The organism is Castellaniella sp. (assembly GCF_049651205.1).
Lineage (GTDB): Bacteria > Pseudomonadota > Gammaproteobacteria > Burkholderiales > Burkholderiaceae_B > Castellaniella.
Genome location: NZ_JBASBR010000012.1, coordinates 1 through 115343 on the forward strand (window position 1 = coordinate 1; position 115343 = coordinate 115343).

Genomic DNA, 115343 nt, shown 5'->3' on the forward strand with positions numbered 1-115343 from the left:
ACAACTTAGGAGTCTCTCATGGCTGTTATCAACACCAACTACCTTGCTCTGGTCTCCCAGAACAACCTGAACAAATCCCAGGGTGCACTGGGCTCCGCCATCGAGCGCCTGTCCTCGGGCCTGCGCATCAATAGCGCCAAAGACGACGCTGCCGGCCAAGCCATCGCAAACCGCTTTACCTCTAACATCAATGGCTTGACCCAAGCTGCCCGCAATGCCAACGACGGCATCTCCATCGCTCAAACCACCGAAGGTGCGCTGAACGAAATCAACAATAACCTGCAACGTATCCGTCAGCTGGTAGTTCAAGCCAACAACGGCACCAACTCCGGCAAAGATCTCGTGTCCATCAACGAGGAAGTCATCGCACGCGTGCAGGAAATCAACCGTGTCGGCGAACAAACCCAATTCAACGGCATCAAAGTCATGGGATCCGCTGTCTCCGACATCAAGATCCAGGTTGGCGCATTCGATAGTGAAACCATCACTATTGACCTCAGCCAAGTAACGGCTTCAACACTGTTTTCGGGTACAGGAGCCAGCAACTTAGCCGCAGTGAGCAGCGCCACCGATGCTACTACAGCAGGAGGAGCAGGCATCCTAACAAGTTACACGGCTGCCAGCGACAAGGCTACCGTCACCGGCGGGCTATTGGCTGTCATCGACAACGCAATCTCAATCGTGGACAGTAAACGCAGCGGCCTGGGTGCTATCCAGAATCGCTTCGAGTCCACCATCGCCAACCTCAATAATACTGTCACCAACCTGTCTGCTGCTCGGTCGCGTATCGAAGATGCCGACTACTCAGTCGAGGTCTCCAACATGACGCGCGCCCAGATCCTGCAACAGGCTGGCACCGCCGTATTGGCACAGGCCAACCAAGTACCGCAGACCATGCTTAGCTTGCTGCGTTAAGCCACAGCGCTGCTTTTACCGCCCGAAGATAGCACTAACAGGCTGTATAAACTGGCAGCTCGACAAATCGTCGACTCATAAAATGTGGGTCGACGATTTGCTATCATACTCAGTGGTTTTCACCTTATCGGACACACTGTCATGCCGACTCCTTCCCCATCCAATTATTCTGATATTCCTGTAGAAGCAATCCGAGAAGCCATCGAACTGCTGAAGCAGGGTGAAAACCTACGGGCAGAAACAAAGCTGGCAACGCTCCAGCAACAATATCCACACAATATACACGTCCAAGCGCTGTACGCAGACACCAAGCGCAAGCTAGGCCATCACAAAGAAGCAATCGCATCATATCGCCTGGTTTTGGAGGGCGGGCTACGCGATCCCGAAGTAGTGCTGGATTTTGTTCAAAGCCTACTACAAGAAAGAGAGTTCGACGAGGCCGACACCTTAGTTGACGAGATCCTTGCAAAAGAATCAGAAAACACCAAGGCCCTCAAGCTAAAAGGCGATATTCTGAATAAAAAGGGAGGCCCATTAGCTGCCCTGTCGTATTATCGGAAGGCTCTGGATCTACAGCCGGGCAATGTGTCACTGTACCGGGTGATCTCTGTGCTGGATACCTTCAGCGCGGATAGCCCTGTATTTAAAGTTTTGCCAAAGGCATTAGCTTTGGATATCAAGGATGATCGCGAACGCGCAGGTCTTCTTGCAACCCTTGCCAAAGCATACCTGGATATCGGCGAGGACTCTCTTGCGTTTCAATATTACCGCCAAGCCAATAAGGCAGTTAACCACAGTTTGCCGCCTATTCGTCAAGAGCTTGAACAACGGCTGGCCTACACACGATTCCACTACACTAAAGCCCTTTATAACCAACTAGCTGCACACGGCGAACAAACGCGTCCGCAAATCATCGTCGCGGGGATGTCTCGCTCTGGAAAAAGCCTGGTCGAATCTCTTTTCAGAGGAGTTGAAGGCGTTACGTTAACAGGCGAAACAAAGCTGCTTAGCGACTATCACAAACAAGTGCTGGCGAACTACAACGGCAGCGAAAATCAATGGCTGGCATTCCAGACGCCAGAACTTGTACGCGACAATGCAGCCGGTTATCTAAAGCAACTACAAGCGTTAAACGATCAAGACACGATTCGCATAACCACTATGCCCGGCGACATTTGGAATCTGGGCCTAATCGGGCTATGGGCGCCCAATGTGCCAATCATATTTTGCGTGCGTGACGTACTGGATCTGGCCATCACTGGTTATTTCCAACAATACCAAAATCCAGAAGGCTATCGCTATAGCTACGACCTTAACCATATGGGTCGACAAATTGCCATCTTTGAAAAATTGATGGAGCATTGGGCACAGGTACTTCCTAATCCGATATATCTCGTTGACTACGAAGCAGTTGTTCGCGACCCTCAAACAGTAATGAACAACCTGCTGGCGCAATTGGATCTGAAACGTACGCAGTCGTACGAAGGCATCATCAATGCAAATGCTGGCCTGGAGTCCTGCATCAGCCCCATTGCATCACAAGATGCGGCAATGCCTATTACCAGCCGGTTTATTGGTATTTCACAGCGATTCAAGGCGTACCTGAACCCTACAATCGAAGGATATCAAGAAATCATCGAGCAATTTCCTCGTCAGGAGCCTCCGGCAACGTTCTCCGTGGCGTTACCCGACGTACTACAAGAAACTTCCCGCACAGATCAACACACAGCGGCCCATACAGATTTTATTTGGCAGTTTAAAGGCCAGATAAAAGTAATCGATAATGGTGGTGTAGTTCTACAAAACGGCCTGATTCACAAGCTACTGGAGCTTAATGCATTCAGCACTGTCATGTTTGACCCAGGCACTGAGCTTGAGTTGGGCGATAACCTGAGAAAAAATGACGCACTGCAGTTGATCACTGGTACTACGCTCGGTGATGGGCAAAAAAAGATCTGGCACACTTTTGGCACAGCTTCATGTAACGGTACATTAGCTCTGCTACCAGCCACCAGCCTTCCCCGGATGTTACGCAAGGCAGGAGATACGCAGTGGCAAGAGCCGATTTATTCTGTTGCCCTGGACGATCTCGCCAACTCTGAAGCACTTGAATGGCTCATCCTAAGGGCGGGCTATGACACTTTGTCAATCTTGCAGCATGGTGCACATACTCTGGCAGATACCCTGCTTGTTCATATCAACATCGCCATCCAGCCTACTTGGTTAAATCAACCCAGCCTCGATCAAATTACAAATTGGGCGCAGGAGCATGGCTACCGCCTGCACAAATTGCTTGATCAAACCATGATGCGAGCAATAGAAGACCAGGCAGATCTTCCACACCCGCCAGAGCCATCTGAATTATGGGCGATTGGCATCCTATTGGTGCCAAGCGACCAACGCTTGGCTACGATGACAGATAACCAACTATGGAAACTGGCATTTATCCTGCATTCTGTCTATCAGACCAAAGATCTCGCTTACAGCATTATCAAACAACTGGATAAAGATACCGCCGAGGAATATCTTAAGGCTGGAAATATTCACCACCGCGAGAGCAAGGTTCCGGGCAATGCCGCGCTTAAAAAATTAGGTATCGACCTCAAAGCAGGCAAGGTTCACCAACATCTAACCCTAATCAGAAGCCTCGAGAAAGGTTATCCGGAAAATCCTCAAGTACTGATGCTGGTGGCTCAAAAATATTCATGGCTGGGTGTCAATCAATCCGCGCTGAAAACTATCCAGCACGCAATGGAGCTGTCTCCCGAAGACATATATATTCGCCAAGCCGCGATCGAAATACTCCTAAACTGTGGCTTGTGGTGGGAAGCTAATCAAACTGCACGCGCCCTGTTGGTAAAGCAGCCGGACAATCTTGATACCATGCAACTGGTTGCACAAGCATTGGCGGCAGATCCAATCCCCAATATCCCACTGATCCACGCCACGATCGACATCCTGAAGCAGATTCTCAATGGGAATGAAGGGTCTTCCACTGAGGACACCACAGACTCGGAAAATACTGGAAACCCGTCTGAGGACCTATTATCCAAAGCAGCATACGTCAGCACAAAGGCCCGCCTGCATGCACGTGTCGGCCAGTTTGATCAAGCACTTGATTTGCACACCCAGGCTCTGGAGATTATGGGCCCTGATATCCAGGGGCCAAGGCGTGCGGGAGCACTGATCAACCAAGCCGATAGCCTATTTGAAACCGGAAAGATAGATGATAGCTGCCAGGCACTTTGGCAGGCTTGCTGCTGCTACCCATACTCTCCAATAACGGTCAGAGCATCCATCAGCCTTAATCAACGGCTTGCAAAGTGCCAAGATCCAGTACTAAACAAACTGGCAGCGCTGCACAACGAAATACAAGAAATTTGGTCAGAATACAAAAAGGAAAATCTCAAATCAAGCTTTGGTGATTTTGGTTTGCCCTACCAAGCTTTCGAGCCCTTAATGTTACCTGGGACGAGGCCTGCCATGCATCGCCTCGGAATATACGGGCTCGACCAGGATTTGCCACATGGTGCACGAGCATTGGATATTGGCTGCAACCATGGATACCTGTTGATGGGTCTGGCACCCAAGTTAAGCTACGGGCTGGGTTTTGATATTAGCCAAAGCTGCATTGACGTGGGTAATGCCGTAGGAAAATACCTTGGACATCAGCACATCGAGCTAAGCAGCAAACCGTTTGATGACTTTGTTTGCGAAGAGGCTTTCGACTTGGTCATCGCGTGTGCTGTCCACCACTGGATTGGTGTCCCTCTCACTGAATTTGGTGCAAAGCTACACAGCTACTGCAAACCAAACGGCATTGTGTTGCTTGAAAGCCAAGGCACCCGCAAAACGAACCGTGTAGAACCCAACTTTGAAGAGAAAGCAAGCACGATTGCCAGTGCAGGCTTTGAAGTGATCCGGAAAGGAAGCCTGTGTGATGACTCGATTAATTACCGGGAGTTCTGGATTCTTCGCAAAATAGCTGAGTAACTGAAAAAATACGGAAAGCTTACGCAGAGCGCTCTGCCACCCCTAACAAATCCGTGTATAGGCCGATGGCTTCCAGCCATCGGCCCCTCCCTACTTGAAAAGTAGCACTACCGATAGCTTGCAGCACCCCCTTCGTGCTGGCGCAGGCCAACCAGGCTCCACAAGCCATGTTGTTCCTACCGCGTTAATTCACTAGCATAGGTACCGATGAAAACGATGCAACTCGCAAGTGGGTTGGCCTATTTGTCATTTTTGGCTAGTTATGTGGTTAGGAGAAAGAGAGTATGAGTAAGTATCTTGATGGGTTCAACAAGGCCCCCAAAGCGAGCTAAGAGACACTGACGCGAATAGCAGCGACAACCTCGCCCTCGCTGATACCGAGCTTGGCCATGGAGTACCAGGAAAACTGTGTATATTGCGATGGGAAGCTTTTGTTGGGCCTGTCCATATCGTAGAAGAAGGTCATAGCAAACCGTCGCTGCAATATTCCTCAAAGACCACCATAGGTGGCTTAGGCCCCCTTCGACCATCACCGTGACTACACCTATTTTTTCCAATCTGCCGATTTCCCCCGCCCAGCTCGCTAATCTGGCTCACATGGGGTATCAGGCCATGACGCCGATCCAGGCGCAGAGCCTGCCCATCATCCTGGAAGGCCGTGACCTGATCGCGCAAGCCAAGACCGGCAGCGGTAAGACTGCGGCCTTTGGCCTGGGCATCCTGCACCGCCTGAATTCCACGCAATGGACGCCGCAGGCGCTGATCGTCTGCCCCACCCGTGAACTGTCCGAACAGGTTGCCACCGAACTGCGCCGCCTGGCGCGCGCCGACGGTAACATCAAGGTGCTGACGCTAACGGGCGGCGCCTCTGCGCGCCCCCAAAACGAATCGCTGGCGCATGGCGCCCACGTCATCGTCGGCACGCCAGGACGCCTGCTAGACCACCTGGCACGCCAAACGCTGGATCTCTCCACTGTGCGCACGCTGGTGCTGGACGAGGCAGACCGCATGGTGGACATGGGCTTCTTCCCCGATGTGATGGAGATCGCCCGCGCCTGTCCGGATCAGCGTCAAACACTGCTGTTTTCCGCCACCTACCCGGAAAGCATCCGCCAAGATGTCGAGCACCTGCTCACGAACCCCGAGTTCGTCAAAGTGGACGCAGTGCATAGCGAAGCGCAGATCGAACAGCATTTCTACGAGATCGACACAGTGAATCGCTTCGAGGCAACCGCCTTGCTGCTACGCCATTTTCAGCCGGAATCAGCGCTTGCTTTCTGCAATACCAAGGCGGCCTGCGCCGAACTGTCCACCCATCTGAAGCAGGCGGGATTCAGCGCACTAGCGCTGCACGGCGACATGGATCAGCGCGACCGGGACGACGTGCTGGTGCAGTTCTCAAACCACAGCAGCAACATCCTGGTGGCGACGGATGTGGCGGCGCGCGGGCTGGACATTCCGTCGCTACCCATGGTGATCAATGTCGAGCTAGCCCGCGACCTCCAGGTGCACACGCACCGGGTGGGCCGCACGGGCCGGATGCAAGAATCGGGGATGGCGCTAAGCCTGTGCGCCCCGGATGAACAATACGTGGCGTCACGCATCGCGCAGCAACTTGGGCGCCCCCTGGACCTGAAGCCGCTGCCTCGTCAGAAGACCTCGGGGCGGCCTGCCCAGGCGCCCATGGTGACGCTGCTGGTGCTGGGCGGCAAAAAGGCCAAGCTGCGTCCGGCGGATCTGCTGGGCGCACTGACGGGCGACGGCGGGCTGACGCGGGAACAAGTCGGCAAGATCAACATCACGGACCAGGTATCCTACATTGCGCTCAGCCGCTCCGTCGCGCACCGCTCATTTCCGCACCTGGAAAGCATCCTGATCAAGGGCAAGAAGCAGCGGATGAAATTACTGCCGTAAATGGGCAGTTGCCCGTGCCCGCTGGTTCCGCGATGAGAGGCACGGCAAGCTGGTGTTGCCAGACACGTCAGCATTCATTCCCGTGGTCATCACCGACTCACTTCCTGTGTGCTTACACGACGCTGGAAGATGTGTTCCGCGACTGATCTCGGAGTCAACGCACCTCAGGTGCAAGGTTTCCTTGCTGATAGACTTCTGCCGAAACATGCTCGGCAAGTTTTTGCATGCCATCGGTCATGGCGGCAATGACCGTCGGTGCATTCCAAAGGCGATTGCGGCAGCGGCCTGAGACGGCTTGCAAGATGCCCAATGCAAGGAGGTCGCCGATCCAGTTTTGGACGGTCCGGTATCTGCCGGGCATTTTTGACCGATCACTGCTAGACATCAGCCCGCGGTGGGTTTCCAGTATCAAGGGCTGATCAAGAGCGGCTTGACCGCGTCGGCGGACCTCCCCCAGCCTCCACGTAAACGCCCGGACATAGTTCATCGTCAGGACAGCATCGGCATCCTGAACGTCTTCCTGCTGCTCACCCTCAATCACGGCGAGCCAGGGCGATGAGCACATAGCACTGAGGCCCATCCACGAAGGGGCGAGCAGGCAAGGGAGTGACGGAAAATTCATCACTGCCGCAAAGCAGCAAACGCAGCGCCTTGGCTAATGCCTTGCCATATGGTGTTGATTTGCCCGGATGGTACTTTTTGCTCCACGGCAAAATCCGGCCAAGCCGCTACAGCCTGAAATACCTGCTGGACGATACTGTCGGCGTCATCTACGCCCAAGCGCTGGCCCAGGCGCTGCAAAGATGCAAGCGAGGGCTGTCCTTCTCCTTCTACCGACGTCATGTGCTCGGTACCGCCCATCCCGCTGCTGAAAGTGAGGTCGTAGGCGGGGGAAAACTGCCAGGTGCCGTTGCCCTCACCTGATTCAATCAGCGTGAAGTTCTTTACGTGGTCGTCCTGGTTGTGGGCCAGCACATTAAAAACCGCAAGCCGGTAGGCCTTGGAAACCTCGCGCACATCCCTGGAGGCCATCCCCACAAGTTTCAGTACATCTTCGTAGTCCATGCTGGGCTCGCGATGAGAAAGCTCCAGCATCCCGCCCACGGATACGATGTGGCGTTTCACATCGCCAACCCGATCAAACCGTCGCACTGCAAAGAAGTCTTGTGGTTGGCCATCTACCCGCGCAGAAACCAGGCGCGTCTCTGGCATGATGACGCCGGCAGATTGAGCCATACACGCATACGCAAGCTCAATGCGCCCCATGGCCATCGGATCGTCATGTCCACGAAACTTCACCATCCAATGATCGTAGCCGGACGGCAAGGGACCAAAACCCGAAATACAACGGTTGCCATCTTGCGCCAGTGCTACCGTTACCTTTGGCCGCGCACCACCTGGCGAACCACCATGGATGTAAAGCTCGTTGAGAACCGTTTCTGTTCGGCCTTCGATCAGCAAGGTCGCTTCTTGTGCCAGGCGATCCAGAGAGGGAGGCTCAGAAGGCATCGCATCCAGCATGGCTGGGCGAAACCCTAAAGCGCCCATCGCCCGATCACCCATGTAGGCCAGGCGATCGAGTGGGCTTATTTCCCGACGCGACCACCCCTTGCGTGCCAACAGGGCGCGATCCATCAGCAACAGGCCCCAACCGTCTGGCAAGGCATCGTTGAAAACACCGTGAAGACCTTGAAATACCCTTGTATCGGTGGCTTTGAATGCGCCTGTACGCAAAGCGAAGGCGGGCATCGGGCTTAAGGCAAATCCAGACCTGATCCAGCGATCATCGTACTCGAACCAGATCTCTCCCTTGGAACTGCGCGCCAGCTGACCAACGGGCTGCCCGGACAGAAGCACCTCAAGCTCGGTCACATGCTGCATGGCCATCTCCTAGCCACGCCCGCGTTTTCGGGCAGGCTGGACAATATCTTTTAGACGCACCGGCTCTCCCATCGAGGCGAAAAGCCCCTTGAAATCATCCAAATTGCCTAACGCCTGTGCGAGCTTCAAAAGTGCCATCACGCCGATCTCCCCCGTGGTCTCGAAGCGTTTGATCGTGCCCTCTGGCACCCCGGAGCGAGCGGCAAGACTTTTGCGTGAAAGGTTTTCAGCAAGACGGCGCTGACGCGCCGCCTGAGCAATTTTCTGCGCGATATCTTGATGGTTAACAATAGATAATATCTGATCCATTAAATGATAAATATTTATTTAACAGATAACATATTATCACTTATATGGAATGAATACATCACTGTACTGGCGTCAGCAAAGCTCAGAATCACAATTGATGCAAGGCCTTGATCACCACGATGCTCAGCCGTATCGGCAAACCCGTCCGATTGGCAACTGGCTAGTATGGGCCCAAGGCATCAGAAGACGACACGACACAAAAAGCTCTCAAAAAGGCCCATGACAGCGTTGTTTACAAGCCGATGGCTTGCAGCCATCGGCCCTCCGCTACTTAAACAGCAGCGCTAACAATAATTTCCACCAGCAACCCCGGGCGGGCCAGGTGCGCCTCGCACGTAGCGCGGGTAGGCACGCCCTGAGGATCCACCCACTCGGCCCAGACGGCATTCATCCCGGCAAAATCGCGGTCGATGTCGCGCAGCCAGATTTGTGCGGTCAGCAGGTGGGATTTGTTGGTGCCGGCCTGGGCCAGGTAGCCATCGATCTTGGCCAGGGCGTCGCGGGTTTGTTCCTTGATGTCTGCTTCGGGGTTGGAGCCGGTTACCCCGGCGATGTAGGCCACGCCGTTGTGGATGACGATGCGGCTGAGGCGTTCGGTACTGTCAATGCGCTGGATGTCGGTAGACATGTGGAGTGCTCCTGATAAGCAAAAAGAAAATGGACGTTAGAAAAAACGGCCAACAGAAAATGGGGCGATGGGCAGGCGGCTGGTGCCGTCGCACAGTAACTCACTGACAATGCGCCCCGCGATTGGCCCCAGCTCAAAGCCGTGGGCCGAGAAACCAAAGGCGTGGATCACATGGGCGTCATTGCGGCTAGGGCCCAACACGGGGATGCCATCGGGCAAAAAGGCTTCTACCCCGCCCCAGGCATGGGCCACGGGCAATTGTGCCAGATGTGGAAACAGGCTGCGCACCGTATGGGCGCTGGGCGCAAGGCTTAGCAGGTCGACATCGGCAACACGGTCGGTCAGGTTGGGCTGGCAGCGCAGGCCGCCGCCAATCACCACGGTGCCATTGGCAAATTGCTTCAACGACAATGGCCGGCTGGATCCACCCAATACGGGGCTTAAAAATGAAGCGGTACGCTGGGTCACCATCAGCATCAGGCCATCGGCCGTTACAGGTACGGGATCTCCCAGCTGTTGGGCCAGCTGGCCTGCCCAGGCCCCGGCGGCGTTTACCAGGGCGGGTGCGGTAAAGGTTTGGCCTCGCGCGGATACTACCCAGTTTGAGCCCCGCTGCCGCACCTGGGTGACACAATGGTTTTCGTGGATGTGCACGCCGGCCGCCTGGGCGGCTTGGTAAAACGCCATCACTGCGCCATAGGGCCAGGCGTGGCCATCACCCTCCACCCAGATGCCGCCTCGCACGTGCGGCGCCATGGCCGGCACCAGCGCACGCACTTCCTCCTGGCTGATCATCACTTCATGATGGTAGCCCAAAGATGCCAACTGCTGCACGCGCTGCTGCGCGTTTTGCACGTCCTGGTCGGTTTCCAGCACCTGCAGCTGGCCACAGGACACAAAGCCAAGATCTTGCCCGACGACCTCCTGCCCTACCCGCCAGATGTCGTCGCGGGAGGCCAGGGCCAGAGGGATCTCGGCCTCGTGGCGGCCCATGGTGCGCACGCCCCCGGCGTTGACGCCGGAGGAATGGCGGCCACAGTAGTCTCTTTCAAGCAAACACACCGAGAGCCCGCGCTTGGCCAAATGCCACGCCGAGGACAAACCCACCAGGCCGCCGCCCACCACAATGACGTCGCAGCCCTGCGGCAGGCTGCCGGCTGCAGGTGCCTTGTCAGCCATGATGCGGGGCTTCCTCTGCCAGTTGTGCCAGGGTGATGGGTTTGATGGGCGGGCGAATCCGGTAGTAGCCCACCTCGGCAGGCGGCATGTTGCGGGCGCCGGCAATCAGCTCGGTTACCGTCAGGCCGCACTGGCGGCCCTGGCACGGGCCCATGCCACACCGGCTAAACGACTTGGTCTGGTTGGGGCCGGTACATCCCAGTTCTACATACTCGCGCAAGCGCCCGGCGCTGACTTCCTCGCAACGGCACACCGTCACATCGTCTGCGGGGATGCGGTGCTCATCGCGCGGGCGGTAAAGCGCATCGATAAACGGCCGGATCTGGCGGGCCTTTTTTAGTGCTGCAATCAGCGGTGCAGCCAGCGTGTCGCGCTGTGCCGCATCCAGCTTGCCTGCGGCACTGGCCACACCCAGGCCGGTGATCCGGCCCTGCAATGCGGCCGCCTGTGCACCACTGATGGCTGCACCGTCGCCCGCCACATAAATACCGGGCACGTCCAGCTGGCCCCAGGCATCGGTTTGCGGGTGCCAGCATAGCTGCTGCTCACTCCACTGGTGGGCTGCCCGCAGCGACCATGTAATCTGGGTATTGGGCACCACCCCCTGATGCAGCAGGATCAGGCTGGCCGGCAAGCTGTGGTGCTGCCCATCCGCGGTAAAGGTGATCTGCTCGGCATGGGTCTCGCCTTGTATGGCCAAGCCGGACACACCTCGGTAATGGGGCACTTTATGCCGCCGGATGGCGGCCAACAGCCCCAGGCCTTTGGCCAGGTCTCGCCAGCCGGCCAGCATCTGGCCCACATGGCCGCGGGCATGCCCCGGGCGGGGTGCCTCTGCGGTATCCAGAATAGCCTTGATGGGCACGCCGGCCCGCAAATATTGCCAGGCCAGCAAATACAACAAAGGCCCGCAGCCCGCCAGCACCGGCGCTTGCTGCGGCACCACCCCAGCGCTTTTCATAAGGATTTGCGCCGCGCCGGCTGTCATCACTCCCGGCAGTGTCCAGCCCGGTATAGGAAAGGGCCGCTCCATGGCACCGGTGGCCACCACCACGGCGGCAGTTGCCTGCAGGCTTAGTACATGCCCGTCGCGCAAGGCATGTACCCGGCGCTCTCGGGTAAGCTGCCAGACGGCGGTATTGGGCCAGTATTGGGCACCAGAGGACAAAAACGCCTGCGCAATCTGGCTGCCTTTTTGATAATCAGGGCCCAGGATAGCCTGCCGATTGGCATCGGCCTGGGTAATCTGGCGGTAGATCTGGCCGCCAACGGCGTGTTGCTCGTCCAGCAGCACCACCGACAGCCCCTGATGGCTGGCTTCGGTGGCCGCCGCCATACCGGCCGGCCCTGCCCCGATCACCACCACATCCACCTGGACATCGGGTTCACGCAGGGGCACGTACTCTTGTTCTGCCAAACTAGCCATGAAGCACCTCCTGCTGTGCCAGGCCGGCAAATCCCGGCATGCGCATGGATTTCACCACCATGCCTTCCTGCACCGTCACCAGGCAAGACTGCTGATTCGGCTGGCCATCGATCTCTACCAGGCACTCGAAGCACACACCCATCATGCAATAAGGGGCACGCGGGCGCTGGCTGACGGCCGAAGGATGGAAGGCCTCCAGGCCAGCGAGCAACAAGGCGGCTGCCACCGAGATACCGGCGGGCACCGCCATGGGCTGGCCATCCAGCTCAAGCGTAATCTGTGCCACCGTGGCCCCAGGCGCGGCCGGCAAGGTGCGAAACAATTGTTCAGTGCGCATCCAAAGGCCCCTCCGTTGGCCTGGTCGAGCAAAATCGGTTAACTCCAAAACCATCGATACCGGCCGGCCGGTCACCTCCAGCCAGCCAGGGCGCCAGGGTTAGCGCATGCTGCGCGGCCAGCGTGACGCCGCTGTGGCAAGTGATGACAAACGCGCCCGGCAAGCTGTCAGACTCCTGATACACCGGAAAGCCATCGGGCGTCATCACCCGCAGCGCGGCCCAACTGCGCACCAGGCGCAGCTCGCCCAGCGCCGGCATGCAACGCACGGCACGGGCAGCGATATTGCCCAATACCGGCGTGCTGACGTTATCGTCGTAGCCAGCCTCTTCCATCGAATCACCCACCTGAATGGTGCCCTCATCGGTTTGGCGGATCAGATTGTTGGGATAGGACAGCACCGGCGGCAGGCGCTCGGTGATGAGAACCTCGCCACGGTTGGGTGCCACGGGCACCTGCAGGCCGATGTGCGGCGCCAGCGTGCGATTGGCCAGGCCGGCTGCCAGCACAACACGGCCCGCCTGCCAGCGTTGCATACCTGCCTGCACTTCAAAGCCACTGCCTTGTTTGGCGACGGTGGTAACGTGCTGACGCGTATGGATGGCCACCCCGCGCTGCCGACAGGCCTGATGCAGGCTGCCCAATAGCTTCAAAGGATTGACGTGCCCGTCCATAGGCGAATAACTGGCACCAAATACAGTTGGGCCCAGGGCCGGCAGGAGCGTGCGCGCCGCTTTAAGATCAAGCATCTCAAAGGGATAATCGGCCCCCACGGCATCCTGCAACTCTTGCAGGCGTGCCTGGCGCTCCAGGAACTCACTTTCTGTGAGGCACAGATGCAGGCCGCCGCGTTGTTGCAGGCAGACATCCACACCGGTGTCCTCCAGCAACGCAGCTGCCAGCTGCGGCCACAGGCGCGCCGAGCCACGGCTCCAGCGGGCGTAATCAGGCTTGCCCACGCCTTTACCTTGCACCCACACCAGGCCGAAGTTACCGCGCGAAGCCCTGAAGACCTGGTCACCCTCATCCAGCAAGGTAACGCTTACCCCCTGGCGCGCCAGCCCATAGGCAACGGCACTACCCAGCAGGCCTGCGCCCACCACCACAACATCACTTGTTTGCATGCTTGGCCTTTACTTGTTTATCGATTACCCACCAGCACGCGCTCAAGCCCGACGATGCGGTCAAGCACCACCATCAGAACCAGCGTGCCGACAATCAGCACGGTAGAGACGGAGGTAACCAGCGGATCGATGGTTTGCGCGATGTGGTTGTACATCACCACAGGCAAGGTGGTCATGCCCGGGGTGGCCACGAAAATGGTCATGGTCAGTTCGTCAAAGCTTTGGGCAAATGACAAAATCCAGCCGCCTGCAATGCCTGGCAAGATCATAGGCATCAGGATGCGACGCGCCACAGTCCACCGGGGTGCGCCCAAAGATTGCGCGGCGCGCTCGGCATCCATTTCCATGCCTGTGGCAGCGGCCAGCACCAGCCGCAAGGCGTATGGGGTGACAATAATGACGTGCGTGGCGACCAGCCAGAAAAAAGATCCACTCATCCCTGCCAGGCTGAAAAAGCGTAAAAACGCCACCCCCAAAACTACTTGGGGAATCATCAGCGGCGAGAGAAAAAACGCCACCAGCGCATTGCGCCCCACAAAGCGATAGCGCGCAATGGCCAGCGCCGCCGGCACGGCCATTGCCACGGCAACGCTCGCCGAGGCCAGGCCCAACAAGAGCGAGATCCAGAATGCGTGAACCATCTCGGGTGCCTGCGCGATGGCGCGAAACCAGCGTAGCGACAAACCACCCTCGGGCATGGAGATATAGCCCTTGTCGGTAAACGAGACCACCATCACCACCACCAGCGGTGCCAGGATGAAGGCAATGAACAAGGTGTGATAACACAGGGCAAGCCAACCATTTTTTTTCATGAGAGTCTCCGGGTGTCAGAACACTTGTTTGAAGCGGCGTTCAACCAGCCGGTTGCAGCCCAGAATAATCACCAGATTGGCCACCAGGAGGATCAGCACAATGGCGGCCCCCAGCGGCCAGTTAAGCGTACTGAGGAATTCGTCATACGCTGCCGTGGCAGCCACCTTGAGGCGCCGGCCGCCCAAAATGGCCGGGGTGGCAAAGGCTGAAGCCGACAGTGCAAAGACGATGATGCTGCCCGACAAAATGCCCGGCAGAATCTGCGGCAGGATCACCCGGCGCATCACAGTGAAGTGCGAGGCCCCCAAAGACAAGCCCGCCTGGGCCATTTGGGGATCCAGCTTTTGCAAGGAGGCCCACACCGAGATCACCATAAAAGGGATCAGCACGTGCGTCAGGGCAATTACCACGCCGGTGATGGTAAACACCAGCCGTGTGGGCGCATCAATAATGCCAAACAGCATCAGCAGGTAATTGATCAGACCGTCGTTATCCATCAAGATGGCCCAGCCCAGGGTACGCACCACCACCGAGATCAGCAGCGGCGCCAGGATGATCACCAGAAAGAAACCTCGCCACGGGCTGCGCATGCGCGTCAGGATCAGGGTCTCGGGCACGCCAAAGATCACGCACAGCACAGTGGTGCCGGCAGCCAGCCCCAGGGTGCGCAAAAAGATCTCGTGGTAATACGGGTCGGCAATGATTTCCAGGTAGTTGTGCAGCGAGTAATCGTCGCTGAAGGTGCCAATACCATCAAAAGTATGAAACGACAGCACAGTAGTGAGCGCCAGCGGTGCCAGCAGCATCACCAGAAACACAATCAAGGCAGGGGCGGACAGCGCCCAAGGCGCCCAGCGCCGGGCAACACTAGTGTCCATGGGGCTGCTCCTTGTTTAGCACCCGGATGTCGGTGTCTGCCCAGGTAAGGCCGACATCTTCACCCTCTTGCACGGTCAGCTTGCCAATATTGGGTACCGATACCCGCATCGGGCCGTGGGCAGTGTCAACCTCCAGCACCCAGTGATCGCCCAAAAACAGGCGGGTAATGACGCGCCCTGTCAGCCGGCCTTCGGCGTGCGGTGCCAGGCGGATTTTTTCGGGGCGGATATACACATCGACGTGTGATTGCAGGGTGGCGCCCTGACAAGGCACCTGGACTACCAACGACTGCAGTTGCACCGTACAGGTGCTGCCATCCTGGGCGCCGACCTGGCCCGACAAAATATTGGTTTTGCCTAAAAAGTTGGAAGCAAACGCCGAGACCGGGTGTTCGTAAGCGGCATAGGGCTCGTCGTACTGAACGATCTTGCCGCCATGCATCACCGCAATACGGTCGCTCATGGTCATGGCTTCGGTTTGGTCGTGTGTGACCAAAATGGTGGTAATGCCCAACTGGCGCTGGATGGCACGCAACTCGATATGCATCTCACTGCGCAGCTTGGCATCCAGGTTGGACATGGGTTCGTCGAGCAGCAGAACCGCTGGGCGAATGGCCAGTGCACGGGCAATAGCCACACGCTGACGCTGGCCCCCTGAGAGTTCTCGTGGGTAGCGCGCATCAAGCCCCTGCAAGCGCACCATCTCCAATGTTTCGGCCACACGCAACTGGCAGTCGGATTGCTTGGTGCCTCTCATCTCCAGGCCAAAGCGCACGTTTTCAGCGACCGTCATGTGGGGAAACAAGGCATAGCTTTGAAACACAATGCCCATGCCACGCTTCTCGGGCTTTTGCGCCAGGATGCTGTGCCCATTTACCCGGATATCGCCCTTTGACGGCACCAAGAAACCCGCAATCATCTGCAAGGTAGTGGTTTTGCCGCACCCTGAAGGGCCCAGCAGAGAGACGAATTCGCCCTTTTCCACCTGCAAATCCAGGTGTTCGACCGCCAGGAAGTCGCCAAACGCTTTTCTGAGGCCGCTGATTTCAAGAAAACTCACGTCGCCATTCCTATCAAGATGGCCCCCCGTCTGAGGGGCCTGTTAACCCGGCTTAGCGCTCTACCGTACGGTTCCAGCGATTAGTCCATTTGGCACGCTCGGCGTTGACCACGGAGTAATCCACTGACTCAAGTTTCTCGATTTGCTCCGGGCCATAAGGCACGGCTGCAGCCACTTCGGGGCTTAACTTGGTTTTGGAATTGACGGGCCCCCAAGCCTGGGTTTCGGCCAAAATGGCCTGTACTTCGGGGCTTAGCAGAAACTGCACAAACGCTTGAGCTTCGGGCTTAGCATCGGGCCGCGCCACCGGGCAGACGGTGGTAAAGAGCGCAACGGCGCCTTCCTTGGGATAGACAAACTTGACCGGGAAGCCCGTGGCCTCGAGGGCATACACCCGGCCACTGCCCCAGACACCGATCACGCCAGAGCCGTTCTGAAAGAGCTCGGACATCTTGCCGGGTGAGGGCTCCCACGCCAACACGTTAGGGGCGACTTTCTCGGTGATCGCCTTGAAGCCGGGATCAATATCCTTGACCCCACCGCCATTGAGTTCGGCGAATTTGATCAGCGTATGCAAGCCATACCCATTGGAGACGGGCGGGATAACAACCTTTTGCTTGAACTTGGGGTCTTCCAAATCGTGCCAGGAAGTGGGCGCGTCCCAACCTGCCTTGGCAAAGGCTTCTGTGCTGTAGAACAGGCCCGTGGCCACCACACCCAGCGCGGAGGCCGACTTGCCTATGTTGGCCAGGGGGTAGAGGTCTTTATAAACCGGTGCATCGGCCAGAGGGGCACATAGCTGAAACTGCTGGGCCTGCTGCATGGGGCCATCATCGATCAGCACCACATCAAACTGCGGATTGGATTTTTGGGCCACCAGCTTGGCCAGGGTGTCTGTGGAGTTGCCTGGCACATACACCACATCGTTTTGGGTTTTTTGCTTGTACAACGGGATGATCTGGTCGCGGAATGCCTGCTCGGTGGAGCCCCCATAGGAGCCCACATTGAGGGTTACGGCCTGGGCCAGCACCGGCAGGGTTGATATCGCAAGAACAGAGGCAACGGTCAGTAAACGCTTCATATGGAGTCTCCTTGGCTTACTTAAGAGGGATCTTAGTAAAAACCCTATGTTATTTAATGATAGTTACAAGGTCGAAGAAGATCCTTGTATTTACTATACTAATCAGCCAAGCGAATAAAATGAAATGCTATTTTTTATTGATACTATGTCTTTTTGACATCAAATTGTCATTGCTTCCTTGTGATTGCGTGCTGTCGCCCCCTTGCCCCTCTCTTTAACAACTGCCGCTTCTTTAGCCCCCTCACCTACTTGCGCCATGAACAACCGGATTACCCTTCGCCACCTGGAAGCCTTTCGTGCCGTGATGCTGAATAAAACGGTTACCAGCGCAGCCACGGCCATGCATGTCTCCCAGCCTGTGGTCACGCGCCTGGTGGCCGATTTTGAACAGCGCACCGGCATCCCCCTGTTCGAGCGCCAGCGCGGCCGGCTGCATCCCACGCCCGAAGCCCGGCTGCTCTACGAAGAAGTCAAACGCTCACTGGCTGGGGTGGCGCGCATCACCGATGCCGCGGCTGAGATCCGCACCCTGCAGCGCGGCAGCCTGCGTATTGCTGCTGCGCCCTCTCTGGCCCTGGATTTTTTACCTGCGGTCATTGGCCGCTTTCTAAAGCATCACCCACATGCGCGGATCCAGCTTTTATTGCTCAGCTCACCCAATGTGATGGAGCGCGTGCGCGACGGCCAATCCGATATCGGCCTGGTGATCTTGTCCCTGCAACTGCAGTCCAGCCACTGCCAGATGCTGATGTCGACACGCATGGTGTGCGTCATCCCCAAGGGCCACCGCCTGCAGGGCCAATCATCCATCGCACCTCAAGATCTGCACGGCGAGCGCTTTGTGTCTTACTCCCATATGCTCGATACCCGCAGCATGGTGGACACCATTTTTGCCACCCATGGGATACACCGCATCCTGGATGTGGAAACTCAAAATTCGTACGCCATGCTGCGTCTGGTTGAAGCCGGCGCCGGCGTGGCCATCCTGGATGCGCTCACTGCCTCCAGCCACCAACACGAAGACAAAGTGTGCTTTATCCCTTTCGAAGCCAGTGTGCCCATGAACTTCTCCCTGATGACAGCACCAGATCAAACCCCGGGCGCCTTGCAACGGCCATTCATCGAGTTCATGCGCCAGGAAATGGATCGCTATATTCCGCCAGAGCTGGTGATCACCCGGGGCAACTAGCAGGCACAACCTGTGTTGCCTGCCTGTACGAGCTCTGGGTAGCCCGCTTACACACGCACTGCCTACCTGTAAGAGTATCCAGGCACAACAAGACGTTTTAAATTTCCCCGGCAACCACATCGGGGTATTATTCAAACGTCAATGATCCCGCCAGGTGCATCCCGTGCCGGCATGTTCTGGAGTCTTAACCATGAGTGGCGAATACATCCTGAAAACCAGCGGCGAGAAGTTCATGTTCAATCTGCGTGCCGGCAATCATCAGGTTATCCTGACCAGCCAACGCTATGTCTCCAAGGCAGCCGCCCTGGGCGGCATCGAGTCTGTACGCAAAAATGCAGCGTCCGACGCGCGGTTTGCACGCTTAACCGCCAAAGACGGCTCGCACTACTTTCATTTGTCGGCCACCAACGGTGAAACCATTGGCAGCAGCGAGATGTACACCACGGCCGCAGCACGCGATAAAGGGATTGCATCGGTGCAAGCCAACGGGCCCACGGGCGTGGTGCGCGACGACACCTAGCCACACGGGCAAGCCGCAGCCCCATGCTGCGGCGCCCACTCACCATATCGGGTGACACCGCACAGCAACGTCACTTGGTCACGGCAATATCCTCTGCTGCCAGCTGCTAGCGCGGCTGGCGAATCTGCCTTGAAAAAACTTCTGCCGGGCCCGCCTGGGCCGCACGCGCAGTGATGTCTGCTTGCCGGCGCAACACATCCAATGGCCGGGTGTTATCCAGGCCGTGATGCCGGTACAGATACTGGGGCAAATAGCCGGACAAAATCAAACGGATATCCATGGGCAGGCCAGGCACAATGGGCCGCACCATGTCGTACACCAAGGTGGTGCAATTGGCTGTCAGCGTATTGTAAAAACGAGGGGTTTGCGCCAGACGATTGGCGCTTTTCACATACGCCAGAAACAGCTGGCGCACGGCGGTAGGCGGCATCTGCACGGGATATAAAAACACCTGCTCGCCACGCGGGCCGGCACGCACGTACAGGATGTCGCGCTCTTCGGCCGCCACGATGCTGCGCTCGAACTGCTTGAAAAACCCACCTGCGGCAGAGTAGGCCTCGTCACGCTCTTTGCGGATTTCTACTGAAAAAACCAGATGACGGCCATCGGCAAAACCAAAGGACACCAGCGTGTGGGCGATGGCAGGCCCCATCCAGTACGACAACGCCATATCCACTGACAAAAGCGTCTCCAGGTCGTAGCGGGCATCCTGCCAGCGCACGGTGTAATCGGTGTCGCTGCGCCAGTCGAAGTTGCGTATATTGCGTAGCGTCACCACCTGGCCATCAATCTGGCCTTGCAAAGACCGCGCCACATCATCAGCCCAAAGGCGCTGATTGGACGGGCGCAGGCTAAACCACCATAGCAGCATCAGAATACCCGCCGCTATCCAGGCCCAGCGGGCCAGGTGCAACCAAGCCCATGGCAACCAGATGGACGCAATCGCCATGCCGCCCAGCACAAGCCACAAGACCATCCACAGCAGCCGACCAACAAACCCGCCCGGCGCCTGAAACCGCAACGCGCCCATACCCCAGGCCAGGACCAGCAGCAAGATGGCAGACAACATGAGGTGGGTGATGAGGGTCATGGGAGAGATAAGGCTAGCACCAGTGCCATTCTACAAAGCAAACCCCACCCACTGAGGCCCGCCATACGGAATGGCTGGCCACCGCCATCCAGCCCCAACGACGCAGACGGCAATCTGCCACATTTTTACATTCACGCCGATTTGACAAAACGCACCAAATACACTCTATTGCATCCTTTAAGCTTATAACATCTGTTAATTTTACCCATTTCGCAGGCATTGTCTTTCATCCAGAAAAGCTCATTTCATGTTAAAAGCTACGGGTTTTTACTAGGGGCTTGTCATGGGTGGAATCCAGCTTAGTTACAGTACATTTGGCCTGACCAACCTTGATTTTCTGGATGCCCTGGATGCGGTGGATCGCGCTGGTTACGATGGCGTCGAGATCTCTTTTCATCGCCGGCAGTTCAACCCGTTCAATATCGACGACGCTTATCTGGCGCTAGTGCGTCAGCGCCTGGATAGCCTGCGCGTGGTGCCTGCCTGCGTGGCCACGGCCTCGCACTTTTTTTCGCCTTCGCGCCCGCACGAGCCCTCGCTGATGGCACTCGAGCCCGCCGGGCGCAAGCGCCGCATTGATCTGGTGCGGCGCGGCATCCACGTGGCGCGTCAGCTGGGGGTGCCGCTGGTTACCTTTGGCAGCGGCTTTATCCGCGACGAGCACGTCGCCAATCGGGGGATCAACCCCGGCGAATTGCTGGTGGACTCCATCCGCGAATGCCTGCGCGAAATCCACGACGATGAAGACATCACCCTGCTGATCGAGCCCGAGCCCGGCATGTACATCGAAACCTTGGCACAGGGGCAAGCGCTGCTGGACGCTGTGGGCTCGCCCAAGTTTCGGTTGCACGTGGATCTTTGCCACGCGTATTGCTCCGAGCCCGACTACATCAGCGCACTGGCGCAGGCAGCGCCCCATGCGCGTTACCTGCACATCTCGGATGCCCGCGAAGGCTACAACCTGAAGATCATGCAGGATGCAGGCGATCTTGCGATTGATCTGGATTTTGCCAATGTACTGGTGCATTTTCCGGATACTGCCGATTATCTGCTGCTGGATCGCGCGCGCCCGACATACTTTTGCGATGCCCCTGTGACGCCTGCCCGCCAAGCGCGCATCGATGCACTGCTGGCCCGCGCCCAGGTGTGCACACCTTTGACGGTGCTTGATTACGCCGGCCTGTATGCGGGGGCTTCGCCGCTGGATGATGAGATCTTCACTTACCTGATCTCCGTGCCCGGCCTTAGCTACGATGTGCTGGAGCGTGCCAAACCGGTGATTGCCTATTTGCGTGGCGCACAGCACCCTCCCCTGGTGGATCAAATGGTGGCCAATACGCTCACCGGCATCGTGCATTTTCACGAGATTCCGGGCGAAGGCACCCTGGATTTTGCGGCAAGCTTCAAGGCGCTGACGGACCATGGGTTCTCGGGCTACGGCTCGGTCGAGCTCTATCACCATGTTGAATCCTGGGAGAAAGCACTCACTGACAGCCACCAGCACCTATCCCGCTTTACGACAGCATCCCAAGCAGCCTAGTAGAGCACGCGCCCATGACTAATTTAAAATCCCTGGGCTGGCCCCCGGATCTGATTGGAGAACTGGATCATCGCCGCCTGAAGGCACCCAGCGTCAAACTGCGCTCCGCGCAGCGCGGCCCCAGCGGGGCAACCGTGTTCTGCGTGGACCTGCGTGTGCGACACCCCAACGCCGATGCCTATCTGACATCCACCGAGCTGCACTCGCTGGAGCATTTTCTTCTGGAAGGTCTGCAGCGCCTGATGCCCAAGCACTTTGTCTCGATCGGCATCATGGGCTGCCGCACCGGCTTTTATCTCGTGTTTCTAAACGAGGGGCGCGCGCAAACACTGTGCACCACGCTACAACGCATATTTGAAGACATGCAGCACGCCCAGGCAGTGCCTTATGCCAGCATCGAACAGTGCGGTCATTATCAAGACCACAGCCTCAGCGCAGCGCAGGCCGTGGCACGCGAGATCCTGGCGCGCCGCACCGATTGGCTGGACGCCGCATGAGCCCGGCAACCAAGCGCTGGCAGGTGCGCACGCAGCGTCCAGTCTCCTACGACGTCATCAAGGCACCAGGATTATTTCAGCCGGACAACCGCTGTCTGCTGACACTGGGGCGCCACGAAGGCGGGCGCCGCTTTGTGGTGGTGGACGCCAATGTGGCCCGTTTGCATGGTGACACTATCCGCGCCTGGTTCACGCGCCATGAAATTGACGCGCACATCGAGGTCATCCACGGCGGCGAAGCGCACAAAACCCTGGACGTCTATCAGCACCTGCTGTGTGCACTGGACCGCTTCCCCATCCATCGGCGTGACGAGCCGCTGATTGCGATTGGCGGCGGGGTGCTGACCGATGTGGTGGGCTTTGTGGCAGCCAGCTATCGCCGGGGCGTGCCGCACATCAAGGTGCCCACGACCCTGATGGGCCAAATCGATGCAGCGCTGGGCATCAAGGCGGGGATCAACTTTAACGGCAACAAGAACCGCCTGGGCAGCTTCGAGCCGCCTCTGGCGGTGTTTCTCGATTCATCATTCTTGGCCAGCCTGCCGCGACGTCATCTGCTGAACGGCGTATGCGAGATTATCAAGCTGGCGATTATTGGCGATGCCGCACTGTTCGACCGGCTGGAAGCCGACGGCGCCGACGGCATCGACACGCATTTCACCAATGCGCCAGGCGCCGCAATTCTGGATCACGCCGTTGGCAGCATGCTGGCCGAGCTCACCCCTAATCTCTATGAGGACGAGCTTGCGCGCAAGGTGGATTTTGGCCATACCTTCAGTTACGGCCTGGAAACCCGCCACCCGCATCGCCTGTTGCATGGCGAAGCCGTGCTGCTGGACATCCTTGTGTCGGTGCTGATTGCCCAAAAGCGCGGCCTTTTGTCTGCACACGAAACCACCCGCATTTTTGCCCTGATCCATCTGCTGGGCATCGAACCAGACCTGGAGGTGCTTGACGGCACGGTGATGTGGAAATCCCTGCTGGATCGCATTGAACACCGCAATGGCCAGCAACGGGTGCCCATGCCGGCAGGCCTGGGCCAGTGCACTTTTATCAATGATATTACCCGCCAAGAACTTGACGCGGTGCTGCCTGCGCTGCACAACCGGATGAAAGAAAACCATGAATCAGCCCTCGAACGTTGACCGCCAGGAAATCGACAAATTTGATCGTGTGGCCCAGCTGTGGTGGGATCCGGACGGCAAGATGGGCATGTTGCACGTGATCAACCCGTTGCGCAGCACCTTTGTATCCGACCAGGCCGCCATGCAGCAGGCACGTGCCGTGGATGTGGGCTGCGGGGGTGGGATCCTGACCGAGGCCCTGGCCAAGGCGGGCGCCACTGTGGTGGGGATTGACCAATCACAGCTGACGCTTGATATCGCACGCCAGCACGCCGGCCAAAACGGCCTGGCAATCGATTACCGCCTGCAAACCGTCGAGCAGCTGGCCGAGCAGGAAGCCGGCACATACGATGTGGTGACCTGCATGGAAATGCTGGAGCACGTGCCCGACCCCGCCGCCGTGGTGGATGCCTGCGCGCGCCTGTTGAAACCCGGCGGCCACGCCTTTTTTTCCACCATCAACCGCAATTTCAAGGCCTTTCTGTTCGCCATCGTGGGCGGTGAATACGTCTTGCGGATCTTGCCACGCGGCACACACGACTACAAAAAATTGATTCGCCCCGATGAGTTGCGCCACTGGACAGCCGACAGCGGGCTCGAATTCATCCGCATCGCCAGCCTGATGTACAACCCCCTTACCCGAAACTTTCGCGTTGCCCCAGGCCGCGAAGACGTCAATTACATGGCCAGCTTCGTCAAAAAGGGGTGAGATCCATGGAAAAATTTTTGGCGCTTTCGCGATCCACCCATGGCGTGCTGGATATCGCCATCACAGGCTTTGCCGCGCTGCTGTGGCTAGGTGCCTTCCCGACATGGCCTGTGCTGATTGTGGCGCTGATCACCGCGCTGGCCGGCTACACCGCCCTGTACGCACTCAATGACCTGATCGGGGTGAAAGTAGACCGGGAGAAATTTGCCGGCACCGGCCTCAAACCTGGCTACTCGGTAGAGGCCTCCGATCTGCGTTATCCCATTGCCCAGGGCAAGCTCAGCCTGCGCAGCGGCATCCTCTGGTTTGCCGGCTGGTATCTGGTGGCCCTGCTGGGGGCCTGGTGGCTGAACCCCTGGCTGGTGGCCGTGGTGCTGGCCGCACCGGTTCTGGAGACTGCCTATTGCCTGCTGCTTAAGGTGACCTATTGGCGCGCCCTGGTGAGCGGCCTGGTCAAATCACTGGGGCCCATCGCCGCAGTGCTGGTGGTGGTGCCCCTGCCCTCTCCTGCCTGGCTGGCCTTGATGGTGGCCTGGCTGGTGATGTGGGAAATCGGCGGGCAAAACATCCCCGCCGACTGGAACGACGTTGAAGAAGACCGCCGCGTAGGTGCACGCACCATTCCGGTGGTTTTCGGCCCACGCGTGGCCGGCAGCCTGGTGATGCTTACCCTGCTGGCCACTGTGGCTCTAAGCGTGTACCTGCCGATCATGTCGCCCCTGGCGCTGGGCCTGCCCTACCAGGTGGCCACGTGCGCTGCCGGCTTCTTTTTGCTGTTGCTGCCCGGCTGGCGCCTGTTTCGATCGCAAGACGGGCGGCTTGCCGCACGATTGTTTGATCGCGCCAGCCTGTACCCGCTGGCAATGCTGGTGATTATTTTGGTGTTTGTGTTGTACACAGCACTTCAACCGTAACGTGCGACAACTCATGCATGGGTGCAGGATGATCACCAACCACACCTTGCGCTCATTACGCTGGTGATCGATGCCAAGGAAGATGGGATTGTGGCCCAAGGCCGGGAGGCTGTTCGCTGTCAACAGATACCCAAAACGGCGAGCTTGACCCTTGTGTGCTGAAAATCTCCCGGGACATGCCTGGGTACCCGCAAGGTACGGTATAAGGGAGTCACTCACCATTCTACTGAACCCTGCTGCCGCACAGGCGGGAATACGCCATGACTGAAGGACAACAACTGATCATCTTTGAAGCCGAAGCCGGGCAGGTGGAAGTACGGCTGGAAGGCGAGAATATCTGGCTGACACAGAAGCAGATGTCGGAGGTTTTCGATACTACCCCCGAAAATGTGCTGATGCACTTGAAAAATGTATACGCAGCTAAAGAGTTGGATGAATCCGCAACTGCTAAGGATTTCTTAGCAGTTCGCCAGGAGGGTCGCCGCCAGGTGCGACGAACGCTGAAGCACTACAACCTGGACGCCATCATTTCCGTCGGCTACCGCGTCAACTCCACCCGTGCCACGCGCTTTCGCCAATGGGCCACACAGGTTCTGCGCCAGCACCTGACCCAGGGCTATACCCTGAGCCAGCAGCGATTTGCACAAAACGCCGCTGAACTGGAAGCCGCCCTGACCTTGGTGAAAAAGGCCGCCGCAGGCGTAGCCCTGACGACCGACCAAGGGCGTGGCCTGGTCGATGTGATTGCCCGCTACACGCATACGTTTCTGTGGCTGCAACGCTATGACGAAGGCCTCTTGGCCAAACCTACCGGCAGCCCTGGCGGGGTGCTGCCCTCTCCCGACGAGGCTCACGCAGGCATCTCACGGCTGAAAGCCGACCTGATGGCTCGCCAGGAGGCCACCCCTCTGTTCGGCAATGAACGCGACGACCAATTCATCGCGATCCTGGGCAACCTGAACCAAACCGTATTTGGGGAACCCGCGTACCCGGCCATTGAAGCCAAGGCAGCCCATCTGCTGTACTTCGTCATCAAGAACCATCCGTTTTCGGACGGCAACAAGCGCATCGGCTCCTATCTGTTCGTCGATTTCCTGGCCCGCAATGGCCGCCTGTTGCGCCACAACGAACCTGTGATCAACGATGTCGGCCTGGCCGCGCTGGCCTTGCTGGTGGCGGAATCAGACCCAAAGGCCAAAGAGGTGATGATCCGCCTGATCGAAAATATGCTGGCACCTACCCAGACCCGTCAGCAGGTTTCTCCCAAAAACCCGCCTGGAGGACAGACTCGATGAACGATCATACAAAGCCGCTGAGCCACGCCGATGGCGAAACGCCATCACCATCGCTGTCCAACAAGTGGGCGATGCTCAAACAGGACATCGCCAAAGGACTCGCCGACGCTGCTGCCGGCCACGTCCATCCGTTCAACGCGCAGCGAATCGCTGCACAAGGGCGCAAGCGACTGGCGGCGCGAAACGCCTGACTGACACAATGGCTCCCGCCTTGGCTTCTGTCAATGCTTCACGCAACCCAGGCAGGGACTGGCCCACATCAGCCTCAATGTGCGTCGACGAGACTCGAATTCTTAGTATTCATGCGGGTCTTGGAAGACCCAGGCCGACGAAAGACCCAAACAGGTACCCAAAACGACGGGGCTTGGTCTTCTTATGGCAGAACGGCATCAATTCAGCCAGATGTACCCAGATTATTCTGGGCTATTGACCGCATCTCCGGCCTCCTCGTAAGCCAACTGTCGCTGATGCTTGATCGCCAGCAGCAGTACCCGGTCGGCCGAATGTGCGTACAGCACGATATGCTGATCCACCACACACTCGCGCAATTCTGGCATCCCCGCCTGCTGCGCCAAATCCAGGACAGGCCACAGCCGCAGGCGCGACTGTGCGGACTTGCTGGCGTAAAATCTGGCTGGCCGCCCACTGGGGGGCGCCCACGCCAGAATATCCATCATCTCGCCCAGGCTGACGCGCAACTTGGCAACCCTGCGCCCCGCCGACTCCTCGTCTTGCTCGATGAAAAACGCTCTGGCTGTCTCAAGACCTCGGTGAAAATTGGGGACCGCCTCGATGATGGCATGGACCGGCAATGCCATCAGTCCAGGACCTTCAGGATGTCTGCACGCGGAATACGCTGACCAGCCATGTATTCACGCAAACCCAGTTCAGCCTCGTTCAGCAAAACCAAGGCGGCATGCTCTTGTTCAAGCGCATGGTAGTAGTCGAGCTTACGGACATCGACAATCGCCACATGAGCCGCGCCGTTCTTGGTCAGGATCTTTTCCGCACCGGCCACGACCTCTTCGGACAACTCCGTCAAACGCGCGCGTGCCTCGCTAATGGGCACGATATCTTGCGCAGCAAAACTCATGACAATTTCCTTTAATGAATTTATTAAAAGATAACGTAACACACAGACTGGGTTGACACAATATCAACTGCTCGGATGTGCCTTGATGGCAACGACCAAGGATCATTCAGACATGAAAAAACCCGCAAGAACCTAATGTTCATGCGGGTTTTTGGTACTTTCAGGGCCGTTGTGAAACGTCCTGATTTTGATCTGTGGTGCCGTCGACGAGACTCGAACTCGTACAGCTTTCGCCACTACCCCCTCAAGATAGCGTGTCTACCAATTCCACCACGACGGCTTTGTGCTTCAGAAGAAAGACGAGGATTCTACCATGATCGGCAGTTATTTGCTGCCGGTGTTGTCAGTAGCGGGTGCAGGCACGGATGGCACGGAGGCCGCCGAGTTGGCAGCACCTGTGGCTGCGTCTGCAGCGGCAGCACCAGAGGACGATACCGCATCAGATGCTCCACTGGACGAAGGCACGGCAGGTACCGAAGGCACCGCTCCACTTACATCAGGCACCGCAGAACCAGACGGCGCAGGCGCAGCCTGCTTGGGCGCGCTGAACCCCTGCATGATGCCGGTTTCGATGGGAGAACCCGAAGGATGGTGCGCAATCCAGGCCAGGCCGATGGTGGTGGCAAAAAACATCACAGCAGCCCATTTGGTGGCACGCGACAGAAAGTTGGCGGCGCCGGCCGAGCCAAAGACGCTGCCCGCCGAGCCGCTACCAAACGCAGCCCCCATGTCGGCACCTTTACCCTGCTGCAGCAAGACCAGGACGATGATCAGTAACGACGAGATGACCTGCAAAGTAAGCAGGATCGTGGAAAACCATTGCATGATGGGGAGGATCTCCGGGGGCTTAGGCGGCAGACGCCGCGATATTCAGGAAGTCTTCGGCAACAAGCGACGCACCGCCCACAAGGGCTCCGTCGATGCCAGCCTGAGCAAACAGCGCAGAGGCATTGGCAGGCTTGACGCTACCACCGTAGAGAATCGGTGTGGCACCCGAACCGTGTTGCACCAAGGCGGCACGAATCAGGCTGTGAATGGCTTGGGCCTGCTCTGGGCTGGCCGTACGGCCGGTGCCGATCGCCCAGACGGGCTCGTAGGCGATGACCATTTTAGCCAGCGCATCCGCACCCAGTGCAAGCACGGGTTCAAGCTGATCTGCGATCACGCACTCGGCATTATCGGCATCGCGATCGGACAGGGTTTCGCCCACACAAACCACTGGGGTCAGGCCAACGCTTAGTGCCGCAGCCGCCTTGGCCGCAACCACACTGCTGGTTTCGGCATGCAGGGCACGGCGCTCGGAGTGGCCGCACAATACCCAGCTGACCCCGAAATCGGCCAGCATGGCAGCAGAGACTTCGCCGGTATAGGCACCGTGGGCATGCACGCTGACATCCTGTGCGCCCCAGCTGATTGCCGAGCCGGACAGCGCCTGCTGTGCCTGAACCAGATACGGAAAAGGCACACAGACCGCCAACTGCGCGTGCCCGGCGCGCTGCGCGCCCGCAACCAGGCCTGCCAGCAAGACGGCGTTGTCTGCCAGGTTGCCATGCATTTTCCAGTTGCCCATAACAAGGCACGAACGGGATGGGTTCATGTGGATAAAGCTTAAATGAGTGAACTCTTGATTGTAGCGTGTTTGGAACATCCATGAAAAGCGGCCCATGTTGCACGCTGTGCAGACATGGGCCGAAACGCTAAATCAGGGGTACTGCCGGGAAATTAGTGCAAAGAGGCCAGTTTTACCTGTTTGTCACCCAAGGCCTGGGCAACGTCGTACATGGCCTGATTAAGAATCTTGTGCGTCACTTTGTCGGTGTCGTGGCCAAACTTGGTATCAATATCCATCATGACCTTATTGTGCAAATCGTGGGACAAGGCTTTGTCAAACAGATAGCCCGACCAGAACGTGCCATCTACCGTGCCAGCCTGTACCAGGCCCTTGGCCAAGGCCGGGCCTTTAAGATCTGCCGGCGCTGCAGGCAGTTTTACGCCGGCTTCGGTGGCACGTTTCAGCCCATCATTGACTGCGTATGTCATGCCATCGATAAAGGTTTTCACTTCTTTCTCGCCATACTGTTTGGTCAGTTTGGCAACCTCGGCGTTGACAGTTTTTTCGCCCAGCATCGATACCAACGCCTTATCAAAGGTAAAGTGGCTGGCACCACCACCGGCAGCCACCAATGCTGCCGTTGCCTGCAAGGCAGGATCACCGGTGTAGACGGGGCCGCCAAACCAGTTCATGGCGTGGCTGCTGGCCGCCTGGGTGGAGGCACTGGCTGCCATTACCGGGCCGCCGGCCAGGGCAAAGCCCAATGCCGTCGCCAAGGCGAGAGAAGTACGGGTAAGAGAATGAGTGATGTTCATGATGTGCTCCTTCAAAACAAAGAAGGTCGCGACACGGCGTCATAGTGGCGTTGCGACGAGGCCCTTTAAAAAGGCGGGAAACCCCCCGTCCGGGAAAAGAGAATCCAGCTGGCGCAACGCCGGTTGAGACTGTAATTGGTTTAACTGTGGCTCTAGTGCCTGCCCTAAAGCAGCCAACGTGATGTACTGACGAATAAAGGCCTCGGCCAATTGGACAACCACCTCCTGGGTGGTACTTAGCCCCTGCGCAGCCTGGGCGTCTGTCTGGCCCACCAGCGCGCTGGCATGGTCGGCCACCACCAGCAACCAGCGGGTGGCATCGGCAGGCACCAAAGACAGGCAATGAATATCACCCTGGCAGCCACCACAGGGCTGCGGGCAGGCCTGCAGGCACAGGGTTGTAACTTGTACCCCTCTTTGCGTGGCAGAGGCCAAAGGCCTGGCCAAGGCAGCGGCCTCGGCTGGCTGCAAGGCCACCATCAGGGTGTGCTGGCAGCCATCTATCAGGTGCTGCGCCCGGGTCAAAAGCTCTTTACCACGCAGATCGAAGACAGGGGCCGGACTGTGGGCGGCCTGTTGACGCTCCAGCGCCGCATGCGCCGCCTGCAGCGAGCGCTGGTGCCGGGCATCCAGGCTGTCGAGCAGCTGTTGTGCTGGAATGGCACTGTAGCGCTGTGCACCTTCGCGCTCGGTGCGCAAAACGGCGCCACGCTCCAGGAGCTTGTTGGCGACGGCATAGATATTGGCACGGGGAATCCCGGTCTTTTTGGCCAGCTCGTAACCATTGAGCTCACCCGCCTGCACCAGTGCAACGTAGGCGCGAGCCTCGTACTCGGTAAAGCCAAGCTGTTGCAGGGCTACGGTGGTGTCCATAAAGATTAGCTTATCAATAGTTGCTATATGTATAACTACTATAAACCTGAAACCATCCCTGTCAAGAGGAACCACGTCGATATTTATGAACATGGCAAACCGGGCACCCCACATCCCTTCAGCCAAAAAATTCAGTAGGAGATGCGGTTACAATGAGCGCCTTGCAGACGGCTCCCATGGCGGAATAGGTAGACGCAAGGGACTTAAAATCCCTCGCTTTCGGGCGTGCCGGTTCGATTCCGGCTGGGAGCACCATCCTGTCTGCACCGCCCCTGGCGTCCAATCGGCACGCGACTCCACACACAAACACTTGTCCTCATCCGGCGGGCGCATACGCGCACACCGACGCAATCGCTGCGCAAAACCAAGCGGGATTTTAAAAATAGGGATTCAAGCCAGGCGTATGCCACAATGCCTGTGGATACTTGAGGGATTTGGCGGAAGCGGTGAGATTCGAACTCACGGATGGGTCGCCCCATCGCCGGTTTTCAAGACCGGTCCATTCAACCACTCTGGCACGCTTCCTGATTGAAGACCGCAAGTGTAACGCATAATCGTCACCCTATTTGTCGAGAAATACGGATGAAAGCAATCGAAATTACCCAACCCGGTGGCCCGGAGGTTCTACAACTCACTGACAGGCCGGTGCCAACACCTGGGCCGGGTGAAGTCCTGATCAAAGTGGCCGCAGCCGGCATCAACCGTCCAGACGTATTACAGCGACAAGGTGGTTACGCTCCACCTCCCGGCGCATCCGATCTCCCCGGCCTGGAAATCGCCGGCAATATCGTGGACGGCGATCCAGCCTCGGCAGGTCTGGCCATGAACGACGCCGTATGCGCCCTGGTAACAGGTGGTGGCTACGCCCAGTACTGTGTGGCGCCCGCGGCCCAATGCCTGCCAGTGCCCAAGGGGCTGTCGCTTATCCAGGCCGCCGCCCTGCCCGAAACCTATTTCACCGTCTGGAGCAATGTCTTTGACCGAGGCCGCCTATCGCCCGGCGAAACCTTGCTGGTGCACGGTGGTGCCAGCGGCATCGGCACCACCGCCATCACGCTGGCGCGTGCGTTTGGCCACACGGTATTTGCCACTGCCGGCAGCGACGAGCGCGTACAGGCTATTGAGGCCCTGGGATGCACCCGCGGGATCAACTATCACACACAGGATTTCGTAGAGGAAATCCAGGCTCTGACAGATGGCCGGGGCGTGGATGTCATTCTGGACATGGTGGCGGGCGACTATCTGCCACGCAACATCAAGTGCCTGGCCGAGGACGGCCGGCTGGTGATGATTGCCCAGCTGGGTGGCATGCACGGGCAGGTAAATTGCTGGCGCGTGATGGTGCGCCGCCTGACCATCACCGGCTCCACTTTAAGATCCCGCCCGGTGGCGTTCAAGGCAGCTATTGCCCAGGCGCTAAAAGAGCGTGTCTGGCCATTGCTTGAGGCAGGCACCATCGAACCTCTGATCCACGCCACATTTACGCTGGACGAGGCTGCCAAGGCACACGCCATGATGGATGCCGGCGAACAGATCGGCAAGATCGTCCTGACGATGGATTAAAGACAGCGCAAAAAACCGGCAGGTGGTTTGAACCACCTGCCGGTTTTTTCATACCCCTGATTGTAAGGGCTGGATACCTACCCAGCCCTTGCGGGCCGGGTGATTACTCGGCAGCCGACGGAGCCGCCGGACCACCTTGGGCTTCGATGCCGCCGATGGCTTTCACCGACAGACGCAGACGACCGCGGTCATCGGCTTCGAGGATCTTGACGCGCACCGACTGACCAACCTTCAGCACATCGTTGATATCGGCAATACGGTAATTGGCGATCTCGGAGATGTGCAGCAGGCCATCACGGCCGGGCAGCACCTGAACAATCGCACCGAAATCCAGCAAACGCTGTACTGTGCCCTGGTATTCCTGGCCAATTTCAACGTCAGCCGTGAGCTCTTTGATGCGGCGCTCGGCTTCGTGGGCACGATCCAGATCAGCACTGGCGATGGTGATGGTGCCATCGTCGCCGATATCGATCTGGCAACCGGTTTCTTCGGTCAGCGCACGGATGGTGGCGCCGCCCTTGCCGATCACGTCACGGATCTTCTCGGGGTTGATTTTCAGGCGCAACATGCGCGGCGCAAAATCGGAGAGCTCGGTACGTGAACCATCAATGGCTTCGCGCATCTTGCCAAGAATATGCAAACGGCCTTCGCGGGCCTGGGCCAGCGCTACCTGCATGATTTCTTTGGTAATGCCCTGGATTTTGATGTCCATCTGCAAGGCGGTGACGCCGGTAACCGTACCGGTTACCTTGAAGTCCATGTCGCCCAGGTGATCCTCGTCGCCCAGGATATCCGTGAGCACGGCAAACTTGCCGCCTTCCTTGATCAGGCCCATGGCCACACCGGCCACGTGATCCTTGATGGGCACACCGGCGTCCATCATGGACAGGCTGCCACCGCACACCGACGCCATCGAAGAAGAACCGTTGGATTCCATGATTTCGGAAACCACACGCAGCGTGTACTGGAATTCTTCGGGGCTGGGCAACAGGGCCAACAAGGCGCGCTTGGCCAGACGGCCGTGGCCGATCTCGCGGCGCTTGGGCACACCAAAACGGCCGGTTTCGCCTGTGGCAAACGGAGGCATGTTGTAGTGCAGCATGAAACGGTCACGGTACTCGCCCATGATCGAATCGATGATTTGCTCGTCTTGCTTGGTACCCAGCGTGGTGGTCACCAGCGCCTGGGTTTCACCCCGGGTAAACAAGGCCGAACCGTGGGCGCGCGGCAACACACCCAGACGGATGCTGATAGGGCGCACGGTACGGGTATCACGCCCGTCGATGCGGGGCTCGCCGTTCAGCACCTGGCCGCGGACGATCTCGGACTCGAGTGCAAAGAGCATATTCTCGACTTCGACATTATCGGGCGCAGCATCGCCACGGGCAGCGGCGTGCTCGGCCAGCTTGCCCTTGACGTCGGCATATACCTTACGCAGCTGCGTGGTGCGCTCTTGCTTGTTGCGCACCTGATAGACACCTTGCAAGGCTTCGAAAGCGGCACTGCGAACGGCGGTGGCCAGCACTTCGTTGCGCGGGGCAGGCTGCCAGTCCCACTCGGGCTTGCCGGCTTCGGCAACGAGCTCGTGGATGGCGTTGATGCAGACTTGCATTTGCTCGTGGCCAAACACCACTGCACCCAGCATCACGTCTTCGGACAGTTGCTTGGCTTCGGATTCAACCATCAGCACGGCGGTTTCGGTACCGGCCACGACCAGATCAAGCTGGGATTTCTCGTGCAGCAGGCTGGTACCCGGATTAAGCACATACTGGCCATCGACATAGCCTACCCGTACGGCACCCACCGGCCCGTTAAAGGGAATACCGGAGATTGCCAGCGCGGCGGAGGCACCAATCATGGCGGGGATATCGGGATCAATATCGGGATTGACCGACATCGTGTGAATGATCACCTGCACATCGTTGTAGAAGCCCTCGGGAAACAAGGGACGCAGCGGGCGGTCGATCAGGCGTGAGGTAAGTGTTTCTTTTTCGGAGGGTTTGCCCTCGCGCTTGAAAAAGCCTCCGGGGATCTTGCCGGCGGCGTAGGTTTTTTCGACGTAGTCAACCGTCAGGGGGAAGAAATCCTGACCGGGCTTGGCAGTACGGGCAGCCACGACGGTAGCCAGAACGACCGTATCGTCCACGGATACCAGCACCGCACCCGAGGCCTGACGGGCGATCTCGCCAGTTTCCAGAACCACGGTGTGCTCGCCGTACTGAAACGATTTGCTCACTTTGTTGAACATTTTTTTATCCTATTAAAAGAGCCGCCGGCAGGCACATGCCTGCAACCCACCCGCCGCGTGCGGGAACAAATTTTGGCGACCCATGACAAAAAGCCGCGCACACTGCAAATTGGATGGCAGCGTGCACGGCTAGTGCTGGGGGAACCTGGCCCCCGGGCATTACTTGCGCAGACCGAGTTTTTCGATCAGGGCGCGGTAGGAATCCGGGTGACGGCCTTTCAGGTAGTCGAGCAGCTTGCGGCGGCGGCTAACCATGCGCAGCAGACCACGACGTGAGTGGTGATCTTTGGTATGCGACTTGAAGTGGCCGGTGAGTTCGTTGATGCGGGCGGTAAGCAGGGCAACCTGGACTTCGGGAGACCCGGTATCCCCAGCGGCGCGCTGAAATTGCGCAACGATGTCGGATTTGATGATATCTGCAACAGACATGCTATGTATAACCTCGAGAACAGGCGGCAGCACCGAGGCGCGCTGCCGTGGGATCAAAAAAAGCGCCACGCAAATCGCGGCGCAGGGAAAATTATAGCGGATTTGTGTGCAAGACGTTGTGTCTATTATGGAGACTACGGGTTGCGGTCGGTATCCAGGCCACGCATGCGCTGGCCCAAACGACGGGCACGGCGCACACGCCACAGCCAGATCAGCCAGCCCGACAAGCTATACAGCACAAACAGCGCAAACAGCACTACTGGGGGATCGCTGGAGACAAACACAAACACCGCCACCAGCAGAAGCATCACCCAAAACGGCACGCTGCGCCCCAGGGCAAAGGATTTGCCACTGAAAAACGGCGCATTGGACACCATTGCCACACCGGCATAGATTGTCAGCCCAAACGCCACCCAGGGGATAAGGCCATCGGAAAACGACAGCTTGTTATCCACCGACAACCAGACAAAGCCGGCCACCAGCGCCGCTGCAGCCGGGCTGGGCAGGCCTTGAAAATATTGCTTGTCGACCTTGCCAATGTTGGCGTTAAACCGCGCCAGGCGCAGCGCCGCCCCCACGACATAAACAAAGGCGGCCAGCCAGCCCCAGCGGCCTAGGCCTTGCAATGACCACTCGTACATCACCAACGCCGGGGCCATGCCAAATGAAATCATATCGGCCAGGGAGTCGTATTGCTCGCCAAATGCCGACTGGGTGTGGGTAAGGCGCGCCACACGGCCATCCATGCTGTCAAAGACCATGGCCAGGAAGATTGCGATGGCCGCAACTTCGAAGTGCTGGTTCATGGACTGTACGACGGCATAAAAGCCGGAAAACAAATTGGCCGTGGTAAAGGCGTTGGGCAGCAGGTAAATGCTGCGCCGCCGTTGACGTTCATCGGGCATGGAGTGATCAGACTGCGGGTTCATCATGATGAGGATCTGCGGGTAATTGCGCCAGCACGGTGCTGGTTGCCTGGACTTTGTCGCCAATGACGACCTGAGGCCGCGACCCCAAAGGCAAGTATACGTCTACGCGCGAACCAAACCGGATAAAGCCGTAGCGCTGCCCGGCATACAGCGGCTGACCCACCCGGGCATAGCAGAGGATGCGCTTGGCCACCAGCCCCGCCACCTGAACCGCCGTCACCGTGTGACCATCAGGCGTTTTAAGCACCATGGCATTGCGCTCGTTTTCCAGAGAGGCTTTGTCGAGCGATGCATTGAAAAATTTGCCCGGGAAGTAATCGATGGACCGAATCGTGCCATCCACCGGCGAGCGGTTGGAGTGCACGTTGAAGACGTTCATGAATACGCTGATCTTGATGCTTTGACGCCCTTGAAAATAAGGGTCGGCGGCCTCTTCGACGCAGACAATTCGGCCATCTGCCGGGCACAGCACCAGATGCTCGCCCTCGGGCGCGGGGCGCGCCGGATCGCGAAAGAACTGCAACGCAAACAGCGCGAAGATCCAAAACGGGACGGCGGCCCACCAGGACCACAGGCTGACGGCTATGGCCAGCACCAGGCTGATGGCCAGGATACCCCAGCCCTCACGGGCAATCAGGGGATGAGGATACGCGGGGATTTTCATGATAGGCGCAAGAATAACCCAATTAGCAAAACAGGATTGGCGGTGGCGCCGTGCGCCAAAGCAGACTGGCCGCCGGCCACGCCATATCCGGATGAAAAATCATTTGGATACGACGCGGCCAGCGGCCAGAAAGGGTGCAAGGATTACCGGGAGATCAGTTCTTGGATTGATCCACCAGCTTGTTGGCGGCAATCCAGGGCATCATGGCGCGCAGCTTGCCACCCACCTGTTCGATTTGGGATTCGGCATTGAGGCGACGACGCGAGGTCAGCTCGGGCGCACCGGCTGCGTTTTCCAGGATGAAGTTCTTGGCATACACACCCGACTGAATATCCGCCAGGCACTGACGCATTGCTGCGCGGGTTTCGTCGTTGACCACACGCGGGCCAGTGACGTACTCGCCGTACTCCGCGTTGTTGGAAATCGAGTAGTTCATGTTGGCGATGCCGCCTTCGTAGATCAGGTCGACAATCAGCTTGAGCTCGTGCAGGCACTCGAAATAGGCCATTTCAGGGGCGTAGCCGGCATCCACCAGGGTCTGGAAGCCCGCCTTGATGAGTTCGACGGTACCGCCGCACAGCACGGCCTGTTCGCCAAAGAGGTCGGTTTCGGTTTCTTCGCGGAAATTGGTTTCGATGATACCTGCGCGGCCACCACCGTTACCCATGGCGTACGACAAGGCCAGATCGCGTGCCTTGCCCGACACGTCCTGGTGTACGGCGATCAGGTGCGGCACACCGCCACCCTGGGTGTAGGTGCTGCGCACGGTGTGGCCGGGTGCCTTTGGGGCAATCATGATGACGTCGATATCATCGCGCGGCACAACCTGGCCGTAGTGCACGTTAAAGCCGTGGGCAAAGGCCAGTGCTGCACCGGTCTTGAGGTTGGCGGCGATTTGCGTGCGATAGACCTCGCCGATGTGCTCATCAGGCAAAAGCATCATGACAACATCGGCGCCCTTTACCGCGTCAGCCACTTCTTTGACGGTAAGACCAGCGTTTTCGGCCTTTTTCCAGGAGGCCCCGCCCTTGCGCAGACCCACCGTCACATTGACGCCGGAGTCGTGCAGGTTTTGAGCATGGGCATGGCCTTGCGAGCCGTAGCCGATGATGGCCACGTGTTTGCCTTTGATCAGGGACAGGTCACAATCTTTGTCGTAAAAAACTTTCATGTTGAAGCTCCAATGTTTTTGATTCTGAAATGAGAGGTTGGGATGAGGCGGGGCATGGAATAGTCCCTGCGGACTATTTCATGCCTGACGAATCCGAGCAGCATGCAAGCTGCGAGGTGGGTCGCCGCATGAGGTTTACAGTTTAAGGACGCGCTCGCCCCGGCCAATGCCCGACACGCCGGTGCGGACAGTTTCCAGGATGGCGCTACGATCCAGCGCGCCAATAAAGGCGGCAATTTTGTCTTGCACGCCCGTCAGCTCGATGGTGTAGGTTTTATCGGTGACATCGATGATGCGGCCACGGAAAATCTCGGCCATGCGCTTCATCTCGTCGCGTTCTTTACCCACGGCCCGCACCTTGATCAGCATAAGCTCGCGCTCGACATGAGGGCCCTCGGAGAGATCCACCACCTTCACCACATCCACCAGGCGGTTCAGGTGCTTGGTGATCTGCTCGATGATCTCGTCCGAGCCCACTGTGACGATGGTCATCCGGGACAAGGTGGCATCCTCGGTGGGCGCCACCGTCAGCGTTTCGATGTTGTAGCCACGCGCCGAAAACAGCCCCACCACACGGGACAGAGCACCCGGCTCGTTTTCAAGCAATACAGAAATCACGTGTTTCATGGTTATCCCCTCACAGATCCTCAGCACCCAACAGCATCTCGGTCAGCCCGCGGCCAGCCTTGACCATCGGCCAGACGTTCTCGGTTTGATCTGTGATGAAATCCATGAAAACCAGACGATCTTTGTATCGTGTAAAGGCTTCACGCAAGGCCGGCTCGACATCGGCCGGTTTTTCGATACGCATGCCCACATGGCCGTAGCTTTCGGCCAGTTTGACGAAATCAGGCAGCGCATCGACGTAAGACTCTGAATAGCGCGAACCGTATTCGATTTCCTGCCACTGGCGCACCATCCCCAGGTAGCGGTTGTTCAGGCACAGCACCTTGGGGGTCAGGCGATATTGGCTGCAGGTGGAGAGTTCCTGGATATTCATCTGGATCGAACCCTCGCCCGTGATCACCGCCACATCGCGATCAGGGTTGGCCATTTGCACACCCATGGCAAAAGGCAAGCCCACGCCCATGGTGCCCAGGCCACCCGAGTTGATCCAGCGCCGGGGCTCCGGGAAGGGATAGTACTGCGCAGCCCACATCTGGTGCTGGCCCACGTCAGAGGCCACAAAGGCCTGCCCGCGGGTGATTTCCCAAAGCTTTTGCACCACAAACTGCGGCTTGATGACGGTATCCGAGTGCTCGTACTCCAGGCACTTGCGGCCACGCCAGGTGTCAATCTGCTTCCACCAGGCATCCAGCCGGTGCTCGTCTCCCGTGTGTTCGGCCAGGGTTTGCGCATACAGGCCAATGAGATCCTGCAGGACTTCACGCACATCGCCCACGATCGGCACGTCCACCCGTACCCGCTTGGAGATCGAAGACGGATCGATATCGATGTGAATGATTTTGTGGGCCACCGAAGCAAAGTGCTTGGGATTGCCGATCACGCGGTCATCAAACCGGGCACCAATTGCCAGCAACACATCGCAGTTTTGCATCGACATATTGGCTTCGTAGGTACCATGCATGCCAGGCATGCCCACAAATTTTTCGTCTGTGCCCGGCAACGTACCCAGCCCCATCAGGGTGGTGGTGCATGGCGCACCTGTCATACGAACCAGCTTGCGCAGTTCGTCGGACGCATTGGACAGCACCACGCCGCCGCCCGCATAGATCATGGGGCGCTCGGCTGCCATGAGCATCTGCACTGCTTTTTTGATTTGCCCTTGATGGCCCTTGGTAACCGGCGCGTACGAACGCAGCTGGGTAGGGCCTTTTTTGGGCGCAAACTTGCACGTGGCAACCGACACATCCTTGGGGATGTCGACCAACACGGGCCCGGGCCGCCCCGAGCGTGCAATGTAAAAGGCGCGGCGCATGGTCTCGGCCAGGTCTTTGACGTCTCGCACCAGAAAATTGTGTTTCACGCAGGGGCGCGTGATACCCACGGTATCGCATTCCTGGAAGGCATCCTGGCCGATGGCATGGGTAGGCACCTGACCGCTGATGATCACCAGCGGAATGGAGTCCATGTAAGCCGTGGCAATGCCCGTAACTGCATTGGTGACACCCGGGCCACTGGTGACCAGGCACACACCGGTTTTGTCGGAAGATCGGGAATACGCATCTGCGGCGTGAACCGCCGCTTGCTCGTGTCGCACCAGAACGTGCTGAAATTTGTCTTGCTTGTAGATCGCGTCGTAGATGTAGAGGACAGCACCGCCGGGGTAGCCAAATACATGGTCTACGCCTTCCTCGATCAGGCAACGCACGACGATGTCGGCGCCATTGAGTTCCATAGTGGATTCCTTTCGTAACCCGTGCCTTGCACCAAGTGGCTAACCGCAGGCCTGGGCCAGTGCTGATGATCCGCGACATGATCCGACGCTGGGCGATTCACGGAATCGCTTTGCCCGGACACATTACGGGACCAGTCTGTACCCCTTGACACAAAACACACGCGCCTTCGGGCGCAATGTGGTGGAAATGGACGCCCCGGACCACGCTTGTGGCATATCCTGAGGCATAAAACGGAAGGCGAAAAAAACCGGGTGTGTGACCCGGGTATGCTCGCCACATCAACCGGCCGCGATGGGGTCGGTCAAGCGGTTAATTTACCGCGTTGCAACATAGCCCGCAAGCGACAACCGCTTGCACACGCATTTTGGCCAGGATTTCCTATACTGCTCACGATGCCAACGATGGCGATTCACCGGACGATCTGCCCATGATGTCTCCACCCCTGCAGCTGCAGCGCTTTTTTTACAGCCACTATTTTTTTGGTGGACTGCGCCAGGCCAGTGGAGTTCTGCTGCCAGCTTTGGTATTGACGATGCTGTGGGGCTCAGTCACCACCGGCTTTGTAGCGGCAGTGGGTGCCGCCTGCGTGGCGATTCTGGATCAACCCGGTGGCCCGCGACGCTACGGTATCAACGGCATGTTCGCGGCTCTGTGCCTGGGCTCTCTTACCACGGCCGTCACGGGCCTGGCAGCCAGCCATACATTGTTGATCTGGCTGGTGATTCCCGCGCTGTGCTTTGCGTTTTCGATGCTGACGGTATACGGCAAACACGGCGGCCTGCTTGGCTTTGCGTGCTTGCTGATCATGACGCTCACCTTACGCACACCCCTGACCCCCAGCGATGTACTGCAACACACCCTGACATCCTTTTTAGGTGGCGCCTTCTACCTGGTGTACAGCGCCATCGTGCACCGTTTGATGTGGCATCGCGAAGAGCAGCAGGCCTTGTCGGTAGCCCTGTTTGCCACAGCGGATTACATCGCCACTCGCGCCAATTTTTACGATATTCATGAAGACCTGGACAAGAACTATCGCCAGCTGATCCGCACCCAGGCATCCATGACCGACGCCCATCAGGCGGCCCGCGACATGGTGCTGCGCGAGCTGCCCCGTGGCACCACCAAGCGCAGCGACCGGCAACGCCAGGGCTTGCTCAACCTCTTTGTCGACATGATCGGCCTGCTGGACAGCATGGTGGCTACGCACACGGATTACGCCACCTTGCGCCAGGCGCTGCCCGACAGCGACTGCTTGCTGTTTGTGCGCGATGCCATGCGCAAGCTGGCCGCCAATGTGTCAGGGCTGGCACTTAATGTGGCCCGCAACCGCCGCACGCGGGTACGCAACAGCGTCAAGGCCGAACTGCGCGCTCTGGAGTTCGAACTGCAGCAGCTGCGCGAAGCAGACATGGCCCAGAACAACCCCGAGCTGTATGCCCTGCTGGTGCAGGTGCTGCGTCGCCTGCGCAACATGACCCGCCAGGTTGATCGCATGGCTGATCACTCGGTCAACCCCCTGCCCCGCGATACGGATACGGCACGGGCCAATCGCTCGCTCAATCGCTTCTTGTCACGCCAAAAATGGCGCCTGGGTTTACTAACCGATAATCTGCATCCCCAATCCGCACACTTCCGCTACGCGGTCAGGGTGGCCGCAGCGGCCCTGCTGGCAATGGTCGTGGGCAGCGCCTTGGCCCGGGCACCATTGGTGCGTACGCTGGATCCGGGCATGGCCGGCCATAGTTACTGGATCATCCTGACGGTACTGATCATCATGAAGCCGGGCTTTGCCCTTACCCGGCAACGCAACGGCTGGCGTCTAATCGGCACACTGGCAGGCTGCGGCCTGGCTCTGGTTTTGTTCTATCTGAACCTCAACCCCACCCTGTATCTGCTGATCCTGGTGGCCTGCAGTATTCTGGGTTACAGCCTGGTTCAACTTAACTACACCCTGTCGGCCATGTCCAACACCGTGTTTGTTTTGCTGGTGTTTCATTTCCTGGTGCCCGGCTCTACCACGGTGGTGGGCGAGCGCTTGGTGGACACCCTGATTGGCTGTGTACTGGCACTTAGCGGCAGCTACATCCTGCCCTCGTGGGAGCGCAATACCCTGGACGCACTGGCCCAGGCGCTACGCGAGACCAACCTAGCCTTTTTGCGCCACGGACAGGCATTTGTCCAGGCATCCCGGCTGGCTCGCCAGCACGGGCAAAATCCGCTGGAGGCCATCGAGGCGGAAACCCGCTGGAAACTCAGCCGCAAAAATGTGCATACGGCATTCAGCAATTTTGCCTCGGCCTTTTACCGCATGATGGATGAGCCCACCCGCCGGCAGCGCCACGTGCCCGAATTTAACCGGCTGATGATCCAGCATCACGCCCTGGCATCACAAACGGCAGCCGTCATCCCGCAACTAGCCCAGTTGGACACCGAACCCGAAGGCATCCGCCAGGCGCTGAAAGCCACCGAAAATACGCTGGCCGGCCAAACCGCACAAGTGCCCAATGTCATTGATACGGACGGCAACTACGCCGCGCTGGCTTACCCGCTGCGGCAGATGATCAAGGCCGCGCAACAGATCCAGGACAACATGCTGGCGCTGCAGCCTGCCCCGCAAACAGACGCCAAGCCGCAGACAGACGCCGCCCCCGGCTAGTGCTGGGCGGGCCGGCGAAACACCAGGGTGTCGTCGTCTGATTCTTCGGCGCAATAGGCGTAGTTCTCGGCCGAGAACTTGCGCAGTTGCGCGGGCTTGGTGATGGCGTGCTGGATCACAAAGCGGGCCATGAGGCCGCGCGCGCGTTTGGCATGAAAGCTGATGACTTTCCAGACGCCATTTTTTTCGTCCTGAAACACGCATTGAATGACGCGTGCCTGCAGTACTTTGCGATTGACGGATTTGAAATATTCCTGCGATGCCAGATTCAGCAAAACAGGCGCACCACCCAGCTGCTCCAGCCGCTGCTGAAGCGCCAGGGCGATTTTGTCGCCCCAGAACTGATACAGGCTATGGCCACGATCCGTGGGCAGCCGGGTGCCCATCTCGAGGCGGTGCGGCTGGATGAGATCCAGAGGTCGCAACACCCCGTACAGGCCGCTGAGAATAGCAAGATGCTCTTGTGCCCAATCCAGTTGTGTGTCAGAGAAATCAGCCGCCTGAAGGCCCTCGTAGACATCGCCATTAAAAGCCAGGATAGCTTGCCTCGCGTGCTGCCGGGTGGGTTTCTTTACCCAAGCGGCATAGCGATCGGCATTAAGCTGCGCCAGCGCATCAGAAAGCCCCATAAGCTGACTGAGTTGCGCGGGCTGATAGCCCTGCATCACCTGAAGCAGTGCCTGCGTATCGCCATCAAATATGGGGGTAGACCACTGTTGCGTGCGCACAGGGGAATCGTAGTCCAGCTTTTTGGCTGGAGACAAAACCATCAGCATACGAGATCCTTGCGTTCACGCCAGCCTTGGTGGCCGGCGTGAGGAAGTCAATTAACGGGCTGTCCAACCGCCATCGATCGACAAGGTGGTGCCTGTCATCTGGGCTGCGGCATCAGAGGCAATAAAGACGGCGGCCTGACCCAACTGCTCGGGCGTCACAAACTCAAGTGAAGGCTGCTTCTCGGAGAGAAGATCACGGGCAGCGTCTTCGATGCTGAGATGTTTGCTATCAGCCATCGCCTTGATCTGTGTTTCGACCAGAGGCGTGCGCACCCAACCCGGGCAGATGGCGTTGCAAGTAACCCCTGTGCCGGCGTTTTCGAGGGCAGTCACCTTGGTGAGGCCCACGACTCCGTGCTTGGCCGCCACATAGGCAGACTTATCAACCGACGCCACCAGCCCATGAGCCGAGGCGATATTGATGATGCGGCCAAATTTTTGTTTTTTGAGGGTGGGCAGCGCTGCTGCGGTGCAATGAAACACGGCCGACAAGTTGAGCGCAATGATGTTGTTCCATTTCTGGATCGGGAAGTCTTCGATGAGGTCGGTGTGCTGAATGCCTGCGTTATTAACCAGGATATCCAGGCCGCCCAGCGCCTTGATCGACTGGGCGATGAAGTCGCGTGCAGCTTGCTCGTCCATCAGATCAGCGTTTAGATACACCGCCTTGATACCAAAGTCTTTTTCCAGGCCAGCGCGCTCACGCTCGATGGCGTCAGCATCGCCAAAACCATTGATCACTACATCGGCACCCTGCCGGGCAAGCTCGCGCGCAATGGCCAACCCAATCCCACTGGTTGAGCCCGTCACGATTGCTTTTTTTCCTTTCAGCATCAGATTTCTCCTTCTGCAATGGATTCGTGAATGGATGCAGATCAGTGTAACGCGCCATCCTGAATGTTGCCTTGCAGCATTGGAAACCCCACTGCTAAGATGCTTGCCAGACCCCACTGGACGAGAAACCTTGCTCTATAGCCCACTGCTTGCCATTGCCACTGGAGCCTCCGCAGGCGCGATCCTGCGCTGGTGGCTGGGGCGTACGCTTAACATGCTTTTCCCGCTACTGCCTCCTGGCACGCTGGTGGCCAACCTGCTGGGTGGCTACATCATCGGTGTCGCCATCGCGGTGTTTGGGGCTTCCGCACATTTGTCGCCGCAATGGCGGCTATTTGTGATCACCGGATTTTGCGGCGGCCTGACCACGTTTTCCACTTTCTCGGCCGAGCTGGCCATCCTGTTGCAGGAAGGCCGTTTGGGCTGGCTGGCCGGATCAATCCTGGTTCACGTGGGTGGCTCGTTGGTCATGACGCTGCTGGGCATTGCCACTGTGGCAGGCATCAAAATGCTGTCGGCAGGCTAGGCCGGCCGACAGCCGCCTGCACAATCAGGCACGGGCCGCCATTTGTTTGCGTTTTTGCTTGGCCCACAGCATGCCGCCGCCCACCACCAGCAAGGCACCTACGATCTCGGCAATGATCTTCCACATCGCCGGGGCCTGCCCCCAGTGTTCTACGACAAATACGTCTGATATCAGCATGCCGCCGGCAATCCAGCCCAACAAGGCCGCGCCCAAAGTAACCACAACAGGGAAGCGATCGATGAGTTTGAGCACCAGGGTGCTGCCCCAGACAATAATGGGCACACTGACCAGCAAACCAAAGATGACCAGCCCGATCTGATGATCCACATGGGCATTTTGTGCCGCACCCGCAATAGCGATCACGTTATCCAGGCTCATGACAAAATCGGCAATGATGATGGTTTTGACTGCAGCCAACACTGACGCGCCGCCTTTGATTTTGTCGTGGCCATGGTCTTCGGGCAGCAACAGTTTCATGCCGATCCACAGCAGCAGCAAGCCGCCCACCAGTTTCAAGAAGGGCACACTGAGCAGTGTCAGGGCAAAGGCGATCAGCACTACGCGCAGGATAATGGCCCCGGCAGTGCCCCACAAGATGCCCTGCATTCGTTGCTTATGCTCTAGATTGCGGCACGCAAGGGCGATGACGACGGCATTGTCGCCTCCCAGCAAAATATCAATGATGATGATCTGAAAGACCGCGCCCCAGTGCAGGGTCTCGATGAATTCAAACATGAAATCTCCAATAAAAAAGGCCTGAAGCCCATTACAGGCCAGGCCATTTCTTGGAAAAGAGACGCACCTTGCCCTATGTGGCAAGGTCTTGCTCGCAACCCCTTGGATTGCCCGGACACCGGGTGCCTGCGTAAAGCATGCTGCCGTCGTGACGATGTCGCGGAGAAGGTGAGCTACTCCCCTTGATCGGAGGATTATACTGAAAAACACCCAGCGTATATACCGCCGGACAAAAAATCAGGCAGAACAACACCCTGCGGGAAACACCGCTGCATCAGGCAGGCATAAACCGCCAGGCAATAAACGCTGCCACACATTGAGACAACAGCAAACTGGCCACTGCGCCCGGCCAACCGCCCCAGGCATAGCCAATACCGCACAACCAGGCGCCGGTAAACCCACCGCAATAATAGGCCGAGTAATACAAGCCACTGGCCAAAGAGCGGCCCTGGGTGATGCGTCCGGCGATAAAACTCATGGTGGCCGACTGAATGATAAACACACCGCAGGCGGCAACCGCCAGGCCGACCACCACCAGCCACGAAGGTACCGACAGTGTCAGTGCCACACCAATAGCAGACGTAAACAAACTGGCTAACACGGTGGTGCGCACACCGAAGCGGGGTATCAGGCGCCCCGACAAAGGCGTGATGAGCACACCCAGCAAATACACTGTAAAAATATTGGCCAATTGGCCAGAGCTGAAGTAATACGGCGGCTCAGCCAGATGCAGATTGACGAAAGTAAACAGGCCGATCAGGGCAAAAAAGACAGAAAACCCCAATGCACAGGCCGCTTGCAAGGCGGGATTACGCAGCAGCTGCCCCAGCGAGATCAGGCTGGACTTGACCCGGGCGTTGGGCACGAAGTAACGCGAATCGGGCAAGCCGCGCCAGACCACTACAGCGCCCAACAGGTTCAGCACCGCCATGACGGCAAACGCACTTTGCCACGGCATGAACTCAACTAGGTGGCCCAGCAAAAACCGCCCCAGAAACCCGCCAAACACACAGCCCGAGACATATAGCGACACCATGCGCACCATCAGTGGGCTGCGAAATTCTTCGCCAATGTAGGCCACCGCCACCACCGAAACACCAGGCACGGCCAACCCCTGCAAAAAGCGCAGAATCAGCAAACCCTGAACGGAGTCCACCATCGGCATGAGCCCCGTGGGCACAGCGGCCAGGAATACGGACGCAATGATCAGCGGCTTGCGCCCCACCGCATCCGAGAGCATGCCCACAAAGGGAGAAATCAGCGCAACGGCCAGCACCGTCATCCCCACCGAGTTGCCGATCTCCACCACACTGGCGTTAAGGTCGCGCTGCAGCTGGGGCAGAATCGACTGGATGGAATACACCTGGATGAAGGCAAACAACCCCACCAGTGCAATCGTCACTTTAAGCAAACGGCTGGCTTGATCCGGGGCGTGAGAAGGGGTGGCGGGCACAAAAAGGATCTGAAGAGGAGGCGAGCGGTGATTATAGACGCCGGCCGGCCAATGCCCCTGAAAGGCTGATCGGCAGCCGGGGCCGCGCACCGGCTTGCCACAAGGCTGCGCAGCGCCGCATACTGAAGGCCTCTGTCTCAATCGGGATTTTTCATGAGCAACGCCATCACCATAGAACAACGAGCACGGGGTGCCCTGATGGGCGCGTACATCGGCGACGCGCTGGCACTGGGCCCGCACTGGTACTACAACCTCGATGAACTGCAACAGACATACGGGCCTTGGATCAGCGACTACACCGAACCCGAACCCGGCCGTTACCATGCGGGACTCAAGGCGGGGCAATCCTCACAAGCAGGTTTTATTCTGGATTTGCTGGTGGAATCGCTGACAGACCAGGGGCAATACAACGAGGCCCATTTTTGTCAGCAACTGGATACCAAGCTGTTTCCCCAGTTGGACGGTACGCCGATGCAAGGGCCCGGAGGCTATACCAGCCAGTCGATCCGCGAGGCATGGCGCTTGCGGGTGCAGCAAAAAAAACCGTGGGGTCAAGTTGCCGGCCTGGCTGACACCACCGAAGCGGCCGAACGCATCCTGGCGCTGGCCATCCGCTATGCGCTGCAACCAGCAGAGCTGGCCCGTTGCATCTCCAGCAACACCGCCCTCACCCAATATGACACCACCGTGATGGCCATGACCGTCGCCTATGGCTGCGTGCTGGGTAGTCTGGTACGCGGCGAACCCCTGGACACGCAAACCTCCGGGCGTCTGATGACACTGGTACACGATGGCGTCCTGCCCTTCCATGCAGTGACATCCACGGGTGAGCAAACCCCGCCGCCCGGCCCTGAAGCCCCCCGGCAGGTCGGACAGTTTCCCTCGCCCGACGCCTTACTGACTGCTTCATGCATCCTGCAAGCGGCTACCGACCCCGACATCCGCATCGATCCGGCCTGGAAAGCCTCTTTGGTATACGGCATGCCCTGCGCGGTTTACCACCAGTTTCCAGCCGCCTACTACCTGGCCGGCCGTTTTCAGGGCGATTTCGAACTAGCCGTGTTACATGCCGTCAATGGCGGCGGCCAAAACCAGGCTCGGGCCATCCTGACAGGCGCACTCTCGGGTGCACTGGGAGGAATTCAATCGATTCCCGAGCGCTTCATCACAGGCCTTGAAAACCACGCGCAGCGACAAAAATGGGCGCAGCAACTGGGCCAACAGGCGGCAGGAAAATAAGTGCAGAGGCTTGACTGTGGCTGCCCGGCTAGCGCACTGGCAGAAAATTGAAAAACAGCAAGCCCTGTACATAATTGATCCCTATGCGCCGCATGCTCTCGTCCTGCAGTTCGGCCACCAGATCCAGGCGGGCCACCATGCGGCCAAACTCGCGCTCGAAGCTCAGGTTGGCCACGCCTTCACCCAATTGATTGGACAGCAGCAGGGGCCGGCCTTCGGCGTCTCGCCGGCTGGCCAGCATCCAGGCGGCCACCTCGAGATTACGGGCGGCGTTAAAGACGTGCGTGGCATCCACCGAATCCGTGACATGAAAACGGGTTTTGCCGCCGTGTGCGGCAATGATCATATTTGCCATGCCCAGCACAAACGCAGCCACCCTGTCTCCGGGATAGCGCGGATCCATCGCCACGGACAGCACTTCAATATCCCGCAAACCATCCAGCTCGAGGGGCACCTCACCCAGCAAAATACGCGCATTGCCTTGCGCCAGCGCCGAGTTCAAATCAGTAAAACCAGCCTTACGCCACTGGGCCGGATTGCGGCGATAGAGTTTTTCGAGCAAGCGCTGCAGGCTGTCCAGATTGTCGCGCATTGCCAGGGTTTCCAGCCGATTGATATCGCTCTGAACAAGTTGATCGCCAGAAAATGCCTCGCCGCGCGGCCCCGGACTGGTTCCCGAAGTAGCCGCACAAGCCGATAGCACACAGACCAACGTGCCCACGGCCGCTGTCCGTGCAGCACGGTAGTGGGATCGATCACGGTTCATACATCGGGTATCCATATGGATGCACGGGAATCTGCAAGAGCGTATTTGCTGACGCTGACGCACCCCCTGGCACGGCCAGCCAAATACCCGTTGGACTTTAGCACATGGCCCTTCGCACTTAATGGTGTAGGGCAAGGTGATAAACCGTTCTCCCCGGCCGCCCGGCAACACGCGATTTTGCGCCGCCGGCTTGCAAGGTCTGAAACGGTTTCCAGCCTACCTGCATCCAATGCGGTGAAGAACAGCGATGGACGCTGTCTTATTCCAGGAGAAACTCATGATTCGTTCCATGCTCACCGCAACCGCTACCGCTGCCGCCCTGATGCTGTCCTTGGGCAGCACTTCTGTCATGGCGGCAGAAACCTCGGTTACCAACGCCCCCCCAGCCGCCCCGTACAAGGCGGTCAGCTCGCTGGTGAAACTGCCCGACTTCATCCCCGGTCTGGGCCAGCTGTTCGTCGACCCAGACACCCTGCCCGCTGGCCCCTTCCTGGGCTATGACCACGACGGCAAACTGGTTAGCACCACCTACATGGTGCCGCTGGCCATGATGAAAGCCGACATGCACCTCAACGATCTGAAAGCGCCCGCAGGCACCGTAGACCACGTGGACATAATGTACAACGCGGGCCATCCGGGTGTTGCCGAACCCCACGTGCACATCGTGCTGTGGAACATCCCGGCCGACCAGGAATCCCGCGTTGCCAAATGATGGATTTCGCCCATAACCCCCGGCGCCGGCTATTGTTGTCGGCCGGGGGCGGCCTGCTGTTGTCGGCAGCTCTGGTTCATCGCGCCAGGGCTGCAGATGAGGTCGAGATCGCCATGTCAGGAACATCCAACGGATCAAACGTCTGGTTTCGGCCACGAGGTTTGCTGATACACCCTGGCCAGTCTGTGCGATGGATCAACAAGGATGCTGGCAATGTGCACACCAGTACTGCCTACCACCCTGACAACAAGAAGGTGTTACGGATTCCCAGCCAGGCCAGGTCTTGGGATTCTGACTACCTGATGCCTGGAGAGTCGTTCAGCATCACGCTGGATATCCCCGGGGTCTACGACTACTTCTGCCTGCCGCACGAACACGCGGGCATGGTGGGCCGTATCATCGTGATGGGTGAAAACATCTCTGCCCATCCGTATGCCGATACGGATTCACAGCTTCCGCAGGCGGCAATTGACAGGTTTCCTGCTGCCGCAGACATCCTGCGCCTGACTCAGATCGAGTAAGCCAGCAAGGGCGGGCACTGCCCGCCTTTAAACCATTCAGAGAAGAGGATACGATGAAACCGGTTGTTGCCTTTAACGCACCCATTGCTGTCGATCTGGAAGCAGGCAAGGAATATTATTTCTGCCGATGCGGACGCTCCAAGAATCAACCTTTTTGCGACGGATCCCACCGGGGCACCGGATTTACACCACTGCGTTTTGTGGCTGAAAAACAGGGAGAAGCCTATCTGTGCCGCTGCAAACAGACTCATCACGCGCCCTTTTGTGATGGTTCGCACAAAAAAGTGCCAGCCTCGATGGTAGGCAAAGAGTTCTCACTGGATGAGCCCGCACCTGCCGATAAAATCTCATCGGATACCGCAGCTCTTTCTTCAGGCGCCACGGCAATAGCAACCCAGGCACCCACTGCCGACAAGGCCACACAACAGGCAGAGGGGTCTACCGCGGCATTAGTCGGCCAAGCTCCCGCAGCCGAACCCACGCCAGAAGAACCCACGGTGGCATTTATTCACCAGTTGGCGCGCGAGGGTCTAAGCAAAATGGGCCATCACGGCCCAATCGACGCGATGGGGGTTCCACGCAGCCAGTTACCCGACTGGAACAATATCCAGTTGATGGTGGCCCAGTTGGCAACACAACCCTTGCTGGAAGACATCCCAGTAGAAACCGGGCTGGTGATTGGCCCGCAAGCGCGCCGCCCCCTGCAGCTACAGATTCCGCTGCTGGTCAGCGACATGAGCTTTGGTGCGTTATCAGAAGAAGCAAAGGTGTCATTGGCACGCGGCGCCCAGTTGGCCGGCACAGGCATTTGCTCTGGCGAAGGCGGCATGCTGCCAGAAGAACAATCCGCCAATCAACGCTACCTGTTTGAATATGCCTCGGCCGGCTTTGGTTACCGCGAAGAGCTGCTCTCCAAAGTGCAGGCGTTTCACTTCAAGTGCGGACAAAGTGCCAAAACGGGTACCGGCGGCCACCTGCCCGGCAGTAAAAACATAGGCCGCATCCCCGAGATTCGCCACTTGACTCCCGGCACGGATGCAATTTCTCCGGCCACTTTCACCCAGCTTCACAGCGTGCAGGACTTTGCGCGGTTTGCAGACCACGTGCGCGAAATCACAGGCGGAATCCCCATTGGATTCAAGCTCAGCGCCCAGCATATCGAACAGGACATCACGTTTGCGGTAGAGGCTGGGGCTGATTACATTATTTTAGACGGGCGTGGTGGTGGCACCGGCGCCGCACCACTGTTGTTCAGGGATCACATCTCTGTCCCGACAATCCCCGCTCTGGCGCGTGCCCGCCGCTGCCTGGACACCCTTGGCGCCAGCGGTCGCGTCACACTGATCGTGACAGGCGGCCTGAGAACACACACCGATTTTGTCAAAGCTATGGCATTGGGCGCCGATGGCATCGCCCTAGCCAATTCGGCCATCCAGGCAATTGGTTGTGTAGGTGCCCGGATCTGTCACACCAATCAGTGTCCCAGCGGCATCGCCACGCAAGATCCCGTCTTGCGCAAGCGTCTGGACACACAGGCTGCACCACAGCATCTAGCCACGTTTCTCACCGCCAGTACCGAGCTGATGAAGGTGATGGCCCGCGCCTGTGGGCACCACCAGCTGGCTGAATTCAATAAAAATGATCTCGCCAGCTGGCACAAGGATCTGGCCGAGCTGGCGGGCATTGAATGGTCTGGATACCGGGCGAACTAAGCTGCGCAGACGATGGATAAGATGGTACTGAGAGCCTGGTGACAGCCCCCAAAATGGCTTAACCAGCTTGAGGTGCCGGCTTTGTTATGTGCGAAATAATGGCTCTGAATCAGGCAGGTTAAGACGTAAACACAACACCTGCTGCCCGGAGGCGTTGATGGACGCCTGCCACGATGCGATCGCAACGTTCGCCGGCAAAAGAAAACGCCTGGCCCAGTTGCGCCTCTACCGATGCCTGCAACCCGGATTGCAGCAACTTACGGGCACGCATGTAATGCACCCGTACGGTGGCCTCGGGGATATCCAGCGCTGCCGCCACCTCAGCGGAAGACATTTCTTCGACCCCCCGCAACATGAACACTGCGCGATATTTTTCGGGCAAGGCATCAATTTGCTGCTCGATGGCGCGACGCATCTCGCCACGCCAGGCAGTTTGGTCAGGCTGTTCGGGGCTGGCTATCGGAAAAAGGTCGTCGGACATGGCTTCGCTTATCTGTTCCTCGGTCTCTAACCATTGGATGCGCAGATCGTGCGATTTGTTTCGTCGCAAACGCATCAAGGCTTCGTTGACCACCACGCGGGTGAGCCAGGTGGATGGCCGGGACTCTCCGCGAAAATCGCGCATATGTGTGAAGGCCTTAAGCCAGGCCTCCTGGACAACGTCTTCTGCATCGGCTTCATTGTGCAAAATACTACGAGCCGTACGATATAACTTTTGATTATATTTACGCATCAGCACGTTAAACGCCGAGACGTCTCCGGAGGCAGTTCTGGAAAAAAGCTCGGCGTCTTCAGCCTGCGCAAGATTGATTACAGTATCCATGAGCGCCCCCCTTCGTAAATCTGTTATGACAGTATTCTTACATAGTGCGCAACCATTATAGTGTCTGCACAAAGACCAGACACAAAAAGGCCAGTTCCGAAGAACTGGCCTAAATGCTTGATATCTTTGGTGGGCTGTGACAGGCTCGAACTGTCGACCGACGGATTAAGAGTCCGCTGCTCTACCAACTGAGCTAACAGCCCTTCGCAGGTTTTGCGAAGAACGAAACTATACACCCATTTATGGGCCTTCGCAAAAGCAGAGAGACGTGCAAACACCACATCTCTGCCGGCCGCACACGGCTTTAAACGGCGCCACAGACCATCAGACAGCCCGTGCCAGACTGGCGGCCAGGCCAATGTAGCTGCGCGGCGTCATGGCCAACAGACGCGCCTTGGGCTCTTCGGGAAGATCCAGGCCCGCGATAAAGGTTTGCAGGGCTTCTTGTGTAATGCCCTTGCCACGCGTCAGCGCCTTGAGTTGCTCGTAGGGGTGAGGCAAACCGTAGCGGCGCATCACGGTTTGTACCGGCTCTGCCAGGATCTCCCAGCAAGCGTCGATATCGGCATCAATGGCAGCCGTATTGATCTCAAGCTTGGACAGGCCTCGCAGGCAGGCATCATAGGCAATCATGCTATAGCCCAACGCCACCCCCAGATTACGCAGCACAGTGGAATCGGTGAGATCGCGCTGCCAACGGGAAACAGGCAGTTTTTCGGCCAGATGGCGCAGCATGGCATTGGCCAGGCCCAGATTGCCCTCCGAGTTTTCGAAATCGATGGGATTGACCTTATGCGGCATGGTGGAAGACCCAACCTCGCCGTCTTTCAGACGCTGTCTGAAATAGCCCAGCGCAATGTAACCCCAGATATCACGATTGAGATCCAACAAAATGGTATTGACCCGGGCAATTGCATCAAACAGCGCGGCCATCCAGTCGTGCGGCTCGATCTGGATGGAATATACGTTTTGAGTCAGCCCCAAAGACCCCAGCACCCCAGCCGAGAACTCTGCCCAGTCGATTTCCGGGTAGGCCGACAGATGCGCGTTGTAGTTGCCGGTGGCGCCATTCATTTTTGCCAGTGGCTGCACGACACGCACAGCATCCAGTGCACGATCCAGGCGTGCCACTACATTGGCGAACTCTTTACCCATGGTACTGGGCGTAGCCGGTTGGCCATGCGTACGCGACAACAGAGGCTGATTGGCATGCTGATGGGCCAACTGGCGCAGCCGTGCCACCAGCGTTTCAATGGTGGGCACCAGCACGGTTTCGCGGGCACGCCCCAGCATCAGAGCATGTGAAGTGTTGTTGATGTCTTCGGATGTGCAGGCAAAGTGGATGAACTCGGCGGCACGAGACAGTTCCCCATCATCTGCCACTTGTTCTTTAAGCCAGTACTCCACCGCTTTCACATCGTGATTGGTGGTGCGTTCGATAGCCTTGATGCGAGCAGCATCTGCCTCGGAGAACTGCTGCACCAGTGCATTTAGCCGCGCCTTGGCGTCTGCAGAAAATGCCGGCAGCTCGGGCAGACCCGCATCAGCCAGGCCAATCAGCCAGGCGATCTCGACCTCGACGCGATGGGCCATGAAACCCGCTTCGGATAACAAGGGGCGCAAGGCGTCAACCTTGGCTGCATAACGTCCGTCGAGGGGCGACAGCGCATTGAGTGCGCTGAGAGAAGAGTCTGTCTGCATATCGGGAGTATGTGTAAGAGCCGGCAAGCAAGGGCGTTGAACCTGCCCGGGCGCCGCAATGAGGGAAGTAGCGATTCTACCATTCTGGGGGTCTGTCAAGCGCGTGGGCGGATAAACCACACCTGCACAGGCCCCAAGCTAAAATAGCCCTATCGGGCCCCGGCTGAAACAGGTTCCGCCCACTAGCCCTGATATACTTTTTCTCACTTAGACTTCTATCGCTTGCCATGAGATTGATCGGTTCCCTGACCAGCCCGTACGCCCGTAAAGTTCGGATCGTGCTGGCAGAGAAAAAGCTCGACTACGAACTGGTACTGGACGACCCCTGGGCGGCCAGCCCTCAAGTCGCCCAGCATAATCCACTGGGCAAGGTTCCATGCCTGATTCTCGACGAAAACGATGCGATCTTCGACTCCCGCGTGATTGTCGAATATCTGGATGCCTTGTCACCCGTCGGGCGCCTCATTCCGCCTCCCGGGCGCGAGCGCGTTGAGGTCAAACGCTGGGAAGCCACGGCTGATGGCATCATGGATGCAGCCACCAACATGGTGTCCGAATCCCGCCGTCCAGCTCAGCAGCAAAGTGCGGGCAACATTCAGCGCCAAAAAGACAAAATAATTGCTGCCCTGCGTTTTCTGGACGACCTTCTGGGTGATCAACCTTACTGCACCGGTGTCAACCTGTGCTTGGCCGATATCGCCGTGGGTGCTGCCTTGGGCTATCTGGATTTTCGCAACCCGGATCTCAATTGGCGGCCAAACCACCCCAACCTGACACGTCTGGCCGAAAAACTCGCTTCGCGGCCTTCGTTTTCGTCTACGCGTCCGCCCTCACCCGACGCACATTAAACACTGCTTCAGCACGTTGCCCGGCATGGCCAAGTACCGGCCTGCCTGCCCGGCAGACCAACCACGGCCTTGCGGCTACACAATGATGCCGCCGCCCAGGCACACTTCACCGTCATACAACACAGCCGACTGCCCAGGCGTCACCGCCCACTGGGGTTGCTGGAAATCAAGCTTAAATTTACTGTTGTCCTGGACTCCCAACATGCAAGCCGCATCTGTCTGGCGATAACGTGTTTTGGCGCTAAAAGAGCCGTTTTCCGGTGCTTCGCCCGCAACCCAGCTGGCATCCTGCGCCATCAATGAAGTACTCAGCAAACTGGGGTGGTTATGGCCCTGCACCACCCGCAGCGTGTTGGTTTCAAGCTCCTTTTGTGCAACATACCAGGCATCGGCGGTGCCATCATCGCGCTGCGCGCCATGGATGCCACCGATTCCCAGCCCCTTGCGCTGGCCCAACGTGTAAAAGGCCAGACCCTGGTGCTGGCCAACACGCTGGCCCTCGGGCGTCAGCATGGGGCCAGGCTTGGTGGGCAGATAGCGGTTCAGGAACTCTCTGAACGGGCGCTCACCGATAAAACATATCCCCGTGGAATCCTTTTTGGCTGCATTGGGCAAACCGATTTCGGCCGCAATCCGCCGCACGTCGGTCTTGTGAACCTCGCCCAGGGGAAACACCGTGCGCGCCAGCTGGGTTTGATTCAGTCGATGCAGAAAATAGCTTTGATCCTTGCTGGCATCCACTGCCTTCAATAGCTGGCTGCGAATTCCGTCGGCCGTCTGGACGCGCCGCACCCGGGCGTAATGCCCAGTGGCGATGAAGTCGGCTCCCAAACCCATGGCGTGATCCAGAAATGCCTTGAACTTGATCTCGGCATTACACAAGACATCCGGATTGGGTGTGCGGCCTGCGGAGTATTCGCGCAGAAAATCTGCGAAAACACGGTCTTTGTATTCGGCGGCAAAATTGACGGCCTCGATGTCGACACCCACCACATCGGCCACACTGGCCGCATCCAGCCAGTCTTGCCGGGTGGAACAATACTCACTGTCGTCATCGTCCTCCCAGTTCTTCATGAACAGACCAATCACCTGATACCCCTGCTCCTTGAGCAGCCAGGCCGTCACGGAGGAATCCACCCCACCCGACATACCCACCACAATGCGAGCACCGGGCGCGGGGGCGCCCTGCACCATCCCATCAGCCATGCATGGCCTCATCCACGGTTTCGATCCAGTGACGCACGGGTGTCTCGGTGCCGCTTTGCAAATGACAAATGCAACCAATATTGGAGGAGACGATAGTTTCCGGAAGGGTGGTCTGGATCGCCTGCAACTTACGGTCTCGTAGTGTCTTGGACAGTTTGGGTTGAGTAATGGAGTAGGTGCCCGCCGAGCCGCAACATAGGTGAGGCTCATCGAAGGCCTGCAAGTCGAATCCCAGATCAGACAAGAGGCGCTCGGTAAGCGGCCGCAGGCCCTGCCAGTGTTGCAGGGTGCAAGGCGGATGAAACGCGCTGCGCCCGGGGGTGCGCACCATTTTGGCACGCACCTCGGTGGCCATGGGGGCAAGCACCTCGGCAATATCCTTGACAAAAGGCATGAGCCGCGCAGCACGATCAGCATACGCGGGGTCATGCTTTAAATGATGGGCATAATCCTTGATCATGCCTCCGCAGCCAGAAGCATTGACTACCACCGCCTCTGCCTGGCCAGACTCCAGCAAAGGCAGCCAGGCATCCACATTGGCGCGCATCTGATCGCGTGCCGCCTCTTGGGCATCAAGGTGAAAATTGATGGCTCCGCAGCACCCGGAAGACGCCACAAACTGCGTGCCCACGCCCAGCGCATCCAGCACTCGCTGGGTGGCCGCATCAATGGATGGCAACATGACTGGCTGCACACAATTGCTGAGCATCAGCACCTGGCGTGCATGCCGCTGCGGCTGCGTGGGCAAGGCACCAGCCGGCCGAGTGGCCGAGATCTTGCCTTGCAGGACAGCCGGCAGCGCTGGGCGCACGAAGCGCCCCATGCGATAGAGCGGCCCAAACGCAGGCGACATCATCAGGCGGCGCAGGCTTGTGCGCAAAAGACGCTGGTGCCAGGGGCGCTGCACGCGCTCGCTGACCAACTGGCGCCCGATATCCACCAGCTTGCCGTACTCGACCCCCGACGGACAGGTGGTCTCGCAATTGCGGCAGGTCAGGCAACGATCCAGGTGCTTTTGTGTGACATACGTGGGCTGGACGCCTTCGAGTATCTGTTTGATCTGGTAAATACGCCCACGCGGGCTATCCAGCTCATCACCAAGAATCTGATAGGTAGGACAGGTTGCCAGACAGAAACCACAATGCACACAACGACGCAGGATTTCATCGGCCTCCTGGCCGATATCCGTACCTTGTGCCCACTGGGCAAGTTGGGTTTGCATGGAGAATCCTTAGAATTCGGGAACCAGACGGTGGGCGTTGAACACCCCGGCAGGATCGAATTCTTGTTTGAGGCGTTGATGAATTTGCATTACCCCTGACGCCAGGGGATGAAAAGACGGGATGCCACCAGCGACACTTCCGCGGCGGTACAGGCAGGCAGAGCCGCCCAATGCCTGCACTCGCGAACGCAAGGCGGCAGGATCGGTGTCGGCGGCCAACCAGCGCAGGCCTCCCCCCCACTCGTGCAAGGTAGGGCCCAGATTTAGCGGCACAACTCGTGGAGGCAAACTGAGACGCCACATGGGCTGCTGCGTAAAAAACGGATGAGTCTGATCGCGCAGGCTGAGCCAGAGGGCCTCGGCCTCAGCGTCGGCCAATGGCTCTCCACCAATGGCACCCTGGCCCTCCCGGACGGCTGACTCGTTGCCGGAAAGCCGGACATACAGGCGCGCCGGTTGCCCGGCTGCTGCTGGCAGCCAAGCCGTTGCCGAAACCGGGATCGGTTTGGATCGCCAATTGAGGCACTGCGCCAGGGCATCTGCTTCGGAGAGCTCGAGCACTCGGGTGGCCTCGGATTGCGGGCGTGGCACTACCTTGATGGAGACCTCGACCAATGCCCCCAGAACGCCCAAAGACCCTGCCAGCAAACGCGAGACATCATAACCGGCCACGTTTTTCATGACTTCGCCGCCAAAGCGCAGGACATTGCCATCAGCGTTCAGCAAACGGGCACCCAATACGAAATCGCCCAAGGCCCCAGCGGCCATGCGCCGCGGGCCTGACATCCCCGCGGCGATACAACCGCCCAGGGTACCGGCAGCACCAAATCGTGGGGGTTCGAACGCCAGCATCTGGCCCTTTGAGGCCAGCAGGGATTCGATCTCTGACAGCGGAGTACCCGCCCGAGCGGTAAGAACGAGCTCTGAGGGTTCGTACCCTACCACACCCTGATAGGTGGAAAGATCCAGCCAGGTAGGCGACTCGGGCAGCGGCTCGCCATAAAACAGGCGGGTACCCCCTCCACGGATCATCAGCGTGCGTTTTGCCGCACGGGCGGTGACCACCTGCTCTGTGAGTTCGGACAGCGTAAATTCCATGGCGTCGCTTTAGAAACGGGGAATATCGGGAAACCGCACCTCACCCTGATGGACATGCATCTTGCCGTACTCGGCACAACGCACCAGCGTGGGGATGAGTTTCAGAGGATTGAGCAAGCCGTAGGGATCAAAGGCCCGCTTGAATGCAGAAAACGCGTCGAGCTCTTCGCGCGAAAACTGGGTGCACATCTGGTTGATTTTTTCGAGACCTACCCCGTGCTCGCCCGTAATGGTGCCACCCACCTCGACGCAGAGCTCGAGGATGGCCGCCCCGAATTCTTCGGCGCGTTCGATTTCGCCTGGCTTGTTGGCATCAAACAAAATCAGGGGATGCAGGTTGCCATCGCCAGCATGAAACACGTTGGAACAACGCAAACCAAAGCGCGACTCCATTTGCTCGATGGCACCCAGCACGCGACCCAGATGGCGGCGAGGAATGGTGCCGTCCATGCAGTAGTAGTCGGGCGAGATGCGTCCTGCAGCCGGAAAGGCATTCTTGCGGCCCGCCCAGAATTTGAGGCGCTCGGTTTCGGATGAAGACACCTGCAGCCGGCTGGCGCCGACCTCTTTAAGGAGCGCTTCGACGCGCTCGATTTCTTCGGCGACTTCGTCGGGCGTGCCATCGGACTCGCACAACAAAATTGCCTCAGCGTCGAGATCGTAGCCGGCGTTGACGAAGGGTTCGACCATATGCACGGAGCGCTTGTCCATGAGTTCGAGGCCGGCCGGGATGATGCCATCGGCAATGATGCGCGTCACGCCCTCACCGGCGAGCTCGACACTGGGGAAGCTAGCCATGATGACCCGGGCCAGCTGGGGCCGTGGAATCAGCTTGACGGTGACCTCGGTGACCAGGCCCAACATACCCTCTGAACCAACAAACGCCTGCAGAAGGTTGAGGCCGGGTGCATCGGGGGCTTCGCCGCCGAGCTCGATGACCTCGCCTTCGATGGTGACTACACGCACCCGAATCACATTGTGGACGGTCAGCCCGTATTTAAGGCAATGCACCCCACCCGAGTTTTCGGCCACGTTACCGCCAATCGAGCAGGCAATCTGACTGGAGGGATCGGGTGCGTAATACAGGCCGTGCGGTGCGGCGGCCTCGGAGATGGCCAGATTGCGCACTCCTGGGCCGACCACGGCCGTACAGGTGGCGGGATCGAGCCGCACAATGCGATTGAGCTTGGCCAGACCAATCACCACGCCTTGGGGATGCGGGGTAGCGCCGCCAGACAGGCCGGTGCCCGAGCCACGCGGCACCACGGGCATGTTGTGCTGCTGGCAGGCCTTCAGAATGGCGATGACTTGGGCTTCGTTTTCGGGCAGCAACACCACGGGCGGCTGCTCGCGATACAAGGACAGGCCATCACACTCGTACACCTTGGTTTGGTCGGATCGGGTGAGAATGCAATGGGCCGGGATCTCTGCGGCAATCTGAGCCAGGAAGCCCGGAAAATCAGGCACGATGGCCTTGGACTGCGATGCCGGAGTGACAACATCCATATATTATCCTTTGGAATCAGACGCGTGAAGGCGGCGGCAGCATCTTGCCCGGGTTGAGCACATTGCGCGGATCCAGTGCCTGCTTAAGCGCACGCATGACATCCAGGGCGTCTTCGCCGTGCTCGGCCTGCATGAACTCTTGCTTATGCAAGCCAATGCCGTGCTCTCCGGTGCAAGTACCTTGCATGGCGATGGCCCGCTGTACCAAGCGGTGGTTCAGGGTTTCGGATTCTTCCCACTCGGCCGGGTTTTCGGGATCCAGCAGCATCAGCACGTGGAAATTGCCATCACCGACATGGCCGACAATGGTGTACGGAAAAGAGGCCTGATCGAGATCTTTGGCGGTTTCACCGACACACTCGGCCAAGCGGGAGATGGGCACGCAGACATCCGTGGTGCTGGAGCGGCATCCAGGGCGCAGCTGCAAGCCGGCAAAATAGGCATGATGACGTGCCGTCCAGAGGCGGCTGCGGTCTTCGGGGCGCTCGGCCCAGCTGAAATCCTGCCCACCGTGATCGTGCGTGATTTGCTGGACAGCCTCGGCGTGCTCGCGAACCCCGGTGGCACTGCCGTGGAACTCAAACAACAACAGCGGGGACTCGCGCAGATTGAGATGGCTATATTGGTTGGTGGCCCGCACGGCACCCGTATCCATGAATTCGACTCGAGCCACCGGCACACCCATCTGAATGATTTCGATGACACTGTTGACTGCAGAATCAAGGTCAGGGAAATTGCAGACGGCCGCAGAGATGGCCTCGGGCTGGGGATACAGGCGCACAGTGACTTCGGCAATGATGCCCAGCGTACCTTCGCTGCCCACAAACAGGCGGGTGAGATCATAGCCGGATGAGGACTTCCGGGCGCGATTGGCCGTTTCGATGACGCGGCCATCGGCCAGCACCACCTTGAGCGTCATGACGTTTTCGCGCATCGTGCCATAACGCACCGCATTGGTGCCCGAGGCACGCGTGGCAGACATCCCGCCCAGGCTGGCATCGGCGCCAGGATCAATGGGAAAAAACAGGCCCGTGTCTTTCAGGGCCTCATTGAGCTGCTTGCGGGTAACGCCGGCTTGCACCGTGGCGGTGAAGTCTTCGGCATGGATGGCCAGAACCTGGTTCATCCCAGAAAGATCAAGGCTGACACCACCCTGCACTGCCAGCACATGGCCTTCGAGGGAAGACCCGACACCGTAGGGAATCAGGGCGACACCATGTTGATGGCAATGGCGGGCCACCCACTGGATGTCCTCGATCGACTGGGCGAACACCACCACATCGGGCAGCATGGGGGGGTAAGGAGACTCGTCGCGACCGTGATGTTCGCGGATTGCCTGGGCCACCGAGCAACGATCAGCAAAATGATCCTGCAGGGCAGCCACAAAGCCTTCGGGCAGCGGGCGCGACTGCTGGGCGAAATGTAAGGTATCCATCTTCATCCTGAGAGGGCCTGCCGGACAGGCCCGGTGTGCGGCGATAAATAATCAGGCGGCACTACCCACGGACTGCGAACGGGTGCCTGCCACTTGTTGGCGACGTTTTTGTACTGCCGCCGCCAATCTCTCGAGCAACACCACGGAGGTATCCCAATCGACACAGCCATCTGTAATGCTTTGACCATATACCAGCGGACGGCCGGCAACCAGATCCTGGCGGCCACCCACGAGGTGACTTTCGATCATAACGCCAAACAGCCGGCTATCGCCTGATTCAATCTGCTGACTAAGGTCTTCGATGACTTCTGGTTGACGGGTGTAATCCTTGTGGCTATTGGCATGGCTGGCATCCACCATCACACGCTGGCGCATGCCGGCTTTCTCGAGTGCTTCGGATGCTGCCTGGACGAACTCGGCCTGGTAGTTGGGTGATTTTCCGCCACGCAGAATGACGTGACAGTCGTCATTGCCCCGGGTAGCCACGATGGCCGAATGCCCGCCCTTGGTGACTGACAGAAAATAATGCGAATGCGCTGCCGCCTTGAGGGCGTCGATGGCAATCCGGGTATCGCCGGTTGTGCCGTTTTTAAAACCCACCGGGCAGGACAGGCCGGAGGCAAGCTCCCGGTGCACCTGGCTTTCGGTGGTGCGTGCGCCAATGGCTCCCCAGGAAACCAGATCGGCGATGTACTGTGGCGTGATCATATCGAGGAACTCGCACCCTGCCGGCAAATCCAGTGCATTGACATCGATCAGAAGCTCACGAGCCGTGCGCAGACCCTGATTGATATCAAAACTGCCATCCAAGCCTGGGTCGTTGATCAAGCCTTTCCAGCCCACCGTGGTACGCGGTTTCTCGAAGTACACACGCATGATGATTTCGAGATCCGCTGCAAAACGGGTGCGTTGCTTGGCCAAACGTTGGGCATAATCCAGAGCTGCCTCAGGATTGTGGATGGAGCACGGCCCAATGATCACTACCAGGCGGTCGTCCTGACCATTCAGGATATCGTGCACGGCATGCCGTGACTCGTGAACAGTGCGGGAAATCTCGGGCGAACAGGGAAACTCACGCATAACATGCGCCGGGGGCGCGAGTTCGCGGATTTCACGGATGCGGATATCATCGGTATTGTGTGACACAGTCTTGCTCCAATCGGAATTCCGGTGCCCAGGCCAGCAACAAAAAAGCCGCCTGGCGGTGCCGGCGGCTTTTGGGGAATTTTTTGACTACCTTAACGTACAGCGATTCCCTTCCTCCACCAGCGGCTTTGGAAACGTAAAAAAATAAAAGAAATATAGGGTCGCGTGCATTAGCTAATCCTAGCACAGCAAAAACGGGACAGCAAGCGCCAGGCAATTCTTATATAAGAATTGATTCGTACTCTAATCATTCTATAATGCATCGTTCGTATAACAATGGTTTGATGTGTAGACATTAAGCACCAGGAGACCCATATGAAAACGACACTGAAAACCTGCCTGATGGCCATTACCACCGCCAGTGTGCTGGGTTTGGGGGCCGCCTCGCAGGCTGCAGATCTGGCTGCCATCCAGAAGTCCGACACGATCCGCATTGCGGTTGCCAATGAGATCCCTTACGGGTACATGGATCTTAACGGCCAGGCCAAGGGCGTAGGCCCCGATGTGGCCACCCACATCGCCCACGCCCTGGGCATCAAGAACATCGAATGGACCACCACCAGTTTTGGCTCACTGATCCCTGGTCTGCAGGCCAACCGTTACGATATGGTGGCTGCCGAAATGGCCATCCTGCCCCAACGCTGCGAACAAGTTCTGTTCTCCGAGCCAGACAGCTCGTATGGCGAGGGGCTGCTGGTCGCCAAGGGCAACCCCAAGAACCTGCATGATTACGCCAGCTTCAAGGATTCCGGCAACAAGATCGCCATCATGGCAGGTGCTGATCAGCTAGAAATGCTGCAGGCGCTCAAGGTGCCAGCCGACCAGATCGTCACAATCTCCAGCAACGCGGATGCGATTTCCACGGTATCCACGGGTCGCGCTGATGGTTATGCAGCCACCAGCCTGACGGTCAGCCAATTGGCACTCAAAGGAAAAGAGAAGGTCGAGGCAGCCGCAGACTTCAAGGACCCAGTGGTGGATGGCGCGCCCGTGCGCAGCTGGGGCGGCTTTACCTTTGCCAAGGATTCCACGGCATTGCGTGACGCAGTGAACGCCGAACTCGCAAAGTTCAAGAAAACTGATGGCTGGAAAAAAATCATGGCCGAGTATGGTTTCTCAGCTGAAGACGCCTCCCAGTCCTTCGAGCGCTCCACCGCCCAGTTGTGTAAGGGCTAAGACCTTTACTCATGGAATGGACTGCTTATCTGCAGCCCCTTCTGGTTGGGGCCAGGGTCACGGTCGAGCTGACCGTGTACTCGACCATCCTGGGGGCTGTGTTTTCGTTTCTGTTTGGCGTTGGACGGCTTTCGCACAACATCGTCTTTCGTTGGCTGTCCATCGCCATGATCGAGGTGTTTCGCGGCACCTCGCTGCTGGTGCAACTGTTCTGGCTGTTTTTTGCTCTGCCGGTGCTGGGTCAGTCTCTGGGTATTGATTTGCGTCTGCCCGCAGTGGCGGCAGGAACCCTGGCACTCAGCCTGAACATCGGTGCCTATGGTGCAGAGGTGGTGCGCGGCGCCATCCAGGCGGTGCCCAATAACCAGTACGAAGCCGCCAAGGCACTGGACTTCACCCCACGACAAACCCTGTGGCGTATTGCCCTGCCTCAGGCCGTCCCTGAAATGCTGCCCAGCTTCAGCAACCTGGCGGTTCAGAACCTGAAAGACACTGCCCTGGTGTCGCTGATCGGATTGGGCGACATGGCTTTTCAGGCCGAGCGCATCCGCAACTTGACCCAGGACAGCGTCTCCATCTATACCCTGCTACTCCTGATGTATTTCGGCATGGCATTGGTTCTGGCCGGCCTGATGCGGGTTCTGGAGATCCGCGTGGGCCGCTGGCGCCAAAAAAGAATCTAGCACCCACACATCTTTCATCATGGGGTGAAGCCGGCGCCAATCAGCCATCCATCCCAGTTGCACACAGGAACTCGGCATGCTATTTGGCATCGAATGGAACACCGCAAATGACTGGGTTTTTGCCTGGTCGATCTTGCCTATTCTGCTGCACGGCATGCTGGTGACCATCGAAGCCACCTTGCTGGGATTTGTGGTGGGTGCGCTGCTTGGCCTGGTGCTGGCCGGCCTCAAGGGAGCACGCCTGCGGATCATCTCGTGGCCCGCCCGGCTGCTGACCGAATTTCTGCGCGACACCCCGCTACTGGTACAGCTGTTTTTTCTGTACTACGTACTCCCCGAATATGGCCTGGTACTGCCGGCGTTTTTAACCGGTGCACTGGCTCTGGGCGTGCAATACAGCGCATATATGTCAGAGGTCTACCGCGCAGGGCTCGAATCCATCACCCATGGCCAAACCGAGGCGGCCCGCGCGCTGGATATCTCGCCCATCCGAACCTTTGGCGTCATTATTCTGCCCCAGGCAATTCCCCGCATCATCCCTGCGCTAGGCAATTACCTGGTGTCCATCATGAAAGACGTCCCGGTCCTTTCAGTGGTTTCCATCCTCGAGATGCTGAACGTCGCCCGCATTATTGGCGATCGCAGCTTCAATTACATGGTGCCCCTTACCATGGTGGGCATTCTTTATCTGATCCTCACGCTGATCGCCTCGGCCGGAGTGCGGTACCTGGATGAGCATTTGCCCAAGCGCGGTATTCCGCTGCGCGGCTAGGTCTCGCCAGTTTCAACGCCTCAACGGAGCACGCTCAAACATGAACACAACGACGCAAGCCCCTTTGCAAGAACCCATCATTGTTATGGATAAGGTCGTCAAGCGCTTTGGCGAAGCCACGGTATTGAATCAGCTTGATTTTGAAGTGGCCAAAGGAGAGAAAGTCACCATCATCGGGCCTTCCGGATCAGGCAAATCCACTGTATTGCGGATTCTGATGACACTGGAAACCATCGATGATGGCCTGATTTACGTTGCCGGAAAGCCTCTGTGGCATGAATACCGGGATGACAAGATCGTGCCCGCCAGCCAGGCGCACCTTCGGGTGATGCGCAAGGAGATGGGCATGGTGTTTCAGCAATTCAACCTGTTTCCGCACATGACAGTGCTACGCAATATCACCGAATCCCCCATCCACGTCCTGGGGCTGTCGCGCGAAAAGGCACGCAAGCGTGCTTACGAGTATCTGGATCTAGTGGGCATGACAGAGCACGCCGAAAAATTTCCCAGTCAGCTCTCGGGCGGCCAGCAACAGCGTGTGGCCATTGCCCGGGCACTGGCCACACGCCCCAACATCATGCTGTTCGATGAACCCACTTCAGCACTGGATCCGGAACTGGTGGGCGAAGTACTGACCGTCATTCAACGGCTCTCTGAAGAGCACGACCTGACCATGCTGCTGGTGACACACGAAATGGAGTTTGCCCGCCAGATCTCTGACCGGGTGTGCTTCTTTGACAAAGGTGTTGTGGTCGAGCAAGGCACACCCGAAGAGATCTTTACCGCTCCTCAAGAGGAGCGGACCCGCGACTTCCTGAGAACATTCATGGAAGCACGCCAGGGCGGCAATTAGGCGGCCACTGCCAGGGCCGAAAGTGCCTTGATGTCTTTCCGGGCCGCAATGTGCTCGGGCCGGGGTGCCATGCCATGAAATGGCGCCACCAGCTGATTTTCAACGCTGTTATAGACCATAAATATATTGCTGCGCGCCCAAGGCGACAAATTGCCCCCCGAGCTGTGCAGCGTATTGCAGTCGAAGAACACCACAGACCCAGCCGGCGCAGTCACTGCCTGCAGACCGCCCTGCTCTGCCAGCATACGCAGGCTCAGGGGATCCGGCACACCGATATCCTGACGTCGCAGCGATGTTTTGTAATTTTCTTCTGGGGTTTCACCCACGCACGCCACAAACTGCCGGTGCGATCCCGGTATCAACGTGAGCGGCCCATTAAATGGCGTGTTGTCGGTAAGTAAAACAGAGCAGCTCAGCGCCCGCATCGCAGGCATGCCGTCTTCAACGTGCCAGGTTTCAAAATCCGAGTGCCAATAAAACTCTTTGCCATCCAGTGCCGGCTTCATATTGACGCGTGATTGATGGATATAGACCTCGGAGCCCAGGATCTGACGCGCCACCTCCAGAAAGCGGGGGTCTCGAGGCAGATCTGCCAGACGCCGGCCCAGCTGATGCACACGAAAAATCGAACGCAGGGCCGTACCGCCTGGCTCACGGATGACTTCTTTGCCCTCCTGCACCGCAGGGTTGTTTTCCAGGCTAGTGGCTTCCTCACGCAAGGCGTTCACCTCTTGTGCCGTCAGCACTTCAGGCAAGACCAAAAAGCCATTTTGTTCATAAGACTGCAACTGCTCGGGAGTAAGCGCATGCGCATACTGGCCTTCTTCGTAAACCACCGGATCGCAGCGTGCAATCAGCGCAGCGGCACGCCCGACACGCGAAACATAACTATCTCTCATGATGAATTCTCCTGCTCAAAAGCCGACGGCCCGCCATCAATGCGGGCCGTTGGGCGACCTGCTTTGCACAACAACTAGGCGGTGGTTTCGAGGGGATACACACCGGAGGCGTCATGGACTTCTCGCCCGGTTAGTGGCGGATTAAACACGCAGATCACGCGCAAGGGCTTTTCGCCCCCACGCAACCAATGATCGTCATGCTGATCCAGCGCGTACACGACACCCGGGCCGAGGGCATATTTCTTACCATCGGCGATGGTTTCGATTTCGCCATCGCCCTCGACACACCAAACGGCTTCCAGGTGATTCTGGTAGTGGATGTGTGTCTCCGTTCCTGGAAAGATAATGGTTTCGTGGAAGGAAAACCCCATCTTGTCGTCCGCCAGCAAGACCCGGCGGCTGGTCCAGTTATCGGTGATGATTTCCTGCTCTGTTCCGATAACATCATTGACGTTACGGACAATCATGCGTTACCTCCTGCCACTTTCAGCACTCGTGGCTGTTTGCCCATCGAGGACAGCACATCATTGGCGCAACGTTCAATCACTTCAAGCCCCTGCTCCAGTTGCTCATAGGGGATGGTCAAGGCCGGCAATACTTTCAGAACCTCATCATGAGCACCAGAGGTTTCGATCACCACGCCTTCTTCAAAAGCGCGGTGCGCAATCTTGTTGGCGATATCGTCGCCCACAGGCGTCACCAGGCCCTGGATCAGGCCACGGCCACGCACCGACAGACCGGCACCACGGCAGCTGTGAACCAGATTTTCCAGCCAGTCGCGCACCAGGCGCTCTTTGGCTGCAACCCCATCAGACAATGTTTTATCCGACCAGTAGGTTTCCATCGCCTGTGCGGCCGTCACAAATGCCAGGTTGTTGCCGCGGAACGTGCCGCTATGGGCCCCAGGCTGCCAGATATCCAGCTCGGGTTTGAACAGCACCAGCGACATCGGCAGACCAAACCCGGACAAGGATTTCGACAAGGTGACAATATCGGGTGATATGCCCGCAGCCTCAAAACTGAAGAAGCTGCCGGTGCGCCCGCAGCCCACCTGGATGTCATCGACAATCAACAGCATGTCATGCCGGCGGCAGAGGCGCTCCAGCTCGCGCAGCCAATGTTGCGAAGCCACATTGACGCCACCTTCGCCCTGCACTGTCTCGACAATGACTGCTGCGGGGTGATCCAGACCACTGCTGGGGTCATCGAGCATACGCTCGAGGTAGGCCATGGTGTTGACATCCGGCCCGAAGTAGCCATCAAACGGCATGAAACTGGTGTTGCCCAGGGCCACGCCCGCCGCCTTACGAAACTTCTGGTTGGCCGTAGCCGCCAGAGAGCCTCCCGACACCCCATGAAACCCGTGCGTAAACGAAATGACGTTTTGCCGGCCCTTGACCTGACGGGCAAGCTTGAGTGCCGCCTCGACCGCATTGGTGCCAGTGGGCCCCGTAAACTGCAGGGTGTACTCCAGACCGCGAGGCTTGAGAATCAGCCGATCCATGGTCTGTAAAAAATACTTTTTGGCGCTGGTAGCCATATCCAGCCCGTGCACCACACCATCAGAACCCAGATAATCCACCATGCGCTCGCGCAAGGCCGGATTGTTATGGCCGTAATTGAGGGTACCTGCACCACTGAAAAAATCGATATAGCACTTGCCAGCCTCGTCGATAAGCTCTGAACCCCGCGCCTTTGAAAAAATGACCGGAAACGACCGAATGTAGCCTCTGACTTCCGACTCCATCCGGTCAAAAATTTTTAAATCCATACTACCCTCCTTGTTGACGTTCGAATAGACGACAGCAACTCAACGCACTGCCGACAAGGAAAAGGGACCAATACGCAACAGAGGTTCAGCCTCATGCGCGTCAGCACCAAAAAGATCAACCCCAAACAACTCGTGCTCTTTAATCGGGGCCTGCAATCGCCTGGCCAGACGGGAGAACAGACGCCGCGACGCCTGATTGCCCGGACTGACAGTGGTTTCTACCCAACGTACGGCGCCAAGGCCAGGGCGCTCCAGCAAGCCAAGCAGCATCTTCGACCCCAGACCCCGACCTCGGGCCCGCGGGTGCACCGCCACTTGCCATATAAAGAGCACATCACTGCGCCTTGGTGGGATATAGCCGGACACCATCCCCAACAGGCCGTCTTCATCCTGGGCAACGATGCAGGTATCGGAAAAATGCTCTGCCAGCAATAAATACAGATAAACAGAGTTGAGATCCAGCGGTGGGCACTGTGCCACCAACTGATGCATCGCTAGCCCGTCGGGCCTGCCGGGAAGACGCAGCCGGAAAGCGGCATCCCCCGGCGAAAGAGTGTCTGTACTCAAACCACCAACCCAGACTCGGGAGCCACTCCCGTCACTGGGACATCCAGCATGGGCGATTGTGCTTCTGAGGCCGGGATCAGATCGGTACCAGCTTCAATTAGATCCACCACCCGCTCAAGCGAGAGCGTAATGGTGGCCTGTTCGAGTTCCGGCAGCGCGTTAAGGGACTCTGCCAGCTTTTGCTGCAAAGGTGAAGGAGTATCGTGGGCCAGCTGCCGACCAGCATCTGTAGCACTGACAAAGACAATGCGACGGTCGGCACGGCCGCGCTCGCGGACGATCAGACCTTTGTCTTCGAGGCGATCCAGAATACCTACCACCGTACTGGCACTGACGTGAACCTCGCGGCTGATGGCTGTAGCAGTTAGCGGACCTTTGTCGAGAACAGTGCGCAAGCACACCAGTTGCGGGCCTGTGATGTGATTACAAGCAGACAATTGCCGGGAATGCAGGGCCACTGCCCGAGTAATGCGACGTAAGGCTCTCAAGATGCGCAAGTCATATGCTTGCTGCGCACCCGCTTCGGTATTCATGGCGAGTTCCACTCCTTCTAAATAATTTCGACTGAAATCATAAGTCTATTAATCATCAGAGTCAAGAATGATTGCACCTTCTTACCCCTGTGCATGGCCATAAAAAAACACCCGGAAGCGCGTGTTGATGCGGCTTTCGGGTGCTTTGGATGCAAACGGGCTGTCAGGCAGGCTTCCTGCCCAACAGACCAGGACTAGTGCCCCGAGTTGGGGTCAATCGCCTCGTCGCTATGAAAGATCGTATGGTCTTCCTTGCCTTTGACAGTAAGAAAGCCTCCCACGCCTTTTTCAGCACGAGACAGGGCATGATCCACCAGCAGATAACGGCCGGGATAGTCGGTTTTAAACTCGACCATGGTGGCGCCACCGGGTGGCACCATGGTGGTTTGCACGTCGGTCAGGGGCTTGCTGGTGAGAGAAGCCTGGTCGTATACCTTGTCGAACACCTCACCAATGACGTGGAAGCTCGAGATCAGGTTGGGACCACCCACACCAAAGAAGATACGCACGGTGTCGCCCACTTTGGATTCCATGTGGTATACCTTGGTCAGGGCATCCATCGAGCCGTTGAACATCACGTGCTCGGGATTCTCGGCCAGCAGCTTCTCGAGAGAGAACTCTTGCAGGCCACTGGCACCGTGCGACCGGGCCGTGTAGAGCTCGCCCTGCATCACATAAAACTCGTGATCCACTTTGGGCAGCCCTCCCTCGGGTTCGACCAGAATCATGCCGTACATGCCATTGGTGATGTGCTGGGCCACCATCGGAGTGGCGCAGTGATACACGAACAGCCCCACATGATTGGCTTTAAACGAAAACGACTTGGTTTGCCCCGGAGCCACCTGAGTGACAGCCGCCCCGCCGCCAGGACCCGTGACCGCATGCAAATCGATAGAGTGGATATGCGTGCTGTCTTTGGCATTGGTGATGTTCAGGGTCACCGTGTCACCCACCCGCACACGGACAAACGGCCCAGGCACCTTGTTGTTAAACGTCCAGAAACGATAGGTGCTGTTGTCGCCCAGGCGGCCTTCAATCTCGGTCGTCAGGAGATCAACCGTTACTTTCTTGGGCCCACGCTTGCCCACTGGCGTACCCACCTGGGTGGGGTCGTGTGCAATCTGTGGCGCCTTGGGTGTGGTGTCTTCGGCAACGTCACCCACAATCACCTTGCCCACCATCCCGGCCGCCTTGTGGCCAGGCAGCGTGCAGTAGTACTCGAAGGTACCATTTTTGGACGCACGAAACACAATGGCCGTGGCGGCACCTTTGCCGGAAATATGGTCTGACTGCGCCTTGAAATCCGGCACTGCTATATCGTGGGTAGCACCATCGTCATTGATCAGATTGATCTGCACCACTGCACCTTCAGGCACCCGAAGATCAGGGTTGATCTGATCGGCGAGCTCTCCCTTGTCACCAACAAATACCAGCTTGCCATCCGCAATGGCAGTTCGTAATGTAAAGGTAACATCCGGTTTATAGGTGACGTCCTGGCTACCGTGGCCGGCTGGGCCGTCATCGGCCCAGGCCGGGCCAAAGCCAAGCCCGATTGCCGCCAGTAAAAGGCCGCCAAAAAGGTGTCGGATCACTGACATGTTTCCCCCGTGATGAAATAAAGTGAATGCCTTTACCCCTAAAAAATAGAGGCTTCAAGCAATAGCGCTACTTTACAGTGAATTGTCAGGTGATATACCGGGGATTCACCAGCGACATCGACAAAAAGCAAGGAACAGAGGCATGTTGCCTGCATTAACCTGCCAAATGGCACAAAAATAGCCTCAGAGAACCTATAATTCCTTTAAATATGCAGGGCTTCTTCTTGCATGCCGTTTTTGGATGTCACCTTGCAGGCTAACAACTTCGCCGCCAGACCCGTCGCTCGCATGACGTCGCTCAAGCGCGTCACTGTGACACCCGACGCCACCCGCTGCTCGACGTGCATGCTCAATGCAATCTGCCTGCCTCTGGGGATGGCACGCAATGATGTGGTCAAGATGGACGAGCTCATCAAAGAACGTCTGCGCGTACCCAAAGGCCGCACGCTGTACCGCCAAGGCGACCCCGCAGAGGCCATCTACGGCTTGCGCTCGGGCTCGATGAAAACACAGATCGAAGATGCTGCCGGCCTGATACAGATCACGGGCTTTTTGCTGCCTGGCGAAATTCTTGGCATCGACGGCCTGATGAACGCTACACAGTTATCACACGCCATTGCCCTCGAAGACACTGAAATCTGCGTCATCCGCCTGGATGAAATGGATCAAGTAGCTGCTGAACTGCCCAGCCTCAACCTGCAACTGCGCCGCCTCATGAGCAAAGAAATCAGCCGCTCGCACCAGCAGCTGCTCACCATCAGTGGCTTGCGCTCCGAGCAGCGCCTAGCGGCGTTTTTGCTCAATTTGTCGCAACGACTTAGCGTACTGGGATACTCGCCTTATCAGTTTTTCCTGCGCATGAGCCGCGAAGAAATCGGCAATTTCCTGGGGCTTACCCTGGAGACGGTGAGCCGGCTATTTTCTCGATTTGCCCGCGAAGGACTGATCCGCATTCAGCAACGCGAAGTACAGATTCTGGATCTCACAGGCCTGCAGAACCTATCGGGCGGCGATTGCGCCTGAGCCCGCAGCCATTGGCCAGCAGGCAACTGCGCATCCACTTGCATTAAAGCAATACCAGAAACCTCGCAAAGAGGCCGCCTTCAGGCGACCGCGCGGCACCTGGCATTAATCCAGCGGCTCGTCAAATTCGTCCAGCAACACACCACGCGGCGCAATCCGTAGCGTCAGGGCACTGGACAGCGCCGCCATGACCCAAAACAAGAAAAACCCGAAGGTATAGACCGTTGGCCGTCCTGCGCGAAACTGCTCTAGAAAGATCATGTCCATTGGATCCACGAGCGCAAACACCACGGCACTGGTGACGCCCGCCATCAAGAACGACGGCCATAAAATCCACATCAGATAATGAGTTTTCAATGCGGGTCTCCTCGAATCAACAGACATCGCTACCGGGCATCCTGCACAGGGGGCACAACCACCAGCCCCTGGCGCACGCCCCCATCATGGATTTCCTGGCCACCATAGGCATGAAACGCCAGCACAATGGTGATGACACAGGCCACCACCACAATTGCGGGCCCCAGCAACAATAGCCAGGGCCAGCGATGACGCCACCAGGGCTGGCCCTCGGACAGCAATCGGGTATCTTTTACGGGGGCGGACACAGGCTTATCGGGGAACATAAAAACTGGATTGCTCTATCACTGTGGTGTCTTGCTGATCCGCCCGCTGGCCCACGGCCCGAAAGTGGATGTCGTACAAACCGGGGACAAGCTCCGCTGCCGGTGCCCGCAAGACCACCGGCACCAATTTGTTGGAGGAGCCCTCAAGCTGCACGGTTGTGGCACCTTCATCGGCTGTGTGCAACTGCAAGCCGGCCACACCCGCAGCCGACAGATCGAGCACAACCGGCGCTTCGGAAGAGTTGATGATCTGCAGGCGATACACGTTTTCGATCTGACCACCGGCCACCTCACGCCCCAACGCCCCGCGATCACGGATCACATCCACACGCAAGGTGGTGCGATTGACCAGAGAGAACACAAAGCCAATGGCAATAGCGCCCAGCAGCGCCGAATACGCCAGCACGCGTGGACGCAACAAGCGACGGCGTACCTGCGGCTGAGACAGACGCTCGGTGATGGCATTGCCTGAGGTGTAACGGATCAGGCCAGGCTCGTAGCCCATTTTGTCCATGACAGAGTCGCAGGCATCCACACAGGCGCCGCAGCCGATGCACATATATTGCAGGCCATCGCGAATATCAATCCCCGTGGGGCACACCTGAACGCACAGGCTGCAGTCGACGCAATCGCCCATGCCGGCTTCTTTGTGGTCGATCTTGCGCGAGCGGCCTCCGCGAGGCTCGCCACGCACATGATCGTAAGTGACCACAAACGTGTCGTCGTCCACCATCACACTTTGAAACCGGGCATACGGGCACATGTACTTGCAAACGGCTTCGCGCATGAAGCCCGCATTGCCCCAGGTGGCAAAGGCATAGAACAACATCCAGAACCACTGCCAGGGTCCAAGGGTAAATGCCAGCAGATGGGCGCCCAACTCTCGCACTGGCGCAAAATAGCCGATGAAGGTATAGCCTGTCCAGAGCGCAAGCAAAACCCAAAGTGCGTGTTTAGTGGCCTTCAGGCGCAGCTTGCGGGCATTCCAGGGTTGCTCGTCCAGGCGGATGCGCGCCAGCCGGTCACCCTCAACCCGCGTTTCGATCCACATGAAGAGTTCGGTGTACACCGTTTGTGGACAGGCATAACCACAAAACAGACGCCCTGCCATGGCTGTAAACAAAAACAACGCAAACGCCGACAGCACCAGCAACACGGCAAGATAAATGACATCCTGTGGCCACAGTACCATGCCAAACAGGTAAAACTTGCGCGCAGCAAGATCAAAGAGAACCGCTTGCCGACCATTCCATTGGATCCAGGGTAAACCGTAAAAAACGGCCTGGGTGAAGAACACCATCCATACCCGGATCTGGGCAAAACGCCCCTGCACCGAACGTGGATAAATTTTTGAGCGCACCTCGGCCAGGGCTTTCTCGACTTGCGGCGAGGTACCTCCACCGCCGGATCCTTTACGGATTCGACGCACTGGCTGCCAGTGGGCGTCCGACGCACCTGAAGCCTGGTTGTATGGTGAGGTGTCTTTGTTCGTCATGATCTTTGCCCGCCAGCCTAACGGTTGGATTGCCCCCAGACCCAGGCTGTCAGCAGACGGATCTGCTCGGGGGTGAGGTAGGTCTCCTGTGCCGGCATCTGGTTATCGCGTCCATTAAGGATAGTTTCCACGATGGTGGCCTCGGAGCTGCCATACAGCCAGGTGCCATCTGTCAGGTTGGGCGCCCCCATCAGCGGATTACCCTTGCCTTCTGCTCCGTGACAAGCCGCACAATAGGTTTCAAACCCCCGTTTGCCAGCATTGAGACGCAGCGGATCGTGGGCCAAGCCGGAAAACGACCGTACATACTGCGCAATCGCGGAGGCATCCTCGGGCTTGATCATGGCTGCCCAGGCGGGCATTACCCCGTGGCGTCCTTTGGTGATGGTTTGCAGGATTTGCTCGGGTTCTCCGCCCCACAGCCAGTCTGAATCTGTCAGATTGGGAAACCCTCGTCCACCCTTGGCATCAGAACCGTGACATTGTGCACAGTTATTGAGAAACAGCCGTTGCCCAATGGTACGGGCCTGATCGTCATTGGCGATCTCGGGGACAGGCATCTCTCGAAAGCGTTCGTAGACCGGCTGAATCCGGATATTGAGCGCCTGTTGATCCTGCACGACTTCCTGGCCGGCGGTAAAACCAAGCAGACCCTTGTAGCTGCCCAGGCCGGGATAAAGCACCAGATACCCTAGTGCAGCGGCACACAGCAGCAAATACATCACCGTCCACCACCGGGGCACCGGGTTATTGAGCTCGGTGAGATCATCGTCCCAGACATGACCGGTGCTCTCGACGGCCTGCACATTGCGCTTGAGCCAGGCCCGCTGGGAAAACAGCAGATACACGCACCAGACAATACCGCCCAGGGCAATCACCGCAATGTAGTAGCTCCAGAAACTGCTGATGAAATCACTCATGGCTATCCCCGATTGGCTGGTTTTTTTGATATTCCTCGGGCAGGGAAAATGGCAACTGCGCCGCCTGACGATTGGCCTCGACGCGGTGAGCAGACCAGGCCCACCAGACAATGCCAATAAAGGTAATCATGGCCAGAACAGTGACAAACCCGTTGACGATCGCCAACATCTCAACGCCCTCCGCTTGTCATGATGTTTTCGGCGGCGGCACGCCCGCCAACCCCAAGCCCTTGCAAATAAGCCACCACGGCGTCTTCTTCGGTTTTGCCCTTAAGCTGCGCCGGAGCGGCAGCGATATCCTCATCGGTATAGGGCACGCCCAGTGTGCGCAGCACCCGCATGCGTTCCTGAACATCGGCGCCAGCGACACTGTTGTGCTGCAGCCAGGCGTAAGCAGGCATGTTGGATTCTTTCACCACATCACGCGGATTGCGCAGATGGATACGGTGCCATTCATCCGAATAGCGCTGACCTACACGCGCCAGATCAGGGCCTGTGCGCTTGGACCCCCAGAGAAACGGACGCTCATAGACTGACTCGGCGGCAATCGAGTAAGGCCCGTAGCGCTGCACTTCGGATTGCAGCTTGCGGATCTGCTGCGAATGACAACCGACACAGCCTTCGCGGATATAGACGTCCCGGCCCACCAGACGCAGGGGCTCGTAGGGAGTGACACCTGGCACTGCGGTGGTGGTGGAATGCTGAAAAAACAGCGGAATGATCTGAACCAGCCCCGAGAACGAAACCACCACGATGCTGAAAAGAATCAGCAACCCGACATTGCGCTCGAGCAACTCGTGCGAAAAGCGTTTTTTCTTGCCAGACATGGTCAACTCCTTAGGCCGATGCCGGTATGGCGGTTGAAACGGAATATGCATCCGGCGCATGAAGCGGCACCACAGGATTGACGCGCTCCTGGCCACGAACGGTAAGCCAGGTGTTCCAGGCCATCAGGCACATGCCCGACAAGAAGAACAGGCCGCCGATCATGCGGATGGTGTAGAAGGGGTAGGTAGACTTCACAACCTCTACGAAACTGTAGGTGAGCATGCCGTCAGCCCCTGTGGCCCGCCACATCAGGCCTTGCATGACACCGGCAATCCACATCGAAGCGATATACAGCACCACGCCCAGCGTGGCCAGCCAAAAATGCAGGTTGATGAGATCAGGCCGAGCCATGGATTGGCGGCCATACAGGCGCGGGATCAGGTAGTACAGCGACCCGAAGGTGATCATCGCCACCCAACCCAGCGCCCCGGCGTGCACGTGGCCGACGGTCCAGTCGGTGTAATGCGAAAGTGCATTGACCGTACGGATGGACATCATCGACCCCTCGAAGGTTGCCATGCCGTAAAAGGACAACGCCACGACCAGGAACTTGAGGATAGGGTCGGTGCGCAGCTTATGCCAGGCCCCGGATACCGTCATGATGCCGTTGATCATCCCACCCCAGGAAGGCGCCAACAGAATCAGCGAAAACGCCATGCCCAGGGATTGCGTCCAGTCGGGCAATGAGGTGTACAGCAAGTGATGTGGCCCGGCCCACATATAGGTAAAGGCCAGCGCCCAGAAGTGGACAATCGACAGCCGATATGAATAAATCGGCCGCCCGGCTTGCTTGGGTACGAAGTAATACATCATGCCCAGGAAACTGGTGGTCAGAAAGAACCCCACCGCATTATGGCCGTACCACCATTGCACCATGGCATCCTGGACGCCTGCGTAGGCGGAATAGGATTTCCAGGCCGATACCGGGAGCTCGAGGTTATTGAAAATATGCAGAATCGCGATGGTGAGGATGTAGGATCCAAAAAACCAGTTGGCCACATAAATGTGGCGCATACGACGCTTGGCAATGGTGCCAAAGAACACGATGGCATAGGCCACCCAAACAAGGGTGATCAGGATATCCAGCGGCCATTCAAGCTCGGCGTATTCTTTGGTGGACGTAAAGCCCATGGGCAGGGTGATGACTGCGCCCACCAGCACGGCTTGCCAACCCCAAAAGGTAAAGGCCGCAAGCCTGTCTGAGAACAACCGTACCTGGCACGTGCGCTGCACCACGTAATACGAGGTTGCAAAGAGGGCACTACCACCAAAGGCAAAAATGACCCCATTGGTATGCAGGGGGCGCAAACGGCCATAACTTAACCAGGGCGTATTGAAATTCAGCTCGGGCCAGATCAATTGTGACGCAATCAGCACGCCCACAGCCATGCCGACGACACCCCAGAAGATCGTGGCGATGGTGAACTGACGCACCACACCGTAATTGAAGGTTTCGGCCGGCGAACCTGGTTGCCCGGTCGTTGCCATAAGTGTTCCCCTCAGAACAAAATAAACGTTTGATTTTCAGCAAGCTGAATAATCCCTGAAACTGCTGAAGTTAGTTTTGATTTACATCAACTTCTTGTGAGCCCGTGCCAGGCAAGGCAACATCATCATCCAGAAAAATGGCCATGCCGGCCTCTTGCGCATCGTCAAACTGGCCGGCAAAGATAGCCCACCAAAATGCCACGCCGATCCCCAGCACAAACAGCAGGGAGACGGGCAGCAGCAAAAACAAAGCATCCATGGCGCACCTAGCGGGCCCGCGCCAACTGTGGCAAAGCCCGCGGATGCACGTCGTGCACCAGGCGCCAGGCATTGGCAGCAACGGCGACGGAAGACAGCAGCATCGTGATGGCAGCCAGCCAGGGCTGCACCCAGCCCATGGCAGCCAGAGGGGTCATCAGCACATGCCAGGCCAGCGAACCCATCAAGTTTTGACGAGCGATCTGTTGCATCCGGTGCTCAGCCCAGGCATCGTCAGCAGGACAGCTGCCACCACCTGAACCACCTTGCGTTGTTTGGCCAGATTGGCCAGACTGAGTACGTAGCCAGGCAGCCTGACGGGCGGCCTGGGCCGCGGGAATGGACATGGCCAGGGCACAGGGGCAGCTCATGACCAGCAAGGCCACCGTGACTGCCACCGCATGCTGGGGCTGCCAGACCCACCACCACAAACCCACCAGTACTGCCAGTAGCAACTGAATGCAGACAAACCAGAACGCAAGGCGGTCTCCCTGGCGCATCAGGCCCGGATCAATCGGGGCATATTGGCCCACCGCCTGCCCGGCACAATACTGAAGAAAGCGCGCGCTGAGCAAAAACGCCACGAACATGGAGACCGAATCGAAGTAGACTTCGCCCACACCTTGCCAGGTGGCCCAGACACTGGGTACAAAGGCCGCCAGAATACCCAATGCAACCGGCACATCCATCCCCACCCGGCCCTGCCCAAGGCTGGCCCACGCACCCCGCCAGACCGGCCAGGCGCAATACAGCACTAGCGGCACACATAGAATCAGGCTGAGCCAGTTCATCAGGACAATGGCTTCCTGAAGCGCAAGCAGGGATTGGGCAGACTGCACACCAGGCCGTAGATATCCTGGAAACGCCAGCATCATCACTTGCATCATGATGAGCCATGCGAGCCCGGTTTGAGCCAGCAAATGGCGCCGTGCCCGGCGCTGGACATCGGACATATGCGGCGGCGGAGAGAACAGAGAACGGGCTTGCATAGGCTGGACTATAGCCAGCCTGCTGAGGACAAACTTTGATCTGCATCAAGCATCTAGTAAGGCAGAAAAAAAGGGAAGGCAAACGCCTTCCCAAAAGCACACCGCAAGGGGGCCCCTCTGCCCCCCTGCCCTCTCATTGTTTAAAACTCAGGCGACATCCACCGCCGGGGCGTGATCAAACTGCGCTTCTTCGGTTGAACCGCTGAGGGCGGTTGTGGAGGATTGCCCCCCTTCGATGGTTTGCGTCACGGCATCGAAATAGCTGACACCCACTTCGCGTTGATGCTTGACTGCCGTAAAGCCTTTGTCAGCTGCCGCAAACTCTTTTTGCTGCAGTTCCACAAATGCACTCATCTGGGTTTGAGCATAGCCGTGGGCCAACTCGAACATGCTGTAGTTCAGTGCATGGAAGCCCGCCAGAGTGATGAACTGGAACTTGTAGCCCATGGCACCAAGCTCACGCTGGAATTTTGCAACTGTGGCGTCATCAAGATTTTTCTTCCAGTTAAATGAGGGCGAGCAGTTATATGCCAGCATTTTCCCCGGGAACTGACGGTGGACTGCCTCGGCAAACCGGCGCGCGTAGTCCAGATTGGGCGTTGACGTTTCACACCAGATCAGATCGGCATAAGGTGCGTAGGCCAGGCCACGGGCAATGGCCTGATCCAGGCCGGCACGAGTGCGATAAAAGCCCTCGACCGTACGCTCGCCTGTGACAAACGGAGCATCATTTTCATCGATATTGCTGGTAAGGAGGTCGGCTGCTTCGGCGTCTGTGCGGGCCACCAGCAAGGTGGGCACATTGCACACGTCTGCAGCCAGGCGGGCGGACACCAGCTTGGCAACGGCCTCGCGGGTGGGCACCAGCACTTTGCCGCCCATGTGGCCACATTTTTTGACAGAAGCCAGCTGATCTTCGAAGTGCACCCCGGCGGCACCCGCTTCAATCATCGATTTCATCAATTCGAAGGCATTGAGCACGCCACCAAAGCCGGCCTCGGCGTCCGCCACAATGGGCGCGAAATAATCAACATAACCCGCATCCCCTGGGTTTTTACCCTCCATCCACTGGATCTGATCGCAACGAGTAAGCGAATTGTTGATGCGCTTGACCACGCTGGGCACGGAATTGGCGGGATACAAGGATTGGTCGGGGTACATCTCGCCGGCAATATTGGCATCACCCGCCACCTGCCAGCCGGAAAGATAAATTGCCTTGAGACCGGCCTTTACTTGCTGCATGGCTTGATTGCCGGTAAGGGCGCCCAGCGCATTGACATAATCTTCAGAGTGCAAAAGCGTCCATAATTTTTCGGCACCGCGACGGGCAAGCGTATGCTCGACCACCACCGAGCCGCGCAGACGTACTACTTCGTCGGCACCGTAGCCGCGCTTGATACCCTGCCAGCGGCTGTCTTCTGCCCAGCTTCGCTGGAGATTGCGTACTTCTGTTTCACGAGAGGTCATGGTGTTGCTCCTGAGTCAGTCAAAACAAGAAACCGTTGAGAAACAGTCTACGCGTCTGCTGCAGTGCAACCATGTTTTATATCTTATATAAGACATAAAATATTATTTTTATAAATCAACTACTTAATAATTATTTTTCATGTTATGAAATGATTATTCTAATTATGAAAGGAGGATGATTGCATCGCAGCATTATCTTTTCATATCCTAAAACCATGCTTTCATCATGTGAAATATAACGACGCGGACAGTACAATACGGCATCCCTCTCCTTAATTTGTTCACATTCCGGTTTGCCATGGATACCTCCCGTCTTGCCCAAAGCCCGCTAGGGCAGCGCTCTGAAGGCGCTGACCACTACGAGCCAGACCTTTTGTTTCCCATTGCCCGGGCAGACACACGAGCAGGGTATGGCTGGCCTCAAGCACCGTACGGCGCAGATATCTGGAATGCCTACGAGCTTTCATGGCTAAACGCCAAAGGGCGCCCGGTAGTGGCCATGGGGCGTTTTACCGTGCCCGCTGACAGCACGCACCTGATCGAATCCAAATCCTTAAAGCTGTACCTCAATAGCTTCAGCAACGAGCGCTTTGAGTATGCCGAGATTGTGCAGCAACGGATCCGCACGGATCTGAGCCGTGCCTGCGGCAAACCGGTGCATATAGAGATTTTGTCTGTCCGGCCGGCATTTGAACTCAGCTGCGCCCCGCTGCGCGGCACCTGCATCGACGACCAGGACATCGACTTTGAACCTGTCAAGGCACACACACCGGAGGCTTTGCAGGTAGCAGATCGCGCACCTTTTGTACGCGAGACGCTGGTAACCGAGTTGATGAAATCCAATTGCCCGGTAACGGGGCAACCCGACTGGGCCAGCGTGCAGATCCAGTATGCCGGGCCACGCCTGGACCATGCCGGCTTACTGAAATATATTGTGTCGCTGCGCGAAAGCCGCGAGTTTCACGAGCTGTGCGTGGAGAAGATTTACGGTGAAATCATGGCACGCTGTGCACCAGAAGAACTGCTGGTGTATGCCCGATATACGCGGCGCGGAGGCCTGGACATCAATCCCTGGCGTGCCAACACCCAGCCAAAAGACATCAGTCAAACCCGCACCTTGCGCCAGTAATCGGGCCACCCGCCAACCACGGTAGCGAGGCCCCATGTAAAAAGGCCCGCACGTATGCTGTGCGGGCTTGGGTGCTGATTACTGACTGCGGCTGCGAATCTCCGGCCAGGCCTTTTGCAGGTAATAGCACATCGACCACACCGTGAGGATCGCGGCCACCACGATCAGGATCTGCCCCAGCAACCGCACCGGGATGCCCTCGATGGGCTGCCAGTACAACAAGCAAGGAATGGCGATCATTTGGGCTGTTGTCTTGAATTTGCCCAGACGGTGCACCGCCACACTGCGACTGGCACCAATTTTGGCCATCCATTCGCGCAGGGCGGAGATCGTGAGCTCTCGGCCAATAATGACCAGCGCAATCAGCAAATCTACCCGCCCGAGATTCAGCAAAATCAAAAGCGCAGCCACCACCATGAGTTTGTCGGCGACAGGGTCGAGAAAAGCGCCGAAAGCGGAAGTCTGGTTCCAGCGGCGAGCCAGGTAGCCATCAAACCAGTCGGTAACGGCTGCCACGACAAAGGCCACAGCCGCCGCCGTATCACGCCACCCCGATGCAGTCCAGGCATCCGGCAGGTAATAGAGCGCCACAAGTAGCGGAATCATGGCTATGCGCAGCCATGTCAGGGCAATAGGGATATTGAACGGCATGATAGACGTAATACTACCCCAAGCGAGGGCCATGCACGGCACTAACGCAAGGCGTGATAGATACGTTCTGCCAACTGTCGTGAAATCCCATCAACGTTGGAAAGCTCTTCGATGCTGGCATCCACCACACCCGAAAAGCCGCCAAACCGGGCCAGAAGCTTTTGGCGCCGGTGCTGGCCGACCCCCTCGATCTCTTCGAGGCGGGAGACGTTGCGTGCCTTGGCGCGGCGTGCGCGCATACCGGTGATGGCAAACCGGTGGGCTTCATCGCGCACCTCGGCCACCAGCATCAGGGCTGCAGATTCGACTCCCAGCGCCACTGAAGGCCGGCCATCCACAAACACCAGTGTCTCCAGGCCCACCTTGCGATGGTCTCCTTTTTTGACGCCAACAATGCGACTGACATCCAGCCCAAGCTCTTCGAAGACTTTCCGGGCGATACCCACCTGCCCTTCGCCACCATCGATCAGCACAATATCTGGCAAGGTGATGTCGCCTTCGGCGACCCGGCTGTAGCGGCGGGTAAGCGCCTGACGCATAGCAGCGTAATCGTCTCCGGGCTGGATGCCTGCAATATTGAAACGCCGGTACAGCGAATGCTGCATGGCATGATTTTTGTAGACCACGCAAGAGGCTTGGGTGGCTTCTCCGGCCGTGTGACTGATATCGAAACATTCGATATGCAGGGCGGCCAGCGCATCTTCATCGGTATCCAGATCGAGTTCTACTGCCAACGCCAGGGTACGGGCTTCGCGTGCACTGGATTCTGACAACCGTTGCGCCAGCGCCATCCGAGCGTTACGTTGGGCTTGCTCAAGCCAACTGCGTCGCGTGCCCTGCGGACGTGTCAAAATCCGCACCTTATGGCCATGTTGTTCTGACAACATAGCAATCAGATCAGGATCCGGCACGCCGTGTGAACACACCAGCACCGGCGGCACTGGATTATCGGCATAGTGCTGCGCCAAGAAAGCAGCCAGCACGTCTTCGGCGGTTTCGTCCTGCACCTGGGTTGGAAACAATGGCTTGTCGCCCAGATGCCTACCAGCGCGCACCATCGCCAGATTGACACACACCCGTCCTCCCGAGAGTTCGATAGCGATGATGTCTGCGCTGTCATCCCCCACCTGCTCCATGGTTTGCTGCTGCAGTACCTTGGCCAGAGCCCGCATCTGATCGCGCAAAACGGCCGCCTGTTCGAAATCCTGACGCTCGGCAGCGGCTGTCATGCGCTGCTCGATTTCCTCGAGCACCTCAGTGGTACGCCCCTCAAGAAAGCGGATAGCCCGCTGGACATCGGCCTGGTAATCAGCCAATGAAATCAGGCCTACGCAGGGTGCCGAGCACCGGCCAATCTGATACAACAGGCAAGGCCGGGTGCGATGCGCATAGACGCTGTCTTCGCAGGTACGCAGGTGAAACACCTTTTGCAGGATCTGGATGGTTTCCCGCACGGCCCAAGAGTTTGGATATGGCCCAAAAAAATGGCCTTTCCCTTGGGTACTGCCACGGTAATACACAATGCGGGGCGCTTCGTGGTCGGTGATGTGCAGGTAGGGATAAGACTTGTCATCCCGAAACAGGATGTTGTAACGAGGCTTGAGGCGCTTGATCAGGTTGTTTTCGAGGATCAGCGCCTCTGCTTCAGTGCGCGTGACGGTGACCTCGGTACGCACCACCCTCGCCAGCATGTGCTCGATACGCGGGCCATGCCCGGATTTTTGAAAATACGAGCTTACCCGCCGTTTGAGATCCCGGGCCTTGCCCACATACAGGACTTCACCCTCTGCATCCAGATGGCGATAGACCCCTGGCAGATGAGGAAGATCAGCCAGGAAGGTTTTCAGATCGAAAGCTTCGGGCACGCAGATATCTCGGGTCAGACAAAAGGGCTGTCCAGCCAGGGGCTGCCTGGACAGGCATCAGGCGCTGAAGACGACGCACCGCCTGAGCATCCACAGGCCGGCCATCCAGGGCAGTGAGCAATTGGTCGGCCAGATCGGGGCGGTTGCACACCAACACCATATCGCAGCCAGCATCCAGGGCGGCTTTGGCACGGGCATGGATATCACCAGCCGCAGCGGCGCCCTCCATGGTGAGATCGTCGGAAAACACCAGGCCATCGTAAGAAAGCTGCTCGCGCAAAATACCCGTTACCCAACGACGTGAAAATCCAGCGGGCTCAGGCGAGACCTGCGGATAAATCACATGAGCAGGCATCACCGCGGGCAAGGTGAGATCTCCGAGCCATGTATAGGGCGCCGCATCTGCCTCGAGGATCTCTGACAATGGGCGCTCGTCGACCGGTATCTCAAGATGGGAGTCTGCCGCAACTGCACCATGGCCCGGAAAATGCTTGCCACAAGCGGACATCCCTGCCTGAGACATGCCCTGAATCAAGGCCCGTGCCAACAGCGACACCACCCAGGGGTCTTCATGAAAGGCGCGATTGCCGATTACCTGGCTGACCCCGTAATCGAGATCGAGCACAGGGGTAAAACTGAAGTCTACCCCGCAGGCACGCAGCTCGCTGGCCAGCACAAAGCCGGTTTCAGTGGCCGCACGCAAAGCCTCTTGAGGCGAATCGTCATACCACCGCCCCAAGGCACGCATTGCCGGCAAGGGCGTAAACCCATCGGTGCGAAACCGCTGCACACGCCCGCCCTCGTGATCCACGGCAATCAGCAACGGCGGGGTACGGACACTATGAATATCCACGCAAAGCGCAGTGAGCTGCTCGCGATTGTCAAAATTGCGGGCAAACAGGATAACCCCGCCAACCTGGGGATGGGCCAGGCGCAAACGCTCGGCCTCGCCAAGCTGCAAGCCTTCCACATCCACCATCACGGGGCCCGGAGGCAAAGTTTGGGACATAGTCATGTGATATCAATAAGAATGATCGGCCACATCAGCCCTCGGCCGATGAAGCGCGTGGGGATTCGACCACAACAAAAGCAGCCACCATATCGGACTCGTCTGTCATGGAAACATGCGCGCACCCAAAACGGGCGTCATACCAGTCTTTAAGCGGGCCAGAGAGATGGATTTCGGGAGCGCCACCCCGGCGGTTGAGGATCTGCACCCGAGACCATGTCATGGGCATATGAATCCCCAAGCCGATAGCCTTTGAAAAAGCCTCTTTGGCAGCAAACCGCGTAGAGAGATACAGAATACCGCGTCGCGGATCACGGGCGGCCCGCCGGGCATGCACCAGTTGCTCGTCCGGGCCCAACACCCGCTGCACCAGTCGCTGACCATGGCGGGCATAAATACGCGCCATGCGCTCTACCTGCAAGAGATCCGTGCCGATTCCGGCAATTGCTTGTTGTGCCAATGCGGCCTCCGTCAAACCTGCCTGCGCAGCATTGCCCAAGACCTCATGTAGGCATCAGGCGGCCCATCAGGGCCTACAGCCGCAAAAAGTGCTCACGATAATGCTTGAGCTCGTCGATGGATTCTTGAATATCGGCCAGCGCTTCGTGTTTGCCTACTTTATTGAAACTGCGGTAGACCTCGGGTTTCCAGCGTAAGGAAAGCTCTTTGAGCGTACTGACGTCGAGGTTACGATAATGAAAATATGCCTCAAGTGCCGGCATGTACTTGACCATGAAGCGGCGATCCTGCCCGATGGTATTGCCACACATGGGCGATTTGCCAGCGGGTACCAGGGGCGCAAGAAATTCAAGCAAGCAGTCCTGAGCCTGGTCTTCGGTAAGGTTGGAGGCCTTGACCTTGTCGATCAGGCCACTTTTGCCATGAGTGGATTGATTCCATTTATCCATGCCATCCAGCACGGCAGTATCCTGGTGAATCACCAGCACAGGCGCCTGGGCGACCACTGTGAGATCGGGCTCTGTGACAATCAGGGCAATTTCGAGAATGCGTTCTTTTTCGGGATCCAAGCCGGACATTTCCATATCCAGCCAGATCAGGCGCTGATCATTTGCGGCCATCACCTATAATCCTTGCAAACAAAACTCAATTTTCGCATATTGCCCCGCCAGACATGCTGACTTATCTGTTTCTCGCCTGCCTGATCAGCGATCTCCTCATCCGTTACTGGCTGGCGCGACGTCAGATTCGGCACGTGCAGGCACATCGCAACCAAGTGCCACCCGCCTTCGAAGGCCATATTGGCCTGCACAGTCACCAACGCGCAGCCGATTACACCGTGGCACGCAGCCAGCTTTCGATGATCGAGCGCATCACCGAGGCTGGCATCTTGCTGGGCTTTACCTTGCTGGGCGGCTTGCAGGCATTGGATATTCATCTGGGTCGCCTGATCGAATCCGATCTCTTGCGCCAGTTGGCGCTCATGGGCTGCGTACTGGCCATTTTGGGTGTGGTGGGGCTGGCGTTCTCGGCCTGGCGCACGTTTCACCTGGAGGCACATTACGGCTTCAACCGCATGACCCCCCGCCTGTTCGTGTCGGATGCCCTGAAAATGGTGTTGATTACCACTGTACTGGGGGCCCCCCTGCTGGCAGCCATCTTGTGGATCATGGGCACCACGGGCACTGATTGGGCCTGGTGGGCCTGGGGTGTGTGGGTTGGCTTCAATTTGCTGGTGCTCTGGCTATACCCCAGCTTCATTGCTCCGCTGTTCAACCGGTTCAGCCCTCTGGACGATCCCGAACTCAGCCAACGCATCCACGCACTGGCAAAGCGTTGCCATTTTGGGTTGTCGGGGCTGTTTGTCATGGATGGCTCACGCCGATCCGCCCACGGAAACGCTTATTTCACTGGTTTCGGGCGCCACCGGCGTATAGTGTTTTTCGACACACTGCTGTCAAGGCTCGATGCAGATGAAGTAGAGGCCGTGCTGGCACACGAACTAGGCCACTTTGCCCACCATCACATCCTGCGCCGCATTATCGTCAGCTTTATTACGGCCGGCATTTTCTTGCAGTTGCTGGCTTGGCTATCCACACAACTGTGGTTTTATACCGGCTTGGGCGTCATCCCACAGTTGGGCCGTGCCAATGATGGCCTGGCCCTGGTGCTGTTCATGCTGACATTACCCGTATTCACTTTTTGGGCGACACCCCTGGCTAGCTTTCTGTCCCGTCGCGACGAGTTTCAGGCCGACCGCTATGCAGTACAGCAATGTGGTGCACAGCCGTTGGCCAGCGCGCTGGTAAAGCTGTACGACGACAATGCCGCCACCCTGACGCCCGACCCCCTGCATTCGGCCTGGTACGACAGCCACCCCTCGGCAGCCGTGCGCATCAACCACCTGCAACATGGGTGAAACCACCCTGACGGGGCGAGTAGTTTCCGCCCACGGCCGCCACTACCGGGTTGCCATCCAGCCGTCGGGCGAGACACGACATTGCTACCCACGCGGCAAACGCACCGGCATCGCAGTGGGCGATAACGTCCAGATCCTGCCCGAAGGCCAGCAAGAAGGCCTGATCACCGAGATCCTGCCGCGCCGAAACCTTTTTTATCGATCAGACGCCCAACGCAGCAAGCTGTTTGCCGCCAATATTGATCAGCTCCTGCTGGTGCTGGCGGCTGAACCTGTCTTTTCAGACGATCTTCTGGGTCGAGCACTGGTGGCTGCACACAGTGCCGACATCTCGGTCGTTATTCTGTTGAACAAGGCGGATCTGCCCGGCACTGCGGCTGCCCGGGCACGCCTGGCAGTACCAGAATCCCTGGGCACACCGGTGCTCAGCCTCAGTGCCCTGGATTACGCGCAAGTGCACGCGCAACTAGACGCGCTGCTAAAAAATCAGTGCACGCTACTACTTGGGCAAAGCGGTATGGGTAAATCAACCTTGCTGAATGCGCTGGTTCCTGAAGCACAAGCGGCTACGCAGGCACACTCTGAAGCCCTGGGCACCGGCCGGCACACCACGACGCAGACCCGGCTGCACCCTCTGCCAGGCGGGGGTGACATTATCGACTCACCAGGATTTCAGGCATTTGGTTTGCAGCACCTGACACCACACGAGATTGCGCACGGGTTTCCAGAGTTTGCCCCGGCAATAGAACAATGCCGGTTTTACAACTGCACGCATCAACACGAGCCCGAATGCGGAGTATTGGCCGCCATGGCCAGTGGCCAGATTTCTGCTAACCGCCACGCCCTATATATGCGCATTTTGGCCGAAAACCAGGCTGCCAAGCGATATTGAACACCAGGCACGGCAATACCCACTGACAGCACACATGCAAGACGAGCGCGGTGGTTCAGGTCTTTGAACGGGCCTGTGCCGGGACAATCAACAGGCGCTCTGGTGCCACAGAGGACGTGTCCGGCCTGGAAGCCCCGCCACCCGGCCCAGACGGCAGTGTATCTGGCAGCGTGGCAAGACCCGCTGAAGCAGCCAGAAAATAATAGAAATTGCGCAGCAAGATGGCGGTGGCACCCCAGATAAAATACGACTGCCAGCACACCGAGAAATAGCAACGCCCATGGCCCAAAGAGGTTTGCAACTGGTGCAGGCGATGCTGTGCGGGATCCATCAAAACCGCCAGTGGTACCTCGAACACCTCGGCAACCTCGGCGTGATCCGGATGCACCTGAAAACCCGGCAATAATTCTCCCACCACTGGAGTCATCAAAAACTGCGTGGTGGTAAGCAAGGTGGGCTGCACACCCATGACCTGAATGAATTGCGAGCCCACACCGATTTCTTCGTGGGTCTCACGCAGCGCTGCGGCTACAGGGCTGCCATCTTCGGGTTCGATACGTCCGCCAGGAAAACTGATCTGCCCTGCATGATGGTGCAAGTGCTCGGCACGACGGGTAAATAGTACCCGCAAGCCATCAGCCCGCTGCACCAGAGGAACCAAAACAGCAGCTTGGCGGGCCTGCGCAGACCCAGGATTATCGGGGCCAAAGGCTTGCGCAAACAGGGGCTCTACCTGCCAGTTGACGGCACGCTCAAAAGCATTTCGAATGTAATCCAGCTGGAGACATTGAGCCGGCAATGGCGGCAAGGGCAAACAGGGCAGCACGGGTTGCCGGGTGGGGTCAAACCCTGCGGCCTTAATAGGCCTTGACGAAGGAACCGATGGTGTCATGACATCCATACATTAAGAACCAGGCAGCAATTGCCGCAGGATCTGTACGGGGATGCCCTGCACCCGGGTGCAAAAACAAAGGCACCCTGACGGGTGCCTTGTTGGCCAAGCAAAGACTGCCAGGATCAGGCAGATTTGCGGACCAGCTTTTCTTTGATGCGAGCGGCCTTACCCGTACGACCACGCAGATAGTACAGCTTAGCACGACGCACATCGCCACGGCGTTTAACTTCGATGGAAGCAATTTGCGGGGAGTACAGCTGGAAGGTACGCTCGACGGCTTCGCCAGACGAGATTTTGCGCACGGTGAAGGCTGAATTTAAACCACGATTGCGACGGGCAATAACCACGCCTTCGTAGGCCTGAGTACGCTTGCGCGTGCCTTCAACTACATTAACGCCGACGATGACGGTATCGCCTGGGCCAAATTGAGGGATGGTACGGCCTTCGGTAAGGCGCGTAATTTCTTCTTGTTCAAGTGTTTCGATGAGATTCACAACGGGCTCCGGGCATCTTGGCTGCGGCTATGAAATTAATGGGTTGCCACACCAGAGGATGCAGTAAACACGGGATTATATCAGAACTATAGCCCCACTGCCGCACCCATCCACATCAAGCCTGGAATCATCGCTGCCCACGCCACGACCATAAAGATATCGGCTACTTTGTTTTTCATGGGGTCTCCTTTACTGTGATTTTGATCAGTACATTGATACTGTACAAAAAAACAGTTAATGCGGCAAGCATTTAATTATATTTGCCCATTTCCCTGCTATTTGCACCTCACCCACATGCAAAAAAGCCATGCCCGGACAAAGCCTGGCATGGCTCAGGAGACACCACATCCGGCATCCGTCATGCCGGATGCGCGAGCCCTGGTAAAGCCTTACAGATTGGGCTGAGGCGTGGTGCGCAGATACGACCGCACTTCTTTGTAGCCCTTGGGGAACTTCTCTTTCAGGACTGCAGGGTCTTTGATGGACGGAGCGATAATCACGTCTTCACCTGGCTTCCAGTTGACCGGGGTGGCCACGCTGTAGTTGTCTGTCAGTTGGATGGAATCCAGGGCGCGCAGGATTTCGTCGAAGTTGCGCCCGGTGCTGGCCGGATAGGTAAGAATCAGCCGAACCTTTTTCGCCGGATCAATCACAAAGACAGACCGCACGGTAGCTGTGGTGCTGGCATTGGGATGGATCATGTCATAGAGCGTGGCGACCTTGCGGTCTTCGTCGGCCAGGATCGGGTATTGGACATCTGTCTTTTGGGTGTCGTTGATGTCCTTGATCCAGTCGATGTGAGACTGTTTGCCATCTACCGAGACGGCAATCACCTTAGCGCCACGTTTGGCAAAATCGCCAGACACAATCGCCGTATAGCCCAGCTCAGTGGTGCACACCGGCGTAAAATCAGCCGGATGAGAAAACAGCACACCCCAGCTGTCACCCAGCCACTCATGAAACTTGATTTTTCCAAGGGACGAGTCTTGCTCGAAATCGGGGGCGACATCGCCCAGACGCAGTGCAGCCATCAGGTGCTCCTTAGGTGAACGCTGCCCGGGGTATCCGGGCAGCGAAATCGTTTAGACACCTAATATTCTTGCAGAATATAAAACACCTTTAAAATACTTTTAAGTTATAACTATATTTGTATCTGACTGGCATATTGATTGGCCAGACCACCCTGCTGAACACTGGCATTGAGCGCCTGAACACGCGGCAGCACATGAACCGCATATTGCACCGCAGTAGCGATCTTGTTGAGATAAAAGGCGTCAGTTGAACCCTGTCCGATTGCCTCTGCCGCAGCCAGCGCGGCACGGGCCAGCTGCCAGCCAGCATGGGCAGTACCTGCCAGCATCAGACAAGGCACGCTGCCGGTAAAGACACCCCGAATATCTTCGCGTACATGGGCCAGCACAAAGCCGATGGCCGTCTCGTAGGCCTGCGCAGCGGCCTGCAACTGCCCGGCCACCAGATTGAGGGCCTCAGCATGGGCACCGGAGGCTGCCTGCAAGGCAGCCACAGTGTCGCGCATCCCGGCAATTTGTGCCAATGCCACCTGCCCCGCATCACGCACAATCTTGCGACCAATAAAATCATTGGCCTGGATAGCCGTTGTACCTTCGTAGATGGGCAAAATGCGCGCATCCCGGTAGTACTGGGCAGCCCCGGTTTCTTCGATGAAACCCATGCCTCCATGCACCTGAACTCCCAGCGACGCGACTTCAACCGAAGATTCGGTTGAAAACGCCTTGACGATCGGAACGCTGTACTCGTAGATGGCCTTGGCCAGCGCCCGGATGTCAGGGTCGGAAGCATGAGCCGCCTTGTCACGGTAGCCGGCGGCCACATAAGCCACTGCCCGAGTGCCTTCGGCCAAGCCTCGCATCACGCCCAGCATCCGGGCAACATCCGGGTGATGCGCAATCGCCACGGGGCCGGCCGAGCCCTCAAGTGCATTGCCCTGGATACGGTCAGCGGCATAGGCGGTAGCATGCTGCAATGCCCGCTCGGAGATAGCCACGCCCTGTAAACCTACGGCATAGCGTGCAGCATTCATCATGATGAACATGTACTCGAGGCCACGATTTTCTTCGCCGATCAGGTAGCCAACCGCCCCTTCGCCCACTTCGCCCTTGCCAGAACCATACAACAGCACCGCAGTTGGGCTGCCATGGATGCCCAGCTTATGCTCCAGCGATGCGCAATAGACGTCGTTGCGGGCGCCCAGCTCTCCGGTGTCGCCAACCAGATGCTTGGGTACGATGAACAGCGAAATCCCCTTGACCCCTTTAGGCGCATCGGGCGTACGGGCCAGCACCAGATGGATGATGTTCTCGGCCATATCGTGATCGCCATACGTGATGAAGATCTTCTGACCCGTCAAACGGTAGCTGCCATCTTCCTGACGCACGGCCCGGGTCTTGAGCAGGGCCAGATCAGACCCGGCCTGCGGCTCGGTGAGATTCATGGTGCCCGTCCAGCGGCCTTCCAGCAACGGCGGGATATACAGGGCTTTTTGTGTGTCGGAGCCCACCATCGTCAGGGCTTCAATCACGCCGTCGGTAAGCAGCGGGCACAGCGAAAACGCCAGGTTGCCCGCATTGATGCTTTCGGTAACCGGCGCGGCCACCAGTTTGGGCAGGCCCTGCCCTCCAAATTCGGTCTCGTGAGGCAGACCCTGCCAGCCCCCTTGTACAAAGGCTTGAAATGCAGCCTTGAAGCCTGGGGTGGTTGTTACCTCACCGTCGCGCCAGCGTGCCGGTTGAGTGTCCCCGGCACGATTCAGCGGCGCGATCTCCTGTTCGACAAACCGGGCGTTTTCTTCGAGCACGGCATCAACCAGATCATCGCTCACCTCTTCGTAGCCCGGTAGGGCCAGCACGCCGTCCAGGTCGGCCAGTTCGCGCAGAATGAAACGAATATCCTGAATAGGTACCTGATATGACATAAGAATTCCTGTAACGACAAAGCCGGGCACGAACCCGCCTGCGATGCAATGAGGTGAAACGGGCCCCGCAAAAAGCGGAGCCCGTCTTGTGGTAAGCCTTAGAGTGCTTTCACCAGTTCGGGGACGGCCTCGAAGAGGTCGGCCACCAGACCGTAGTCGGCGACGCCAAAAATGGGGGCTTCAGCATCTTTATTGATGGCAACGATGACTTTGGAGTCTTTCATGCCGGCCAGGTGCTGGATGGCCCCAGAGATACCCACGGCCACATACAATTGCGGCGCCACAATCTTGCCTGTTTGGCCCACTTGCCAATCGTTGGGGGCATAACCAGCATCCACTGCTGCGCGTGAGGCACCCAGCGCTGCACCCAGTTTATCGGCCAAGGGATCGAGGATCTTGAAGTTTTCAGCACTGCCCAAACCACGGCCGCCAGATACCACCACCGAAGCGGCAGTGAGGTCAGGACGATCGCTTTTGGCAAGCTCACGGCCTACAAAGGACGATTTGCCTGAATCCGCCACGGCATCCACTGACTGAACCGAGGCATTGCCACCCTCTGCGGCCACCGGATCAAATGCCGTGGTGCGCACTGTGAGCACTTTTTTGGCATCAGCAGATTGCACGGTGGCCAGCGCGTTGCCCGCGTAAATGGGGCGCACAAAGGTGTCGGGGGATTCGATGGCGACGATATCGGAGATCTGCGCCACATCCAGCTTGGCCGCGACTCGGGGAGCCACGTTTTTGCCTGAGGCTGTGGCCGCAAACAAAATGTGCGAATAATCGCCCGCCAACGCCAGCACCTGAGCCGAGAGGTTCTCGGCCAGGCCATCGGCCAATGACGGGCCATCAGCCAGCAATACCTTGGCCACGGAAACCAGCCCCGCAGCCTGCTGTGCAACGGCTTGTGCACCTGAGCCCGCCACCAGCACATGAACCTCTGAACCCAGGGCTGCTGCGGCAGCAACGACGTTTTGCGTAGCGCCGCCCAACTGGGCATTGTCGTGTTCGGCTATAACCAGAATACTCATTTAGACCACCTTTGCTTCGTTCTTCAGTTTGTCCACCAACGTCGCGACGTCGGGCACCACAATACCGGCAGACCGGGCGGGAGGCTCGGTTACCTTGAGCGTCTTGAGGCGGGGCGCGATGTCGACACCGAGGTCGGCGGGTGCAACGGTTTCGAGGGGCTTTTTCTTGGCCTTCATGATGTTGGGCAAGGTAACGTAGCGCGGCTCGTTGAGGCGAAGGTCGGTGGTGATAATCGCCGGCAAGGCCAGGCTGATCGTCTCGAGGCCACCGTCGACCTCGCGGGTAACCTGAACCCGGCCGTCCTGGAGCTCGACCTTGCTGGCATTGGTTGCCTGCGGCCAATCCAGCAATGCGGCCAGCATCTGGCCTGTCTGGTTGGCATCATCATCGATGGCCTGCTTACCCAAGATCACCAGTTGCGGCGCCTCTTTTTGTACCAGGGCTGCGAGGATCTTGGCCACCGCCAGGGGCTGCAGCTCATCGTCGCTTTGCACCAGGATGCCACGATCGGCACCAATAGCCATTGCGGTACGCAAGGTTTCCTGGCATTGCGCCACGCCGCAAGACACGGCCACGACCTCTGTGGCAGCCCCTTTTTCTTTCAGGCGAGTGGCTTCTTCGACAGCAATTTCATCGAAGGGGTTCATGGACATTTTGACATTGGCGATGTCTACGCCAGTATGATCGGATTTCACGCGGACTTTGACGTTAAAGTCGACCACCCGCTTGACCGGTACCAGGACCTTCATCGAGCTAACTCCAAAAAGAAAAGAAAATTAAATACATGGTTTTAATAACCTCCCAGCGCCCGCACATGTGCCACGACACTGCGTCCAAGTGCTGAAAGGTTGTACCCCCCTTCGAGAAAGCTGATGATCCGCCCTTGGGCAGACCTTTGCGCAATCTCGACCAGGCGTTCGGTAATCCAGGCGTAATCGGCCTCTACCAGCTTAAGGTTGCCCATATCGTCTTCGCGATGGGCATCGAATCCCGCTGATACCAGAATCAATTGCGGCTGAAATCGGCTTAATGCAGGCAACCAGTGATCGGAGACCAGACGCCGGATGGCTTCGCCATCCGAATACGCATCCACCGGAATATTTATCATATTAGGCCCGGGGTTGTCCTGACGGCTGTCAGGAAACAGCGGATATTGATAAAAACTACACATCATGACGCGATCTTCGTGCACAAAGGCTTCTTCGGTGCCGTTGCCATGATGCACGTCAAAATCAACGATCGCAATGCGCTCAAGCCCGTAATGTTCTAGTGCGTAGCGCGCGGTAACCGCAATATTATTAAAAAAGCAAAACCCCAGGGCCTGACCCGGACGCGCATGATGGCCTGGCGGCCGGATGGCGCAAAACGCTGTCTGGCCATGTCCGGCCAGGATTTCATCCAGCGCAGTCAGGCCGGCGCCGGCAGCCATCCATGCGGCCTGCAGCGTATCCGGGTTCATGATGGTATCGGGATCCACCGGGAAATACCCATGAGCCGGGGCGTGTTGACGCAGATACGCCAGATAATCCGGCGTATGTACCCGCAGAATGTCCTCGGGGGTGGCGGCATGTGCCTGCACAGGCGTCACAAAACTCATCAGCCCACTTGCGAGAAGCTGATCAGAAATTGCGTCAAGGCGTAACGGGGATTCAGGATGCCAGGAGCCCATTTCGTGCAGGCGGCATACGGGATGGGTAATATAGAGTGTCTCCATAAGGGCGATTATGTTCAGACCAACCCGTATTTTGCAAGTTGCCGTAGCGTCGCTATTTTTATCGGGCTGTGCCAGTAGTGGTCATGTTCAACAGACTCCGGGCACGGATAGTACTATAAATCAAACAACTGTTTTAAACGATCGTATTAATTCTAGCAGAACTCAATTTCCAGGCCAAGGATCTGTCACCAGCGGTGATTTTACCGGGCCTGATGGTCAGCTTCAGCCCGAGTTGCGTGCCTTTGCCCGTGAAACATCCGCCCAGCATCATTTACCTCTGGCGAACGTCGAATTCCTGCTGAAGTCAGCACACTACAACGCCAAGGCCGTCCAGCTGATGGCACCCAAGACCACCCATGGACGGATTCGCCGGGCATGGATCAGCTATAGAAAGCGCCATGTCGACCCCATTCGCATTCGGCGCGGCACAGCCTTTTGGCAAGCAAACCGGCGCACCTTGCAACAAGTCAGCCAACGCACTGGCGTCCCAGAAGCCATCATGGTGGCCATCATTGGCATCGAAACTGTATATGGCCAATACACGGGCAACCACCGGGTGCTGGATACCCTGACTACTCTGGGTTTCCGATATCCAGACCCCTCACGTCCAGAGCGCCAGGCCATGTTTCGGCAACAGCTGGCCGATTTGCTTGTTCTGGATCACCAGGGGGTACTGAATGCCATGACGGTTGAGGGCTCGTTTGCAGGGGCCATGGGTCTGCCGCAATTTATGCCTGGCAGCCTGATGCGTTACGCGGCCGATGGCAATAACGATGGCAAGATTGATCTGGCCGGCAATGTGGATGATGCAATCGCTTCGGTGGGCAGCTTCTTGCAACAACACGGTTGGGTACGGGATGTGCCGGTTTTTGCACCGGTTCGTCTGCCAGCCAAACCGCAACGTCTGGTTCAGGACGGGCTGACACCCACCACAGATTGGCCCCGGCTGCAGGCTGCTGGCACACAGGCAGTGGTCTCAGGCCCCGACAAATGGAAATCCCAGAAACTGGGCGTGATCGACCTGCGCGATGAAATCCACGACACCCACGATTACCGCTGTGCAACACCCAACTTCTTTGCGATTACACACTACAACCGCAGTTATTTTTACGCGGCATCGGTGGCGGATCTGGCCCAGGCGATCCAGGACCAGATGGGTAGCTGAATTACCCGAATACGCCGGTAGAGAGATAGCGATCACCCCGATCGCAGACGATAAATACAATGGTGGCGTTACGGGCGGTAGCAGCCACGCGCAGGGCAGCCACCGCTGCGCCTGCCGAGGAAATTCCGCCAAAAATGCCTTCTTCGGCAGCCAGGCGACGCGCCATGGTTTCGGCCTGATCTTGTGTAATGGGCTCGAAAGCGGTGATTTCTTTGGGGTGATAGATGCTTGGCTGATAGGCCTCGGGCCACTTGCGAATACCCGGGATGTGCGCCCCTTCGGCCGGTTGAGCACCGATCACCTGGATATCCGGGTTACGTCCGCGCAAATAGGATCCCACCCCCATAATGGTGCCGGTGGTACCCATGGCACTGACAAAATGAGTAATCTGGCCATCGGTTTGATCCCAGATTTCGGGCCCGGTGGTTTCGCGGTGGGCACGCGGGTTGTCATCATTTGAAAATTGGTCGAGCACCACGCCACGGCCTTCTGCCTGCATTTTCAGGGCAAGGTCTCGGGCGTATTCCATGCCACCCTGGTCTGCGGGGGTGAGGATAAGTTCAGCACCGTAGGCAGTCATGGCGGCACAACGCTCTTTGGACGAGTTGTCCGGCATCAGGACAATCATGCGATAGCCGCGCACTGCGGCTGCCATGGACAGGGCAATACCGGTGTTTCCGCTGGTGGCTTCAATCAGGGTATCGCCGGGACGAATATCTCCACGGAGCTCGGCCTGACGAATCATGCTGAGCGCTGCGCGGTCTTTGACTGAACCAGCCGGGTTATTGCCTTCGAGTTTGGCCAGCACGACGTTGCCGCGTGATGCACCCGCATCACCCGGCAAGCGTTGCAAACGTACCAAAGGCGTTGAGCCAACTATGTCTTCGATCGTGGGATAGGTTTTCATGGACAAAATCATACACCCGCCCCGGCCACAACAGAGCGTGTGCCTGAGAGCAGCATAAGCTTATTGCCAAATGATCGCCGACCCTACTATGCCCTTGCATGCGTGGCACGACGACACGGATGAAAACATGCGGATTAACGTCCGCCCGGTGCCATGCGCATGCCTGTTATCGGGGCGGCAGGCCGCTTGCCTGCAGAACTGGAGGCTGCCTTGGCTGCCGCGGCCCCCTGACCTGACATGCGAGAGCCGCCACCATCGATCGTCAAGCCGGCTGATTGCAGTGCCTGGGCCCGCCGGGGCCCTATCCCGCGCACCCGATCGGATAAATCGGTGAATGACAGGTAACGGCCACCCCGATTACGTTCGTCGAGAATGATTTGTGCTGTTTTTGGACCAATCCCGCGGATACCACGGAGTTGATCCAAGCTGGCCGTGTTGAGATCGACTGCACCCACTGCCGCCGCCCAGCTGAGCGCCAACACACCAGCTAGACGAGCGCTTCGGGAAACGCGCGAGGCCATCCGCGACAAGCGCGGGCGTCGGGCCGTACAGCGTACAGGAACATTAAGAGGGGCTGCGACCGCACTATGCAGAAATGGATTCATGACCAGACTCCTGTTGTGGAAGGAAGGTCTGGTCATGATGCAGTAAAGGCAGCCATCCGGGATGCCCGACTGACTGGTTTTGTCCTACCCCTTGCGTGCCGGCAACCCCGCCACGCCGCGCAGAAAGCACGGTTATGGCAGCAGCTGGCCAGCGTCCAGAAGACGCAGCACATAATCCCGTACACCCGTTTGTACATCGACAAAAGGAGCGGTATACCCGCCGGCCGTACGCAACAGGCCAAGATCTGCCTGGGTGTGGCTTTGGTAGCGGCCTTTTAAATCTTCGGGGAAAGGGATATACCGCAGACAACCTTCTTGCACCAGGCCGTCAAGCGGTAAGGCGGATTCTCCTTGGTGCAACCTGAGGGTATTGACCACCGTTTGCGCCACATCGTTAAACGGCTGGGCCCGGCCGGTACCGCAGTTGAAAATCCCGGAGATCTCGGGATGATCGAAGAAATGCAGATTGACCTTGACGACATCATCAATATAGACAAAATCACGTTGCTGACCACCATCGGAATAGCCATCCCAGCCGCCAAACAAGCGCACATGACCTTGTTCTTCGAACTGGTTCATATTGTGAAAAGCCACCGATGCCATACGCCCTTTGTGCTGCTCGCGCGGCCCATAAACATTGAAATACCGCAGCCCCACCACGGGCGCCGTCAGTTTGGGCTTGCGACCGCGCAACACCTGATCAAACAGCAGCTTTGAGTATCCGTAGACATTCAGCGGCGATTCACAACCCGGAGATTCGATGTAGTCGGGGCCGGCACCATACACGGCTGCAGAGGATGCATACAGCAGCGGGACTTCGCGGGCCTGGCAATAATTAAAGAGTTCGAGCGTGACGCGATAGTTGTTGTCCATCATGAAATGGCCGTCGCGCTCGGTGGTGTCCGAACACGCCCCTTGATGGAACACCGCGTCGGGCCGGGCGAGTTCGCCGCTGAGAACTTGCCGACGGAATTCGTCTTTATGCAGATAGTCTGCAATGTTCAGGTCTACCAAATTGCGAAACTTATCACCATCTGTGAGATCGTCGACAGCAAGAATGTCACCGATGCCACGGGCGTTAAGCCCCCGAACCAGATTGCTGCCGATGAAACCGGCGGCGCCTGTAACCACAATCATGTTGAGAGCTCCTGAGAGGTGACGATGGAAGTACCAAGTTTGCCCACCACGATCCCACCGGCACGATTGGCCCAAACCATGGCTTCATACCAACCAAGGCCGGCTGCACGTGCCACTGCCAGCGTGGCCAGCACGGTATCCCCGGCTCCGGAGACATCAAAGACTTCGTGGGCCTGGGCGTCGACATGCTGGCGCCCATGCTGCGTGTAAAGGGTCATCCCCTGCTCGGAACGTGTGATCAACAGCGCCTCGAGCGAGAGCTCGTGGCGTAACGCCTGAGCGCGTTGGGTGAGATCGCCTTCGGTATCCCAACGGCCGACGGCATCCTGCATTTCGCTGCGATTGGGCGTCACCAGCGAGGCACCCACATAACGCTTGTATCGATGTCCTTTGGGATCCACCAGCACGGACACCCCTGCCTGCCTGGCCGCCTGGATAAGCGTCTCGACATGCGTCAGGGCACCTTTGGCGTAGTCGGACAGCACCAGCAGATCGTGGGCGCCGACAATCTCCAAAAAATTATCGTGCAAGCGTTGCAAGGCTTGTGGACTGGGGCCTTGCTCGAAATCGACCCGTAGCAATTGCTGCTGGCGGCCAAGCACGCGCATTTTGAGGGTAGTGTCCATGCCCGAGGTATCAATCACCAGCGCATCATTGACGCCAGCCTCGGCACCGAGAGCCTTGATCCTGGATCCGGCCTCATCCGCCCCGATCACTCCCATCAGGGTTGCCTGAGCACCCAGCGCAACAATATTGCGCGCCACATTGGCGGCACCACCCAGGCGGTCTTCGCGCCGAGCCACCCGCACCACAGGCACAGGCGCCTCGGGTGAGATACGGTCGACTTCGCCGAACCAGTAGCGGTCGAGCATGATGTCGCCCACCACGAGAATCCGGGCTGCCCGTGCGGCAGACAACGGAAAGGCGTTCATCGAATTTCCTCCAGGCGGCGCGGACGATAGGTTTCCCAGGCATTACAACCCGGGCATTGCCAGTAATAGCGCCGTGCTTCAAAGCCGCACTGACTGCAAGCGTAGCGATCAAGACGCTGGGTATGCTTATGTATCAGGCTGCGCAACAGGCCTAAATCGGCCCCTGGCACCAGTTGCTGAGACTCCGCAGAGGGGTCGTCCTGAGAGAGTTCAACTTCAAGCAAACGGTCAAGGCCCAGCAAAGATGGATGGGCCCGCAAGGCCTCTCGGGCAAACGCCCAGGCCGTATCGGCCCCTTCTTGGGTACGCAATGCACGAAACACCACGTTGAACAGGTCTAGTGTGGGCACACGAGCGTATTGATCACGTAAAACGGCTAAACCCTGGTTGGCCTGATCCAGTGCGGCATAGCAAGCCAATAGCGGCCCGGCCACCAGGCCTGCGTAATCCGGCGCTGTGCTTAGGACTTCTTGCAAATAGGCGCGCTGGGATTCGAGATCGCCGCGGCGCGCAGCCCATTGTGCCCGCAAGAGCCGGATCCGTGTTTCGGAGGCTGGCGTTGCACCGTTTTGGCGGGCGGCATGCTCGGCAGCGTCTAGTGCCTGGCTGGCTGAATCGAAATCGACAGGTTCGGCCTCGAGAAATGCCTGGGCGCGCTCGCAATGATAGTGGGCCAGCTGAGGCACCGGTTGATCAGACCGGCTGCGCAACTGCTGAACTGCATCAATGGCACGCGGCCAATCGTGTTCGGATTCGTAGATCCGGATCAGCGCGCCGATGGCTTCCTGAGCATGGCGCGTGTGCACAATGGCCTGGAAGCCCTGCTCGGCACGATCCAGCATCCCCGCCTTGAGAAAGTCCTGAGCCAGCTCGAGTTGGGCGTTTTCTCTGTCTGACAGAGGGAGGTCTTCACGCGAGAGCAGGCTTTGGTGCACACGAATGGCTCGCTCGATTTCTCCACGACGGCGAAACAGGCTGCCCAGGGCAAAATGAAGTTCGGTGGTTTCTGGGTCGAGTTTGGCCACCTCGATAAATGCATCGATGGCGCGATCGGGCTCTTCGTTGAGCAAGAAATTAAGGCCCTTGAAATACGAAGCCGGCAAACTGCGGGTTTCGGAGAGCATTTGGCGAAAATCAAAGCGCGCAGCCAGCCACCCCAGGCCAAACAGTACTGGGACAATAATCAACCACCAGAGTTCGAAATCCACGTTAACCCCGTTAGAGCGGCGCCAGGGGCGCAACGGTATCCGGGATGACAGGCCCCGAGCCTGATTGCTGGCGAGCCAAAGCATCCTGTGCCCGGGCAAGATCGCGCCGCAGGCGGTTGATCTCGCGGCGACGCCGCAATACCGCTGAAAATGCCACCAGCAGACCAAAAGCAACGCCTAGAACAAAGGCGACCAGCATCACAACGATGAGGGGCACTTGCTGTATGACGTGATCGGCAAAGAAGCCAACATCCACAGGCGCAGTGTTTTTCAGGGCAAACAACAGGACAATGACAAAAATGACCAGGCGCAGCAGCCACACAAGATAGCGCATTTACCAAGCTCCTTGAGAGGGAATCTCGACATTGTAAAGGGAAACCTCGCTCAGCCCGGCTTGTCTGATGGCTGGAGCAGGCATAAAAAAGGCGGCCCGCAGGCCGCCACCGATTATCCATCTCCGCGCTGCCCGATGAGGCAGCGATGGGGAGGTTACTCGTTGAAGTAAGGCATCTGATACAAATCTGCTACCGTGGCGGCTTCTTCGGCCGCCTCGGCCACCGGCCCCTGATCGACGCGTTCGCGCAGTTCTTTACCAGGTTTGAAGTGCGGCACCAGCTTGGCCGGCACCAGCACTTTCTCGCCCGACTTGGGATTGCGCCCTACCCGCGGTTGACGCCTTGACAGCGAAAAGCTGCCAAAGCCACGGATTTCGATGCGCTGACCTTGGGACAACGCATCCGACATCGCGTCGAGCACGGTTTTAACTGCCAGGTCCATGTCGCGGATCGCCAATTGGGGATGACGACCCGCCAGCATGGTGATGAGCTCGGACTTGGTCAGGCCAGGCATCAGTTATCGCGCTGCTGATCGAGTTTGGCTTTCAGCAGGGCGCCCAGATTGGTGGTGCCCGACGAAGCACTGGCTTCGGTCATGCGCTGAATGGTCTCGGCCGTCTCGGCGTTATCACGCGCCTTGATGGAGAGCTGAATAGAACGCGCCTTGCGATCAATGTTGATGATCATGGTTTCGAGCTGATCGCCTTCGTTGAGCACCGTGGTGGCGTCTTCGACACGACCCGCGGAGATCTCGGAAGCGCGCAGGTAGCCTTCGACGTCGACCGACAGCGTAACCACAGCACCCTTGGGCTCGACGGACTTGACGGTGCCGGTCAGGACAGCGCCCTTGTCGTAGGTAGCCACAAAGTTGTTGAAGGGATCGCCCTCGAGTTGCTTGACGCCCAGAGAGATGCGCTCTTTGTCGGTGTCGATACCCAGCACCACGGCGTCGATCTCGTCGCCCTTCTTGAAGTTGCGCACGGCTTCTTCGCCGGTGTCTGTCCAGGAGATGTCGGAGAGGTGCACCAAGCCATCGATACCGCCAGGCAAACCGACAAACACGCCGAAGTCGGTGATCGACTTGATGGCGCCATGAACTTTATCACCGCGCTTGAAGTTGGCAGCAAAGTCTTCCCAGGGATTGGGACGGCATTGTTTCATGCCCAGCGAAATACGACGACGGTCTTCGTCGATTTCGAGAACCATGACTTCGACTTCTTCGCCCAGCGTGACGACCTTGCGGGGATCAACGTTCTTGTTGGTCCAGTCCATTTCGGAGACGTGCACCAGGCCTTCGATACCGGCTTCGACTTCAACAAACGCACCGTAGTCGGTGAGGTTGGTAACCTTGCCGAACAGGCGGGTGCCTTGCGGGTAGCGGCGGCCCAGGCCGATCCAGGGATCTTCGCCCAGTTGCTTGACGCCCAGGGAGACACGTTGTTTTTCTTGGTCGAACTTGAGCACCTTGGCTTCGATTTCCTGACCAACGGACAGGACTTCGGAGGGGTGACGCACACGGCGCCAGGCCATGTCGGTGATGTGCAGCAAGCCGTCGATGCCGCCGAGGTCGACAAACGCACCGTAATCGGTGATGTTTTTGACGATACCCTTGATGACGACGCCTTCGTGCAGGTTTTCGAGGAGCTTCTCGCGCTCTTCACCCATGCTGGCTTCAAGCACTGCACGGCGGGACAACACAACGTTGTTGCGCTTGCGATCGAGCTTGATGACCTTGAATTCGAGGGTCTTGCCTTCGTAGGGGGTGGTGTCCTTGACGGGACGCAGATCGACCAAAGAACCCGGCAGGAATGCGCGGATGCCGTTGGTCATGACCGTGAGGCCACCCTTGACCTTGCCGGTGATGGTGCCGTTGACGAGCTCGCCGGATTCGAGCGCTTGCTCGAGTTGCAACCAGGCCGACAGGCGCTTGGCGCGGTCGCGCGACAGGATGGTGTCGCCATAACCGTTTTCGAGGGAGTCGATGGCAACCGAAACGAAATCGCCGTCTTCGACTTCGAGCTCGCCTTGGTCGTTGAGGAATTCTTCGAGGGGAATATAGGCTTCGGACTTGAGGCCGGCGTTGACCACGACAAAGTTGTGATCGACGCGGACGACTTCGGCCGAGATGACCTCGCCAGAACGCATGTTCTGATCTTTAATGCTTGCGGCAAACAGATCAGCAAAGCTTTCGCCGCCCAATGCGGCTTCGGTGGTAAGGGTGGACATGAAAAGTGGATCCATAGGCCCCGAAGGGCAATCATGACACGCCAGGAAAATCCCGGCGGAGTGAGCAAAATCCTGCAAGACGCCCCGCCCACCCAGTGGACGAGCCAACTTACAGGCCCGTGGGCTGATCAGTGATTACGCCAAAGATCAAGCACCTGCTGCACCACCTGATCTACCCCAAGACGGGATGAATCGATGGTAACGGCACCCGCTGCCGCAACAAGCGGTGCGTGTGCCCGATTTCGGTCTCGGTCATCCCGAGACTGAAGATCTTGAAAAAGGTCGTCTAGATTAGCAGAAATCCCCTTGTCCTTCAACTGCTTATGGCGTCTTTCAGCCCGTACACCCACATCCGCATCAAGGAAGATTTTCAGGGGTGCATCGGGAAACACCACCGACCCCATATCGCGACCGTCGGCTACCAGACCAGGAGTCTGGCGGAAGTCGTGTTGACGCGCCAGGAGCGCCGTACGCACCGCCGGCAAGGCAGCCACCTGAGAGGCCAGATTGCCGATTTTCTCTTGTCGGATGATGTCGGTGACATCCTGAGCCGCCAGTAAAATCTTGCCCGGGCGAAACTGTGCATCCAGCGAACGTGCCAGCGCAGCAATGCCTGGCTCATCCGCCGCATCCAGCCCGGCCTGCAGTGCAGCCAGTGCGGTCAAACGGTATAAAGCACCGCTGTCGAGCGCATGCCAGCCAAGGTGATCGGCTACCCGCTGAGCAATGGTGCCCTTGCCCGACGCGGTAGGCCCATCAATGGTAATGACCGGCACCGGGTTCTGATCAGCAACGAGATGAGGAGGGTTGACCATGGTGTTTTCCTTTCTTGATGACCGTGATACCTGTCGCTCTCCGGACAGGGAAATCAGGCCTGCAACAATCGCTGGAAATCCTGAAAGTACCGGGGATAGGTTTTGGCCACACAATCAGGATCCAATAACGTCTGGGCCACGGGGCCAAACGCTGCCAGTGAAAAGCACATCGCCATACGATGATCATCGTAGGTGCCGATCTGTGCAGACTGCCATTGGGCGGCCGGCAGTGGATGCACCGTGAGGCTGTCGCCGGTAGAGCGCACCTGTGCGCCCAGGCGGGAAAGCTCGGCATGCATGGCCGCGATGCGGTCGGTTTCTTTGACCCGCCAACTGGCAATGTTGCGCAAGGTGCACGGGCCGTCCGCATAAAGGGCCAGCACAGCAGCCGTCATGGCAGCATCTGGCATCAGATTGAAATCGCGATCAAAGGCACGCAGGCGCTGGCCCTGGGCAACCACCGGGCCACGCACCACCAGCGCGTTGGATTCAAACTGCACGTCGGCGCCCAGAGACTGCACAAACTGGGCAAAGGCCACATCACCCTGAATGCTCTTGTCCCCCACCCCTTCGATGCGAATGGGCCCACCAGCGATGGCGCCCAGACCCAGGAAGTAGGACGCCGACGAGGCGTCGCCTTCGACACGGTAGTGGCCGGGGCTGCGATAACGTGCCTGGGCGGCGATTGTGAATTGTTCCCAACCTTCGCGCAGCACCTCAACCCCAAAGCGCGCCATCAGATTGATCGTAATCAGGATGTAAGGCTTGGAAATCAGCGGGCCATCCACCCGGATACGGATATCCTGCTGCAGCCGTGCAGCGGCCAGTGGTGCGGCCATCAGCAAAGCGGTCAAAAACTGGCTGGACACCGAACCCTGCACATGGATCTCGTGGCCGGCCCGCAGGTTGCCAGGGCGAACATGCAAGGGCGGGTACCCCGCCTGGCCTTCGTATTCAATCGCGCATCCCATCGACTGCAGGGCCCCGACAAGATCGCCGATCGGGCGCTCGTGCATCCGCGCCACGCCAGAGAGGCGGTAGTCTCCTCCCATGACGGCAAGCGCAGCCGTCAGTGGTCGAAATGCCGTCCCGGCATTACCCAGGAACAGTTGGGCATCCGTATTGGGCCAGGGTGTGCACCCCGCCACTGCCATGGCGCCATCATCCGTGTGATCGAGCTGAACCCCCAGGCACTGGAGGGCGGCAATCATCACTTGAGTGTCGTCTGAATCCAGCAGACCCGATAATGTTGTGGTGCCTTCAGCCAGTGCTGCCAGCAACAGGGCCCGATTGGAAATGCTTTTTGAGCCTGGCAAAACCACGGTGCCACTTGCCCGCACAGCGGGGCCCAGCGTAATGGAAGGTGTACGATCAGTCATGAGGGATTGCGGCCGCCCCAGAAACGCCGGGCCAGCGCGGATTGTTCAAGTAGCGACTCCAGCTGATCGGGTTGCGAAGGATCATCGAGTGCCGCACGCCAGGTGTCCAGCAACTGCACAAACCCTTCGAGCTCATCCAGAACCGCCGAACGATTGGAAAAAAAGATATCTCGCCAGACTTCGGGAGAACCTGCAGCAATGCGGGTGAAATCACGAAAACCGGTACCGGCCAGGCCCAAACGGGTATCGGCGTCTTCGGCCCGAAGCACCTGGCCCATGTAGACCGCCGCCAGAAAATGCGGCAAATGGCTGACGCAGGCCAGGGCCTGGTCGTGCGCCGTTGGATCCATAAGCTGCACCCGCGCGCCACAGGCTTCCCAGATACGGATCAGGTGATGCACACTGGCCCCCGGCGTGTCTTCAAAGGGGGTGAGCACCACCTTGCGCCCATGGTAAAGCATAGGGTCTGCGGCCTCTGGCCCCGTCATTTCAGAACCGGCAATCGGATGCCCGGGAACAAACTGGACAAACCGCTCGTCCAGTACTTCCCGGGCCAGATGAGCGACATCTGCCTTGGTGCTGCCAGCGTCCGTGATCAGGGTATGCGACCGCAGATGGGGTGCCAGTGTGCGCAAAACCTCCGGCATGGCACCCACGGGTGTGGCCAGCAAAATCAAATCAGCCTGCGCAGCAGCCTGTTGCAAACTGGCGACTTCGTCGATCAGGCCCAGTTGCTGTGCACGTTGCAACGATGCTGCCCGACGCCCGACGCCCAGCACTCGGCCCACTTGCCCCACACGCTGCAAGGCGGCTGCAAACGACCCACCAATCAAGCCCGTACCAACCACGGCCAACACTGGCACCAGCGGATCGGCAACGCTACTCATGACTTCAGGATATCGGCCAGTGCATCCAGGAACCGCGCATTTTCCACCGGCAAACCGATGCTGACGCGAAGGTGCTGGGGCAGACCGTCTCCGGTAACTGGACGAACAATGATGCCGCGGCGCAATAACTGGCCGTGGATGTTTGCAGCATCACCCACCCGCACCAGTACAAAATTGGTATGGCTGGGAACGAATTCGAGCCCCAGTTGGGTAAAGCCGTCTTGCAACTGCTTGCGCCCCTGACGGTTGAGATGATAGGTAGCGGCCAGAAAATCAGTATCTGCCAAGGCCACACGCGCAGCCTGTTGGGCCAGCACACCCACATTGAAGGGTTGACGCACGCGATTGAGAAGATCAGTGAGCCCGGGCTGCGCCAAGGCATATCCAACCCGCAAGCCCGCCAGTCCATAGGCCTTGGAAAAGGTACGGGTAACAATCAGATTGGGGTATTGCTGCACCCACTTGGCGCTATCTGCGCGTTCCTCGGGATCGAGGTAGTCGTCGTACGCCTCATCCACCAGCACAGTTACCTGACTGCCATGGCGCTGGTATACCTGCGCCAGGAATGCCTGTATATCAGCGGCAGGCACGTGCGTGCCGGTGGGGTTATTGGGATTGGCGATGAAGACCAGGCGGGTGTCTTCGGCAATAGCAGCCAGCATTGCTGGGAGATCATGGCCATATGCCTTGGCCGGTACCTGGCAATGACGCGCACCTCGCGCCTGTGTACTGAGCCGGTACACCACAAAAGCGTGCTGGGCATACACCGCCGAGGTGCCCTCATCCAATAATGCCAGAGAGGCCAGTTCGAGGAGATCGTTGGATCCGTTGCCCAAAGTGACCCACTGCGCCGGCACTTGATGATGCATTGCAATATCGGCCTTGAGATCAAAGCCGTTGGGATCGGGATAACGCCCTTGCAGGTGTTCAACGGCCTGCGCCAGGGCTGCGCGCACGTGCTCGGAACATCCGAGCGGGTTTTCGTTGGACGCCAGCTTGATGATGCCGGCTGGATCCAGCCCGTACTCGCGCGCGAGCTCTTCGATGGGCTTACCTGCCTGATAGGGAGCGATCGCCTGCACATGTGCAGGCGCCAGAATCTGGCTCATAGAAATACCTTATTGCCGCGGATAAGAACCCAGAATCTTGAAGAAAGCCACTTGTTGTCGCAGTGCGCCCAAGGCCAGCGCAACGGGTTCGTCTTGGTGGTGGCCCAGGATATCGACATAGAAATAGTATTCCCACTGACCGGTTCTGGCTGGACGGGATTCGAATCGCGTCATGGAAACACCGTGCTGCGACAGAGGCGCCAACATCTCGTAGACTGCACCTGCCCGGTTGGGGACGGCAAGAATCAGGCTGGTTTTGTCGCGCCCGGTAGGGCCGGCATCACGCGGGCCCACGGCCAGAAACCGGGTTTGATTTTGTGGGTCGTCCTGAATACCACTGGCGACGGCACTGAGACCCCAGGCAACCGCTGCGGAATCACCCGCAATGGCTGCACAGCCGGGATTCTCGGAGGCAACCCGGGCGGCCTGCGCATTGCTGGCCACCGGCATGCGCTCGAGGCCTGGGTAATGACGACTCAGCCAGGCCTGGCATTGTGCCAGCGCCTGAGGATGACCCAGCACCTGGGTAACGCCTTCTAGGCCCCCCGTGCGAGTGAGCAGATTATGGTGAATCCGGATTGTGCGCTCGCCCAGCACCTTGAGTGAGGTATTGAGCAGGAGGTCCAGACTGTGATTGACGGCACCTTCGGTAGAGTTCTCGACCGGCACCATGCCGACATCGGCCTGGCCGGCCTCTACAGAACGAAAGACTTCGTCGAAGGACTCACAGCGCAGGCTCTCGATGGCATTGCCAAAGTGCTCAAACGCGGCTTGCTCGGAGAAGGAGCCCTGCGGCCCCAGAAATGCCACAGTAAGGACGCTTTCGAGGCCACGGCAGGCCGAGATGACCTGCCCCCAGATGGCGGCCACCGCCGCCTCGGGTATTGGTCCATTGTTGATAGTCTGCAAGCGCCGAACGATCAGGGCTTCGCGCTCGGGCTTGAGTACAGGACCCGTGGCATCGAAGCGCTTCTTGACATCACCCACCTGCAGGGCTGTCTGGGCCCGCTGGTTGAGCAATATCAGGATCTGCTCGTCGAGCGCGTCGATGCGGGCACGCAGGGGCTCGAGGCTGGCCTGGAGCTTGGCATCAGCCATGGCGCGCCTCGAAGTCCTTCATGAAATTGATCAATGCTTGGACGCCTTCGAGGGGCATGGCGTTATACAGGGACGCCCGCATACCACCAACAGACTTATGCCCCTTGAGTGCCAGCAGGCCTGCTGCTTCGGATTCGGCCAGAAAAGCAGCATTGAGGGTTTCGTCACGCAGGAAAAACGGAACATTCATGCGCGACCGCACTGCCGGGTGAATCCGGTTCTCGTAGAGTGACGAGGCATCCAGATATTGATACAAAGTGCGTGATTTGACTGTGCTGGCAGCATCCATGGCCGCCACTCCCCCCTGCTTGATCAACCATTTGAAGACCAGCCCCGCCACATAGATGGCAAAGGCAGGCGGTGTGTTGAACATCGACTGGGCCTTGGCCACAGGAGCGTAATCAAATACAGAGGGGCATTGCGCAGATGCGTGGCCGATGAGGTGTTTGCGTACGAACACCAGTGTGACACCCGCAGGGCCTGCATTTTTTTGCGCACCGGCATACACCACGCCCAACTTGGAAAAATCGATATGCCGCGACAGAATATTGGAGGACATGTCGGCCACGACAGGGACTTCTGGCGCACCCAGGGCCGCCATATCCGGCATCACGGGCTGCTCGATGCCGCCGATGGTTTCATTGGCACACAGATGCAAGTATGCCGCATCTTGGCGCACCCGCCATTGGCTTTGCTCTGGCAGCCAGCACCAGGAGCCATACACGGCGCCGTCGATTTCCCGGGAGGCTTCTGCGGTGGCCGCGACCGCTATATCGCCATAGCGCTGGGCCTCGACAAAGGATTTTTTCGCCCAATGGCCACTAAGAACGTAATCGGCACGGCCCAGACTATTGCGCCCAATCAGATTGAGCGGCACCAGTGCATTTTGCGCGGATGCCCCGCCCTGCATGAACAGAACTTCAAAATCATCAGGCACCGCCAGCAATGTACGCAAATCGGCCTCGGCCTCATCACGAATCCGGCTGTAATGCTTGCCTCGATGGCTCATTTCCATGACGGAGGTGCCGCTGCCCTGGTAATCACAGAGATCAGCGGCTACCTGCTGCAAGACGTCCAGAGGCAGGGTGGACGGCCCTGCCGCGAAATTCCAGGGGCGGTTCATGCGGGATCCTTGGGTGTAACGGAATCATCTGCCGCCGGCGCCGCAGGGGGGGCATCTCCACCCTCGCCACCTGGCTCGTCGGAAGCGTCTTCGGAGGCTTCATCATCGGCATCGCTTTCGGCCACCCGACGCACCCCAATGAGGCTGCTGTCTTCGTCGACATTAATGAGCGTGACACCCTGAGTGGCACGTCCCATCTCGCGAACTTCAGATACCCGGGTACGCACCAGCACGCCCGACGTGGTGATCAGCATGATCTCGTCTTCGGGTTGCACCAGTACGGCACCCACCACCTTGCCGTTGCGAGCGGACGTCTGGATGGCGATCATGCCTTTGGTGCCACGTCCGTGGCGCGTGTACTCGACGATGGAAGTGCGTTTACCATAGCCGTTTTCGGTGGCGGTCAGCACGCTTTCGGCTTCGTCTTCAGCCACCAGCAGGGCAATGACAGTCTGACCGTCTTCGAGGAACATGCCACGAACACCGCGTGCCGTGCGCCCCATGGGGCGCACATCATTTTCATCAAAGCGCACCGCCTTGCCGGCATCGGAAAACAGCATGACATCATGCTTGCCATCGGTGAGCTCGGCGCCGATGAGGAAGTCGCCCTCGTCGAGGCCCACTGCGATGATGCCGGCCTTGCGCGGATTGGAGAAATCAGACAGCGGCGTCTTTTTGACCGTACCGCGCGAGGTGGCCATGAAGACAAATTGATCTTCGCTGAACGCCTTGACGGTAAGCACTGCGGTGATGGTTTCACCATCCATCAGCGGGAACATATTGACGATCGGGCGCCCTCTTGAGTTACGCGAGCCCTGTGGAACCTCCCAGACCTTGAGCCAATAGACCCGGCCGCGATCAGAGAAGCACAAGAGGTAATCGTGGGTGTTGGCGATGAACAGCTGGTCGACCCAGTCGTCTTCTTTCATCGTCGTTGCCTGCTTGCCGCGTCCACCACGCTTTTGTGCCCGGTACTCGGACAAAGGCTGGCTCTTGATGTAGCCGCTGCGTGACAGCGTGACCACCATGTCCATGGGGGTGATGAGGTCTTCAGTTTCGAGCTCGGTGGCATTGAACTCGATTTCGGAGCGCCGTGGATCACTGGCGCTGCCGGAGAATTCGGCCCGTACGGCCTGAAGCTCGTCGCTGATGATGGTGGTGACGCGATCAGGACGCGCCAGGATATCCAGCAAATCAGCAATGGTATCCATGATGTCGCGGTACTCGCCGATCACCTTGTCTTGCTCGAGCCCTGTCAGGCGCTGCAGACGCATGTTGAGGATTTCTTGTGCCTGAACCTCGGAGAGCCGGTACAGACCATCGGCCTGCAAGCCAAACTGGGGATCCAGGCCGTCGGGCCGATAGGCAGCCCGCCCGCCGGAGGCGGCGTTGGCATCTGCACGCGCAAGCATCTCGCGTACCAGAGACGAATCCCAGTCTTTCTCCATCAGGGACTGACGTGCCACGGGTGGTGTCGGTGCGGCCTTGATGATGGCAATGAAATCATCGATGTTGGCCAGAGCAACCGCCAGACCTTCGAGCACATGGCCACGCTCACGGGCTTTGCGCAACTGAAAAATGGTGCGACGGGTCACGACTTCGCGACGGTGCCGCAGGAAGTAGTTGACCATCTGCTTGAGATTGAGCAAACGGGGCTGGCCATCAACCAGCGCCACCATGTTCATGCCAAAAGTTTCTTGCAGCTGAGTATTTTTATATAGATTATTGAGCACGACTTCGGGGACTTCGCCACGCTTGAGCTCGATCACCAGGCGCATGCCGTCTTTGTCGGACTCGTCGCGAATGTCAGAGATGCCGTCGATCTTTTTCTCGTTGACCAGTTCTGCAATGCGCTCTTGCAGGGTCTTTTTATTGACCTGGTACGGAATCGCATCGATGACGATGGACTGCCGGTTGCCGTGAGGGAGATCTTCGAAGTGGGCTTTTGCACGCATCACCACCCGGCCACGCCCGGTGCGATAGCCTTCGCGGACACCGGCGATGCCATAGATAATGCCGCCCGTGGGAAAGTCAGGCGCCGGAATACGCTCAATGAGTTCATCAATGGTGCAATCAGGGTTACGCAAACAATACAGGCACCCTTCAACAACCTCGGACAGGTTATGTGGCGGGATGTTGGTGGCCATCCCCACCGCAATACCGGCACTGCCATTAACCAGCAAGTTGGGCAGGCGCGAGGGCAGCAACAGGGGTTCCTGTTCACTGCCATCGTAGTTGGGGCCAAAATCGACGGTGTCCTGATCAATGTCGGCCAGGATCTCGTGCGCAATTTTGGACAGGCGGACTTCGGTGTAACGCATGGCTGCCGCGTTATCGCCATCGATCGAGCCAAAGTTGCCCTGGCCGTCTACCAGCATGTAGCGCAGAGAAAAATCCTGAGCCATCCGGACGATCGTGTCGTATACGGCTGAGTCACCGTGAGGGTGGTATTTACCGATGACATCACCGACGATACGTGCAGACTTTTTGTAAGCACGGTTCCAGTCGTTGTTCAACTCGTGCATGGCAAAAAGGACACGCCGGTGCACAGGCTTGAGGCCATCGCGCACGTCGGGCAATGCCCGCCCGACGATGACGCTCATGGCGTAATCCAGGTAACTACGCTGCATTTCGTCTTCTAACGAAACAGGCAGGGTCTCTTTGGCGAAGGATTCCATTGATATGTCCGAAACCGATAGTCGGGAAACAGCCCGAAGCAATCGGTGATTCTATCATTCACCACCAGAGAGCGATCAGACAGCCAATCTTCCGTGGCAATCCGGCCGCACAACCTCACCAACCGACGATCGTTGCAAAAACCCCACAGCCTAAGCGCCTGGTCCGTCTAAATACGGCCCAGAGTGGCCGGCAAAGGGATCAATACTTAACTGCAGTGGCAAAAATGCCTTAAGATTTCGGCTAACACGCATCAAACCCAGCGCAATTCATAGTTTTCCAACTAGACATTGCTATACTGGAAATGTTCTTTCGATATGCGGCGGGGGTTCGCTGCGGTCACTTTCAAGCATCATGCTCAAACGAGGAGAAACATGAATAAACCCTCCAAAATCGCTATTGGACTCGCCATTGCTGCTATGGCTGTCGTGGGTACCGCATCGGCAAGCGACAACTGGGTCAACGTTGACGGCCATGTGTGGAAAGATGCGAGCGGCCAAAACTGCTGGCGCGATGCATTCTGGACCCCGGCAACTGCTGCCGAAGGTTGCGGCTTGCCTGTCGCTGAAGCGCCTGTCGTTGCACCGACTGCCAGCAAGGTCGTGCTCAACGCTGACACGTTCTTCGACTTCGACAAGTCCACCATCAAGCCCGAAGGCCGTCAGGTTCTGGATCAAGTTGCCCAGCAAGCTGGCACCATCAATCTGGAAACCATCATTGCCGTCGGCCACACCGATTCCATCGGTACCGAAGCCTACAACCAGAAGCTCTCCGAGCGTCGTGCCAATTCGGTCAAGCAATACCTGATCAGCAAGGGCGTTGCCGCTGATCGTATCTATGCCGAAGGCAAGGGCGAAATGCAACCCGTCGCGTCCAACAAGACCCGCGAAGGCCGTGCCCAAAACCGTCGCGTGGAAATCGAAATCGTCGGTACCCGCAAGTAATACTGCAGGCCGCACGTACTGCCGCACCTCCGGGTGTGGCAGTTTTCAAGGCTCCGCGCATGCGCGGGGCCTTGTTCATTTTCGGAACCCAATTCATGCAAACAGCCAACGCCAGCCAGGCGGAGCTCGACAAGTTCAGTGCACTGGCTTCTACCTGGTGGGATCCCGCCGGCCAGCTTAAAACTCTGCACGACATCAATCCCCTGCGTCTCGACTGGATTCGCACCCAGGCGGGGACGCTATCAGGCCAACGTGTCCTGGATATCGGGTGTGGGGGCGGCTTGCTCTCCGAGGCACTCGCAGCCGATGGCGCAGAGGTGACCGGTATCGATCTGTCGCAGCCGGCCATCCAGATTGCCCGTTTGCACGGGCACGAATCCAATATCCACGTGCAATACGAGTGCACCAGCGCTGAGTCCCATGCAGCAGAACACGCCGGACAGTATGACGTGGTGACCTGCATGGAACTGCTGGAGCATGTCCCCGACCCCGCTGCCATTGTTCAGGCCTGCGCCCAGTTGGTCCGCCCAGGCGGGCTGGTATGTTTTTCCACGCTCAACCGTAATCCAAAATCGTTTTTGCTGGCGATTGTGGCGGCCGAATACCTGCTGCGCATGGTACCCAGGGGTACCCATGCGTACCAGCAGTTCATCACTCCCAGCGAGCTTGCCAGTGCTGCACGCCAGGCAACGCTGGAAGTCAGCGCACTGGACGGCATCGAATACCATCCCCTGACCCAACACTACTCACTTGGCCGGGACACCAGCGTGAACTACATGATGGCGGCTCGCCGCCCGGAAGCCAGCGTATGATTCCGCG

The 115343-nt window shown here is 58.1% G+C and carries 113 protein-coding genes, 4 tRNA genes and 1 pseudogene (1 of these 118 running past the window's edge); 33 read left to right on the plus strand and 85 right to left on the minus strand.

Features of this window, described 5'->3' with window-relative positions; genetic code table 11:
• Window positions 1-18: 18 nt before the first annotated feature.
• The 3 genes from WA928_RS07285 (at window position 19) to dbpA (ending at window position 6822) form a co-directional block, all read left to right on the plus strand.
• The gene (locus tag WA928_RS07285) at window positions 19-915 is read left to right on the plus strand and encodes a flagellin (RefSeq protein ID WP_424301569.1); all 897 of its coding nucleotides are present in this window, start codon (window positions 19-21) and stop codon (window positions 913-915) included.
• 141 nt (window positions 916-1056) lie between these two features.
• Window positions 1057-4908 (plus strand): sulfotransferase, encoded by a 3852-nt coding sequence (locus WA928_RS07290; protein ID WP_424301572.1) that lies wholly within the window; start codon window positions 1057-1059, stop codon window positions 4906-4908.
• Window positions 4909-5442: 534 nt separating this feature from the next.
• Window positions 5443-6822: an ATP-dependent RNA helicase DbpA gene (dbpA, locus tag WA928_RS07295; RefSeq protein ID WP_424301575.1), complete on the plus strand. Its 1380-nt coding sequence runs from the start codon at window positions 5443-5445 to the stop codon at window positions 6820-6822.
• A gap of 154 nt (window positions 6823-6976) precedes the next feature.
• Here dbpA and WA928_RS07300 read toward each other — a convergent pair whose 3' ends face one another.
• The 12 genes from WA928_RS07300 to WA928_RS07355 all read right to left on the minus strand — a co-directional run bounded on the left by WA928_RS07300 (window position 6977) and on the right by WA928_RS07355 (window position 17537).
• A complete protein-coding gene (locus WA928_RS07300) occupies window positions 6977-7444 on the minus strand; it encodes a hypothetical protein (RefSeq protein ID WP_424301578.1) in 468 nt (155 codons plus the stop codon).
• Window positions 7444-8703 carry a type II toxin-antitoxin system HipA family toxin gene (locus WA928_RS07305; protein WP_424301581.1) on the minus strand — a complete coding sequence of 420 codons (1260 nt, stop codon included), beginning with the start codon at window positions 8701-8703 and terminating at the stop codon, window positions 7444-7446. The genes WA928_RS07300 and WA928_RS07305 overlap by 1 nt, the downstream gene beginning before the upstream one ends.
• Window positions 8704-8712: 9 nt before the next feature.
• The gene (locus WA928_RS07310) at window positions 8713-9012 is read right to left on the minus strand and encodes a helix-turn-helix domain-containing protein (protein ID WP_350380605.1); all 300 of its coding nucleotides are present in this window, start codon (window positions 9010-9012) and stop codon (window positions 8713-8715) included.
• A 271-nt stretch (window positions 9013-9283) separates the two neighbouring features.
• On the minus strand, window positions 9284-9640 hold the full coding sequence (locus WA928_RS07315) for a RidA family protein (RefSeq protein ID WP_424301585.1): 357 nt from the start codon (window positions 9638-9640) through the stop codon (window positions 9284-9286).
• Between the two features lie 36 nt (window positions 9641-9676).
• Window positions 9677-10819 carry an NAD(P)/FAD-dependent oxidoreductase gene (locus WA928_RS07320; protein WP_424301588.1) on the minus strand — a complete coding sequence of 381 codons (1143 nt, stop codon included), beginning with the start codon at window positions 10817-10819 and terminating at the stop codon, window positions 9677-9679.
• On the minus strand, window positions 10812-12245 hold the full coding sequence (locus WA928_RS07325) for an FAD-dependent oxidoreductase (RefSeq protein ID WP_424301591.1): 1434 nt from the start codon (window positions 12243-12245) through the stop codon (window positions 10812-10814). The genes WA928_RS07320 and WA928_RS07325 overlap by 8 nt, the downstream gene beginning before the upstream one ends.
• Entirely contained in the window at window positions 12238-12582 is a 345-nt protein-coding gene (locus WA928_RS07330) for a (2Fe-2S)-binding protein (protein WP_424301594.1), read from the minus strand. The genes WA928_RS07325 and WA928_RS07330 overlap by 8 nt, the downstream gene beginning before the upstream one ends.
• A complete protein-coding gene (locus tag WA928_RS07335; protein ID WP_417251459.1) occupies window positions 12572-13705 on the minus strand; it encodes an NAD(P)/FAD-dependent oxidoreductase in 1134 nt (377 codons plus the stop codon). Before WA928_RS07335 ends, WA928_RS07330 begins: the two co-directional genes overlap by 11 nt.
• Window positions 13706-13722: 17 nt before the next feature.
• The gene (locus WA928_RS07340) at window positions 13723-14517 is read right to left on the minus strand and encodes an ABC transporter permease (protein WP_417251458.1); all 795 of its coding nucleotides are present in this window, start codon (window positions 14515-14517) and stop codon (window positions 13723-13725) included.
• 15 nt (window positions 14518-14532) lie between these two features.
• On the minus strand, window positions 14533-15396 hold the full coding sequence (locus WA928_RS07345; protein WP_424301598.1) for an ABC transporter permease: 864 nt from the start codon (window positions 15394-15396) through the stop codon (window positions 14533-14535).
• Entirely contained in the window at window positions 15386-16456 is a 1071-nt protein-coding gene (locus WA928_RS07350) for an ABC transporter ATP-binding protein (RefSeq protein ID WP_424301601.1), read from the minus strand. The genes WA928_RS07345 and WA928_RS07350 overlap by 11 nt, the downstream gene beginning before the upstream one ends.
• A gap of 52 nt (window positions 16457-16508) precedes the next feature.
• Window positions 16509-17537 carry an ABC transporter substrate-binding protein gene (locus WA928_RS07355; protein ID WP_424301604.1) on the minus strand — a complete coding sequence of 343 codons (1029 nt, stop codon included), beginning with the start codon at window positions 17535-17537 and terminating at the stop codon, window positions 16509-16511.
• Between the two features lie 256 nt (window positions 17538-17793).
• Here WA928_RS07355 and WA928_RS07360 point away from each other — a divergent pair, with 256 nt between their 5' ends.
• A complete protein-coding gene (locus tag WA928_RS07360) occupies window positions 17794-18726 on the plus strand; it encodes a LysR substrate-binding domain-containing protein (RefSeq protein WP_417251454.1) in 933 nt (310 codons plus the stop codon).
• Between the two features lie 190 nt (window positions 18727-18916).
• Window positions 18917-19246: a YegP family protein gene (locus tag WA928_RS07365; protein ID WP_424301608.1), complete on the plus strand. Its 330-nt coding sequence runs from the start codon at window positions 18917-18919 to the stop codon at window positions 19244-19246.
• A gap of 106 nt (window positions 19247-19352) precedes the next feature.
• Here WA928_RS07365 and WA928_RS07370 read toward each other — a convergent pair whose 3' ends face one another.
• Window positions 19353-20336 carry a DUF4105 domain-containing protein gene (locus WA928_RS07370; protein ID WP_424301611.1) on the minus strand — a complete coding sequence of 328 codons (984 nt, stop codon included), beginning with the start codon at window positions 20334-20336 and terminating at the stop codon, window positions 19353-19355.
• A gap of 283 nt (window positions 20337-20619) precedes the next feature.
• On the opposite strand from WA928_RS07370, the gene WA928_RS07375 reads away from it, so the two are divergent.
• From WA928_RS07375 to WA928_RS07405, 7 genes are all read left to right on the plus strand, one after another.
• The gene (locus tag WA928_RS07375; protein ID WP_424301614.1) at window positions 20620-21876 is read left to right on the plus strand and encodes a sugar phosphate isomerase/epimerase family protein; all 1257 of its coding nucleotides are present in this window, start codon (window positions 20620-20622) and stop codon (window positions 21874-21876) included.
• Window positions 21877-21890: 14 nt separating this feature from the next.
• The gene (locus WA928_RS07380; protein ID WP_424301617.1) at window positions 21891-22373 is read left to right on the plus strand and encodes an S-ribosylhomocysteine lyase; all 483 of its coding nucleotides are present in this window, start codon (window positions 21891-21893) and stop codon (window positions 22371-22373) included.
• Window positions 22370-23518 carry a sedoheptulose 7-phosphate cyclase gene (locus tag WA928_RS07385; protein ID WP_424301620.1) on the plus strand — a complete coding sequence of 383 codons (1149 nt, stop codon included), beginning with the start codon at window positions 22370-22372 and terminating at the stop codon, window positions 23516-23518. The genes WA928_RS07380 and WA928_RS07385 overlap by 4 nt, the downstream gene beginning before the upstream one ends.
• A complete protein-coding gene (ubiG, locus tag WA928_RS07390) occupies window positions 23496-24206 on the plus strand; it encodes a bifunctional 2-polyprenyl-6-hydroxyphenol methylase/3-demethylubiquinol 3-O-methyltransferase UbiG (RefSeq protein ID WP_424301623.1) in 711 nt (236 codons plus the stop codon). The genes WA928_RS07385 and ubiG (WA928_RS07390) overlap by 23 nt, the downstream gene beginning before the upstream one ends.
• A 5-nt stretch (window positions 24207-24211) precedes the next feature.
• Complete coding sequence (locus tag WA928_RS07395; protein WP_424301626.1) at window positions 24212-25120, plus strand: UbiA prenyltransferase family protein; 909 nt, start codon at window positions 24212-24214, stop codon at window positions 25118-25120.
• Window positions 25121-25380: 260 nt separating this feature from the next.
• Window positions 25381-26415 (plus strand): RhuM family protein, encoded by a 1035-nt coding sequence (rhuM, locus tag WA928_RS07400; RefSeq protein ID WP_424301629.1) that lies wholly within the window; start codon window positions 25381-25383, stop codon window positions 26413-26415.
• Window positions 26412-26606: a hypothetical protein gene (locus WA928_RS07405; RefSeq protein WP_424301632.1), complete on the plus strand. Its 195-nt coding sequence runs from the start codon at window positions 26412-26414 to the stop codon at window positions 26604-26606. The genes rhuM and WA928_RS07405 overlap by 4 nt, the downstream gene beginning before the upstream one ends.
• 222 nt (window positions 26607-26828) lie before the next feature.
• On the opposite strand, the gene WA928_RS07410 is transcribed toward WA928_RS07405, so the two are convergent.
• From WA928_RS07410 to WA928_RS07440, 7 genes and pseudogenes are all read right to left on the minus strand, one after another.
• On the minus strand, window positions 26829-27233 hold the full coding sequence (locus WA928_RS07410) for a hypothetical protein (RefSeq protein ID WP_424301635.1): 405 nt from the start codon (window positions 27231-27233) through the stop codon (window positions 26829-26831).
• Window positions 27233-27508 carry a type II toxin-antitoxin system prevent-host-death family antitoxin gene (locus tag WA928_RS07415; RefSeq protein ID WP_424301638.1) on the minus strand — a complete coding sequence of 92 codons (276 nt, stop codon included), beginning with the start codon at window positions 27506-27508 and terminating at the stop codon, window positions 27233-27235. The genes WA928_RS07410 and WA928_RS07415 overlap by 1 nt, the downstream gene beginning before the upstream one ends.
• Window positions 27509-27703: 195 nt before the next feature.
• A tRNA-Leu gene (locus WA928_RS07420) sits at window positions 27704-27788 on the minus strand.
• 44 nt (window positions 27789-27832) lie between these two features.
• Window positions 27833-28333 (minus strand): preprotein translocase subunit SecG, encoded by a 501-nt coding sequence (gene secG, locus WA928_RS07425; RefSeq protein WP_424301641.1) that lies wholly within the window; start codon window positions 28331-28333, stop codon window positions 27833-27835.
• 22 nt (window positions 28334-28355) lie between these two features.
• Window positions 28356-29105 (minus strand): triose-phosphate isomerase, encoded by a 750-nt coding sequence (tpiA, locus tag WA928_RS07430; protein ID WP_424301644.1) that lies wholly within the window; start codon window positions 29103-29105, stop codon window positions 28356-28358.
• 125 nt (window positions 29106-29230) lie between these two features.
• Window positions 29231-29875, minus strand: a complete 645-nt coding sequence (locus WA928_RS07435; RefSeq protein WP_424301647.1) for a hypothetical protein — start codon at window positions 29873-29875, stop codon at window positions 29231-29233.
• 663 nt (window positions 29876-30538) lie between these two features.
• A pseudogene (locus WA928_RS07440) lies at window positions 30539-30862 on the minus strand (TrmB family transcriptional regulator); the annotation flags it as partial.
• Between the two features lie 56 nt (window positions 30863-30918).
• Here WA928_RS07440 and WA928_RS07445 point away from each other — a divergent pair.
• Window positions 30919-31003, plus strand: a tRNA-Leu gene (locus WA928_RS07445).
• A 180-nt stretch (window positions 31004-31183) separates the two neighbouring features.
• Here WA928_RS07445 and WA928_RS07450 read toward each other — a convergent pair.
• Window positions 31184-31273: transfer RNA gene (locus WA928_RS07450), tRNA-Ser, on the minus strand.
• Between the two features lie 57 nt (window positions 31274-31330).
• Between WA928_RS07450 and WA928_RS07455 the strand changes: the two genes are divergently transcribed.
• Window positions 31331-32311: an NAD(P)H-quinone oxidoreductase gene (locus WA928_RS07455; RefSeq protein ID WP_424301650.1), complete on the plus strand. Its 981-nt coding sequence runs from the start codon at window positions 31331-31333 to the stop codon at window positions 32309-32311.
• A 103-nt stretch (window positions 32312-32414) separates the two neighbouring features.
• Here WA928_RS07455 and pnp read toward each other — a convergent pair whose 3' ends face one another.
• The 7 genes from pnp to WA928_RS07490 all read right to left on the minus strand — a co-directional run bounded on the left by pnp (window position 32415) and on the right by WA928_RS07490 (window position 40111).
• Complete coding sequence (gene pnp, locus WA928_RS07460; RefSeq protein WP_424301653.1) at window positions 32415-34559, minus strand: polyribonucleotide nucleotidyltransferase; 2145 nt, start codon at window positions 34557-34559, stop codon at window positions 32415-32417.
• Window positions 34560-34718: 159 nt separating this feature from the next.
• On the minus strand, window positions 34719-34988 hold the full coding sequence (rpsO, locus tag WA928_RS07465) for a 30S ribosomal protein S15 (protein ID WP_350380544.1): 270 nt from the start codon (window positions 34986-34988) through the stop codon (window positions 34719-34721).
• A gap of 134 nt (window positions 34989-35122) precedes the next feature.
• Window positions 35123-35917: a CDP-diacylglycerol--serine O-phosphatidyltransferase gene (gene pssA / locus WA928_RS07470; RefSeq protein ID WP_424302497.1), complete on the minus strand. Its 795-nt coding sequence runs from the start codon at window positions 35915-35917 to the stop codon at window positions 35123-35125.
• Complete coding sequence (locus tag WA928_RS07475; RefSeq protein WP_424301656.1) at window positions 35901-36581, minus strand: phosphatidylserine decarboxylase; 681 nt, start codon at window positions 36579-36581, stop codon at window positions 35901-35903. The genes pssA and WA928_RS07475 overlap by 17 nt, the downstream gene beginning before the upstream one ends.
• Before the next feature lie 154 nt (window positions 36582-36735).
• Complete coding sequence (ilvC, locus tag WA928_RS07480) at window positions 36736-37752, minus strand: ketol-acid reductoisomerase (protein ID WP_424301659.1); 1017 nt, start codon at window positions 37750-37752, stop codon at window positions 36736-36738.
• A gap of 135 nt (window positions 37753-37887) precedes the next feature.
• The gene (gene ilvN / locus WA928_RS07485) at window positions 37888-38379 is read right to left on the minus strand and encodes an acetolactate synthase small subunit (RefSeq protein WP_350380538.1); all 492 of its coding nucleotides are present in this window, start codon (window positions 38377-38379) and stop codon (window positions 37888-37890) included.
• A gap of 10 nt (window positions 38380-38389) precedes the next feature.
• Window positions 38390-40111 carry an acetolactate synthase 3 catalytic subunit gene (locus WA928_RS07490; RefSeq protein ID WP_424301662.1) on the minus strand — a complete coding sequence of 574 codons (1722 nt, stop codon included), beginning with the start codon at window positions 40109-40111 and terminating at the stop codon, window positions 38390-38392.
• A 428-nt stretch (window positions 40112-40539) separates the two neighbouring features.
• Between WA928_RS07490 and WA928_RS07495 the strand changes: the two genes are divergently transcribed.
• Window positions 40540-42768: an FUSC family protein gene (locus WA928_RS07495; protein ID WP_424301665.1), complete on the plus strand. Its 2229-nt coding sequence runs from the start codon at window positions 40540-40542 to the stop codon at window positions 42766-42768.
• Here the strand turns inward: WA928_RS07495 and yaaA are convergent.
• Together yaaA and WA928_RS07505 are read right to left on the minus strand one after the other, a co-directional pair.
• Entirely contained in the window at window positions 42765-43544 is a 780-nt protein-coding gene (gene yaaA / locus WA928_RS07500; protein ID WP_424301668.1) for a peroxide stress protein YaaA, read from the minus strand. The genes WA928_RS07495 and yaaA overlap by 4 nt on opposite strands.
• 51 nt (window positions 43545-43595) lie before the next feature.
• Window positions 43596-44378: a 3-hydroxybutyrate dehydrogenase gene (locus WA928_RS07505; RefSeq protein ID WP_424301671.1), complete on the minus strand. Its 783-nt coding sequence runs from the start codon at window positions 44376-44378 to the stop codon at window positions 43596-43598.
• 103 nt (window positions 44379-44481) lie between these two features.
• Between WA928_RS07505 and crcB the strand changes: the two genes are divergently transcribed.
• Window positions 44482-44904 carry a fluoride efflux transporter CrcB gene (gene crcB / locus WA928_RS07510; RefSeq protein WP_424301674.1) on the plus strand — a complete coding sequence of 141 codons (423 nt, stop codon included), beginning with the start codon at window positions 44482-44484 and terminating at the stop codon, window positions 44902-44904.
• Between the two features lie 24 nt (window positions 44905-44928).
• Here crcB and WA928_RS07515 read toward each other — a convergent pair whose 3' ends face one another.
• Together WA928_RS07515 and WA928_RS07520 are read right to left on the minus strand one after the other, a co-directional pair.
• Entirely contained in the window at window positions 44929-45639 is a 711-nt protein-coding gene (locus WA928_RS07515) for a TerC family protein (RefSeq protein ID WP_424301677.1), read from the minus strand.
• A 274-nt stretch (window positions 45640-45913) separates the two neighbouring features.
• Entirely contained in the window at window positions 45914-47092 is a 1179-nt protein-coding gene (locus tag WA928_RS07520) for an MFS transporter (RefSeq protein ID WP_424301680.1), read from the minus strand.
• A gap of 153 nt (window positions 47093-47245) precedes the next feature.
• On the opposite strand from WA928_RS07520, the gene WA928_RS07525 reads away from it, so the two are divergent.
• The gene (locus tag WA928_RS07525; protein ID WP_424301683.1) at window positions 47246-48331 is read left to right on the plus strand and encodes an ADP-ribosylglycohydrolase family protein; all 1086 of its coding nucleotides are present in this window, start codon (window positions 47246-47248) and stop codon (window positions 48329-48331) included.
• Between the two features lie 28 nt (window positions 48332-48359).
• Here WA928_RS07525 and WA928_RS07530 read toward each other — a convergent pair whose 3' ends face one another.
• On the minus strand, window positions 48360-49097 hold the full coding sequence (locus tag WA928_RS07530) for a hypothetical protein (protein WP_424301686.1): 738 nt from the start codon (window positions 49095-49097) through the stop codon (window positions 48360-48362).
• 277 nt (window positions 49098-49374) lie between these two features.
• Between WA928_RS07530 and WA928_RS07535 the strand changes: the two genes are divergently transcribed.
• Genes WA928_RS07535 through WA928_RS07545 form a run of 3 tightly spaced genes read left to right on the plus strand, consistent with a single transcriptional unit; the run spans window position 49375 to window position 52042 of the window.
• Window positions 49375-49809, plus strand: coding sequence for a DUF5602 domain-containing protein (locus WA928_RS07535; protein ID WP_424301689.1), 435 nt, complete (start codon window positions 49375-49377; stop codon window positions 49807-49809).
• Window positions 49806-50330, plus strand: a complete 525-nt coding sequence (locus WA928_RS07540; protein WP_424301692.1) for a plastocyanin/azurin family copper-binding protein — start codon at window positions 49806-49808, stop codon at window positions 50328-50330. The genes WA928_RS07535 and WA928_RS07540 overlap by 4 nt, the downstream gene beginning before the upstream one ends.
• Before the next feature lie 53 nt (window positions 50331-50383).
• Window positions 50384-52042: a glutamate synthase-related protein gene (locus tag WA928_RS07545; RefSeq protein ID WP_424301695.1), complete on the plus strand. Its 1659-nt coding sequence runs from the start codon at window positions 50384-50386 to the stop codon at window positions 52040-52042.
• A 118-nt stretch (window positions 52043-52160) separates the two neighbouring features.
• Here WA928_RS07545 and WA928_RS07550 read toward each other — a convergent pair whose 3' ends face one another.
• The 3 genes from WA928_RS07550 to purB form a co-directional block, all read right to left on the minus strand.
• Window positions 52161-52865, minus strand: coding sequence for an RNA polymerase sigma factor (locus WA928_RS07550; protein WP_424301698.1), 705 nt, complete (start codon window positions 52863-52865; stop codon window positions 52161-52163).
• A gap of 127 nt (window positions 52866-52992) precedes the next feature.
• A tRNA-Lys gene (locus tag WA928_RS07555) sits at window positions 52993-53068 on the minus strand.
• Between the two features lie 121 nt (window positions 53069-53189).
• Complete coding sequence (gene purB, locus WA928_RS07560) at window positions 53190-54566, minus strand: adenylosuccinate lyase (RefSeq protein ID WP_424301701.1); 1377 nt, start codon at window positions 54564-54566, stop codon at window positions 53190-53192.
• A 227-nt stretch (window positions 54567-54793) separates the two neighbouring features.
• Here purB and WA928_RS07565 point away from each other — a divergent pair, with 227 nt between their 5' ends.
• Window positions 54794-55414 carry a glutathione S-transferase gene (locus WA928_RS07565; protein WP_424301704.1) on the plus strand — a complete coding sequence of 207 codons (621 nt, stop codon included), beginning with the start codon at window positions 54794-54796 and terminating at the stop codon, window positions 55412-55414.
• Between the two features lie 75 nt (window positions 55415-55489).
• On the opposite strand, the gene mnmA is transcribed toward WA928_RS07565, so the two are convergent.
• Genes mnmA through WA928_RS07595 form a run of 6 tightly spaced genes read right to left on the minus strand, consistent with a single transcriptional unit; the run spans window position 55490 to window position 63027 of the window.
• Entirely contained in the window at window positions 55490-56620 is a 1131-nt protein-coding gene (gene mnmA, locus WA928_RS07570; RefSeq protein WP_424301707.1) for a tRNA 2-thiouridine(34) synthase MnmA, read from the minus strand.
• A complete protein-coding gene (gene glcF, locus WA928_RS07575) occupies window positions 56613-57842 on the minus strand; it encodes a glycolate oxidase subunit GlcF (protein WP_424301710.1) in 1230 nt (409 codons plus the stop codon). Before glcF ends, mnmA begins: the two co-directional genes overlap by 8 nt.
• Window positions 57843-57851: 9 nt before the next feature.
• A complete protein-coding gene (gene glcE, locus WA928_RS07580) occupies window positions 57852-58940 on the minus strand; it encodes a glycolate oxidase subunit GlcE (RefSeq protein WP_424301713.1) in 1089 nt (362 codons plus the stop codon).
• 9 nt (window positions 58941-58949) lie between these two features.
• Entirely contained in the window at window positions 58950-60446 is a 1497-nt protein-coding gene (locus WA928_RS07585; protein WP_417276563.1) for an FAD-linked oxidase C-terminal domain-containing protein, read from the minus strand.
• Between the two features lie 16 nt (window positions 60447-60462).
• The gene (locus tag WA928_RS07590; RefSeq protein WP_424301717.1) at window positions 60463-61881 is read right to left on the minus strand and encodes an FAD-binding oxidoreductase; all 1419 of its coding nucleotides are present in this window, start codon (window positions 61879-61881) and stop codon (window positions 60463-60465) included.
• Window positions 61882-61932: 51 nt separating this feature from the next.
• Complete coding sequence (locus tag WA928_RS07595; protein WP_424301720.1) at window positions 61933-63027, minus strand: 3-deoxy-7-phosphoheptulonate synthase; 1095 nt, start codon at window positions 63025-63027, stop codon at window positions 61933-61935.
• 315 nt (window positions 63028-63342) lie between these two features.
• Here WA928_RS07595 and ehuB point away from each other — a divergent pair, with 315 nt between their 5' ends.
• The 4 genes from ehuB (at window position 63343) to ehuA (ending at window position 66511) form a co-directional block, all read left to right on the plus strand.
• Complete coding sequence (ehuB, locus tag WA928_RS07600; protein ID WP_424301723.1) at window positions 63343-64203, plus strand: ectoine/hydroxyectoine ABC transporter substrate-binding protein EhuB; 861 nt, start codon at window positions 63343-63345, stop codon at window positions 64201-64203.
• Window positions 64204-64214: 11 nt separating this feature from the next.
• The gene (gene ehuC / locus WA928_RS07605; protein WP_424301726.1) at window positions 64215-64886 is read left to right on the plus strand and encodes an ectoine/hydroxyectoine ABC transporter permease subunit EhuC; all 672 of its coding nucleotides are present in this window, start codon (window positions 64215-64217) and stop codon (window positions 64884-64886) included.
• Between the two features lie 76 nt (window positions 64887-64962).
• Window positions 64963-65658, plus strand: a complete 696-nt coding sequence (gene ehuD, locus WA928_RS07610; protein ID WP_424301729.1) for an ectoine/hydroxyectoine ABC transporter permease subunit EhuD — start codon at window positions 64963-64965, stop codon at window positions 65656-65658.
• Between the two features lie 40 nt (window positions 65659-65698).
• A complete protein-coding gene (ehuA, locus tag WA928_RS07615) occupies window positions 65699-66511 on the plus strand; it encodes an ectoine/hydroxyectoine ABC transporter ATP-binding protein EhuA (protein ID WP_424301732.1) in 813 nt (270 codons plus the stop codon).
• On the opposite strand, the gene thpD is transcribed toward ehuA, so the two are convergent.
• The 6 genes from thpD to nirK form a co-directional block, all read right to left on the minus strand.
• Window positions 66508-67410, minus strand: a complete 903-nt coding sequence (gene thpD, locus WA928_RS07620; RefSeq protein ID WP_424301735.1) for an ectoine hydroxylase — start codon at window positions 67408-67410, stop codon at window positions 66508-66510. The genes ehuA and thpD overlap by 4 nt on opposite strands.
• A 74-nt stretch (window positions 67411-67484) precedes the next feature.
• Window positions 67485-67877: an ectoine synthase gene (locus tag WA928_RS07625; RefSeq protein WP_424301738.1), complete on the minus strand. Its 393-nt coding sequence runs from the start codon at window positions 67875-67877 to the stop codon at window positions 67485-67487.
• Window positions 67874-69181 (minus strand): diaminobutyrate--2-oxoglutarate transaminase, encoded by a 1308-nt coding sequence (ectB, locus tag WA928_RS07630; RefSeq protein WP_424301741.1) that lies wholly within the window; start codon window positions 69179-69181, stop codon window positions 67874-67876. Before ectB ends, WA928_RS07625 begins: the two co-directional genes overlap by 4 nt.
• A 39-nt stretch (window positions 69182-69220) precedes the next feature.
• On the minus strand, window positions 69221-69748 hold the full coding sequence (gene ectA / locus WA928_RS07635; RefSeq protein ID WP_424301744.1) for a diaminobutyrate acetyltransferase: 528 nt from the start codon (window positions 69746-69748) through the stop codon (window positions 69221-69223).
• Complete coding sequence (locus WA928_RS07640; protein WP_424301747.1) at window positions 69745-70281, minus strand: MarR family winged helix-turn-helix transcriptional regulator; 537 nt, start codon at window positions 70279-70281, stop codon at window positions 69745-69747. Before WA928_RS07640 ends, ectA begins: the two co-directional genes overlap by 4 nt.
• A gap of 194 nt (window positions 70282-70475) precedes the next feature.
• Window positions 70476-71879: a copper-containing nitrite reductase gene (gene nirK / locus WA928_RS07645; RefSeq protein ID WP_424301750.1), complete on the minus strand. Its 1404-nt coding sequence runs from the start codon at window positions 71877-71879 to the stop codon at window positions 70476-70478.
• Window positions 71880-72167: 288 nt separating this feature from the next.
• Here nirK and WA928_RS07650 point away from each other — a divergent pair, with 288 nt between their 5' ends.
• Window positions 72168-72902 (plus strand): helix-turn-helix domain-containing protein, encoded by a 735-nt coding sequence (locus WA928_RS07650; protein ID WP_424302500.1) that lies wholly within the window; start codon window positions 72168-72170, stop codon window positions 72900-72902.
• A 105-nt stretch (window positions 72903-73007) separates the two neighbouring features.
• On the opposite strand, the gene WA928_RS07655 is transcribed toward WA928_RS07650, so the two are convergent.
• From WA928_RS07655 to aceA, 10 genes are all read right to left on the minus strand, one after another.
• On the minus strand, window positions 73008-73241 hold the full coding sequence (locus WA928_RS07655; protein ID WP_424302503.1) for a hypothetical protein: 234 nt from the start codon (window positions 73239-73241) through the stop codon (window positions 73008-73010).
• Window positions 73242-73288: 47 nt separating this feature from the next.
• Complete coding sequence (locus tag WA928_RS07660; RefSeq protein ID WP_424301753.1) at window positions 73289-73507, minus strand: hypothetical protein; 219 nt, start codon at window positions 73505-73507, stop codon at window positions 73289-73291.
• Window positions 73508-73511: 4 nt separating this feature from the next.
• The gene (gene ccoG / locus WA928_RS07665; RefSeq protein ID WP_424301755.1) at window positions 73512-75020 is read right to left on the minus strand and encodes a cytochrome c oxidase accessory protein CcoG; all 1509 of its coding nucleotides are present in this window, start codon (window positions 75018-75020) and stop codon (window positions 73512-73514) included.
• Window positions 75021-75037: 17 nt separating this feature from the next.
• A complete protein-coding gene (gene ccoP / locus WA928_RS07670; RefSeq protein WP_424301758.1) occupies window positions 75038-75940 on the minus strand; it encodes a cytochrome-c oxidase, cbb3-type subunit III in 903 nt (300 codons plus the stop codon).
• The gene (locus WA928_RS07675; protein WP_424301761.1) at window positions 75933-76109 is read right to left on the minus strand and encodes a cbb3-type cytochrome oxidase subunit 3; all 177 of its coding nucleotides are present in this window, start codon (window positions 76107-76109) and stop codon (window positions 75933-75935) included. The genes ccoP and WA928_RS07675 overlap by 8 nt, the downstream gene beginning before the upstream one ends.
• 1 nt (window position 76110) lies before the next feature.
• Complete coding sequence (gene ccoO / locus WA928_RS07680; protein WP_424301764.1) at window positions 76111-76767, minus strand: cytochrome-c oxidase, cbb3-type subunit II; 657 nt, start codon at window positions 76765-76767, stop codon at window positions 76111-76113.
• A 10-nt stretch (window positions 76768-76777) separates the two neighbouring features.
• On the minus strand, window positions 76778-78256 hold the full coding sequence (gene ccoN / locus WA928_RS07685) for a cytochrome-c oxidase, cbb3-type subunit I (RefSeq protein WP_424301767.1): 1479 nt from the start codon (window positions 78254-78256) through the stop codon (window positions 76778-76780).
• A 70-nt stretch (window positions 78257-78326) separates the two neighbouring features.
• A complete protein-coding gene (gene ccoS / locus WA928_RS07690) occupies window positions 78327-78515 on the minus strand; it encodes a cbb3-type cytochrome oxidase assembly protein CcoS (RefSeq protein WP_424301770.1) in 189 nt (62 codons plus the stop codon).
• A 7-nt stretch (window positions 78516-78522) separates the two neighbouring features.
• A complete protein-coding gene (locus tag WA928_RS07695) occupies window positions 78523-79503 on the minus strand; it encodes a hypothetical protein (RefSeq protein WP_424301773.1) in 981 nt (326 codons plus the stop codon).
• Between the two features lie 147 nt (window positions 79504-79650).
• Window positions 79651-80970, minus strand: coding sequence for an isocitrate lyase (gene aceA, locus WA928_RS07700; RefSeq protein ID WP_424301776.1), 1320 nt, complete (start codon window positions 80968-80970; stop codon window positions 79651-79653).
• 298 nt (window positions 80971-81268) lie between these two features.
• Between aceA and queF the strand changes: the two genes are divergently transcribed.
• Entirely contained in the window at window positions 81269-82099 is an 831-nt protein-coding gene (queF, locus tag WA928_RS07705; RefSeq protein ID WP_424301779.1) for an NADPH-dependent 7-cyano-7-deazaguanine reductase QueF, read from the plus strand.
• 78 nt (window positions 82100-82177) lie between these two features.
• On the opposite strand, the gene pgsA is transcribed toward queF, so the two are convergent.
• Genes pgsA through orn form a run of 5 tightly spaced genes read right to left on the minus strand, consistent with a single transcriptional unit; the run spans window position 82178 to window position 86703 of the window.
• Window positions 82178-82750: a CDP-diacylglycerol--glycerol-3-phosphate 3-phosphatidyltransferase gene (gene pgsA / locus WA928_RS07710; RefSeq protein ID WP_424301782.1), complete on the minus strand. Its 573-nt coding sequence runs from the start codon at window positions 82748-82750 to the stop codon at window positions 82178-82180.
• A gap of 41 nt (window positions 82751-82791) precedes the next feature.
• On the minus strand, window positions 82792-84615 hold the full coding sequence (uvrC, locus tag WA928_RS07715; protein WP_424301785.1) for an excinuclease ABC subunit UvrC: 1824 nt from the start codon (window positions 84613-84615) through the stop codon (window positions 82792-82794).
• Window positions 84578-85630, minus strand: coding sequence for a beta-N-acetylhexosaminidase (gene nagZ, locus WA928_RS07720; RefSeq protein ID WP_424301788.1), 1053 nt, complete (start codon window positions 85628-85630; stop codon window positions 84578-84580). The genes uvrC and nagZ overlap by 38 nt, the downstream gene beginning before the upstream one ends.
• Window positions 85631-85658: 28 nt before the next feature.
• Window positions 85659-86123 carry a holo-ACP synthase gene (acpS, locus tag WA928_RS07725; protein WP_424301791.1) on the minus strand — a complete coding sequence of 155 codons (465 nt, stop codon included), beginning with the start codon at window positions 86121-86123 and terminating at the stop codon, window positions 85659-85661.
• A 34-nt stretch (window positions 86124-86157) separates the two neighbouring features.
• Window positions 86158-86703 (minus strand): oligoribonuclease, encoded by a 546-nt coding sequence (gene orn, locus WA928_RS07730; protein WP_424301794.1) that lies wholly within the window; start codon window positions 86701-86703, stop codon window positions 86158-86160.
• 53 nt (window positions 86704-86756) lie between these two features.
• Between orn and WA928_RS07735 the strand changes: the two genes are divergently transcribed.
• Window positions 86757-88001: a M48 family metallopeptidase gene (locus tag WA928_RS07735; RefSeq protein WP_424301797.1), complete on the plus strand. Its 1245-nt coding sequence runs from the start codon at window positions 86757-86759 to the stop codon at window positions 87999-88001.
• Window positions 87994-88893, plus strand: coding sequence for a ribosome small subunit-dependent GTPase A (gene rsgA / locus WA928_RS07740; RefSeq protein ID WP_424301800.1), 900 nt, complete (start codon window positions 87994-87996; stop codon window positions 88891-88893). Before WA928_RS07735 ends, rsgA begins: the two co-directional genes overlap by 8 nt.
• A 55-nt stretch (window positions 88894-88948) precedes the next feature.
• On the opposite strand, the gene WA928_RS07745 is transcribed toward rsgA, so the two are convergent.
• The 7 genes from WA928_RS07745 to WA928_RS07775 form a co-directional block, all read right to left on the minus strand.
• A complete protein-coding gene (locus WA928_RS07745) occupies window positions 88949-89785 on the minus strand; it encodes a CoA pyrophosphatase (RefSeq protein ID WP_424301803.1) in 837 nt (278 codons plus the stop codon).
• 125 nt (window positions 89786-89910) lie between these two features.
• Window positions 89911-90282, minus strand: a complete 372-nt coding sequence (rplS, locus tag WA928_RS07750) for a 50S ribosomal protein L19 (protein ID WP_350380427.1) — start codon at window positions 90280-90282, stop codon at window positions 89911-89913.
• A 389-nt stretch (window positions 90283-90671) separates the two neighbouring features.
• On the minus strand, window positions 90672-91313 hold the full coding sequence (locus tag WA928_RS07755; protein ID WP_424301807.1) for a peroxiredoxin: 642 nt from the start codon (window positions 91311-91313) through the stop codon (window positions 90672-90674).
• 110 nt (window positions 91314-91423) lie between these two features.
• Complete coding sequence (locus tag WA928_RS07760) at window positions 91424-93235, minus strand: acyl-CoA dehydrogenase (RefSeq protein ID WP_424301810.1); 1812 nt, start codon at window positions 93233-93235, stop codon at window positions 91424-91426.
• Window positions 93236-93333: 98 nt separating this feature from the next.
• Window positions 93334-94263, minus strand: a complete 930-nt coding sequence (locus tag WA928_RS07765; protein ID WP_424301813.1) for an electron transfer flavoprotein subunit alpha/FixB family protein — start codon at window positions 94261-94263, stop codon at window positions 93334-93336.
• Window positions 94264-95013: an electron transfer flavoprotein subunit beta/FixA family protein gene (locus tag WA928_RS07770; RefSeq protein ID WP_424301816.1), complete on the minus strand. Its 750-nt coding sequence runs from the start codon at window positions 95011-95013 to the stop codon at window positions 94264-94266.
• Between the two features lie 41 nt (window positions 95014-95054).
• Window positions 95055-95978, minus strand: coding sequence for a histone deacetylase family protein (locus tag WA928_RS07775; RefSeq protein WP_424301819.1), 924 nt, complete (start codon window positions 95976-95978; stop codon window positions 95055-95057).
• 232 nt (window positions 95979-96210) lie between these two features.
• Here WA928_RS07775 and mltB point away from each other — a divergent pair, with 232 nt between their 5' ends.
• Complete coding sequence (gene mltB, locus WA928_RS07780; protein ID WP_424301822.1) at window positions 96211-97143, plus strand: lytic murein transglycosylase B; 933 nt, start codon at window positions 96211-96213, stop codon at window positions 97141-97143.
• Window position 97144: 1 nt separating this feature from the next.
• On the opposite strand, the gene cysM is transcribed toward mltB, so the two are convergent.
• From cysM to gyrA, 15 genes are all read right to left on the minus strand, one after another.
• Window positions 97145-98056, minus strand: a complete 912-nt coding sequence (gene cysM / locus WA928_RS07785) for a cysteine synthase CysM (protein WP_424302506.1) — start codon at window positions 98054-98056, stop codon at window positions 97145-97147.
• A gap of 128 nt (window positions 98057-98184) precedes the next feature.
• A complete protein-coding gene (locus WA928_RS07790; protein WP_424301825.1) occupies window positions 98185-98655 on the minus strand; it encodes a ComEA family DNA-binding protein in 471 nt (156 codons plus the stop codon).
• A gap of 132 nt (window positions 98656-98787) precedes the next feature.
• Window positions 98788-99792: an ADP-glyceromanno-heptose 6-epimerase gene (gene rfaD, locus WA928_RS07795; RefSeq protein WP_424301828.1), complete on the minus strand. Its 1005-nt coding sequence runs from the start codon at window positions 99790-99792 to the stop codon at window positions 98788-98790.
• The gene (gene rfaE1 / locus WA928_RS07800) at window positions 99789-100724 is read right to left on the minus strand and encodes a D-glycero-beta-D-manno-heptose-7-phosphate kinase (RefSeq protein WP_424301831.1); all 936 of its coding nucleotides are present in this window, start codon (window positions 100722-100724) and stop codon (window positions 99789-99791) included. The genes rfaD and rfaE1 overlap by 4 nt, the downstream gene beginning before the upstream one ends.
• Window positions 100721-101932: a lipopolysaccharide assembly protein LapB gene (gene lapB, locus WA928_RS07805; RefSeq protein ID WP_424301834.1), complete on the minus strand. Its 1212-nt coding sequence runs from the start codon at window positions 101930-101932 to the stop codon at window positions 100721-100723. Before lapB ends, rfaE1 begins: the two co-directional genes overlap by 4 nt.
• Before the next feature lie 10 nt (window positions 101933-101942).
• Window positions 101943-102266 (minus strand): LapA family protein, encoded by a 324-nt coding sequence (locus WA928_RS07810; RefSeq protein ID WP_350380399.1) that lies wholly within the window; start codon window positions 102264-102266, stop codon window positions 101943-101945.
• Window positions 102267-102421: 155 nt separating this feature from the next.
• Complete coding sequence (locus WA928_RS07815; protein WP_424302509.1) at window positions 102422-102772, minus strand: integration host factor subunit beta; 351 nt, start codon at window positions 102770-102772, stop codon at window positions 102422-102424.
• Window positions 102773-102780: 8 nt separating this feature from the next.
• Window positions 102781-104493 carry a 30S ribosomal protein S1 gene (gene rpsA, locus WA928_RS07820; RefSeq protein ID WP_350380397.1) on the minus strand — a complete coding sequence of 571 codons (1713 nt, stop codon included), beginning with the start codon at window positions 104491-104493 and terminating at the stop codon, window positions 102781-102783.
• A 128-nt stretch (window positions 104494-104621) separates the two neighbouring features.
• A complete protein-coding gene (gene cmk / locus WA928_RS07825; RefSeq protein WP_424301838.1) occupies window positions 104622-105308 on the minus strand; it encodes a (d)CMP kinase in 687 nt (228 codons plus the stop codon).
• 53 nt (window positions 105309-105361) lie between these two features.
• Window positions 105362-106687 (minus strand): 3-phosphoshikimate 1-carboxyvinyltransferase, encoded by a 1326-nt coding sequence (gene aroA / locus WA928_RS07830; protein ID WP_424301841.1) that lies wholly within the window; start codon window positions 106685-106687, stop codon window positions 105362-105364.
• On the minus strand, window positions 106684-107574 hold the full coding sequence (locus tag WA928_RS07835) for a prephenate dehydrogenase (protein ID WP_424301844.1): 891 nt from the start codon (window positions 107572-107574) through the stop codon (window positions 106684-106686). The genes aroA and WA928_RS07835 overlap by 4 nt, the downstream gene beginning before the upstream one ends.
• Entirely contained in the window at window positions 107571-108683 is a 1113-nt protein-coding gene (gene hisC / locus WA928_RS07840; protein WP_424301847.1) for a histidinol-phosphate transaminase, read from the minus strand. Before hisC ends, WA928_RS07835 begins: the two co-directional genes overlap by 4 nt.
• 9 nt (window positions 108684-108692) lie before the next feature.
• Complete coding sequence (pheA, locus tag WA928_RS07845; protein ID WP_424301850.1) at window positions 108693-109781, minus strand: prephenate dehydratase; 1089 nt, start codon at window positions 109779-109781, stop codon at window positions 108693-108695.
• Window positions 109774-110904, minus strand: coding sequence for a 3-phosphoserine/phosphohydroxythreonine transaminase (gene serC, locus WA928_RS07850; protein WP_424301853.1), 1131 nt, complete (start codon window positions 110902-110904; stop codon window positions 109774-109776). The genes pheA and serC overlap by 8 nt, the downstream gene beginning before the upstream one ends.
• Window positions 110901-113582: a DNA gyrase subunit A gene (gyrA, locus tag WA928_RS07855; RefSeq protein WP_424301856.1), complete on the minus strand. Its 2682-nt coding sequence runs from the start codon at window positions 113580-113582 to the stop codon at window positions 110901-110903. The genes serC and gyrA overlap by 4 nt, the downstream gene beginning before the upstream one ends.
• A 372-nt stretch (window positions 113583-113954) precedes the next feature.
• Here gyrA and ompA point away from each other — a divergent pair, with 372 nt between their 5' ends.
• From ompA to WA928_RS07870, 3 genes are all read left to right on the plus strand, one after another.
• Window positions 113955-114524, plus strand: a complete 570-nt coding sequence (gene ompA / locus WA928_RS07860) for an outer membrane protein OmpA (RefSeq protein WP_350380376.1) — start codon at window positions 113955-113957, stop codon at window positions 114522-114524.
• Between the two features lie 95 nt (window positions 114525-114619).
• Window positions 114620-115336, plus strand: a complete 717-nt coding sequence (gene ubiG, locus WA928_RS07865) for a bifunctional 2-polyprenyl-6-hydroxyphenol methylase/3-demethylubiquinol 3-O-methyltransferase UbiG (RefSeq protein WP_424301859.1) — start codon at window positions 114620-114622, stop codon at window positions 115334-115336.
• On the plus strand, window positions 115336-115343 hold the start of the coding sequence (locus tag WA928_RS07870; protein WP_424302512.1) for an HAD family hydrolase. 673 nt of this gene lie beyond the right edge of the window; only the first 8 of its 681 coding nucleotides appear in the window; it begins with the start codon at window positions 115336-115338; its stop codon lies beyond the right edge, outside the window. The genes ubiG (WA928_RS07865) and WA928_RS07870 overlap by 1 nt, the downstream gene beginning before the upstream one ends.

Excerpts from the sequence above, each read along its gene's own strand:
- nirK (WP_424301750.1), bottom strand. The coding sequence starts at position 71,879 with ATGTCAGTGATCCGACACCTTTTTGGCGGCCTTTTACTGGCGGCAATC.
- WA928_RS07290 (WP_424301572.1), top strand. The coding sequence starts at position 1,057 with ATGCCGACTCCTTCCCCATCCAATTATTCTGATATTCCTGTAGAAGCA.
- ompA (WP_350380376.1), top strand. The coding sequence starts at position 113,955 with ATGAATAAACCCTCCAAAATCGCTATTGGACTCGCCATTGCTGCTATG.
- WA928_RS07455 (WP_424301650.1), top strand. The coding sequence starts at position 31,331 with ATGAAAGCAATCGAAATTACCCAACCCGGTGGCCCGGAGGTTCTACAA.
- WA928_RS07415 (WP_424301638.1), bottom strand. The coding sequence starts at position 27,508 with ATGAGTTTTGCTGCGCAAGATATCGTGCCCATTAGCGAGGCACGCGCG.
- WA928_RS07375 (WP_424301614.1), top strand. The coding sequence starts at position 20,620 with ATGGGTGGAATCCAGCTTAGTTACAGTACATTTGGCCTGACCAACCTT.
- secG (WP_424301641.1), bottom strand. The coding sequence starts at position 28,333 with ATGCAATGGTTTTCCACGATCCTGCTTACTTTGCAGGTCATCTCGTCG.
- WA928_RS07380 (WP_424301617.1), top strand. The coding sequence starts at position 21,891 with ATGACTAATTTAAAATCCCTGGGCTGGCCCCCGGATCTGATTGGAGAA.
- WA928_RS07330 (WP_424301594.1), bottom strand. The coding sequence starts at position 12,582 with ATGCGCACTGAACAATTGTTTCGCACCTTGCCGGCCGCGCCTGGGGCC.
- WA928_RS07395 (WP_424301626.1), top strand. The coding sequence starts at position 24,212 with ATGGAAAAATTTTTGGCGCTTTCGCGATCCACCCATGGCGTGCTGGAT.
- cmk (WP_424301838.1), bottom strand. The coding sequence starts at position 105,308 with ATGGTCAACCCTCCTCATCTCGTTGCTGATCAGAACCCGGTGCCGGTC.
- ectB (WP_424301741.1), bottom strand. The coding sequence starts at position 69,181 with ATGGATTTAAAAATTTTTGACCGGATGGAGTCGGAAGTCAGAGGCTAC.
- WA928_RS07810 (WP_350380399.1), bottom strand. The coding sequence starts at position 102,266 with ATGCGCTATCTTGTGTGGCTGCTGCGCCTGGTCATTTTTGTCATTGTC.
- WA928_RS07435 (WP_424301647.1), bottom strand. The coding sequence starts at position 29,875 with ATGAACATCACTCATTCTCTTACCCGTACTTCTCTCGCCTTGGCGACG.
- WA928_RS07695 (WP_424301773.1), bottom strand. The coding sequence starts at position 79,503 with ATGCAAGCCCGTTCTCTGTTCTCTCCGCCGCCGCATATGTCCGATGTC.
- queF (WP_424301779.1), top strand. The coding sequence starts at position 81,269 with ATGGATACCTCCCGTCTTGCCCAAAGCCCGCTAGGGCAGCGCTCTGAA.
- ubiG (WP_424301623.1), top strand. The coding sequence starts at position 23,496 with ATGAATCAGCCCTCGAACGTTGACCGCCAGGAAATCGACAAATTTGAT.
- WA928_RS07385 (WP_424301620.1), top strand. The coding sequence starts at position 22,370 with ATGAGCCCGGCAACCAAGCGCTGGCAGGTGCGCACGCAGCGTCCAGTC.
- ehuA (WP_424301732.1), top strand. The coding sequence starts at position 65,699 with ATGAACACAACGACGCAAGCCCCTTTGCAAGAACCCATCATTGTTATG.
- WA928_RS07285 (WP_424301569.1), top strand. The coding sequence starts at position 19 with ATGGCTGTTATCAACACCAACTACCTTGCTCTGGTCTCCCAGAACAAC.
- mnmA (WP_424301707.1), bottom strand. The coding sequence starts at position 56,620 with ATGGCTGATGGGATGGTGCAGGGCGCCCCCGCGCCCGGTGCTCGCATT.
- WA928_RS07835 (WP_424301844.1), bottom strand. The coding sequence starts at position 107,574 with ATGAGTAGCGTTGCCGATCCGCTGGTGCCAGTGTTGGCCGTGGTTGGT.
- rpsA (WP_350380397.1), bottom strand. The coding sequence starts at position 104,493 with ATGTCCACCCTTACCACCGAAGCCGCATTGGGCGGCGAAAGCTTTGCT.
- WA928_RS07585 (WP_417276563.1), bottom strand. The coding sequence starts at position 60,446 with ATGGATGTTGTCACTCCGGCATCGCAGTCCAAGGCCATCGTGCCTGAT.
- WA928_RS07545 (WP_424301695.1), top strand. The coding sequence starts at position 50,384 with ATGAAACCGGTTGTTGCCTTTAACGCACCCATTGCTGTCGATCTGGAA.
- hisC (WP_424301847.1), bottom strand. The coding sequence starts at position 108,683 with ATGAGCCAGATTCTGGCGCCTGCACATGTGCAGGCGATCGCTCCCTAT.
- ehuB (WP_424301723.1), top strand. The coding sequence starts at position 63,343 with ATGAAAACGACACTGAAAACCTGCCTGATGGCCATTACCACCGCCAGT.
- ubiG (WP_424301859.1), top strand. The coding sequence starts at position 114,620 with ATGCAAACAGCCAACGCCAGCCAGGCGGAGCTCGACAAGTTCAGTGCA.
- WA928_RS07590 (WP_424301717.1), bottom strand. The coding sequence starts at position 61,881 with ATGGATACCTTACATTTCGCCCAGCAGTCGCGCCCGCTGCCCGAAGGC.
- rsgA (WP_424301800.1), top strand. The coding sequence starts at position 87,994 with ATGGGTGAAACCACCCTGACGGGGCGAGTAGTTTCCGCCCACGGCCGC.
- WA928_RS07770 (WP_424301816.1), bottom strand. The coding sequence starts at position 95,013 with ATGAAGGTCCTGGTACCGGTCAAGCGGGTGGTCGACTTTAACGTCAAA.
- WA928_RS07755 (WP_424301807.1), bottom strand. The coding sequence starts at position 91,313 with ATGGCTGCACTGCGTCTGGGCGATGTCGCCCCCGATTTCGAGCAAGAC.
- nagZ (WP_424301788.1), bottom strand. The coding sequence starts at position 85,630 with ATGACTATGTCCCAAACTTTGCCTCCGGGCCCCGTGATGGTGGATGTG.
- WA928_RS07625 (WP_424301738.1), bottom strand. The coding sequence starts at position 67,877 with ATGATTGTCCGTAACGTCAATGATGTTATCGGAACAGAGCAGGAAATC.
- WA928_RS07370 (WP_424301611.1), bottom strand. The coding sequence starts at position 20,336 with ATGACCCTCATCACCCACCTCATGTTGTCTGCCATCTTGCTGCTGGTC.
- aroA (WP_424301841.1), bottom strand. The coding sequence starts at position 106,687 with ATGACTGATCGTACACCTTCCATTACGCTGGGCCCCGCTGTGCGGGCA.
- purB (WP_424301701.1), bottom strand. The coding sequence starts at position 54,566 with ATGCAGACAGACTCTTCTCTCAGCGCACTCAATGCGCTGTCGCCCCTC.
- pnp (WP_424301653.1), bottom strand. The coding sequence starts at position 34,559 with ATGTTCAACAAAGTGAGCAAATCGTTTCAGTACGGCGAGCACACCGTG.
- rpsO (WP_350380544.1), bottom strand. The coding sequence starts at position 34,988 with ATGTCTGTTGCAGATATCATCAAATCCGACATCGTTGCGCAATTTCAG.
- ccoP (WP_424301758.1), bottom strand. The coding sequence starts at position 75,940 with ATGAGTGATTTCATCAGCAGTTTCTGGAGCTACTACATTGCGGTGATT.
- WA928_RS07305 (WP_424301581.1), bottom strand. The coding sequence starts at position 8,703 with ATGCAGCATGTGACCGAGCTTGAGGTGCTTCTGTCCGGGCAGCCCGTT.
- WA928_RS07525 (WP_424301683.1), top strand. The coding sequence starts at position 47,246 with ATGAGCAACGCCATCACCATAGAACAACGAGCACGGGGTGCCCTGATG.
- thpD (WP_424301735.1), bottom strand. The coding sequence starts at position 67,410 with ATGAGAGATAGTTATGTTTCGCGTGTCGGGCGTGCCGCTGCGCTGATT.
- pheA (WP_424301850.1), bottom strand. The coding sequence starts at position 109,781 with ATGGCTGATGCCAAGCTCCAGGCCAGCCTCGAGCCCCTGCGTGCCCGC.
- orn (WP_424301794.1), bottom strand. The coding sequence starts at position 86,703 with ATGGCCGCAAATGATCAGCGCCTGATCTGGCTGGATATGGAAATGTCC.
- WA928_RS07765 (WP_424301813.1), bottom strand. The coding sequence starts at position 94,263 with ATGAGTATTCTGGTTATAGCCGAACACGACAATGCCCAGTTGGGCGGC.
- ilvN (WP_350380538.1), bottom strand. The coding sequence starts at position 38,379 with ATGAAACACGTGATTTCTGTATTGCTTGAAAACGAGCCGGGTGCTCTG.
- tpiA (WP_424301644.1), bottom strand. The coding sequence starts at position 29,105 with ATGAACCCATCCCGTTCGTGCCTTGTTATGGGCAACTGGAAAATGCAT.
- WA928_RS07565 (WP_424301704.1), top strand. The coding sequence starts at position 54,794 with ATGAGATTGATCGGTTCCCTGACCAGCCCGTACGCCCGTAAAGTTCGG.
- WA928_RS07340 (WP_417251458.1), bottom strand. The coding sequence starts at position 14,517 with ATGAAAAAAAATGGTTGGCTTGCCCTGTGTTATCACACCTTGTTCATT.
- ehuC (WP_424301726.1), top strand. The coding sequence starts at position 64,215 with ATGGAATGGACTGCTTATCTGCAGCCCCTTCTGGTTGGGGCCAGGGTC.
- ccoN (WP_424301767.1), bottom strand. The coding sequence starts at position 78,256 with ATGGCAACGACCGGGCAACCAGGTTCGCCGGCCGAAACCTTCAATTAC.
- rfaE1 (WP_424301831.1), bottom strand. The coding sequence starts at position 100,724 with ATGAACGCCTTTCCGTTGTCTGCCGCACGGGCAGCCCGGATTCTCGTG.
- WA928_RS07360 (WP_417251454.1), top strand. The coding sequence starts at position 17,794 with ATGAACAACCGGATTACCCTTCGCCACCTGGAAGCCTTTCGTGCCGTG.
- WA928_RS07650 (WP_424302500.1), top strand. The coding sequence starts at position 72,168 with ATGACGTCGCTCAAGCGCGTCACTGTGACACCCGACGCCACCCGCTGC.
- WA928_RS07655 (WP_424302503.1), bottom strand. The coding sequence starts at position 73,241 with ATGTGGATTTTATGGCCGTCGTTCTTGATGGCGGGCGTCACCAGTGCC.
- WA928_RS07335 (WP_417251459.1), bottom strand. The coding sequence starts at position 13,705 with ATGCAAACAAGTGATGTTGTGGTGGTGGGCGCAGGCCTGCTGGGTAGT.
- pssA (WP_424302497.1), bottom strand. The coding sequence starts at position 35,917 with ATGAACCCGCAGTCTGATCACTCCATGCCCGATGAACGTCAACGGCGG.
- ccoO (WP_424301764.1), bottom strand. The coding sequence starts at position 76,767 with ATGTCTGGCAAGAAAAAACGCTTTTCGCACGAGTTGCTCGAGCGCAAT.
- WA928_RS07540 (WP_424301692.1), top strand. The coding sequence starts at position 49,806 with ATGATGGATTTCGCCCATAACCCCCGGCGCCGGCTATTGTTGTCGGCC.
- gyrA (WP_424301856.1), bottom strand. The coding sequence starts at position 113,582 with ATGGAATCCTTCGCCAAAGAGACCCTGCCTGTTTCGTTAGAAGACGAA.
- WA928_RS07515 (WP_424301677.1), bottom strand. The coding sequence starts at position 45,639 with ATGTTTGAATTCATCGAGACCCTGCACTGGGGCGCGGTCTTTCAGATC.
- WA928_RS07640 (WP_424301747.1), bottom strand. The coding sequence starts at position 70,281 with ATGAATACCGAAGCGGGTGCGCAGCAAGCATATGACTTGCGCATCTTG.
- WA928_RS07490 (WP_424301662.1), bottom strand. The coding sequence starts at position 40,111 with ATGGAACTCAATGGCGCCGACATCGTCGTGCGTTGCCTGATCGAGGAA.
- pgsA (WP_424301782.1), bottom strand. The coding sequence starts at position 82,750 with ATGCCGTTCAATATCCCTATTGCCCTGACATGGCTGCGCATAGCCATG.
- WA928_RS07405 (WP_424301632.1), top strand. The coding sequence starts at position 26,412 with ATGAACGATCATACAAAGCCGCTGAGCCACGCCGATGGCGAAACGCCA.
- serC (WP_424301853.1), bottom strand. The coding sequence starts at position 110,904 with ATGAACCGCCCCTGGAATTTCGCGGCAGGGCCGTCCACCCTGCCTCTG.
- WA928_RS07790 (WP_424301825.1), bottom strand. The coding sequence starts at position 98,655 with ATGAATCCATTTCTGCATAGTGCGGTCGCAGCCCCTCTTAATGTTCCT.
- WA928_RS07320 (WP_424301588.1), bottom strand. The coding sequence starts at position 10,819 with ATGGCTGACAAGGCACCTGCAGCCGGCAGCCTGCCGCAGGGCTGCGAC.
- yaaA (WP_424301668.1), bottom strand. The coding sequence starts at position 43,544 with ATGCTGATGGTTTTGTCTCCAGCCAAAAAGCTGGACTACGATTCCCCT.
- WA928_RS07345 (WP_424301598.1), bottom strand. The coding sequence starts at position 15,396 with ATGGACACTAGTGTTGCCCGGCGCTGGGCGCCTTGGGCGCTGTCCGCC.
- ehuD (WP_424301729.1), top strand. The coding sequence starts at position 64,963 with ATGCTATTTGGCATCGAATGGAACACCGCAAATGACTGGGTTTTTGCC.
- WA928_RS07735 (WP_424301797.1), top strand. The coding sequence starts at position 86,757 with ATGCTGACTTATCTGTTTCTCGCCTGCCTGATCAGCGATCTCCTCATC.
- aceA (WP_424301776.1), bottom strand. The coding sequence starts at position 80,970 with ATGACCTCTCGTGAAACAGAAGTACGCAATCTCCAGCGAAGCTGGGCA.
- ccoS (WP_424301770.1), bottom strand. The coding sequence starts at position 78,515 with ATGGATGCTTTGTTTTTGCTGCTGCCCGTCTCCCTGCTGTTTGTGCTG.
- WA928_RS07410 (WP_424301635.1), bottom strand. The coding sequence starts at position 27,233 with ATGGCATTGCCGGTCCATGCCATCATCGAGGCGGTCCCCAATTTTCAC.
- WA928_RS07475 (WP_424301656.1), bottom strand. The coding sequence starts at position 36,581 with ATGAAAATCCCCGCGTATCCTCATCCCCTGATTGCCCGTGAGGGCTGG.
- WA928_RS07355 (WP_424301604.1), bottom strand. The coding sequence starts at position 17,537 with ATGAAGCGTTTACTGACCGTTGCCTCTGTTCTTGCGATATCAACCCTG.
- WA928_RS07315 (WP_424301585.1), bottom strand. The coding sequence starts at position 9,640 with ATGTCTACCGACATCCAGCGCATTGACAGTACCGAACGCCTCAGCCGC.
- WA928_RS07530 (WP_424301686.1), bottom strand. The coding sequence starts at position 49,097 with ATGAACCGTGATCGATCCCACTACCGTGCTGCACGGACAGCGGCCGTG.
- WA928_RS07505 (WP_424301671.1), bottom strand. The coding sequence starts at position 44,378 with ATGCTGAAAGGAAAAAAAGCAATCGTGACGGGCTCAACCAGTGGGATT.
- WA928_RS07675 (WP_424301761.1), bottom strand. The coding sequence starts at position 76,109 with ATGTTGGCGATCGTCAACGGGTTTGTCACTGTTCTGGCCATGATTACC.
- WA928_RS07775 (WP_424301819.1), bottom strand. The coding sequence starts at position 95,978 with ATGGAGACACTCTATATTACCCATCCCGTATGCCGCCTGCACGAAATG.
- rhuM (WP_424301629.1), top strand. The coding sequence starts at position 25,381 with ATGACTGAAGGACAACAACTGATCATCTTTGAAGCCGAAGCCGGGCAG.
- WA928_RS07760 (WP_424301810.1), bottom strand. The coding sequence starts at position 93,235 with ATGTCATATCAGGTACCTATTCAGGATATTCGTTTCATTCTGCGCGAA.
- WA928_RS07535 (WP_424301689.1), top strand. The coding sequence starts at position 49,375 with ATGATTCGTTCCATGCTCACCGCAACCGCTACCGCTGCCGCCCTGATG.
- WA928_RS07495 (WP_424301665.1), top strand. The coding sequence starts at position 40,540 with ATGATGTCTCCACCCCTGCAGCTGCAGCGCTTTTTTTACAGCCACTAT.
- rfaD (WP_424301828.1), bottom strand. The coding sequence starts at position 99,792 with ATGATTGTGGTTACAGGCGCCGCCGGTTTCATCGGCAGCAATCTGGTT.
- WA928_RS07745 (WP_424301803.1), bottom strand. The coding sequence starts at position 89,785 with ATGACACCATCGGTTCCTTCGTCAAGGCCTATTAAGGCCGCAGGGTTT.
- WA928_RS07365 (WP_424301608.1), top strand. The coding sequence starts at position 18,917 with ATGAGTGGCGAATACATCCTGAAAACCAGCGGCGAGAAGTTCATGTTC.
- WA928_RS07310 (WP_350380605.1), bottom strand. The coding sequence starts at position 9,012 with ATGGATCAGATATTATCTATTGTTAACCATCAAGATATCGCGCAGAAA.
- ccoG (WP_424301755.1), bottom strand. The coding sequence starts at position 75,020 with ATGACGAACAAAGACACCTCACCATACAACCAGGCTTCAGGTGCGTCG.
- WA928_RS07325 (WP_424301591.1), bottom strand. The coding sequence starts at position 12,245 with ATGGCTAGTTTGGCAGAACAAGAGTACGTGCCCCTGCGTGAACCCGAT.
- glcF (WP_424301710.1), bottom strand. The coding sequence starts at position 57,842 with ATGCAAACCCAACTTGCCCAGTGGGCACAAGGTACGGATATCGGCCAG.
- ilvC (WP_424301659.1), bottom strand. The coding sequence starts at position 37,752 with ATGAAAGTTTTTTACGACAAAGATTGTGACCTGTCCCTGATCAAAGGC.
- WA928_RS07300 (WP_424301578.1), bottom strand. The coding sequence starts at position 7,444 with ATGAATTTTCCGTCACTCCCTTGCCTGCTCGCCCCTTCGTGGATGGGC.
- glcE (WP_424301713.1), bottom strand. The coding sequence starts at position 58,940 with ATGGAATTTACGCTGTCCGAACTCACAGAGCAGGTGGTCACCGCCCGT.
- WA928_RS07550 (WP_424301698.1), bottom strand. The coding sequence starts at position 52,865 with ATGGATACTGTAATCAATCTTGCGCAGGCTGAAGACGCCGAGCTTTTT.